The organism is Streptomyces ortus (assembly GCF_026341275.1).
GTDB classification, from domain to species: Bacteria; Actinomycetota; Actinomycetes; order Streptomycetales; family Streptomycetaceae; genus Streptomyces; species Streptomyces ortus.
Genome location: NZ_JAIFZO010000002.1, coordinates 528,951 through 643,756, shown reverse-complemented (window position 1 = coordinate 643,756; position 114,806 = coordinate 528,951). Strand labels below are relative to the sequence as shown.

The following is a 114,806-nucleotide window of genomic DNA, read 5'->3' as shown; positions in this document are numbered from 1 at the left end:
CGGTTCCGCGGGTTCAGCCACCGGCCTGGTCCAGGGCCGACTGCAGGGACTCCTTGTAGCCACCGCTCGTGTAGGTGGCCCCGGACACGGCGTCGATGTCGGCGTTGCCCGCGGCGACCGCCGCCGCGTTCAGCTTCGGCACGGCGTCACCGTTGACCTGGTCGCTGCGACCGCCCTTGGGCTGCTGCACCGCCTCGGCCTTGGTGATCTTCCCGCCGCTCACGGTGATCCGCACCTGCACGGGCCCGTACTCGGTCGTGACGGCCTTGCCGGTGACGGTCTTCGCCTGCGCGGCCCCGGCCCCGGACCCGCTCGCGTCGCCCGAACCACCGCCGCCGGTCCCGCCCGTGCCGCCGCCGGTCCCGCCACCCGTACCACTCGCCTCGGCCGAACCGCCGCCCGGCGCCCCCGCCTTGTCCAGCGCCGACTGGAGCGACTTCTTGTAACCCCCGCTGGTGTAGGTGGCCCCGGAGACCGCGTCGATGTCGGCCGTGCCGGCCGTGACGGCCGCCTTGTTCAGCTTGGGCACCGCGTCGGTGCTGACCGTCGTACTGCGCCCGCCGGTCGGTGACTGGAGGGCCGCGGCCGACGTGATCTTCCCGCCGGCCACGGTGATCCGCACCTGCACGTTGCCGTACTCGGTCTTGACGACGTCACCGGTGAGCGTCTGGGCCGCGGTGCCGCCCGCCGCCTGCACTCCGCCGGAACCTTGCGGCGCGGCCGAGGCCTGCTGCTGCGCCGCGCCGTCGGCGGACGCCGCCGCCGGGTCCGACGCGGGCTTCAGCGACAGCAGCAGGACGATCCCGGACACCGTGGCGGCACCGGCCAGCACGATGCGGCGCAGGGGATGACTCTTCTTCATGGGTCCGGACTCCCGTTCCTCAGGATTCTCGAAGTGCTCAGCGTTCTCGAAGTGCTCAGCGTTCTCAGAGTTCGAAGGACTCGTGGTGGATGCGGCGGGCGGGCACGCCGGCGCCGCGAAGCGCGGTGTACGCGCCCTCGGCGAAGCCGGGCGGCCCGCACAGGAACACGTCGTGGTCGTCGATGTCGGGCAGCTTCTGGCGCAGCGTCTCGGGGTTGATGTCGGGGCGCTCCCCGTCGGGGCTGTTCACCGCGTACATCAGCCGTGCGCCGCGCTCGTCGGCGATGGCCGACAACTCGTCCCACAGCGCCAGGTCCTGGGTGCTGTTGGCCCGGTACAGGAGGGTGAGGTCGCCCCGTGCCGCCGGGAGTGTCTCGAAGAGCGCGCGCATCGGGGTGATGCCCACACCGCCGGCCATCAGCAGCACCTTCCCCTGGCTGCGCCGGGACGCGGTCAGCGCGCCGTACGGGCCCTCGGCCCACACCCGCGTGCCCCGCTTCAGCCCTTTCAGCGCGGTGCTGTGGTCGCCCAGCGCCTTGACGGTGATCCGCAGCAGGCCGGGGCGCGGCGCGGCCGACAGCGAGTACGGGTGCGAGCTGAGCCGCATGCCCGGCGCCATGAACCGCCAGCGGAAGAACTGCCCCGGCTCGGCACCGATCCGGTGCAGCCGCTTCCCGCTGATCAGCACGGAGACGATGCCGGGCGCCTCCTCGACGACCTCCTCGACCTGCATCCGGTGCCGCAGGTTCAGCCTGACCGGCGTGACCACCCGGTACCAGATGACCAGCGCGGTGACCGTCCCGTACAGCGCGTACCAGGCCGTGGTCGCGGCCGGTTCGACGGCGAAGTCGTTGCCGGTGGACAGCTGGTGCCAGAAGGACAGGTACACGGAGACGTACGTGAGCAGGTGGATGTGGTACCAGGTGTCGTACGGGATCCTCTTGCGCAGTCCGCCCACCGAGATCAGGCCGATGAACAGCAGCAGACCCGTGCCGATCGCCGCCTTGCCCATGTCGGGCAGGGTCTTGACCGAGTCGATGGTCTGGTCCACGACCCCGGTGTTCGCCTGGAGCGCGTAGCCGTACATCGTCAGTCCGATGTGGGCGAGGACGAGGCAGAGCATGTAACGGCCGCTCATGGCGTGCCAGCGGGCGACCCGGTCCGAGCCGACGCGGCGTTCCAGGGCGGGCACCCGGGCCATCTGCAGGACCACGAGAGCCATCAGATATCCGGCGAGCAGACCGGTGATCCGGCCCGCGTTCAGGATGCGGCCCTTGTCGTCGGCGATGGCCGGCGTGTTGCTCCACCAGAGCCAGACGACTCCCGCCGCGCCCGCCCACACGGCGATCAGCAGGGCGATGGCGGGGGAGCGGCGAGGGCGGATACGGCGCATCGTCTGGCGCCGCGCGGCGCGACCGCCGGCGATCGTGCTCACGGTTCCTCCGTGGGGGACGCTGGGAAGGGGAGTGACCCCTTGGCCCACTGGTACGTCCCGGGGCGGCGGTGTGTTCAACGGCCCGCGGGACAAGCCGTGAACTGCTGACACGGGCTCTCACCACAGGCAGCCGCCCCCTGAGGGTGAGGGTTCAGTAGCGGATGACGGCGGTCGGTCCGTCGTCCGTGCCGATGGCGATGTGCGGCTCGCGGGCGGGCTCGGCCCAGTTCAGGATGTGCCGCATGGCGTCCTTGGGCACGGACACGCAACCGGCCGTCGCCCCGCGCCCGTTGACGTGCAGGAAGATCCCCGCTCCCCGCCCGCGCACGGGCCGCGCGTAGTTGAAGCCGACGACGAGGGCGTACGCGTACTGCGTCCCGTACGAGATCAGGTGCTCGGACTCGGCGGCGCGGCAGTCGGCCGGGCGGGGGTCGGTCCACCGGTTGTAGGCGCGGGAGGAGTTGTCCTGGCACCACCAGGAGGTCTGCCGCACCGGCCGGTACGGCGTGCGCGTCCCCGCGGGCGCCGGTTCGACACCGAAGGCGTACGGCAGGTCGTACAGACCCGTGGGTGTGGTGTTCGTGCCCTGTTTGCGGGAGCCGCCCTCGACGAGCCCCCCGGCCCCGAAGCGGGCGGGTGCGGAACCGGCCTCCACCCAGCGCCCGCCGCGCCGGTCCCACCAGGTGACCGTGCCGGTCGTGGCGGAGGTCCGGGCGGCCCGCGCGGTGATGAGCTGGCTCCCGCCACCGGTGTCCGCCATCCGCTCGGGCAGCGGAGTCCGCCCCTCGGGAGCCGGTCCCGCGGCCAGGGCGAGGAGGGACAGCATCGCGAGTGCGGCGGCTCCGGGGCGCATGCGTCAGACGGTACTGGGCGGCAGCGGAAGCGGCAGCCCGGGTAGTCCGTCCAGGCTGCTCTCCACATGCTCCTTCTTCTGGAAGTACGCGTTCAGCGAGGCGTCGTCCTCACGCGCGAAGCGCTTGGCGTGCAGGTCGCGGTCCTCGTCGTACGACATGAAGGGGACGGCGTAACCGCAGGTGTCGCGGACGAGTTCGGCCGTGACCACGATGATCGCCCGCAGGCCGTGCGCGAACGGGTCGATGTCCGGGAAGCGCGCCAGGAGTTCCCCGAAACGCGGGTCGTCGCGGAAGACGGGCTCGCCCCTGCCGTGTACGCGAACGATGTTCGGCGGGCCCTGGAAGGCGCACCACATCAGGGTGATCCGGCCGTTCTCCCGCAGATGCGCGATCGTCTCGGCGTTGCTGCCCGCGAAGTCCAGGTAGGCGACGGTGAGGTCGTCGAGGACGGCGAACGAACCGGTCAGCCCTTTGGGTGAGAGGTTGATCGTGCCGTCGCCGGACAGGGGCGCGGTGGCGGTGAAGAAGAGGGGCTGCGCCTCTATGAACGTACGCAGGCGGCCGTCTATGCGTTCGTAGGTCTTTCCCATGGTTGCCGATTATCGGCGAAAGTCCTTCGCCTGTCTAACTATTTGACACGGTAAGGGCACGGGAAGCGGGCTACGGGCTCCGGGACCCGTGGGCCGAGTGGCCCCGGGTCCCGGGCTCGCCCCGGCCGGCGCGTGGGGCGCCCGTGGGGGTGGGGGAGGGCCTGCCCTACTGGTTCAGTTCGCAGGGGGCGAGTGCTTCGAGGCCTTCGGGTTTGTCGGCGGTGCGGCCGATGGCGGTCTCGATGCGGTTGAGGGTGGCGACGCGCTTGTCCTCCAGGGGGCCGAGGATGGCGTTCTGGACGAAGTTGGCGCCGCCCTGGCCGACGGTGTCGATCAGTCGCTGGTTGGCCTCGGCGATCTGGGTGTCCAGAAGCGCGAGGTTCCTGGTGACCTCGTCCTGCGCGGAGGCGGGGATCGCGGGCAGGCTGCCCTCGACCGCGGGGCAGTCGACCGTACCGACGGCGCCCGTGTCTCCCGCGTCGCCGGTGTCATCGGCTCCGCCCGCGTTCCCGCTGGCCTCTTCCGTGGCCGCCCCGGTCGGCTCGGCCCCGGCGTCCTCGCCCGCCTCCTCGCCTGCCTCGCCACCCGCGTCGGCCGCGCCGCCTGCGTTCAGTTCGCAGGGGGCGAGTGCTTCGAGGCCTTCGGGCTTGTCGGCGGTGCGGCCGATGGCGGTCTCGATGCGGTTGAGGGTGGCGACGCGCTTGTCCTCCAGGGGGCCGAGGATGGCGTTCTGGACGAAGTTGGCGCCGCCCTGGCCGACGGTGTCGACGAGTCGCTTGTTCGCCTCGGCGATCTGGGTGTCCAGGAGGGCGAGGTTCCTGGTGACCTCGTCCTGCGCGGAGGCCGGGATCGCGGGCAGGCTGCCGTCGACGGCGGGGCAGCTGATCGTGCCGGGGGACGCGAGGGTCTCGGCCTGGCCGTTGTTGTTCTTGGACGTCTCCCCGGCGAGGGCGGAACCTGCGATCACCGCTCCGGACAACGCCACCGCGGCAGCACCGCCGATGATCGCCACGCGACGCTTGTTGTACTTCGGAAGAGCCCTGGACATGGGGATGCCTCACTTGGGTCAGGGGTGGGGTGACTTCGACGTGGGGTTCGAAGGTGCTTCACGGACGCGGCGCCGGCGTTCGCGGTGAAGTACGGGTAAGCGGTTTCCCGTGTTCAATGAGCGCGGAAATTCACTTGCCGCGCTCGGTGCGGCCCGTTCGCGCGGTCCAGATTGACGAATCATGCAGAGGTCTGCATACTCATGCATGGTGGCACGGTGACATGCTGCGGGGCGAGGCCGGCGCGTGGTCGTGTGCGGGCCGTACAGGGCCGGCCGCGCAGTTCTCCGCGCCCCACGTGCGCCCCCGCGGGCGTTCTCTCCCTACCGTTCTGAACCGTTCTGAGGAGCGCAGCCAGTGAGCAGCAACAGTGGTGACGTACGGCTCTGGGGCGGCCGGTTCGCCGACGGTCCCGCCGAGGCCCTGGCGAAGCTGTCCGCGTCCGTCCACTTCGACTGGCGGCTGGCGCCCTACGACATCGCCGGTTCACGTGCCCACGCCCGCGTGCTGCACAAGGCGCACCTCCTCGACGACGACGAGCTGACCCGCATGCTCGCGGGCCTCGACCGGCTGGAGGCCGCCGTGGCGGACGGCTCCTTCGTCGGTACCGTCGCGGACGAGGACGTCCACACCGCCCTGGAGCGCGGGCTCCTGGAGCAGCTCGGCCCCGACCTCGGCGGCAAGCTGCGCGCGGGCCGCTCCCGCAACGACCAGGTCGCCACGCTCTTCCGGATGTACCTGCGCGACCACGCCCGGATCATCGGCGGTCTGATCGCCGAACTCCAGGACGCGCTCGTCGGGCTGGCCGAGGCGCATCCGGACGTCGCGATGCCCGGCCGTACGCACCTGCAGCACGCCCAGCCGGTGCTGTTCGCCCACCATGTGCTGGCCCACGCGCAGGCCCTCTCCCGGGACGCCGAGCGGCTGCGTCAGTGGGACGAGCGGACCGCGGTGTCGCCGTACGGCTCCGGCGCGCTCGCGGGCAGCAGCCTCGGTCTGGACCCGGAGGCGGTCGCGAAGGACCTCGGCTTCGAGAACGGCAGCGTCGGCAACTCCATCGACGGCACGGCCTCCCGCGACTTCGCGGCCGAGTTCGCCTTCATCACGGCGATGATCGGCGTGAACCTCTCGCGGATCGCGGAGGAGGTCATCATCTGGAACACGAAGGAGTTCTCCTTCGTCACCCTCCACGACGCGTTCTCCACCGGCTCGTCGATCATGCCGCAGAAGAAGAACCCGGACATCGCGGAGCTGGCGCGCGGCAAGAGCGGACGCCTGATCGGCAACCTGACGGGTCTGATGGCCACGCTCAAGGCCCTCCCGCTCGCGTACAACCGCGACCTCCAGGAGGACAAGGAGCCGGTCTTCGACTCCTGCGACCAACTGGAGGTCCTGCTGCCGGCCTTCACCGGGATGATGGCCACGCTGACGGTCAACCGCGAGCGGATGGAGGAGCTGGCGCCGGCCGGGTTCTCGCTCGCCACCGACATCGCCGAGTGGCTGGTGAAGCAGGGCGTGCCGTTCCGGGTCGCGCACGAGGTCGCGGGGGAGTGTGTGAAGGTCGCCGAGGCAGACGGGATCGAGCTGGACGGGCTCACCGACGAGCAGTTCGCGAAGATCTCCGAGCACCTCACGCCGGAGGTGCGGTCCGTCCTGAACGTACCGGGCGCGCTGGCGTCCCGCGACGCGCGCGGCGGTACGGCGCCGAGCGCGGTCGCCGTCCAGCTCGCCGAGGTGAAGTCGGACGTGGCGTCGCAGCGCGAGTGGGCCACGGCCAGGACGAGGCGGTAGGGCCGCGCCGCTTCTCGGGGCATGACACTCAGTCGACCCTGACCACGTACTTGCCCCGTACCCCGCCCGCCTCCAGCGCCCGGTGTGCCGCCGCCGTCTCCTCCAGCGGGAAGACCGTGTCCACCGCCGGCCGCAGCCTGCCCTGTGTCACCTCGCGGGCCAGGTCGTCGAAGAGCGCGCGTCGGGGGTCGCCGCTGAAGAAGCGCACCCGGCCGCGTCCGTGGACGGCGCTGACCGCGAGGTAGCCGAGCGAGGCGGCGGGCCGCGTCAGGTCGAAGGCGATGGTGACCATGCGTCCGCCGGGCTTCAGCATCCGCCGTACGGCGGGCAGGTCGGTGCCCGCCGTGTCCAGGACCACGTCGAACAGCCCCAGGTCGGCGGGGGACGCGGTCCGGTGGTCGACGGCGTGCCGGGCCCCGAGCGTACGGACGAAGTCGAGGTTGGCGGCGCGGGCCAGGGCCGTGACCTCGGCGCCGTACGCCTGTCCGAGCTGGACGGCGGCGTTGCCGACGCCGCCCGCCGCGCCCCGTACGAGCAGCCGTTCGCCGGGGCGCAGCGCGGCCTTGTCGCGGAGGGCCGTGACGGCCGTGGTGGCCACCGGGAGCGCGGCGGCGGCCACGAGGTCCAGCCCGTGCGGGACCGGGCCCAGCCGCTCGGGCCGCACCGTCACGTACTCGGCGGCGCTGCCGAATCCGGAGCCGCGACCCAGAACGCCCCACACCCGGTCACCGACCGCTGGGCCGGTCGCGCCGGTGCCGAGTGCGGCGATCTCGCCGGCGAAGTCGAGGCCGACGCGCTGCGGGAACCTCCGGCCGGTGAGGAGGCGGATCCGACCGGAACGGGCGGCCAGTTCGCCGCCGTTCACACTGAACGCGCGCACCCGGACGAGGACCTCGCCCGGTGCCGGTTCGGGACGCGGTACCCGGCCCACGTACAGCACCTCGGGGCCGCCGAAGCGGTCGTACAGTACGGCCTTCATCGTGTGGTCGTCTTTCATCGCGCGGTCGTCCATCGTCGTGTTCTCACCTTCGCCACCAGTGGCCGTGCGGGGGATCTCGGGGCCGAGCGTAGGCTGGCAAGTGGACGAGATCGTCCACTTGGCCGGAGGTGAGAGACAGTGGTGGGGGATTCCTCTCGGATCGCGGGGCAGGACGGTCTGCGGGCGGACGCCCGGCGGAACCAGCGACGCATCCTCACCGCCGCCCGCCTGGTCTTCGCCGACCACGGCATCGACGCGCCCATGGCGACCGTGGCCCGGCGGGCAGGGGTCGGCGTGGCGACGCTGTACCGGCGTTTCCCGACGCGGGACGCCCTGGTGCGGGCCGCGTTCGCCCACCAGATGGACATCTGCGCCGGGGCGCTCACCGACGCGCTGGCCGACCCCGATCCATGGCGGGGCTTCCAGCGGCTGTTCGAGACGGTCTGCGAACTGCAACGGGAGGAAAGGGGCTTCCCGGCGGCGTTCGTCGCGGCCTTTCCGGACAGCGTGCGAGAGGGCGCGCGGGTACGGGAACAGGACGAGCGGGACATCCTGACCCTGGTTCGAAGGGCTCAGGCGGCGGGCGCGCTGCGGGCCGACTTCCATCCGTCCGACCTCGCCGTGGCCCTGTTGTCCCACTGCGGTCTGGTCACCGCTCTGCCGGGTGACCGTGCGGCGTCCCGGCGGCTGGTGGCCTATCTGCTCCAGTCGTTCCGCGCCGAGGCGGCCCACGGAGCGCTGCCGGCGCCGAGCGCGCTGTCGCTGCGCAGCCTCCCGCTCGCGGCCCACGGCTCCCCGGGACACGTCCCGTCCTGAACCGCGGCCCCCGCCCGAAGGTCATCGGGATACGTTGGTCGGACAGCCGACCCGGAGCCGACCAACGGAGCTCGCGATGCCCTTCGCCCGACTGGCCACCGCCACCACCCCCACCTGCCACATCGGCCTCGGCCTCGCGGCGATCGGTCGCCCCGGCTACCTCACCCTCGGCCGCGACGAGGACCTCGGGGCGGACCGCAGTGTCGAAGCGCTGCGCACCCGCACCCACGAACTCCTGGACGCCGCCTACGCCCAGGGCGTCCGCTACTTCGACGCCGCCCGCTCGTACGGCCGCTCGGAGGAGTTCCTGGCGAGCTGGCTGACCGCGCACCCCGGTATCGACGACATCGTCGTCGGGAGCAAATGGGGCTACACCTACACCGCCGACTGGCGCACCGACGCCGAGGCCCACGAGGTCAAGGACCACAGCCTCGCCACGTACGAGCGCCAGCGCGCCGAGACCGCCGAGCTGCTGGGCGAGCGCCTCGACCTGTACCAGATCCACTCCGTGACGCCCGAGAGCCCGGCGCTCACCGACAAGGAACTCCACGCCGAACTGGCCGAAGCCGCCGCGCGGGGCCTGACCGTCGGCTTCTCCACCAGCGGTCCCGCCCAGGCCGCCGCGATCCGCGCCGCGCTCGCCGTGACCGTCGGCTCGACCCCTCTCTTCCGGACCGTCCAGGCCACCTACAACGTGCTGGACACCTCCGCGGGCCCCGCGCTCGCCGAGGCCCACGAGGCCGGACTCACCGTGATCATCAAGGAGGGCATGGCCAACGGCCGCCTCGCCGACCCGCACGCGCCGGTCGCCGTGCGCGGTATCGCGGAGGAGGCGGGTGTCGGCTCCGACGCGGTCGCCCTCGCCTTCGTACTGCGCCGGCCCTGGGCGGGCGTCGTCCTGTCCGGCGCGGCCACCACCAATCAGCTCGGGTCCAACCTGCACGCGGCGGTGGTCGACCTCGACGACGGCCAGGTGGCCCGTCTCGACATGCTGGCGGAGGAGCCTGGCGCGTACTGGCAGCACCGCGGCTCGCTGCCCTGGCACTGACCTTCCCGATCCCGACGCGGCGACCTCCGCGATCCCGACGCAGCGACCTCCCCGATCCCTCACCTCCCTCCAGTGAGAGCCATACGTCTCCCATGAGACACGTGTGTCTCATATGGTCTATGGTTGTCTCATGGCCGTCGACCGTGAACACGTGCTGCGCAGCGCAGCCGCCCTACTGACCCGCAGAGCCACCGCCACCATGGACGAGGTCGCGAAGGCGGCCGGGATCAGCCGGGCGACCCTGCACCGCCAGTTCGCGGGCCGCGACGCCCTCGTCCGGGCACTCGAAGAACTGGGCATCCAGGAGTGCGAGGCCGCGCTGGACGCGGCCCGGCTCGACGACGGCGCCGCCTCGGAGGCCGTACGCCGGCTGGTGCGCGGGTTCGAGAGCGCCGCGGGGCTGCTCGGCTTCCTCTACGCCGAGAACCAGCTGTTCGAGGGCGGGGAGCTGAACGCGGGCTGGGCCCGTATCGACGCCCGCATCGCCGCACTGTTCCGGCGGGGCCAGGAGAGCGGCGAGTTCCGTATCGACCTGACCCCGGCGTGGCTCACCGAGGCCCTCTACGGGCTCTTCGTCTCCGGGGCGTGGGCCGTGAGCGAGGGCCGGGTGGCGGCCAAGGACTTCCAGTACATGATCGTCGAGCTGTTGCTCGGCGGCGCACTACGGAGAGAGGAATCATGACCAGCACGACGCGGCCGGCGTCCGCGGCGGAGGCGGAGAAGCGACCGGGCCGTTGGCTCGCGCTCTCCGTCCTCGTCCTCGCCGTGCTGCTGGTGGCCGTCGACGCGACCGTCCTCGGTCTCGCGACCCCCTACATCAGCGAGGACCTGAAGCCCACCGGCAACCAGCTCCTGTGGATCGGTGACGTCTACTCGTTCGTCATCGCCGGTCTGCTCGTCTCCATGGGCAGCCTCGGCGACCGCGTCGGCCGCAAGAAGCTGCTGCTCGTCGGCTCGGTCGCGTTCGGCCTGGTCTCGGTGCTCAACGCGTACGCGAGTACGCCCGAACTGCTGATCGTGGCGCGGGCGTTGCTCGGTGTGGCGGGTGCCACGCTGATGCCCGCCACGCTCGCCCTCATCCGCAACCTCTTCCACGACCCGCGCGAACGCAGCCTGGCCATCGGGATCTGGGGCGCCACCGCCTCGGCCGGTACCGCGGTCGGACCCGTCCTCGGCGGTTTCCTGCTCGAACACTTCTGGTGGGGCTCGGTCTTCCTGATCAACCTGCCGGTGATGGCGGTCCTCGTCCTGGTCGGAATCAAGCTGCTGCCGGAGTCCCGCAACCCCGAACCCGGCCCCTGGGACCTGACCAGCGTCGTGCTGTCCCTCGTCGGCATGGTGGGCGTCGTGTACGGCATCAAGGAGGCCGCCTCGCACGGCCCGAACGTGACGGCGGGCGCGGCGGCGCTGCTGGGGGTGGCGGCGCTGTACGGATTCGTACGCCGCCAACTCACCCTCCCCGTCCCGCTCCTGAACATGCGGCTGTTCCGCAACCGCGGCTTCTCCGGGGCGGTACTGGCCGACCTGCTGACCATCCTCGGCCTGTCCGGAGTGGTCTTCTTCCTCTCGCAGTACCTGCAACTCGTCCAGGGACGCGGGCCGCTGGAGGCCGGCCTCGCCGAACTGCCCGCCGCGGTGGGCGCGGTGGCGGCGGGGCTGGTCGCAGGAACGTTCGCTCGCAGGTACTCGGTACGGGCCGTCGTGGCGGGCGGTCTCGCCGCGATCGGGCTCGCCCTGGCCGCGCTGACCGTGCTGGACGCGTCCACCGGCTATCCGCTCCTCGGCACGGTCCTGCTGGTGGTCGGCGTCGGCGCGGGCTTCTCCTTCACCGTGACCGCCGACGTGATCCTCTCCAGCGTGCCCAAGGAGCAGGCGGGCGCCGCGTCCGCGGTCTCCGAGACGGCGTACGAGCTGGGGGCGGCCCTCGGGATCGCGCTGCTCGGCTCGATCGTCACGGGCGTCTACGCGGGCTTCACGGCACCCGCGGGCACCCCGCGGGACGTGGCCGCCGCGGCCCACGAGTCCCTCGGCGGAGCGGTGGAAGCCTCCTCGGCTCTCGCCACCCCCGAGCCCCTGCTGGACGCGGCCCGCACGGCCTTCGTCGACGGCGTCGCCCTGGCCTCGGGCCTGGGCGCCACAGTCCTCCTCGCCGCATCAGCAGCAGCCTGGACCCTCCTGAAAAACGAAAAGCTATAGCCGCAAAGGGGCGCGGGAAACGGCACGCTCAACCCCGGGCGACGCTCACGTGGAAACGCCCCGCGCCCCGACTCCCCAAGGGGCGCGGGGAACGGCGCGCTCAGCCCCGAGGAACGCTCACCTATAAACGGGGCCCCGCCCCAAGCTAAGCCGCGTCCTTGGCCTTCGTGGCATACATGTCCACGTACTCCTGCCCCGACAACCGCATGACCTCAGCCATCACCGAGTCCGTCACGGCCCGCAGCACATACCGGTCCCGGTCCATACCCTCGTACCGCGAGAACTCCATCGCCTCACCGAAGCGAACGGTGACCCGCCCCGGCCGCGGGAACCCCGCCCCACCGGGCTGGATCTTGTCCGTGCCGATGATGGCGAACGGCACCACGGGCGCCCCGGTCATCAGCGCCAGCCGCGCGATACCCGTACGGCCCCGGTAGAGCCGCCCGTCGGGCGACCGCGTGCCCTCCGGGTAGATGCTGAAGACCTTGCCCTCCTCCAGCACCCGACGCCCCGTCATCAGCGCCGCGACACCCCCGCGTCCGCCGTCCCGGTCGACAGGGATCATGCCGCAGCCGGTGAAGAACCACGCCATCAGCCGCCCCTTGAGGCCCTTGCCGGTGACGTACTCGTCCTTGCCGATGAAGAAGACCTGCCGGTCGCAGAACAGCGGCATGATCATCGAGTCGATGAACGTGAGATGGTTGCCGGCGAGGATCACCGGGCCCGTGCCCGGGATGCGCTCCGCGCCCTCCACCCGTGGGCGGAACATCAGGCGCATGATCGGTCCGAGCACTGCCTTGATGAGCGCGAAGCGGGACAACGGGCCCTCCGGTGTCAAGGGGTGGGTGACTGTATGGGTTTCAAGTCTGTGCAGGTGAGGACGATACTCGCGCGTGCCGGGGTCGCGCACATCGGGTTCACCCACTGGATACGCACTGTTGACCCTTGTTTACCTGGGGTGGCGCCGTGTCACACGGCCGTCATCCGGACGAGACGGTGTGACGAAATCCGCACGAGTCGGTCCTCGCGGAGCAGGTTCCCACCCACGGCCGCTCAAACTTCTCTTCTCCTCGAACCGCCCGTGAGCGAGACGGTGGCAGGAAGACATCCACCGTCACCCACGTGTTCCGTCCGAGGTCTCCCACCCGTCACCCCGCCGCACCTACGATCAGTCCCGCTTTGACAGGTGCAGGGCAGTATGCGGAGGAGCGCTCATGGGTACGCAGGGGACGCGGGACACGCAGGACTCGAACGAGGGCCGCACCGGGATCGCCCGGGGCCGGCGCGCGGTGCTCGGAGCCGCGGTCCTCGGCGCCGGCGGAGCGGTCCTCGGACTGCCGGCTGCGGCGAGAGCCGCCGACAAGCACGGGAACGGCACCTACAACGGCGGCTACAAGAGCCTGCCCAAGCCCACGATCATCGGCCACCGCGGCGCCAGCGGCTACCGCCCGGAACACACCCTCGGCTCGTACCAGCTGGCCCTCGACATGGGCGCGCACATCATCGAGGCCGGCGACCTGGTGCCGACCAAGGACGGCCACCTGGTGTGCCGTCACGAGCCCGAGATCGGCGGTACGACGGACGTCTCCGCGCACCCCGAGTTCGCGGACCGCAAGGTCACCAAGGTGCTCGACGGGGTCTCCACGACCGGCTGGTTCACCGAGGACTTCACGCTCGCCGAGCTGAAGACCCTGCGTGCCAAGGAGCGCGTCCCGGCCAACCGCCCGCACAACACGCTCTACGACGGCCGCTGGGAGATCCCCACCTTCGAGGAGGTGCTGCGCTGGCGGGAGGAGCAGAGCGGGAAGCTCGGCCGCCAGGTCTGGATCTACCCCGAGCTCAAGCACCCCACCTACTTCCGCAAGCTGGGCCTCGGCCTTGAGGAGCGGGTCACCAAGGTGCTGCGCAGGCACGGCCTCGACAAGAAGAACTCGCCGGTCATCCTCCAGTCCTTCGAGCCGACCAGTATCCAGCGTATGAACAAACTGGTGGGCAACCCGCTCGCGGTACTCCTGTCCGCCGCCAACACCCGCCCCTGGGACTTCGTGGAGACGGGCGACCCGCGTACGGTCGCCGACCTGGTCAAACCCGCGGGCCTGAAGTGGATCGCCTCCTACGCGCAGGGCATCGGACCGACCCTCGACCTGATCATCCCGAAGGACGCGAGCGGCAACCTCACCACGCCGACCACCCTGGTCCGGGACGCGCACGACGCGGGCCTGATCCTGCACCCGTACACGATGCGCAACGAGAACCCCTTCCTGCCCGCTGACTTCCGCAGGGGCACCGGCGCGGACGCTTACGGCGACGCCTTCGGCGCCTTCGCCACGTACTTCGCCACCGGCATCGACGGCGTCTTCACCGACAACCCGGACACCGGTCTTCTGGCCCGCGAGGACTTCCTCAAGAAGAACTAGGCCTTCGGGGGACTGTGGGGGTCCCGCTCCCGCTCGTCAACGGTCGGGCCCGCTGACCCGGTCGGGTGACGCGCGGCCGTCCCGGCAACCTCACGCCGGGGCGGTCGCGTCGTGCCGCATATGACCCACGACATGGTTGCCACCCTGCGCCCCCTGCTCGTCGCCGAGGTCTCAGCCGAGGCATATGCCTCCGGGGCCGACTCCAGTGACCTGGAACAGGACGTCTGGGTGCGTCTCCTGGAGCGCCTCGGCACGGACGGCCCGCCCGCCGATCCGGCCGCCTGGCTGCGCGTCGCCGTCCGCACCGAGGCGCGGCGCGCCGGACGGACCGCGCACATCGAACGGCCGTACGCGTCCGAGCCCGCCGACGACAGCCGGCCGGGGCCCGAGCAGGTGGCGCTCAGCGCGGCCCGGCGCCGCGCCCTGTACTCCGCCGTACGACGGCTGCCGGGCCGCTGCCCGCGCCTCATGGCCGCTCTGCTGTCCCCTAAGGACCTCACCTACCGGGAAATCGCGGGGGAGTTGGGTATCTCACAGGGCAGTCTCGGTCCGGATCGTTCCAGATGCCTGAGTTGTCTGCGCCGAATGCTCACATCGGAGGTTGCGGCGCATGAACGGCGGGGATAGGAGTGAGGGACAACCGGCGGAACAGGTGAGCGGGAGGCATGCACACATGGGCATGAGCGTGACCATCTCGGCGGCGACCGAACAGGACGCCGAACAGATCCTCAAACTGCAGTTCCTCTGCTACCAGAGCGAGGCCGAGCTGTACGGCGACTACAGCATCGAGCCCCTCACCCAGCCGCTGGACTCCCTCAAGGCGGAGCTCGCGGAGGGCATGGTCCTGGTGGCGCGGCTGCGCGACGAGGTGGTGGCCTCCGTGCGCGGGTCCGTCGGCGCGGACGGCACGGCCCGGATCGACAAGCTGATCGTGCATCCGCGGATGCAGCGGCACGGCCTGGGCGGGCGGTTGCTCGACGCGATCGAGTCGCGGCTCGCGGCGGACGCGGGGGCCAAGAGCTTCCAGCTCTTCACGGGCCACCGCAGTGACCGCAATCTGCGGCTCTACCGGAAGCACGGGTACGAGGCCGTGGCGACCGAGCGGGTCGATGAGCGGCTCAGTCTGGTGACCCTGGCGAAGGACGCGCAGGCCAGCGCGTTCGTGGCCAGCGCGTAGCACTCCGCGCGGTTCCCCGCGCCCGTGTGGGCGCGGCCCTTCTTACGAAGTGACCGTCCTGCTCCTGCGCAGCCAGAACATCGCTGTGACCGGGAGCAGGACCGGGATGAACAGGTAGCCCATGCCGTAGTCCGACCAGACCGTGGCGTCGGGGAAGGCCGAGGGGTCGGCCAGCGTCCAGGTGCCGACGGTCAGGACGCCCGCGAGTTCGGCGGCGCAGCACACCAGCGCCGCCCTGCGGGCCCGCTCGCCGCCGCGTACGAGCGAGTAGGTGATGAAGCCGTACACCAGGCCGGCCACCGCCGACAGGGAGTAGGCCAGCGGTGCCTTGTCGAACTCCGTGGCGATCTGTACGGCCGAGCGGGACACGGCGCCGACGACCATCACCCCGTACAGCCAGACCAGCAGCAGGCCTGGACCGCCGATGAGCCGCGTGCGGCGGGGCTTCCCGGGCGTCCCTGCGCCCTCGGACGTCCCGGAGTCCTCATGGGTCCCCTGCGCCCCGGGCATTCCGGAATTCTCCGGTGTGCCGGGGTTCTCGGCGGGCGTCGGCATCTCAGCCTCCCCAGATGTCGTAGAGCCGTACCTGCAGCACGGCGAGGACCACGCCGCCCGCCGCGACCGTGATCGAACCCCAGCGGGTGCGCTCCGCCAGTGACATGAAGCCCGCCGCCGGGACGCACGCGAAAGCGCCGATGAGATACGACACGAAGATCGTTGTGCCCTGTTCCGGCTTCTCGCCTCGGGCCAGCTGGACGATGCCGACCACCAGCTGGACGAGGGTGAGGAGCGTCACCACGGCCATGCCGATGAAGTGCCAGTCCTTGGTCGGCTGGTCCCGGTATGCGGCCCAGCCGCACCAGGCGGCGAGCGCGAGCGCGGCGACGGCCGTCGCGACCGTCAGGGCATCAAGCATGCCGTGACCCTATTACGGGCCAAATGGCCCGACGCCCTCGCCCCCGGCGTGCCCCGTAGGGTCGAGGACATGAAGATCCAAGCCGATGCCCTGCTGTTCGACAACGACGGAACACTCGTCTCGTCCCTCGATTCGGTGTACCGCTGCTGGAGCAGGTGGGCCGCGGAGTACGGGATCACCGCCGAGGAGTTCGCCGGGGTCGAGCTGCACGGCCGCCCGGCCGCCGAGATAGCCGCCGACCTGCTGCCGGCCGCCAGGGTCCCCGAGGCCGTCGTACGGATCGAGCAGCTGGAGGTGGAGGACGTCGCGGGCGGTGTGCACCTGCTGCCCGGGACGAAGGCCCTCCTCGACTCGCTGCCCGCCGACCGCTGGGCCGTCGTCACCTCCGCCACCCGGCGCCTGGGCGAGGCGCGTCTCGCCGAGGTCGGCATCCGCCCGAAGAACCTGGTCGCCGCCGACGACATCACCCGCGGCAAGCCCGACCCCGAGCCCTTCCTGCTGGCCGCCCGGCGGCTCGGCGTGGACCCGGCCCGCTGTGTCGTCTTCGAGGACGCGCCCGCCGGTCTCCAGGCGGGCCGCTCGGCCGGCATGACCACCGTGGCCTTGACCACAACGCACCGCGCCGCCGAGCTGACCGCGGATGTCGTCGTCGAGGACCTCTCGGCCGTGGCAGTACTGGTCACCGACGGGGGAGTGGAGCTCACCGTCGGGGAGTGAACGCCGTCCAAAGGGTGTCCACCACTGTCCGTCATGCGGACAGCGGTTCCCGGTACAGCGCAAAGATCTGCTTTACTTTTCTCATGACCACGACGAGCAGCCGCATCCTTGCGACCGAGGCGACCATGACGCCCGGTGCTCGCTGTATGTGTCGAATGTGCGCCTTCTAGAGGGCCCCCGCACCACCCCCAGCCTCGCGCCCCGAAGCGAGCCCGCTCACGGCTGCCCGTACGCCTGTTCCGTACGCGCCTGAGCCTGCCCCGCGCACGCAGTTCTGCCGAAAGCCCGGTTCACCGACGCCACCGCGTGGACGACCGTGCCGCGTTCGACCGAAATGCACCCGTGCCCGGCGCACACCCACGCCCTGCACTCGACAGTGACGGAAACCCCAGTGATCACGACAACAGGCCTCACGAAGGTCTACCGCTCGCGCGGCCGGGAGATCACCGCCCTGGACGGCGTCGATCTCCATGTCCGCGAAGGCGAGGTGTACGGCGTCATCGGACAGTCCGGCGCCGGCAAGTCCTCCCTCATCCGCTGCGTCAACCTGCTGGAGCGCCCCACCGCCGGCACCGTGACCGTCGCGGGTCAGGACCTCACGGCCCTCGCCGGGCGCGGCCCGCGCGCCGGCCGGGAGCTGCGCCAGGCGCGCAGCCGTATCGGCATGGTCTTCCAGCACTTCAACCTGCTGTCCACCCGGACCGTCCAGGACAACGTCGAGCTGCCGCTGGAGATCCTCGGCACGTCGGGCAGGGAGCGGTCCCGCAAGGCGCTGGAACTGCTCGACCTGGTCGGTCTCTCCGACAAGGCCAACGCCTACCCGGCCCAGCTCTCCGGCGGCCAGAAGCAGCGCGTCGGCATCGCCCGCGCCCTGGCGGGGGACCCGAAGGTGCTCCTGTCGGACGAGGCGACCAGCGCCCTGGACCCGGAGACGACCCGCTCCATCCTCCACCTGCTGCGCGACCTGAACCGGCAACTGGGTCTGACCGTCCTGCTCATCACCCACGAGATGGACGTCGTCAAGACCGTCTGCGACTCGGCGGCGCTCATGGAGAACGGGCGGATCGTCGAGTCGGGCACCGTCACCGAACTGCTCGCCACGCCGGGCTCCGAGCTGGCCGCCGCGCTCTTCCCGGTCAGCGGCGACACCTCGGGGCACGACCGCACGGTCATCGACGTCACCTTCCACGGCGACGCCGCGACCCGGCCGGTCATCTCGCAGCTCTCGCGCACGTACAACATCGACATCTCGATCCTCGGCGCCGCGATGGACACCGTCGCGGGCCGCCAGGTCGGCCGTATGCGCATCGAACTCCCCGGACGCTACGAGGACAACGTCGTGCCGGTCGGCTTCCTGCGCGAGCAGGGACTGCAGATCGAGCTCGTCGGCGCGGCGGCCCTGGCGTCCGCGCCGGTGAAGGAAGGTGCCAAGTGACCTGGTCCGAGATGCAGCCGCTGCTGGAGCAGGCGTGTTGGGACACCCTCTACATGGTCGGGTGGTCGACGGTCATCGCCGTCGTCGGCGGTCTGCCGCTGGGCATCCTGCTGGTCCTCACCGACCGGGGCGGCCTGCTGCAGAACACCGTGCTGAACAAGGTCATCGGGCAGGTCGTGAACATCGCCCGCTCGATGCCGTTCATCATCCTGATGGTCGCACTGATGGGCTTCACCCGGTCGATCACCGGCACCACCATCGGCCGTGAGGCCGCCATCGTGCCGCTCGCGATCGGTGCGATCCCGTTCTTCGCGCGGCTGGTCGAGACGGCTGTCCGCGAAGTGGACGGCGGTCTCGTGGAAGCCGTGCAGTCGATGGGCGGCAACACCTGGACCGTCGTCCGCAAGGTGCTCGTCCCCGAGTCACTCCCGTCGCTGATCTCCAGCACCACGACGACGATCGTCGCCCTCATCGGCTACTCCGCGATGGCCGGCACCGTGGGCGCGGGCGGCCTCGGCGACATCGCCATCCGCTACGGCTACCAGCGCTTCGAGACCGAACTGATGTGGATCACCGTGGCCGTGCTCGCCGTGGTCATCTCCCTCATCCAGTTCGTCGGCGACTACGCCGCGCGGGGGCTGCACCGGCGCGGCGGCCGGTCGGGTACGGCGCCGCGGCTCAGGCTGCTGAGGAGCAGGGCCGCGGTGAACTCCGGCTCCCGGGCGACCGCCGGCACAGAGGCCGATGCCGATGCCGATGCTGGCTCCGGTCCGGCGGTCACGGGCACCTCCGCCGAGAGGCCCGCAGCCGACGTCAGCAAGGCCGGCTGACACCTCCGGCACCGCAGCGACCCCCCTCCCATACGCGTCCCCACTCCACACCCGCAGACGTCCCCGTACACCCTTCGCGGGGACACCCAGCCCCAATGGAAAGGCACTTTTCGTGCGTAACGCCGTAAAGCTCACCACCGCCGTCCTCGCCGCCGGAGCCCTCACCCTGGGTCTCACGGCCTGCGGCTCGGGCAAGGACGACGCCTCCGACACGAGCGGTCCGCTGATCGTCGCCGCCAGCCCCGTCCCGCACGCCGAGATCCTGACCTACGTGAAGGACAACCTCGCCAAGGACGCGGGACTCGACCTCCAGGTCAAGGAGTTCACGGACTACGTCCTGCCGAACACCGCGACCGAGGACGGTTCGGTCGGCGCCAACTACTTCCAGAACCAGCCGTACCTCGACGACTTCAACAAGAAGAACGGCACCCACATCGTGCCCGTCGTCACGGTCCACCTGGAACCGCTCGGCCTCTACTCCAACAAGATCAAGAAGGCCGGCGAGCTGAAGAGCGGCGCGACCGTCGCCGTCCCGAACGACACGGTCAACGAGGCGCGGGCGCTCAAGCTCCTCGACGCCAACGGGATCATCACGCTCAAGGACGGCGCGGGCAACGACGCGACCCCCAAGGACATCGCGAAGAACCCGAAGAACCTCGAGTTCAAGGAGCTGGAGGCGGCCCAGACTCCACGCTCCCTCGACGACGTCGACGCGGCGGTCATCAACGGCAACTACGCCATCGAGTCCGACCTCAAGCCCTCCGAGGACGCCCTCGTGCTGGAGTCCGCCGACGACAACCCGTACGGCAACTTCCTCGCCGTCAAGGAGGGCAACGAGGACGACCCGCGCGTCAAGAAGCTCGCGAAGCTCCTGACCTCCGCCGAGGTCAAGAAGTTCATCGCGGACAAGTACGCCGGTTCCGTCATCGCGTCCTTCTGACCGGCCACTCCGCACCATCCGAGCCACGCGAACCATCTGAGGAAGGCGCCGACGATGCGCAAGCCCGTCATCTCCGCGGCGACCGCCGCACTGGCCCTCGGCCTGACCCTGACCGCCTGCGGTTCCGGCGACGGGGGCTCCGGCGGAGGTGACGGCGGCGCGCTGGTCGTCGGCGCCACCGCCGTCCCGGCCGGCGAGGTCCTGTCCTACATCGAGAAGGACCTCGCCGCGAAGAACGGACTCGACCTGGAGATCAAGGAGTTCACGGACTACGTCCTGCCGAACACCGCGCTCCAGGAGGGCTCACTCGACGCGAACCTGTACCAGAACGAGCCCTTCCTGGACGACTTCAACAAATCCAAGGGCACCGACCTGGTCCCGGTCGTGGACGCGTACCTGCCGCCCATGGGCGTGTACTCGAAGAAGGTCCGGGACGTCGCCGACCTCCCCGACGGAGTCACCGTCGCGGTGCCCGGCGACATCACCAACGAGGGCCGCGCCCTGAAGCTCCTCGCCTCCGAGGGCGTCATCACGCTGAAGGCGGGGGCCGGCACGACCGCGTCCCCGGGCGACATCGTGAAGAACCCGAAGAACCTGAAGTTCAAGGAACTCGAACCGGCGCAGCTGCCGCGCTCCCTGGACGACGTGGCCGCCGCGGTCATCAACAACAACTACGCCCAGGACGCGGGCCTCAGCCCGGCCGACGACGCCATCCTGCTGGAGTCCGCGAAGAACAACCCGTACGCGAACCTGCTCGCCGTGAAGAGGGGCGACGAGGACGACCCGCGGGTCGAGAAGCTGGCGAAGCTCCTGACCTCCGACGAGGTGCGGAAGTTCATCGAGGACAAGTACAAGGGATCAGTCCTGCCCGTCACTTCCGGGTGACACCGGCCCCCCGGCCGTCGCCGGGCCGTTCCCGACGCGCCACGGTGTCGACTCGTCGACAAGGAGCCGGCTCCGTGGTGCGGTTCTGCGCCCGCATGCTGCATGCTGGGCAGTTCAGCAGGCCCGACGGTCCCTGATGGTTACGGAGCGGCGCATGACGAACACCTTCCCCGACATCTCGCTGAACACGGAGCGGTTGGTGCTGCGCCCTCTTGAGGACGAGGACATTCCTGCCTTCACGGAGATGATGAACGACGAACAGGTCGCCGCCTGGACGTCCGTGCCGCAGCCGTTCACCGAGGCCGCCGCCCGCCACTGGATCGACAAGTACGCGCCCACCGAGCGCACCTCCGGCCGCGGACTCGACCTCGTCGTCATCGAGTTCCTCACCCAGCGCCTGGTCGGCATCATCCAGCTCGGCAACACGGATTGGCATGTCCGCTCCACGGAGCTCTCGTACATCACCGCCCCCTGGGCCCGCGGCGAGGGCTACGCCTCCGAAGCGGCGCTCGCCACCGCCCAATGGCTCTTCAACGACCAGAAGTTCGAGCGTCTCGAACTGCGCACGGCGGCGGACAACACCGCCTCCCAGCAGGTCGCGCAGAAGATCGGCTGCATCAGCGAGGGCGTCCTGAGGGGTGCCTGCATAGCGCGCACCCGCACCGAGGACGGGCGCTGGGAGGACCTGCGCACCGACTTCATCGTGTGGGGCCTGCTTCCCGAGGACATCGAGGGCATCGCCGAGCAGCTCGCCGACACCGGTGGCTTCACCGCGTACTCCGACTGGAACTGAACCGGCCGGACCGGAACGGCCCCCGGGCAGCATCCCCACCGAGAACCGCGCCGAACCCCGCACCGAGACCCCCGCGGACACCCCCGCCGAAGCGCCCGGACATCACGAGGTACGCTCTCGGGACTCCGCACGCCTGCCCGGCGGCCCGCCGCCGCCCACCCGACGACCTGCGATGACTCCAGGAGACTGACAACGATGGCCGATCGGGTCACGGTGATCGGCTGTGACGGCTCGCCGCTGACGGACGCGGCGCGCTCGGCGCTCGGCGCCGCCACACTGGTGGCGGGCGCGGCGCCCCACCTGGCCCTCCCCGAGGTGCCTCCGACCGCCGAACGCATTCGGCTCGGCAGCGTCGTCCTCGCCGCCCGCCGCATCGCCGCCCACCGCGGCACGGCCGTCGTCCTCGCCGACGGGGACCCCGGCTTCTTCGGAGTCGTACGCACCCTGCGCGCGCCCGAGTTCGGCCTGGAGGTCGAGGTCGTCCCCGCCGTCTCCTCCGTGGCCGCCGCCTTCGCCCGCGCCGGGATGCCCTGGGACGACGCCCAGGTGGTCGTCGCACACCGGCGCACCCTGCGACGCGCGGTGAACGTGTGCCGCGCCCACCACAAGGTCGCCGTCCTCACCTCACCCGGCGCCGGACCCGCCGAACTCGGACTGCTCCTCGAAGGCGTCCACCGCACCTTCGTCATCTGCGAGGGCCTGGGCACCGAGCGCGAGCGCGTCACGATGCTCACCTCCGACAAGGTCGCCGACCACACCTGGCGCGACCCGAACGTCGTCATCGTCATGGGCGGCCCGGTCACCTCCTCCCAGGACGGCGGCTGGATCGCCGGCCGCGACCCGGGCACCGGCCCGCGCGGCTGGGCACTGCCCGACGAGATGTACGGCGGCGAGCTCGGCGAGGGCGAGACGGAGGTGCTGCGCGCGGCGCAACTCGCCCGCCTGGGGCCGCGGTCCGGCGACCTCGTCTGGGACATCGGCTCCGGCAGCGGCGCCTTCGCCACGGAGGCCGCGCGCTGCGGCGCCGCCGTCATCGCCGTCGACCGCGACGCCGACGCCTGCGCCCGGACCATGGCCACCGCCCGCCGTTTCGGCGTCCAGTTCCAGATCGCGCACGGCACCGCCCCGCACATCCTGGAGAACCTGCCCGAGCCGGACGTCGTGCGCGTCGGGGGCGGGGGTGCCGCGGTGGTCTCCGCCGTCGCCGATCGGCGCCCCGAGCGGATCGTCACGCACGCGTCCACCCGCGACGCCGCCGAACTCATCGGCCGCGACCTGACCGAGCACGGCTACCGGGTCGAGTGCGCCCTCCTGCAGTCCGTCGAACTGGACACCCGGGCCTGGACGGAGAAGGAGCGGAGCGTGGCGTTCCTGCTGTCGGGGGAGCTGGACCGCCGCCCGTAGGCGGTGGGCGGGTCCCTGTCCGATCGCGTCCTGTGATCCTGTTGTCGTACTGCGCGCGGTAGGCTGGCCGATCGTTGTACCGCAATCGGGTTGTCCGGTATTTCGCCGGTCAATGCCCGCGAAACGCACCCATTTTGAGGGGCGTGTGGTACGGCAGAACCGGAGGACGCGCAAAGTGGCGCAGTCCACAGCGGGCCGTGACGGATCACCCTGTCGCGGTGGCGAGCCGACCGCGACAATGCCAGTTAATGGCTTTGTCGACCGGTCGTTCGTGCCGCCCGGCCCGTGTGCTCGTTCTCATGACGGGTGGTCGGTGCGCCGCCCCGGACGAGCAGGTCGTAGGAGCACTAAACCGATGGGCGAGGGGTACGCATGACCGACACCGGCCAGGTCCCGGGCGAGGGGCTGCCGGAGAACGCAGGCATGGTGGAGCAGCCGGGCGTCCCCGCCCCCGGTGCGTACACCTACCTCTCCGAGCCCACCGCCGAAGACGAAGACCTGTTGCTGCTGCCGGGCGCCCAGGGTGCGTGGGGCAACGAGGTGGCTCCACCGCCCCCGGTGCCGGTCGTCGAGGCCGTCCACGAGCCCGGCCCGCACGAGACGTCGGGCCGCGACAGCGGTTCGGTCGACCTCAGCGCCGTCCGGATGTCGTCCTCCGCGCCGCAGCCGCCCGTCGCCCGCCGCCCCTTGCACCTCGGCCCGCCGACCCCGGACGGCGCCGGCAGCCCGGTGCGTTCGCTCGCCGACCGCGGTCCCGCGGGCACCCCGTCCCCCGTACGGCAGACGGGCCCGGCCCCGTCCGGTCCCGAGTACCTCGACGCGCCGCGTGACGAGATCGCGTTGCAGGGCGCGTCTCCCTGGGGCGCCCGGACTCAGGTCCAGGTCGCGCCACCCATGGCACAGGCACAGGTCGTCTCCGAGGGGGCGCCTGCAGAAACGGTCTTCCCGGAGGGCGCGGGGGCGTACGCGGGCGCTCCGGTGACCGCCGGGCCCGCGCCGGTCGCGCAGGCGTCCGACGGGCAGGCTCCCGGCGAGCAGGCCCCTGACGCAGGGACCGGGCCCACGCTCGCCGAGAGCCAGGAGGCTGCTGCTCCGGTGGAGCAGGTGCCGGGGCTCACGCCGGCGCAGGTGCAGGCGCAGGGGGCGGACGCTTCGGGTGCTGACGCGCCGGACGCTCCCTCCGAGGCGGCGCCCGCTCCGGCGGTCGCGGAATCCGCCGAGAGCGTGGTGGACCCGGTCCAGGCCGCGGTGGACCCGGCGGTGGCCGCCGCGGGGATGCCGGAGGACGCGGAGATTCCCGGACAGGCTCCCGAGGAGGCGTACGCCCCTCCGCAGCCGGAACCGGAGGCCGTGCAGATCGCGGAAGCCGTCCAGATTGCGGAAGCCGTCCAGGTTCCGGAACCAGTGCTGGTGCAGGACTACTCGCAGGCCCCGCTGCTCGCCGACGGTTCGCTGTTCCCGCAGGCTCCGGAAGGGGGCCACGGCCCCGAGTACGCCCAGGCGCTCCCGGACTTCGTGCCCGCTCCCCAGCCCGCGCCCGCCGCCGTCCACATCGCCCACCCCTCGGACGACGGGGCCGGGCAGTACGCCGCCGAGGCCCCCGCCGCCCCGGTGGCCGAGGACGGGACGCGGCACCCCGAGTACGCGGCACCGGTCCCGCACCCCGTCCACCTGGTGGACCCGCAGGTGGAGGAGATGGCCGCCTCCTCCGCCGAGGCCGGACCGCACGCCGGATTCCAGGAGCCGCAGCCGCAACCGCCGTCGCAGGCGCAGGCGCAGGCGCAGCCGATGGAGGCCGAGCCCGTTGCCGCGGAGCCCGTCCAGATCCAGGAGGCCGCCGAGGCCCCGCACTTCGCCGCGCCCGCCGAGCCAGGTGCACCGGCGGAGGCCGGTGCGGGCGCAGCCCCGAGCCTCGGTGCGCCGGACACGGCACAGCAGGCGCAGCCCGATCTCATCGCGCACCCCGAGACACCCGTGGCACCCGCCGACCAGGCCCTCGCCGACGACTCGCAGGGCGAGGCGGACCAGCTTCAGGACGAGTTCCAGGCGCCGCAGCAGCCCGCCGGGCCGTCCGGTCAGGCCGGTCAGCCCGGTGGGTCCGCCACGGCAGATCCGGCGGCCCACGTCGGACAGTTCGTACCGGTCGAGGGCACGGTCCCGACCACCCCGCACCTGGCCCCCACCCCGCCGCACGGCGTGACGACGGAGCCCGTCGCCGGGGAGCAGGCCGAGCAGCCCGCCTACGACGTGCCGGCCCCGCTCGCGGCACCCGTCGAGCAGCCCGCCCCGGAACCTGCACAGGAGCCCGCGCCGGAGCACGTGTCGGAGCCCGCGCCGGAGCTCTTGGCGGCATCCGCCCCGGAACCGGCACTCGCGTCCGTACCCGCCCCGGAGCCCGCCGACGGTTCTGGCGAAGGGTCCGCCGCAGGGCCCGACATGGCGTCCGAGGAGGAGCTGGACGAGGAGCCGCTCCTCGTACTGCCGGCCCCCCGGGAGCCCGTTCCGGCCGCCGGAACCGGCACGCTCCCCGTGTCCGAGGCGCCCGCCGAGGCCCAGGCCGAGGACGGCGACATCCCGGAGCAGGAGCAGGACCAGGAGCCCGTAGCCGCACAGCAGGCGGAAGACCTGGACACCCGGGCCGCCGACCAGGAAGAGAGCACGGTCGCCGTGGCGCAGACACGTGAGTCCACCGGTCCGGCCGCGCCCGGCTACGACGACGCCGAACGCGAGGCCGTCCTGCGCGTGATGCGCGAGCGCCGCGACATCCGCAACGGCTTCCGTAGCGACCCCATCCCGCACGACGTCCTGCTCCGCGTCCTGGAAGCGGCCCACACGGCGCCGTCCGTCGGCCACTCGCAGCCCTGGGACTTCGTCGTCATCCGCTCGGCGGAGACCCGGCGTTCGATGCACGAACTGGCCGCGCGCCAGCGCGAGGCGTACGCCAAGTCGCTGCCCAAGGGCCGCGCGAAGCAGTTCAAGGAACTGAAGATCGAGGCCATCCTCGACACCCCGGTGAACATCGTCGTCACCGCCGACCCGACCCGGGGCGGCAGGCACACCCTGGGCCGCCACACCCAGCCGCAGATGGCCCCGTACTCCTCGGCGCTCGCCGTCGAGAACCTGTGGCTCGCGGCCCGTGCCGAGGGCCTGGGGGTCGGCTGGGTCAGCTTCTTCGACGAGCGCGAGATGGTCCGCGGCCTCGGCCTGCCCGAGCACCTTGAGGTCGTCGCCTACCTCTGCGTCGGATACGTCGACGAGTTCCCGGACGAGCCCGAGCTGATGCAGTCGGGCTGGTCCAAGCGCCGCCCGCTGTCCTGGGTGGTCCACGAGGAGACGTACGGCCGCCGGGCGCTGCCCGGTGAGGAGCCGCACGACCTGCTCGCCGAGACCATCACCAACATCCGGCCGCTGGACGCCAAGGCGCTCGGCGAGGCCTGGGAGCGCCAGAAGCGCATGACCAAGCCCGCCGGGGCCCTCGGCATGCTGGAGATCATCTCCGCCCAGCTGTCCGGGCTCTCCCGGATGTGCCCGCCGCCCATCCCGGAACCGGCCGCCGTCGCGATCTTCGCCGGCGACCACGGCGTACACGCCCAGGGCGTCACCCCGTGGCCGCAGGAGGTCACGGGCCAGATGGTGGCCAACATCCTCGGCGGCGGCGCGGTCTGCAACGCCTTCGCCGCGCAGGTCGGCGCCGAGGTCTGCGTCATCGACGTGGGCGTGGCCTCCGACCTGCCCGCGACCCCCGGTCTGCTGCCGCGCAAGGTCCGGGCGGGCACCGCCGACATGACGACGGGGCCCGCGCTGACCCGCGAGGAGGTCAGGTCGGCCATCGAGGTGGGCATCGAGACCGCCCGCGACCTGGTGGCGGCCGGGAACAAGGCGCTGGTCACGGGGGAGATGGGCATCGCCAACACCACCGCGTCCGCCGCGCTGATCTCCGTCTACACCGGCAGCGATCCGACCGAGGTCACCGGTCGCGGCACCGGTATCAACGACGAGACCCTGGCCCGCAAGACCGAGGTGGTACGCCGCGCCCTGGAACTGCACCAGCCGGACCCGGCCGATCCGGTCGGCGTCCTCGCGGCTGTCGGCGGGCTGGAGCACGCCGCGATGGTGGGCCTCCTTCTCGGTGGCGCCTCCCTGCGGACGCCGGTGATCCTGGACGGTGTCAGCGCCGGTGCCGCCGCCCTGGTGGCGCGCGCGATCGCCCCCGAGGTCCTCGCGGCCTGCATCGCGGGCCACCGCAGCGCCGAGCCCGGCCACGTGGCCGCACTCAACAAGCTGGGCCTGCGCCCCCTGGTCGACCTCGACCTCCGTCTCGGCGAGGGCACCGGCGCCCTCCTGGCCCTCCCGGTGGTCCAGAGCGCGGCCCGGGCGATGCACGAGGTGGCGACGTTCGACTCGGCGGGCGTGACGGAGAAGTAGCACGTTTTCGGCTGTGGGCAGGTATTCCGCAGGGCGGAACGCCTGCCCACAGCCAAGAGCCCACCTGCACGGTGCGGGGGCCCGGGGCGCAGCCCCGGTTTCGGGAAGGGGCGGGTCAGGGGAAAGAACCCCCACCCACCCCGCCACTCCACCACCCCGCCCCATAAAATCCGCACGTCAGGCCGCTCCACCGCCGCAGCGCGCCGCCCCCGCATCACGCGCATCACCCGCATGAGGAGCCGTACCTCCATGGCCGAAAACCCCGCCTACCCCGTAGGCCTCCGCCTCGCCGGCCGCCGCGTCGTGGTCCTCGGCGGCGGCCAGGTCGCCCAGCGCCGCCTCCCGGCCCTCATCGCGGCGGGCGCGGACATCCACCTCGTCTCCCCGTCCGCGACCCCCTCGGTCGAGGCCATGGCGGACGCCGGCGAACTGACCTGGACCAGGCGCCGCTACGAGCCGGGCGACCTCGCGGAGTCCTGGTACGTCCTGATCGCCACCCCCGACTCCGCGGCGAACGCCGAGGCCTCCGCCGAGGCGGAGGCCCGCCGCGTGTGGTGCGTCCGCGCGGACGACGCGGACGAGGCCACCGCCTGGACCCCGGCGACGGGCCACAGCGAGGGCGTCACGGTGGCCGTCCTGACCACGGACGCCAAGGGCCGCGACCCCCGCCACACCGCGGCCATCCGCGACGCGGTGGTCGAGGGGCTGCGCGACGGCACCCTCGTGGCGCCCCACCACCGCACCCGTACACCCGGTGTCTCCCTGGTCGGCGGCGGTCCCGGCGACCCGGACCTGATCACGGTCCGCGGGCGCCGTCTCCTCGCCGAGGCGGACGTGGTCATCGCCGACCGCCTGGGCCCGCGCGACCTGCTCGCCGAACTCCCGCCGCACGTCGAGGTGATCGACGCGGCGAAGATCCCGTACGGGCGCTTCATGGCCCAGGAGGCCATCAACAACGCCCTCATCGAACACGCCCTGCAGGGCAAGTCGGTGGTCCGCCTCAAGGGCGGCGACCCCTTCGTGTTCGGCCGCGGCATGGAGGAGGCCCAGGCGCTGGCCGAGGCGGGCATCTCCTGCACGGTCGTCCCGGGCATCTCCAGCTCCATCTCCGTCCCGGGCGCGGCGGGCATCCCGGTCACGCACCGCGGAGTGGCCCACGAGTTCACGGTCGTCAGCGGCCACGTCGCCCCCGACGACGAACGCTCCCTGGTCGACTGGGCGGCGCTCGCCAAGCTCCGCGGCACGCTGGTCGTCCTGATGGGCGTGGACAAGATCGGCGCCATCGCCCGTACGCTCATGGAGAACGGCAAGGCGGCCGGCACCCCCGTGGCGCTCGTCCAGGAGGGTACGACCGCGGCGCAGCGGCGTGTCGACGCGACCCTGGCGACGGTCGCCGAGACCGTCCGGGCCGAGGAGGTGCGGCCCCCGGCGGTGATCGTCATCGGGGAGGTCGTGACCGTGGGGGCGGACGGCTCGTTCGAGACGTCCGACGGGACGCCCGCCGTGACCTCTGACGGAGACTCTGAGTAACCCCGGGTAACACAACTCGTTCCAAGCCGTTGGCACCGCACCCAGGACAAGGCAGTATCACCCTGTGGCCGATCTCATCACCGTTGAGGACCCAGCCGACCCGCGCCTGCGTGACTACACAGGCCTGACCGACGTGGAGCTGCGCCGCAAGCGAGAACCGGCCGAGGGCCTGTTCATCGCCGAGGGCGAGAAGGTCATCAGACGGGCCAAGGACGCCGGCTACGAGATGCGCTCGATGCTGCTGTCCGCCAAGTGGGTCGACGTCATGCGCGACGTCATCGACGAACTCCCGGCGCCGGTGTACGCGGTCAGCCCCGACCTCGCAGAACGGGTCACCGGGTACCACGTGCACCGCGGGGCGCTCGCGTCCATGCAGCGCAAACCGCTGCCGACCCCGGACGATCTGCTCCGCACGGCCCGCCGGGTCGTCGTCATGGAGTCGGTCAACGACCACACGAACATCGGGGCGATCTTCCGCTCGGCCGCCGCCCTCGGTATGGACGCGGTCCTGCTCTCCCCGGACTGCGCGGACCCGCTGTACCGGCGTTCGGTGAAGGTCTCCATGGGCGCGGTCTTCGCCGTGCCGTACGCACGCCTGGACTCCTGGCCCAAGGGGCTCGACTCGGTCCGCGAGGCGGGCTTCGGCCTCCTCGCCCTCACCCCGGACGAGAAGGCCAAGACCCTCGACGAGGTGGCCCCGCACCGCATGGAACGGGTCGCCCTGATGCTCGGCGCGGAGGGCGACGGCCTGTCCACCCAGGCCCTGGTGGCGGCGGACGACTGGGTCCGCATCCCCATGGCCCACGGAGTCGACTCCCTGAACGTGGGAGCGGCAGCGGCGGTCGCGTTCTACGCGGTGGCAACAGGCAGACCGACCCCATAACCCCGACAACTCCCGTACAGCGCCCCAAAGGGGCCGCGCCTCCGCAGGCACCGCCCAGGGCAGCGCCGCGATAGGGGCGCGGGGAACGGCGCACTCAGCCCCAACGGGGCCCGGCTGCGCAGGCACCGCTCAGGGCAGCGCCGCGATAGGGGCGCGGGGAACGGCGCACTCACCCCCGACGGGGCCCGGCTGCGCAGGCACCGCTCAGTGCAGCGCCGCGAAGGGGGCGCGGGGAACGGCGCAATCACCCACGACGCAGCCGCAGCCGACAAGCGCAGCTACCTACCCGCTGAGCCCTACCCCGCCCCGCTGGTCCGCCTGGGTAGGCGAATGCCCCGCAACCCCGCCCCCGCGCCCCCCGCCATCAAGCCCCCGGGCAGGCCCCTCGCATCCCTGCGCCGCCGCGATGGCCAACGCCACGAGCAGCGTCACCACCACGAACACGAACAGCCGCTGCCGCAACAGCCGCGGATTCGCGGGCCGCCGCCCCGTCCCGGTGGTCCGAGGCCCGGTCCGCGGCCCGTTCCGCCCCGCCCCGCTCCGCGGCGGCCCGGTCCGGCTGCCGGACTGCCCGGCGCGGCTACCGGACGGACCGGTCCTGGAGCCGGAACCGGAACCGGAACCCGCTCCGGAACCGGCCCGCGCCGAGCCACCGCGCGAGGAAGCGGCCGGCCGCGCCCCCGACCGCGACGACGGACCGCTCCCGCGCGGCCCGGACGACCCCTGCGTACGCCGCTGAGTCCGCTGTTCCGGATAGCCGTCGTACTCGTCGGCGAGCCGCCCCGTCGGCCGGTCGGCCTCCGCCGCCCGGGGAGCCGGCGGCCGGGCCTCGCCCATACCCTGCGCCTCCCGCGCCGCGATCTCCTTGAGCCGCAACGACAACTGCAGCGTGCTGGGCCGCTCCTCGGGATCCTTCGCCAGACAGGCGCGCACCAGAGGGGCCAGCGCGTCGGGCACACCGTGCAGGTGCGGCTCCTCGTGCACCACCCGGTAGAGCATCACCTCGGAACTGCCGTGCCCGAAGGGCGAGTCCTGCGTCGCGGCGTACGCCAGCGTCGCGCCCAGCGCGAAGACATCCGTGGCCGGAGTGACGGCGGCACCCCGCACCTGCTCCGGCGCGAGGAAACCGGGAGACCCCACAGCCGTACCCACATGCGTGAGCGTGCTCGCACCGGTCGCCCAGGCGATACCGAAGTCGATGATGCGCGGCCCCTTCGGGGACAGCAGGATGTTCGACGGTTTCAGGTCCCGGTGGACGACCCCCGCTTCATGCACCGCGACAAGCCCCTCGGAGAGGGCGGCGCCGACGGCCGCGACCTCGGACGCGAAGAGCGGCCCGTCCTCGGTGACCTTGTCGTGCAGCGACGGCCCGGGAACATACTGCGTCGCGAACCAGGGCCGCTCCGCCTCCAGATCCGCGGCGACGAGCCGCGCGGTGCACCCGCCCCTGATCCGCCGCGCCGCCGACACCTCCCGGGCGAAGCGCGCCCGGAACTCCTGGTCCTCCGCGAGATCCGGCCGGATCACCTTCAGCGCGACCCGCTGGCCACGCCGGTCGGAGCCCAGATAGACAACGCCCATCCCGCCCGCGCCGAGCCGTCGGTGAAGCCTGAACGAGCCGACGACACGCGGGTCCTCGCGCCTCAGGCGCATCATCGCCATGTCCATCCCCGCTGCCCGGTCCGTTTGACGAGCCACAGCTTACGTTTCTGCGGCCGGGTGCGCGCAGAGGCCGCGCCCTCGCGGCCCGACCGATTGTCAGTGCCAGGTGGGAAACTTGAGAGGTGGTCAGGGGACGGGGGACCGCGACGGCGTTGAGCTGCGCGGATTCCCAACCATCGCTCACTGAAGGGGGATTGGGCCCGTGAAGGGTGATCGCGTGGAGATAGTGGTCGACGCCGGAGACACGACCCGTACGTACGAGGTGGTGGCCAGCCGGGCGGGCCGTCGGGTGGAGACGGCGGTCCGCAGAGGGGTGGTCGAAGTGAGCGAAGTCACCAGGAGCGGGTCAGTCGTCCGTACGGCCCGCTTCATGGCCACTCGGGTGCTCGCACTCGTCGAACAACCGGTCCCGAGGGAGGACAGCTCGGAACAGACCGGACGTCCCCTCCGGGAAACCCCCGAGACCTAGGAGCTCTTCTCCACCCAGGGGAGTACTCCGCAGGTCACCGCTCATCCTCCGGGAGGCCCGGTAATAGGTACGAGGGCATGACGACCCACACGCCCCTCCCGCCTAGATTTGTTGTCAAGCGGCGGGTGGCAGCACTCGTCCCCCGAGGTCAGACACCCGCCGCTGCCAGACATCCGACGTAGGACACCGTCACATGTAGGACACCGTCACACGTCGGACAGCACCAGAAGTTCGGACAGCACCAGAAGCTGGACACCAGAAGCTTTTCAACAGAACGGTCAGGAGAGGGACCATGGCTGACACGGCATCGCGGACCATGATCCGCGCACAGGGACGCAGGGCGTACAGCGCCGCGTTCGGGCCCAGCCGGTCCGGCCGTCGCCACCCCCTGGTGGCAACGGCCATGGTCCTCCCTCTGGCCACCCTGCTCGTAGTCGTCTTCGGCGGCTGGGAGGCAGTGGTCACACAGGCGTCGTCCGTGGGCGTGATGCTGGGGCGCTGAGCGGCGCCCCAGGCCCGGAAGAGCGGTCCGGGCGGGGACATCCGGCCATGAAACCCCGTGGGGACGGGGCTGCGGCGGACGGCAAAAGATGCGGGCGCAGCTGGGGAGCTGCGCCCGCATTGCTTTGCCCGCGCGTACGTTCCCGGTACCCGGTACCCGGTACCCGGTACCCGGTACCCGGTACCCGGTACCCGGTACCCGGTACCCGGTACCCGGTACCCGGTACCCGGCGCACCGCACTCGGCCCACGCGGGACCGAGCCCCTGTGCACCGCCGCATCAGCCCCGCAAGTCTGAGACCCTGCACACCCGCGCACCCGCGCACCGGCACCGGTACAAGCCCGCCCGGCACGGCTCCGTCCCGGTACGGGGCCGTGCCGGGACGTACGACCTGAGGGGGACCCGAGTGACCGCAGAGGTGCTGCCCGCGCTGAGCGCGAAGGTGCGGGCCGCGGCCCATCCGTCGGCGGAGGCCTGCGCCTGCGGTACGGACACCTCCGTGCTGGCCGACCGGCCCGACGGCACCGTCGTCCGGCACGGCCACACGGTGGCGAAGGCGCACGCCCCCGGCACCGACCTCGCGGGGCTCACGGCGCGGCTGGCCGTGGCCGCGCACCCCGCGCTCGACGGCATCCTCCTGCCGCCGCACGGCCCGCGCACGGCCGAACTGGACGGCCGACCGGTCACCTTCTGGTCCTACGGCACTCCCGTGGACCGCGACGACCCCGACGCCGCTCCCTGGGAGGAGGCCGCGACCCTCCTCGCCCGGCTCCACCGCACCCCGGACACCGTCCTCCCGCCCGGCCTGCCTCCCATGCGCGGCCCGGCGAAGGCGGCCCGCGCGGTCGCCCGCCTCCTGGCGGCCGGCCCGCACCCGGCAGCCGCCCCCGTCCTGCGTGCCTGGGCCGTCCTGCCCGCCTGGGCGCGGGACGAGACCCCGATGCCGGAGAACCTGCGCGCGCTCTGCCACGGCGACCTCCACCTGGGCCAGCTCGTGCGGTCGGGGAGCGGCGAGTGGCTGCTCATCGACATCGACGATCTCGGCCGCGGCGATCCCGCCTGGGACCTGGCCCGCCCCGCGGCGTGGTTCGCCTGCGGGCTCCTCCCGCCCGACGAGTGGAACCGCTTCCTCACCGCGTACCGGCGGGCGGGGGGTACGGCCGTCCCGGCGGACAGCGACCCCTGGCCGGCCCTCGACGTTCCCGCCCGCGCCCTGAGCGTGCAGACCGCGGCCCAGGCGATCGCCAAGTCGGTCGCGGCGGGGCGCCCGTTGGACGAGGTCGAGACGTCCGTGATCGACGCATGTGACCGAATGGCGGCGCACCCGCCGGAGTTGGCGCCGGACTTCGCGACGTAGGGTGCAACCGAACCGCAGCCGGGCAGAGTCTGTCCTGGCGGAAGCAGTACCGACAGGCGAGGAGTTGAGCCGAGCATGCAGTGTCCGAAGTGCCATGCGCCGATGCACACGTACAACCGCAATGGTGTTCAGATCGAGCAGTGCAGCGGCTGCCGCGGGATCTTTCTCGACTACGGCGAGCTGGAGTCCCTGACCCGCCTCGAGGGCCAGTGGTCGCAGCCCGGCCCGCCGCCCCCGGGCGCCCCGCAGGCCTACCCGTCCGCCCCCGCACCCGCCTGGGGCGCTCCACACGGCGGGCACGGTGGCCATGGCGGTCACTACGGGCACAAGCGCCAGAAGGGCTTCGGCCACATGCTCTTCTCCTCCTGACCGGTCACGACCGGCTCCGAGGAACGACGAAGCCCCCGACCGTACGAGACGGTCGGGGGCTTCGGGCGGTGCGCGATACTGGGATTGAACCAGTGACCTCTTCCGTGTCAGGGAAGCGCTCTCCCGCTGAGCTAATCGCGCGGGTGGAACCTACGGCAATGCGTGATGCGTGCGCGATACTGGGATTGAACCAGTGACCTCTTCCGTGTCAGGGAAGCGCTCTCCCGCTGAGCTAATCGCGCGGGGACCCGGCGAACCGGATCAGTGGACGATACTGGGATTGAACCAGTGACCTCTTCCGTGTCAGGGAAGCGCTCTCCCGCTGAGCTAATCGTCCTTGGAGGTGGAGACGGGATTTGAACCCGTGTAGACGGCTTTGCAGGCCGTTGCCTCGCCTCTCGGCCACTCCACCAGGAGCGCGGGGTTCGGGAAGATCCCCACTTCCTGCGAGCGGACGACCAGGTTCGAACTGGCGACCTCAACCTTGGCAAGGTTGCGCTCTACCAACTGAGCTACGTCCGCTTGTCGTTTCCGGTCGGCTCTCGCGTCCCGGCGACGTGTTGAACTCTAGCGGATACCGGGGCCAGCACAAAAACGCGTTTGCGCAGCGTGCTGCGGTACGCCCGGTCCAGGACACGGCCGAGGCACCCGCAGGTCACCCACCATAGACTCACCGTTGTGCACGACCTCCCAGCTCTCGCCCGCTTCGGCGGCCTCGTCGCGACCGGCCTCGTCGATGTCACCGCCGACCCCGCGGCACTCGACTCCAGTGGCTTCTGGGCCGTCAGCGCCGACTTCGAGGGCCGCGTGGTCTGCGCGCGTTTCGCGGACGTACGACGTGAGGTCGTACCGGCGCCGGTGCCGGGGCGGTGGACGGGCCCCGCGGCCGGCGACTGGACGTCATCGCTCGACCGCGCCGCGTATACGGCGGGTGTACGCCGCATACGCGAGCTCATCGCGGCGGGCGAGGTGTACCAGGCGAACCTCTGCCGGGTCCTGTCCGCGCCCCTCGCCCCCGGCGCCGACGTGGACGCGCTGACCGCCCTGCTGGCACGCGGCAACCCGGCGCCGTACGCCGGAACGATTCGCCTGCCGGGGCACGGGGTCGACATAGCCACCGCGTCCCCGGAACTGTTCCTGCGCCGTACCGGCCGTGTCGTCGAGTCGGGCCCGATCAAGGGCACCGGACGCACCGAGGCGGACCTCCTCGAAAAGGATCACGCGGAGAACGTGATGATCGTCGACCTGGTCCGCAACGACCTGGGCCGGGTGTGCGCCACGGGCAGCGTGACCGTGCCCGACCTGTGCGTCGTCGAGAAGCACCCGGGCCTTGTCCACCTCGTGTCCACCGTCCGCGGCGCACTGCGTGAGGACGTGGGCTGGCCGGAGCTGCTGGGCGCGGCCTTCCCGCCCGGATCCGTCACCGGCGCCCCCAAGTCCAGCGCCCTGCGGATCATCGGCGAACTGGAGACGGCTCCCCGCGGGCCCTACTGCGGCGGCATCGGCTGGGTCGACGCCGACCGCGGCACCGGCGAACTGGCCGTCGGGATCCGCACCTTCTGGATCGACCGGGACGAGGGTGTGCTGCGCTTCGGCTCCGGCGCGGGCATCACCTGGGGCTCGGACCCCCAGCGCGAGTGGGAGGAGACCGAACTGAAGGCCGCCCGGCTGCTCGCTGTAGCGTCGGGGGAGTACCCGGGGGCGTACGACGCGGGTGAGGCGGGTGGGCTCACGTCCGCGCGGGGCGCCGGGGTCGCCGACTGGAAGAGCACGCCAGGCCGGTGACTCGCCACGTTCCGGGTGTCCGGTGGTTCTGATCGTTCTCGTTGTTGTCGTGAGGTGAGGTTCAGTGAAGATCTGGCTCGATGGCGGGCTGCAGGACAGCGGGTCGGCCCGTGTCTCCGTGTTCGACCACGGGCTGACGGTGGGCGACGGCATCTTCGAGACGGTGAAGGCGACCGACGGGCGCACCTTCGCTCTCACCAGGCACCTCGACCGCCTGGCGCGCTCGGCGCGCGGCCTCGGACTGCCCGAACCCGACCGCGACGAGGTGCTGAGGGCCTGCGCGGCCGTCCTGGACGCCAATCCCATGCCGCTGGGCCGTCTGCGGATCACGTACACCGGCGGTCACGGGCCGCTCGGCTCGGACCGTGGGGAGCAGGGGCCGACCCTGGTCGTGGCGCTCGCGGAGTCCGGCCGCCGCCCCGACTCCACCGCCGTGATCACCGTCCCCTGGACCCGCAACGAGCGCGGCGCGCTGACCGGCCTCAAGACGACGTCGTACGCCGAGAACGTCGTCGCCCTCGCCCGCGCGCGTGAGCAGGGCGCGTCCGAGGCGCTGTTCGCGAACACGGTCGGGCAGCTCTGCGAGGGCACGGGGTCCAACGTCTTCGTGGTCCTCGACGGCGAGATCCACACTCCGCCCGTCGCCTCGGGCTGCCTCGCGGGCATCACCCGCGCCCTGACCGTGGAGTGGACCGGCGCCAAGGAGACCGACCTCCAGCTGGACGTCCTGGAGCGGGCCGAGGAGGTCTTCCTGACCTCGACGCTGCGCGATGTGCAGGCCGTGCACCGGGTCGACGGCCGCGAACTGCCGGGCGCGCCGGGCCCGGTGACCGCGAAGACCATGCGCGTCTTCGCCGAGCGGGCGGCCGACGACCTCGACCCCTGAGTCGATCCCGGAGTCGATCCCCGAGTCGATCCCCGAGTCGTTCCCTGAGCCGAACTCGATGGCGTGAGGGCGTCCGGGCGGGTACAACACCCCTGATGACCACCACTCTGCGGCCGACCGAGCCGCTTCAGCGCGACGCCGACGGGGCGCTCTCCCGGCACTACACGGTCTGTGTGAACAGCCGTCCCGTAGGAGCGGTACATCTGGCCACCGAGCCCGGTTCCGGACCGTCCGTCGCCCGGATCCGGGAACTGGGCATCGAGGAGCCGGACCGCGGTCGCGGCCGGGGCACGGTGGCCGCGCTCGCCGCGGAGGAGGTGCTACGGGGCTGGGGCTGCGGGCGGATCGAGGTGTCGGTACCCGCCGACGCGGCGCCGGCCCTGAGGCTCGCGACGGCCCTCGGTTACGTGGTCCGCAACCGCGCGATGGAGAAGCCGCTCGACGGCGCCCCTCCCGAACTGCCCGCCGGCCGCCGCGGACGCCCCATGACGGAGGCCGAGTTCGTACCCTGGCTGGCGCATGCCAAGGAGACGTACGCCCAGTCCTGGATCACCCGGGGGGTGCCCGAGGCCGAGGCCCTCGCCAAGTCCGACCGCGACCATGCAGCTCTGCTGCCGGAGGGGCTCGACAGTGAGGGCGTCGACCTCAGCGTCCTGGAGCACGAGGGGACTCGGGTGGGCATGCTGTGGCTGGCGCTGCGCGACGGCTGGGCGTTCGTCTACCGCGTCGAGTCGGACGAGGGGCATCGGGGCCGGGGGTACGGCCGCTCACTGATGCTCCTGGCGGAGGCGCAGGCGTTCGCCGCCGGACGCCCCGGTGTCCGCCTGAACGTCTTCGCCGGCAACACCCCGGCCGAGCGGCTCTACGAATCACTCGGCTACGCCACGACCACGTACCACCTCTACAAGGACCTGCTGTAGCCGCGGGGCTGCCGGGCCGGGGGCGCCGGTGACGGTGAATGTCAGGCGTCCCGCTCGGCCAGCAGCCGGTCCACGATCTCCTCGACGCGCTCGCGCAGCCCGTCCTGGCTCTTGCCGCCGTCCAGACGCTCACCGTCGATGACGTACGTCGGCGTGCCGGTCACGCCGATGGCCTTGCCCTCGGCCTGGTCGGCGTCGACGATCAGGATGTGCCGGCCGTCGATGAGGGCCGTGTCGAACTCCTCCGCGTCCAGGCCGAGCCCGCGGGCCACGTCGAGGAGAAGCGCCTCCCCGTCGCGGTCCAGCTCCGACACGCGCTCCAGCACAGCCTCGACGTACGGCCAGGCCTTGCCCTGTTCCGCGGCCTCCTCGGCGGCCTGGGCCGCCGCGAAGGCGTGCTTGTGCTTCTCCAGCGGAAAGTGCCGCAGCCGCAGCTCCAGCCGGTCGCCGTAGCGGGCACGCAGCCCGCGCAGGTCGTCGAGGGCGCTGCGGCAGTCCGGGCACTGGAGTTCGCACCAGATGTCCAGTACGGGGACGGCGGGGCGGGCGGGGGAGGAGTCGCTCATGGGCCCAGTCTCCCAGCCGGGACCGCCGTGTCCCAACCGGGACCTCCGGGCGCCCCCGGGTCCGGTCGGCACCGCGTGGGCACCGCGTGGGCACCGGCCGCGACGGGCCTCCGAGCTGCCCGTCGTCGACCGGCACCTGAGGAGGACCCGACCCGGAGATGTCCCTGAGGTCTCCCAGGACCATGGCATACCGGGCACGCGTCGGTGCAGGATGGAAGGGACGAAGCACCCCTGCCCGACACCGCCCGCCCTGCCTGGAGGACCGGATGATTGCCGAGACCGTCTGTTCCGCCGTCGCCGCGGCAGGCCTGGGCATCGCCGCGGTCACCGCCTACCGCAAACGTTTCCTCACCGCGGCCCGCCTCGCCGCGTACTCACTGGTCCCGCTAGGTCTGGTGATGACCGGGGTCGTCGAATGGGCGGCCGACACGGCCTTCAGCCCGACGGCCTGGGCCGGTTTCGGTGTGCTCGGGGCGGCCTGGCTGCTGTTCATGGCCACGCGCGCCGTGGAGCGGCGTACGGGCGGGACCCGCAAGGAGCGCAGGGCGGCCCGGGCCGCGCAGCGCGAGGCGGTGGCTCCGGCGGCCTCGGCTCCCTCACTGGGCCCGGCGGCGGCGCGCCCCGCGGCCCGTCCCGAGAGCAAGCCGCGCAAGGCCCCGGCGGGGGAGGACTTCAGCGACATCGAGGCCATCCTGAAAAAACACGGAATATGAAGAATCAACGGCACGACGACCGATCGCGGCAACCGCCCCACACCTGCGTTGGACCCGCCCAGGACCCGTCTATCCCAGATCGTGGAACACCGTGTCACGGATTTCGGCTAACTCCCCCATAATCCGGGCGTGTTGATCGCGTAGGGCGTCTCGGCTGAGTCATCATCGCGGCGAGATGCTGGACACAACCCAGAGCGACACCGTTGTTCCTCCCGAGGAGCGGCGGGGTTGTCTCTTCGCGCTTTCTCAGCCACCGCTGATGATCTTCCTTGCGGTGATCGGCTGTTTGCTGCTCATGGCTTCGCTGCACGATCTGCTGCTGCTCTGAGCCGTAAGCGGAGTCCCCGGCGTCACCCGCTGAGGACTCCGTCAGCCTGCCGCTTCCTTGCGCCGTGCCCGGTAGGCGGCGACATGCAGGCGGTTTCCGCAGGTGCGGCTGTCGCAGTAGCGACGGGAGCGGTTGCGGGAGAGGTCGACGAAGGCGTGTCGGCAGTCCGGTGCCTCACAGCGGCGCAGCCGTTCCTCTTCTCCGGCCACCACGAAGAACGCCAGCGCCATGCCGCAGTCCGCGGCGAGGTGGTCGGCGACGGATGCTCCGGGCGCGAAGTAGTGCACGTGCCAGTCGTAGCCGTCATGGTTCGTGAGGCGTGGGGTGGTGCCGGCGGCGGCGACCAGCTCGTTGATGAGCGAGGCGGCGGTACGGGCGTCCGGGGCGGCGAAGACCGCGGCGAAGCGTCCCCGGATCCGGCGCACCGCCGAGAGGTCGAGCTCGGACAAGGTCCCGACATCGCTCATGTTGTGTTTTCGCACGAAGTCGAGCAGCGCCGCGAGGTTCGCGAGTCCGTCCGGGGTGTCGTCCTCCGGTGCGGTGTTCACCAGATCGACCACGGTGTCGAGGGCGCACCGGGTGTCGTGGGTGATCAGCACGTTTCGCTCCCTGGCCTGAAGGTCGGGCGGACGCCCGCCGATGCTGGCCGATGCTAGCGGCTCCACCCCCCAAACGACCGCGCCCACCCACGCCCCCGAAAACCGACCCGCTCACCCCAGCCCAACGCCCACACCCCACCCAAGCCACACCCCGACCCACCCAGGGCTGCGGGGAACGGCGCAGTCGGTCGGGTCCGACGGCCACGGAGCGTCCGAGGTGCACCCCGGCCGACCTGGGGGCGCGGGGAACGGCGCAATCGCCCGGACCGGCGGCGGTCACGGAGCGTCCGAGGTGCAGCCCGACCCACCCGGGGGCGCGGGGAACGGCGCAGTCGGTCGGGTCCGACGGCCACGAACCGACCAAGGCCCACCCCGGCCGACCTGGGGGGGCGGGGAACGGCGCAATCGCCCCGGGCCGGCGGCGGTCACGGAGTGTCCAAGGTGCAGCCCGACCCACCCAGGGCCGCGGGGAACGGCGCAGTCGGTCGGGTCCGACGGCCACGAACCGACCAAGGCGCACCCCGACCGACCTGGGGGCGCGGGGAACGGCGCAATCGCCCCGGACCGGCGGCGGTCACGGAGCGTCCGAGGTGCAGCCCGACCCACCCAGGGGCGCGGGGAACGGCGCAGTCGGTTGGTCACAAGGCCGGCACCGCTCGACGCACAGACGCCGCCCCCGCGAACCCGCGGAGACGGCGTCTGTGTCATCCATATGCGGTTGTCTGAGCCCGAGCCGTCTCCCCGAGTGGACGGCGCCGGGCGGCTTGGTACGAAGCCTCGTCCTAGCTTTCGGCCAGGATGTGCGAGAGCTCCGTATCGAGATCGAAGTGCCGGTGTTCCGTGCCAGGAGGCACAGCGGCGTCGGTTCGTTTCAGGAATGACTCCAGGGCCCGCGCCGGGGCCTCCAGCAGAGCTTCGCCCTCCGGAGAGCTCAGGGCGATGCACACGACGCCCTGACCATGACTGCGGGACGGCCAGACTCGGACGTCGCCGGTACCGGTGGGCCGGTGCAGGCCCTCGGCGAGAAGGTCGCGGGCGAACACCCACTCGACAGTCTCCTCCGCTCCGGTGTGGAAGGTGGCGTGCACGGCGTAGGGATCGGCCGTGTCGTACCGCAGGCCTGCGGGGACAGGCAGGGAGGACTCGCTCGACACAACGAGGCGCAGGTGCAGCTCGCAGCTGACCGTGGTGTTCATAAGCGCCAGGGCCTTTCGCTCAGTGTGCGCTCGGGGATTCGCACGTCGGCGAAATCGACATGCCACCTACGGTGCCGTTGTAAACCCCTCTGAGTGTTTTGCGTGTCTTTAGGTACCTCATCCGGCCGAGTCCTCGTTCGCGTACTGCGACCATTCCGGTGACCGGTTTCCGTCCGGTAGGGTTTGGCCGTATGAATACGGGGAGTGACCGAACGGGGGAGGCCGCCGTGGCGGCCGACGAAACCAAGAGCGAGCCGGCGCTCGGATCCCGTGCGCCGCAATTCATCAAGGCGCGCCGCATGCTGCATCTGAGCTGGCAGGTGGGCGTGTTCGTCGTAGGTCTCGCGGTCGTCGTGGCCGGCGTGATCATGCTGCCTCTGCCCGGTCCGGGCTGGCTGGTGATCTTCGGCGGTATGGCGATCTGGGCGACCGAGTTCGTCTGGGCGCAGCTGGTGCTCCGCTGGACGAAACGCAAAGTCACCGAGGCCACACAGAAGGCTCTCGACCCGAAGGTCCGACGCCGCAACATCATCCTGACGACCGTCGGGCTGGTGATCATCGCGGTACTGGTCGGGGTGTACGTGTGGAAGTTCGGCGTCGAGATGCCGTGGAACATCAAGGAGTAGCGGCGGTTCACGCACGCACGGGGCGGTCGGGCGCATGCCCTGACATGGGGTAATCTTCTTCCTGCGCCCGGGCGATTAGCTCAGCGGGAGAGCGCTTCGTTCACACCGAAGAGGTCACTGGTTCGATCCCAGTATCGCCCACACTGCCGACAGGCGGCCTGGCCCACGAGTTCCGTGGACCAGGCCGCCTGTCGCCGTTCTGGACGACAGTCCGTCCAGCCGCAGGGCAGCCGCACCTCGCGGCCCGGTGTCGGCGAACGTCCAACGGTCGCGCGCGCCGACCACGCCTGATGCCCCGGAACGACTCCCACTTCCGGTGATCGCGAGACCCGTCCGACGACGCCAAGCCCCAGGGCCCGACCGAACGACCGCCCCGCCGCTCGGCGGCGCTGAGAGCGGTTCCGAGGCGGCCCCCGGCAGCCTGCCCCACATCGTCGAAGATGCGGCACCGAGCACGCGTCGCCCGCGCGACCCCCTCCCCACCTGCGGCCCCCGACGCCAAGCCGCCGCAAAGGCATTGCAGGGGCACCGCAGGCGCACCGCAGAGACACCGCAGCCGCACCGCAGACCCCCCGCGAAGGCATCGCAGACGACCGCGGCCCCCCACAAGCCCCCCACGAAGCCCCCGGCGAAGCCACCCCTCCGCGGCCATTTCGCCCCAATGACGCCCACCCGCCCCCAAGCCGCTTCACACCAATTCCTGTCCGAATCATTGACGCCCGCCGAGGGCCTCCGTACCTTGTGCCAGCAAGCGCTTACTTGAAACGATTCATGGCAGCGGACGACGGCGTCGCGAGGAGGCCCGACTGTGGGGATAAACGGGAGTGTCGAGAGGCGGACGGTCCTCAAGGCGGCCGGGGCGTCGCTCGCCACGGCGGGGCTCGCCGCGACCACCGGCTGCGGGGGAGACGGCGGCGGATCGGGCGACGGTACCGTCGAGATCCGCTTCGCCTGGTGGGGCGCCGAGGAGCGGGCCAAGCGCATCAACCAGTCCATCAAGCTCTTCGAGAAGAAGTACCCGAAGATCAAGGTGAAGACGGACTTCCAGGATTACGTGGCCTTTTGGGAGAAGTTCCAGACCCAGGCCGCAGGCGGAAATCCACCGGACGTATTCCAGAACGCGGTCGCATTCCTGCGGAAGTACGACAACAGAAGCGTTCTGCTCGACCTCAAGTCGCAAGTGGACGCCGGAAATCTGGACCTCAAGAACTTCCGTGCCGGGGTCGAGAAGGTCGGCGAAGTCGACGGAAAGCTGCTCGGCGTGCCCGTCGGCTCCAACACCATGTCACTCGTCATCGACGAGAAGGTCTTCAAAGCCGCCGGCGTGAAGGCCGAGCAGGGCTGGACCTGGGACGAGTACTTCGCCGCGCTCAAGAAGATCCATGACACCCAGAAGGTGGCGGGCGACAGCGGCTACTTCGGGATCATGTACCTCTACGACCTCTATCTGCGCCAGAACGGCAAGGCGTTCTTCACCGAGGACGGACTCGGCTTCGCGGAGACCGATCTGACGGAGTGGTGGCAGGACGGCTACAACCGGGTCAAGGCCGGCATCGTCACCGACCCGAAGAAGGTCGAGCAGCTGAAGCCCAAGTCGGCGCTGGCCTCAGGTGACGCGGCGTCCGAATTCACCTGGGACAACTTCACGGTGCGCTACGCCACGGAGGGCGACAGCGAGTACGGCCTGGCGCCGATCCCCACCACCGACGGCAAGGAGACCGGCCAGTATCTCGGCTCGCTCATGCTGAGCGGTTTCGCGCGGACCAAGCACCCCAAGGAAGTCGCCCAGTTCATCTCCTTCATGGTGCACGACCCCGAGGTCGGCAAGATCATGGGCTACGACCGGGGCATCCTCGCCACCACCGAGCAGTTCGAGGCGTACAAGCCGACCGACGCCCCCAACCTGGCGATCGCGAAGTACGAGGAGGACGTCGCCGAGGCCGGACTGCTGGGGACCATCACTCCGCACCCGGCGGGAGCCGACACCGTGGAAGCCGCGTTCCTGCGCGTCGCGGCCGACATGTCGACGGGCAAGACCAAGGTCTCCGACGCCGTCAAGCAGTTCTTCTCCGAGGCGAAGACCGCCCTCGCCACCTGATGGGAACAGCAGTGACGACGCTCATCAAGGACTCTCCGCCGGATGCCCCGGAGAAGCGTCCCGGCGGCCCCGTCGCCGTGCGGCGGCGGGGCCGCCGGGAGAACCTGGCCGGCTATCTCTTCATGTCCCCCTGGATCGCGGGCTTTCTGCTGCTGACCGCGGGGCCCATGGCCGCATCGCTCTACTTCGCGTTCACCGACTACAACCTCTTCGACTCCCCGAAGTGGATCGGCTTCGACAACTTCAGCAGGATGCTCGACGACCCCCGGTGGCAGAAGTCGGTCGAGGTGACGGCGAAGTACGTCGTCATCGGTACCCCGCTGAAACTGCTGCTCGCGCTCGGGGTGGCCCTGCTGCTCGCCCAGAGCCGCCGCGGACAGGCCTTCTACCGGGCCGCGTTCTACGCCCCCTCGCTGATCGGCGCGAGCGTGTCCATCGGCTTCGTGTGGCGCGCGCTGTTCTCCGACGACGCCGCCGTGGACCGTACGCAGTCGTTCTTCGGGGTCGACGTCGGGGGCTGGGTCGGCAACCCGGACTGGGTGCTCTACAGCCTGGTGGCACTCACCGTCTGGCAGTTCGGCGCCCCCATGGTCATCTTCCTCGCCGGTCTGAAGCAGGTGCCCAAAGAGCTGTACGAGGCGGCCGAGGTCGACGGCGCCGGACCGTTCAAGCGGTTCTGGAGCATCACCCTGCCGATGATTTCCCCGGTGCTGTTCTTCAACGTGCTGCTGGAGACCATCCACTCGTTCCAGATCTTCGGCTCCGCGTACGTCGTCTCCAACGCCACCTGCGGGCCGGCCGACTCCACGCTCGTCTACACCTGTTACCTGTACCAGAAGGGCTTCAAGGAGGCCCAGATGGGCTTCGCCTCGGCGATGGCCTGGATGCTGCTGCTCGCCGTCGCCCTGGTGACGGTCGTCCTCTTCTGGTCCCAGAAGCGATGGGTGCACTACGAGGAGGCCTCCCGATGAGCACCACCACCCCCACGACCACTGGCGCAAGCGCGAGTACGGGTACCCGTACGAACGCCGCCCCGCCGCGCAAGTCCCTGCCACTCGGGCGGAAGAGCACCGGGTCGCTCGCCTGGCACATCGGCGCCCTGCTCGTCCTCGCGGTCGTCCTTTACCCCGTCGTCTGGGTCATCGGCGCCTCGTTCAAGCCCAGCCGGGAGATCATCGGCAGTCTGCAGCTCTTCCCGACCAGCCCGATCCTGCAGAACTTCAAGGGGCTGGCCGACGGCATCGCGGACATCTCGATCGCCACGTTCTTCCAGAACTCCCTCTTCTACGCGCTCGGCTCCGTCGTCGGCATCCTGGTCTCCTGCTCGCTGACGGCGTACGCGTTCGCCCGCATCCGGTTCGCCGGGCGCAACCTGATGTTCTCGCTGATGATCGGCACGCTGCTGCTGCCGTACCACGTACTGCTGATCCCGCAGTACGTGATGTTCCAGAAGATGGAGCTCATCAACACGTACGTGCCGCTGCTGCTCGGCAAGTTCCTGGCCACCGAGGCGTTCTTCGTCTTCCTCATGGTGCAGTTCATGCGCAACCTGCCCAGGGAACTGGACGAGGCGGCACGGCTCGACGGCTGCGGGCATCTGCGGATCTACTGGTCGATCGTGCTGCCGCTGTGCAGGCCGGCGCTCATCACCAGCGCGATCTTCACCTTCATCAACGCCTGGAACGACTTCATGGGCCCGCTGATCTATCTCAACGAGCCCGCCAAGTACACCGTCTCCCTCGGCATGATGATGTTCCGCGACCAGGAGGGCGTCGCCAACTACGGCGGCATGATCGCCATGTCGCTGGTGGCCCTGCTGCCCGTACTGGCCTTCTTCCTCGCCTTCCAGCGCTACCTCATCGACGGCATGGCGACCTCCGGTCTGAAGGGCTGAACAGGTCATGACCCAGACGCGCACGACCGCCCGTAAGGCCACCGTCACGCGGCGGGAGTCCGCCTTCGCCGAGCGGTTCGCGCTCTTCGCCGAGTGTCTGCTCACGGGGGTGTGGATCGCGGTGGCCTCGCTGCCCCTGGTCACTTGTCCGGCGGCGTTCGCCGCCGGGTCACGGCATCTGCGACGGCGTACGGGCCACGAGGCGGGCGGCTGGCGGGAGTTCGTCGCGGACTTCCGCCTGGCCGTGCGCGGCGGGTGGGCCGCCGGGCTCGCGGGATGGGCCGCCGCCCTCGCGGTGTGGGTAGACGTCCAGGCCGTGCGCGCGGGGATTCCCGGCGGCCCGTTCGTCGGGGCCGTGGGGCTGTTCGCGCTGATCGGGCTGGCCGTCGCCGGGCTGCGCGCGGCGGCCGTCTGGGAGCCCGGCGCCCGGTGGCGCGAGCTGCTCGGCGCCGCCGGACGCCGTACGGTCCTGGACCCCGCCGGGTCCTTCCTGCTCGTCGGAGGACTGGCCGTCGTGGCCGTCTCCGGCTGGTTCGTGCCGCCGCTGGCGATCCCCGTCCTGGGGGCCGTCGCCGCGGCGGCCCTCGCCGTGGAGGAACGCGGCCGGCGCCGCTGACCGAACAGTTCGCCGGCACCCGCCACGCGCGCGTGCACGGACACAGGGCCGGCGCGGGGCGCCGAGCCCTTGTCTGTCATGCACCTGACTACCTCCCTGATCGCCATCCTGACCACCTCGCAAGGAAAGGAAAGGCCATGTCCCCCATCCCCCGCAGGTCCCTCCTCAGAGCGGCTGCCGTCGCCGGAGCCGCCACCCAGTTCAGCTGGGCCCTGGGCGCACAGGACGCCCGGGCCGCGCAGACCACCCCGGGAGCAAAGGCCGCCGACGCGGACCCGGTGCCCCTGGACTGGCTGGAGGACGGCGGCCTCGGCGCGGCGCCCGGCTCGACCGTGGGCGTGCCCTGGCCCAAAGGCACGTACGACAAGGACCAGACGTTCGCGCTCACCGACGCCGACGGCAAGGCCGTGCCCGTCCAGTCCTGGCCGATCGGCTACTGGCCCGACGGCTCCCTGAAGTGGACCGCGCACGCGGTCGGTCCGGGGGCGGGCAGCGGAAAGCTCACCCTCGACGCGGGTCCGCCCGCCGCCCCGCAGAAGGAGGTCACGGTCGGCAGGAGCGGCGGCACCCTCACCGTCTCGACCGGGGTCATCACCGCGAAGCTCGGCAGGAGCGGTTCCGCCCTCGTCAAGTCCGTCGTCCGCGGCTCGACGGAGATCGCCAGGGACGGCCGTCTCGTGCTGCTGCGCCAGCCCGAGATCGAGGACGGCGACCAGGGCGCCGAGAAGTACGAGCGCTTCGAGAGCGTCATCGCGGAGGCCGAGGTCGAGCAGGACGGACCGGTCCGGGCCGTGGTCCGTATCGACGGCAAGCACCGCAAGGGCGGCCGGAGCTGGCTGCCCTTCTCGGTGCGCCTCTACTTCTACGCGGGCGGCGAGTCGTTCCGCATGGTCCACACGATCACCTTCGATGGCACCCAGGAGCCCGGAAAGGCGAGCGGCGACTTCATCCGCGGCATCGGCGTGCGCTTCAAGGTGCCGATGCGCGACGCCGCGTACGACCGGCACATCCGGATCGGCGGGGAGGGGACCGGGCTGCTGCGCGAGGCGGTCAAGGGCATCACCGGGCTCCGCCGGGACCCGGGCGCGGCCATCCGCACGGCCCAGTTCGAGGGGCAGAAGCTGCCCGATCCGGCGACCTGGGACCAGCGGGTGACCACCCGGCTCCAGTACATCCCCGAGTGGGGCGACTACACCCTCTCGCAGTTGTCGGCGGACGGCTTCGGCGTGCGCAAGCGCACCAAGAAGGGCCACGGCTGGATCTCCGCGGGCGGGGGCCGGCGGGCCAGCGGCTTCGGCTACGTGGGCGGGGCCAGTGGCGGACTCGCCTTCGGGCTGCGGGACTTCTGGGAGAAGTTCCCCGCCCAGCTCGACATCCGCGACGCGCAGACCGACGAGGCCGAGGTCACCCTGTGGCTCTGGTCGCCCGAGTCACCACCCATGGACCTGCGCTTCTACCACGACGGCATGGGCCAGGACACGTACCCCGAGCAGCTCGAAGGCCTCAACATCACCTACGAGGACTACGAGCCCGGCTTCGGCACCCCCTACGGGATCGCCCGTACCAGCGAACTCCTCTTCTGGGCCCACGAGTCGACGCCGAGCGCCGCGGCGATGGCGCAGCAGGTGGCCGCCGTACGCAAGCCGGCGCAGCTCGCCGCTCCGCCCCGGCAGCTCGTCGAGGCAGGTGTCTTCGGCCGGCTGTTCGCCGAGCCGGACCGCTCCACCGCCGCCAAGGCGAAGATCGAGGACCATCTCGACTTCCTCTTCACCTACTACCAGGACCAGGTGGAGATGCGCAGGTGGTACGGCTTCTGGGACTACGGCGACATCATGCACACGTACGACCCGAGCCGGCACCAGTGGTGCTACGACGTCGGCGGCTACGCCTGGGACAACTCCGAACTGTCGCCCGACCTGTGGCTCTGGTTCGCCTACATGCGCTCCGGGCGCGCCGACATCTTCCGGTTCGCGGAGGCCATGACGCGGCACACCGGCGAGGTCGACGTCTACCACCTGGGCACATGGGCGGGCCTCGGCACACGGCACGGCGTGCAGCACTACGCCGACAGCGCCAAGCAGCAGCGCATCGCCAACACGACGTACCGGCGCTACTACTACTTCCTCACCGGGGACGAACGCGTCGGCGACCTGATGCACGCCAACGTCGACTCCGACGAGACGTTCCTCGTGCTCGACCCGATCCGCAAGATCCGCACCGAGCCGTACGAGCCGGACCGCAACGCCCTCTCCATCGGCTTCGGCACCGACTGGAGCGGGCTCGTGTCGGCGTGGCTCACCGAATGGGAGCGGCGCGGGCCGAAGTGGGAGAAGGCGCGGGCGCGGGTGCTGTCCACGATGGAGACCATCGCCGCGCAGCCGAACGGGTTCGTCCAGGGCAGTGCGCTGTACGACCTGGACACCGGGAAGTTCGCCGTCGCGGACTCCGCCGTGGTGGGGGTGTCGCACCTGTCCGCGATGTTCGGGCTCGTCGAGCTGAACGCCGAACTGCTCGACCAGATCGACATGCCGCGGTTCAAGGAGGCGTGGCTCGACTACTGCCGGTACTTCAACGCGACCAAGGCCGAGCAGAAGGCCCGTTACGGCTCCGACTTCGGGTCGCTGCTGCTGTTCCAGGGGCACTCGCGGCAGGACGCGTACGCGGCGGTGGAGCTGGGGGACGACGCGCTGGCCGCGCGGGCGTGGCGGCAGTTCTACAACAGTGCCGACACGTGGGACTACAAGGAGTCGACCGACTGGTCCACGAAGGAGGTGGCGGGGCCGGTGGGGCTCGTCGCCGGCAGCGAGGCGTCCTGGGTGTCGACGAACACGACCGCGTTGTACGGGTTGGCGGCGATCCAGAATCTTGCACTGATCGGCAACAAGATGCCGTGACGCTGCCGCTGGGTGGGGGAAGGCGGCGCCGGTCCGCCACGGCGCCTTCCGGAGGGCGCGGGGAACAGCGCGGCCGGCCACGGCGTGGGTGCAGTGGCTGATATGCGCCCGCCCTGGCGCTTTTAGGGGCGCGGGGAACTGCGCGATCAGCCACGGCGTGGGTGCAGTGGCCGACATGCGCCCGCCCTGACGCCCTTCAGGGGCGCGGGGAACTGCGCGGCCAGCTACGGCGTGGGTGCAGTGGTGTACGGCCTGTAGTACACCGCCGTTCGTTGCGCCCCGTGGCCCTCCAGGGCAGGCGGGTTATTTGCGTGCGGGTCCGCTGGGGCTGGCCGCGCAGTTCCCCGCGCCCCTCGGGAGCGCCCCTGGCGGGGCGACTCCCCGCGGGGTGGTTCCGCGCGGGTTGGTTCTCCACGGGCGGATTCCGCGCGGGGCGGTTCCCCGGGGGGCGACTCTCCACGGAACGGTTCTCCACGGGGTGGTTCCGCGCGGGTTGGTTCTCCACGGGCGGATTCCGCGCGGGGCGGTTCCCCGGGGGCGACTCCCCACGGAACGGGACTCCACGGGGTGGTCCCCCGCGGGGCGGATTCCCGGCGGAGCGACTCTCCACGGGGCGGTTCCCCAGGGGGGCGCCCCAGGAGGGCCCCACCGGTGGGGCGCCCCCCGCCGTGGTCGCGTCAGCGCATCCTGCCCAGCGCGTCCCTGACCCGCCGCGCGTCCCGTAGGCGTTGTTCGTAGGTGGCGCCCAGGGTCAGGAGCAGGAGGCCGGCCAGGGCGGGGGGTGCCCAGCGGGGGACCGCGCCCATGGCCTGGGCGAGGTACGGGGCCAGTTCGTGGAGCGCGACCAGGACCAGCGTGCCGCCGCCCAGGACGAGCGGGGCCCGGAGGCGGTGCCGGACGCCGATCAGGGTGACGGCCAGTGCCGCGGAACCCAGGAGTAGCGGGCGCAGCCAGTTCACGTCGTCCCACACGGCCAGGAGGCTCGGCACCAGCGTCACCGCGAGGCCGGGGCCGTACGCCGTCCAGGACGAGGCCTCCGGGTCACGGCTCCTGCGGGCGTACCCGACCAGCAGCGCGGGCACGGTCACCGGCAGCGTGTACGCCTCCGGGGCGCCGACCTCCCAGGCGGCGAGCCGGACCCAGGACGCCAGCACGAACAGCGCCGCCGCCGCGATGCCGCCGACCCGCCTGCGGTCCTCACGCAGGGCGGTGCCCGCGGCGATCACCCCGCACAGGGCCAGGACCAGGGCGAGGACGGCCGGTTCGGGGGTCGCGAGGTCGATCGCCAGCAGTCCCGCGACGATTCCCGTGATCTCGACGGACAGCGTCGGCGCGCGATCGCAGAGCCGGGGCGCCAGCACCGCGGCGGCGGTCGGCACCACCAGGACGAGCAGCGCGATGTGCTGCGGCTGCCAGTCGAGGGACGCGCCCGTGGCACAGACGAGCACCGTGGCGTACGCGAGGGAGGCGGCGCCCGTGACGGCCCTGACGTGCGGGTGCTTCCACAGGACGGCGGCCGACGCGAACATCGCGGTCAGGCCGCCGAGCACGGCGAGCGTTGCGACCTCGGAGGCCAGGGAGAGGGCCAGCAGGTGCAGTGAGCCGAGGAGCGCGAGGCAGAGCGCGGCGGTCGGGAGGAGGGGCGCGCGTCGGCCCTCCGCCGGGGAGCGGTCGGCGGTCGCGGTCGCGTACGCCGCTGCCGCCAGCATCCCCACCGTGGCCGCGCCGTGCACGGGCAGGGCCGCCGGGTAGGGGAGTCGCGTGATCGCGGGGAGGACCAGGGCCGTGGAGAAGGCCAGGACCAGCGCCCCGCTCAGGGCGAGGGGGCGCAGCGCACCGCCCCGGAACGTCAGGACCAGCACCGCCGCCACCGCCGCCAGCACCAGCGGGGCGCTCTCCGTGCCGTACGGCCAGGGCACGGCGACCGTCACCGCGTCGCGGGCGTCCGACGGAGCACCGGACCACACGTGGGCGACCCAGCCGGCCGGGCCGAGAAGGGCGAGGGCGACGAGGGGCAGGGTCCAGGCCACGGCGAGCGCCTGCACCGTCGTGGAGGACCAGAACAGACCCCGGCGCACGGTCCCCGGCAGCCGGGTGCCGCGTACCGACAGCAGCGCGATCGCGCAGGCCAGACAGGCCGGGACGGTCCACACCCCGGGCAGTACCGTGCGCAGCACACCGCCCGCCGCGGCGACGGCGATCAGACCGCCGGCCGACGCCAGACCGAGAGCGGCCCGCGCGTCGGGGGCACGCCAGGCGGCCCCGAGCGCGATCGCCGCGGCGAGGGCGAGGAGCGCCGCCGCACGGGCGGCGGCGCTCGGACCGGGGGCGTCCCATGTGAGGAGGGCAGCGGCCAGGACACCGAGGCCGCCCGTCCCGTACGCGCCGACGGCGGCGACCACGCGTACGGGAAGGACGGACTGCGCCGGGGTGGAAAGGGCCAGCGCCGTGTCCGCCGCGGCCGTCACCAGGAGTGCCGCCGTGATGGCGTGGTCACCCGCGTCGGCCGCCCCCGCCCACAGCAGCAGGGGGAGTTGGGCCGCCGCCACGGCCGCCGGGAGCGGCAGCCGCAGGTCGCCCAGCACCCGGCCGTACGCCCTCCACAGCGCGGCCAGGAGCGCCGCCGCCACTGCCGTGTAGCCGGTGCCGTCCACCGCGGGGAGGGCGACCTCGTGCAGGGCGTAGGCGTCGAGCACCGTCAGCGCGAGGCCGAGGCCCGCCACCGATTCCGCCGTCGAGCGCAGGCCGCGCTTCAGTAGCGGCACGGGCGCGGCGAGCGCGGCCGAGGTGACCGCGCCGAGGACCGCCGCCCGTCCGGCGATGCCCATGTCGCCCCAGCTCACCAGCGTGAACGCGATGGCCGCGATGGTCAGCAGGACGCCGCCGAGCACCAGCAGCACGTTCTGCACACCGGGAGCCGTGGCCTCCGGACGCCGGGACCGGGGACCGCGGGGCGGCCAGGCGGCCGGGGCATGGGCCGGGGCCGGTTGGGGCCCGGCAGCCCGGGGCACGTTGAGCAGCCAGATCCGACGGGCCAGCAACTGGGCCCTGCGGGCGTCCAGTTGCCACAGCTCGTGGTCGAGGATCCGCAACTCCTCGGCCGGCGGAATGTTCGTCATACCTCGGAGTGTGGTCCGGGTCACGTCCCCCGGGCATGAGCGTACGTACTCAGGGCGTACTCAGATCCGAGTCGTGCGTCGTGGGTTTGCCGTCGGCGGGCGGAGCGGGATCATGCGTCCCATGGACTGGACGCACTACCGCTTCCGCAGCCTCTGGATCCTCGCCGCCTTGCCCGACGACGTCTACGGCGCGCTGGCCGACGCCGAGCGCTATCCGAGATGGTGGCCGCAGGTGCGCGAGGTGACGCCCGTCGACGAGGTCAGCGGTGTCATCCGCATCCGCTCGGTACTGCCGTACGACCTGGTGTTCACCGCCCGGGAGGTCCGCCGCGACCGGGCGGCCGGAATCCTGGAGATCGCGATGAAGGGTGACGTGGACGGCTGGGCGCGGTGGACCGTCACCGCCGACGGGCCGGGCACCCGCGCCCGTTACGACCAGGAGGTGCACGTGACCAAGCCGCTGCTGCGACGGTTCGCGGTGCCGGGGCGGCCCGTCTTCCGCGCCAATCACGCGCTGATGATGCGGGCGGGGAGGCGGGGGCTCGCCGCCCACCTTCGCGGCGACGGCGAAGCGGTTTGAAGGAAGCGCACGGAGACCTGTATTGTTCGGTGCGTTCCCGGGCGATTAGCTCAGTGGGAGAGCGCTTCGTTCACACCGAAGAGGTCACTGGTTCGAACCCAGTATCGCCCACGATCGACGTCCTGACAGGACCGAGGCACGTCCTCGCAGTCCGGTAGGGCCTCGACCGAAGCCCGTAACACAGGCCCCTCCCCTCGCCGGGGGAGGGGCCTTGTCGTTGTCCCGGCCTGCTCCGTACCGGCGGACTCGTGAGCCGCGTCGTACGTTCGCCTCCGTGCCGGGCGGCGAGCGCGCCGAGCCCTCTCCGCCTCGGCCTCCCGGGCCGGCGCCGCTCAGGCGGCCTCCGCCGGGAGTTCGGGACGCAGGGGCCAGGACGGGTCGACCAGTTCCTCCGAGCCGCTGCGGGCGAACCATGCCTGCAGGCCGCGGGCCTGCGCCGCGTGCCAGCCGCCCTGCAGCGTGTGCAGTTCGGTCGGCGAGAGCCGCTCCATACGGGTCGCGAACCGCCGGCCGATCGCCCGGACGACCTCCAGGGAGGCCAGCGCGTCGGCCGCCGCCTCGTGGGCGCCCTGCAACTCCACCTCGTAGTGCGCGCACAGGTCCGTGAGCGTGCGACGGCCCTTGCGGTAGCGGTCCAGATACTTGTCGAGGACCCGCGGATCGAGGACGCGCAGCGGCACGGACTCGAACCAGTGGTCCAGCGAGGACGCCCGGTGCCTGCGCAACTCCCGGTCCAGGAGCGTCAGATCGAAGGGCGCGTTCATCACCACGAGCGGGCGCCCCGCCGCGCTCTGCTCGGTCAGTTCCCTGACTATCTCGTTCATCACCGGCGACGGCCAGCGACCGCTGCGCCGCAGGTGTTCGTCCGTCAGGCCGTGCACCGCCGTGGCGCCCTCGGGCACCGGCACCCCCGGATTCACCAGCCAGCGCCGTATCCGCGGGCGGCTGCCGGGGGCGTCCTGGACGACGACGGCCGCCGACACGATCCGGTCTCTCTCCACGTCGACACCGGTCGTCTCCGTGTCGAAAGCGGCCAGGGGTCCTTCGTACCAGCACGTCATACGCACACAACTCCTCGATCACCTTCGGCAGTTGACGCGCCGTCCCCTGCCCTTTTTGTGATACCCGGGCTGTTTGCGCCGTACGCCGGAAGGAGACAACAGAGGTACGGGTCTTTGCAGTTCAGCGACTCGTCGCGGGGATTCACCGGATTCGGAAGGCTGTTGGACATGGCGCTCGCGCAGCCCGAGCAGGGCGGGCTGCTGCCCCGGCGGACGGCACCGCATCGCGGCTCACTGGCCACCACCGCCTGCATGGAGACACTGCAGGTCGGCTATCTGCACGCGGTGGCGGCTGCCTCGGGCTGCTCCCTGTCCCAGCCCTTTCCGGACAACGGCATCGACTGGCACGTCAGCCACAGCGCCCCCGGGCACACGGTCGATGACGAAGTCACCATCAAGGTGCAGCTCAAGTGCACGTACCAGATCCCGCCGAACCCGCCGGGCGCCGCCTTCTCCTTCACGCTCGACAACGCCCACCTGGAGAAGCTGGCCCGGACCCCGGTCTCGGTGCACAAAATACTGGTCGTGATGCTCGTGCCCAGATCGCAGGACGACTGGCTGCGCGCCGGCCACGAAGGCCTCGACCTGCGGCACTGCTGCTACTGGATCAACCTCGCCGGACACCGGATCACCGGCCGGCGCAGGACCACCGTGCGGATACCGACCACGCGCGTCTTCGACGACAGGGCGCTCTGCGAGATCATGACGCGGGTCGGTACGGGAGGCATACCGTGACGCACCGCCCCTTCGACGAGCCCCTACGCCCCGTCAGGCCCCACCCCGTCGAGCCGCCGGGACCGTGGGACCAGCCGCCGCGGCCCGACGAGGTCGACCCCGCCGTCCTCGGCGCGCTGCTGCACCGGCACGGCTGGCAGCGCCGCGGCGGAGCACCCGGCCGCTACGGCCGCTGGACCCCGCCCGGGCCCGGCGGATCCGGCACCAGCCTGCTCGTGCCGGAGAGCCGGGCATTCCCCGACAGCGAGGACCTTCTCGGCGAAGCCCTCGTCGCGCTGTCCCGCAGTGGTTCGCCCGCCGCCCGTGACGTCCTGGTCGGCCTCGCCGTGCCCAGCGACGAGATCCACTGGTGGCGCGACGTGCCGGTGGGCCCGGTCGGCACCTCGCCGTGGACGGTCGAGGAACAACTGCGTACGGCGGCACGGCAGATCCTCCTCGCGGGCGCCCTCGCCACCCGCGGCCGGGCCGGCTACCACGGCGCCCGCCACCGCAGGCCCGCCGCCGCCTCCCTGGAGAACGTGCTGGTCGGCGCCGCCCCCGGTGGCCGTCGCCTCACCGCCTTCGTGCCGGTCGCCACCGGCCGCCCGCTCGCCGTGCAACTGCACCAAGCGCTGTACGCGGCCCGTGAGGCGATCGACTACCGGCGTGCCACCGGTGGCATGGACGCCTTCGACGGGGCCGTCGAGGCGGGTGTGAGCCATGAGCTGACGGAGGCGCTCGTGGCGCTGGTGCGGGGCACCGAGGGTGCCAGGGTCGCCGTCGAGTGGGCGCCCGCCGCCGGGGTCCCCGAAGGGTGCGCGGCGCCCGCGGAACCCGTCGAGTTCTCGCCCGGCGACCTGCCCGCACTGCGTGCGGCGGGAGCCCGCTATCTGCGCGAGGAGCCGTCCGTGCCCGTGCGCATCACCGGGGCCGTGGTGCGGATGCGCAGGTCGGGGCCACGCGGCGACGGAACCGTACGGCTGAAGGTCATGGCGGGCGCCGAGGTCCCGCACGTCCGGATGACCCTCGACGAGGAGTCGTACCGGATCGCCGGGCAGGCCCATCTCGTCGGGCTCCCGGTGCGGGTGCACGGCCGGCTGGAGAGCCGCGGCGGATTCCGGCGGCTGACCGGGGCGTGCGGGGTGACACCGGTCCAGGTGGACGAGGCGGAACGCGACCGCCTGATGAAGTCGCTCCAGGAGAACCTCGACTTCTTCGAGGAGGCGTGCACCGAGGACTGACGCGCCACCGCGACCGCCCCCGCGACCGGGGCAGGGGCGGGGCCCGGGGCGCGGCGACCGGGACCCTCGGCCCCGAGGGGATAACCGTTTCGCGGTGGGCGCCCCCGGCTCGGTACGATCGCTACCGAGACGCGCGCAGGAGTCGCCGCGCGCGTTCCCTTCAGGCAGGAGAGTCCGGTGTCAGACGTCCGTGTGATCATCCAACGCGATTCCGAGCGGGAAGAGCGCGTGGTGACGACGGGGACTACGGCGGCCGAGCTCTTCGCCGGTGAGCGCACCGTCGTCGCCGCGCGCGTGGCGGGCGAGCTGAAGGACCTCGCGTACGAGGTCAAGGACGGCGAGACCGTCGAGAGCGTCGAGATCTCCTCCAAGGACGGCCTCGACATCCTGCGCCACTCCACCGCGCACGTGATGGCCCAGGCCGTGCAGGAGCTGTTCCCCGAGGCCAAGCTGGGCATCGGCCCCCCGGTCAAGGACGGCTTCTACTACGACTTCGACGTGGCGCGGCCCTTCACCCCGGAGGACCTCAAGGCCGTCGAGAAGAAGATGCAGGAGATCCAGAAGCGCGGCCAGCGCTTCTCCCGCCGGGTGGTCACCGACGAGGCCGCCCGCGAGGAGCTGGCCGACGAGCCGTACAAGCTGGAGCTCATCGGCATCAAGGGCGCCGCTTCGAGCGACGACGGCGCGGACGTCGAGGTGGGCGGCGGCGAGCTGACCATCTACGACAACCTCGACGCCAAGACCGGCGACCTGTGCTGGAAGGACCTCTGCCGCGGTCCCCACCTGCCGACCACCCGGAACATCCCGGCGTTCAAGCTGATGCGCAACGCCGCCGCCTACTGGCGCGGCAGCGAGAAGAACCCGATGCTCCAGCGCATCTACGGCACCGCCTGGCCCACCAAGGACGAGCTCAAGGCGCACCTGGAGTTCCTCGCCGAGGCCGAGAAGCGCGACCACCGCAAGCTCGGCAACGAACTGGACCTGTTCTCCATCCCGGAGCAGATCGGTTCGGGCCTCGCGGTCTTCCACCCCAAGGGCGGCATCATCCGCCGCGTCATGGAGGACTACTCGCGGCGCCGCCACGAGGAGGAGGGGTACGAGTTCGTCTACACCCCGCACGCCACCAAGGGGAAGCTCTTCGAGACCTCGGGCCACCTGGACTGGTACGCCGACGGCATGTACCCGCCCATGCAGCTCGACGAGGGCGTGGACTACTACCTCAAGCCCATGAACTGCCCGATGCACAACCTGATCTTCGACGCGCGCGGCCGCTCATACCGTGAACTGCCGCTGCGCCTCTTCGAGTTCGGGACCGTGTACCGGTACGAGAAGTCGGGCGTCGTGCACGGGCTGACCCGCGCCCGCGGCTTCACCCAGGACGACGCGCACATCTACTGCACCCGCGAGCAGATGGCCGAGGAGCTCGACCGGACGCTGACCTTCGTGCTCGGGCTGCTGCGCGACTACGGCCTGACCGACTTCTACCTGGAGCTGTCCACCAAGGACCCCGAGAAGTTCGTCGGCTCGGACGAGGTCTGGGACGAGGCCACCGAGACGCTGCGGCAGGTGGCCGAGAAGCAGGGCCTCCCGCTCGTCCCCGACCCGGGCGGCGCCGCGTTCTACGGGCCGAAGATCTCCGTCCAGTGCAAGGACGCGATCGGCCGGACCTGGCAGATGTCGACCGTGCAGCTCGACTTCAACCTGCCGGAGCGGTTCGACCTGGAGTACACCGGCCCCGACGGCACCAAGCAGCGCCCGGTCATGATCCACCGTGCGCTGTTCGGGTCGATCGAGCGCTTCTTCGCGGTGCTCCTCGAGCACTACGCGGGCGCGTTCCCGGCGTGGCTTGCGCCCGTCCAGGCGGTCGGCATCCCGATCGGCGACGCGCATATCGACTATCTGCACAAGTTCGCCGCGGAGGCGAAGAAGAAGGGGTTGCGGGTCGAGGTCGACTCGTCCTCCGACCGCATGCAGAAGAAGATCCGCAACGCCCAGAAGCAGAAGGTGCCTTTCATGGTCATCGCGGGTGACGAGGACATGGCCGCCAGTGCCGTCTCCTTCCGTTACCGCGACGGCTCGCAGGAGAACGGCATTCCGCTCGACGAGGCCATCGCGAAGATCGCGAAGGTCGTCGAGGAGCGGGTGCAGATCTGAGGCTCCCGCGCGCCGAGGCGCGCGACGGCAAGCCCCCGGCCGGCTCAGCCGCCCGGGGGCTTCTCGTTGCCCTCGCCGGCGAAGACCTGCAGCAGCCACGACGAGAACGACCCCGTCACCGCGCCGAGCAGGGCGAGTCCGCAGGCCATCAGGCCCACCGCGATCAACCGCCCCACCGGTGTCACGGGCGCCACGTCGCCGTACCCCACGGTCGCCAGCGTCGCGCAGGTCCACCACACCGCGTCGCCGAAGGTGTGGATCGTCGCGTCCGGGGCCGTGCGCTCCTGCTGGTACACGGCGAGCGCGCCCGCGAAGCCGAGGAGGGACACGGCAAGCCCCGCGTACGTGATCACGCGGGCGTGCAGGGCGAGCCGGGGCCGGCCGCGGCGGCGCTGCACGGTCTCGTAGGCCTTGACCACGCGCAGCGGGCGCAGCAGCGGCAGCACCAGGACGACCGTGTCCAGCCAGTGCCTGCGTACGAAGCCGGGCCCCTGGCCGCTCAGCCGCCAGCGCACGGCGTAGTCGGCGGCGAACACCGCCCAGGCCGCCAGCATCGCCGCGGCACAGGCTTCCGGCCACGGCTCGGGCAGTGCGTGGCCGAGGACCCGGATCGCGTACGCGGTGAAGAAGAGGACCGAGGCGACGACGAGCGGCAGCTCGGTGCGGCGCTCCCAGCGGGTCGTGCGGGTGTCGTCGTCCATCACCTCAGCTTGGCGGCGGGCCGCTGTCCGCGGTACCCGGCGACACGCCGTGAACGGGCGAAGCCATATGCTTCCTCACATGACGAGTGAGCCGGAGCAGCAGATCGGAGTCGGCACACAGGACGCGTTCCAGCGCCTGTGGACGCCCCACCGGATGGCATACATCCAGGGTGAGAACAAGCCGACCGGTCCCGGGGCCGGCGACGGCTGTCCCTTCTGTTCGATTCCGGCGAAATCCGACGAGGACGGGCTCGTCATCAAGCGCGGCGAGCAGGTCTACGCGGTGCTCAACCTGTACCCGTACAACGGTGGGCATCTGATGGTCGTGCCCTACCGGCATGTCGCGGACTACACCGATCTGACCGCCCCGGAGACCGTCGAGCTCGGTGAGCTGACCAAGCAGGCGATGACCGCGCTGCGGACCGCGTCCGGTGCGCACGGGTTCAACATCGGGATGAACCAGGGTGCGGTCGCGGGGGCCGGCATCGCCGCGCACCTCCACCAGCACCTCGTGCCCCGCTGGGGCGGGGACACGAATTTCATGCCGGTGGTCGGGCACACCCGGGTGCTCCCGCAGCTCCTCGCGGACACCCGGAAGATGCTCGCGGAGGCCTGGCCGTCGGTCTGAGGCCGGGCCTCCCGGAAGTCCACCCGGTGTAGACGCCTACGCGTCGTACAGGTCCGCCTTCCTCGGGGAGGCCTCCTGGACGGCCCCGCTGAGGGCGGACGAACGGCTGCCGAACTTGGTCGTGTCCACGCCGTTGTCGTTGAGCACCCGGATGGCCGCCGCGTGCACCACCCGCAGCACGGGGGTCGCGGCGCGCAGGGCGTCGTCCGCCATGAAGCGGTGCCGCCAGGGCTTGGCCGCCCAGGCGTGCCGCAGACCGAAGGGCTCCGGCAGGGTCAGCTTGCCGCCGAGGTGGTCGAGGATCGGCGGATACCAGGTGAAGGGCGCGCGCACCGCGAGCCGTACGACCTCGTCGGCGTCGATCAGCGGCAGCTTCTGCGTCTTGGTCTCCCAGAACCTGACCGTCTTCGGGACCGTCTTCGTCTTGGCGGCGGGCCCGCTGGTGAACAGCGAGTGCACGGGCCCCAGCGCGTGTCCGGTGACCTCGATGCGCAGGGTCTCGTGCAGCACGGTGACGGTGATCAGCATCGTGATGACCAACTGGCCGTCCCAGAGGGTCCACTGGACCCCGAGGTAGTGCCGGTCACCGCTGCCGAACTGCTGCTTGTTGCAGATCTCCTGTATTTTGTGCTGTTTGATCTGGTACGCGTCCACGTCGGTGCCGCCGGGACGGGAGACCGAGCCGGCGTTCTCGTTGACCGGTGTGACCACCCAGTGCTTTATCGAGGGCGCCGGGAAACCACCAGTGTTCAGCGGGCCGCGCTCCAGCATGCGCAACTGGTCGTGGATCGACCGGATGACGTCCCAGCTGCGGAACGGATGGATCTCCTTGGTGGGGTCGGCGGACACCAGGTCCTCGGCGAGCTGCCAGGTGCCCCAGCGCGTGCCCATGCCCAGTATTCCCTTGGGGCCCGCGTAGAAGACCGAGTTCGACTGCTGCTCCGCGCTCAGCCGGGCCAGGCCCTGGCGCAGCCGCTCGGCCGCCGTCTCGCCGGGGCTGCCGGGCACCGCCTCGGGGATCTTGGCGCCGATGCCGCCGCCCGCCAGCAGGCCGCTCCAGCGATCCCGCAGGTCGCGGGCGGTGCGCTCGCAGATCTGCTTGGCCCAGACCCAGCCGAGGACGGGCGCGACGATCGCGGCGCGCGCATACCAGGCCCAGAAGCCGCTGAACGGCATCTTCAGCAGGAAGAGGACCGCGAGGCCGCCCACGCCGATCAGGATCGCGGTGCCGAGGGCTCCGGCGCGCTTGTCCTCGGACTTGGCGACCGAGCGGCGGATCTGGAAGACCAGCAGCCAGATGAGCAGCCCGGGCAGGAAGATCAGCCCGGTCAGCGCCATCACGGCGGTGAGCCAGCTGTCCCGCTCCTTGCGGATGCGGTTCGCCGCCAGGCAGTGCTCGACGACCACCTGCGGCTCTGTGCCGAAGGACTGGATGAGCGGGGCGCGACCGCCGCCCAGCATCCGGACCTGCACGGCCCGGGAGAACGCCTCGCCCAGGTTCGGCTTGAAGATCGACGCCCACTTCTGTCCCGGTGAGACCTTCGACTGGTGCCACTCGCTGTTGGCGTCGAGGATCGCTTCGACGGGACTGTCCCGGTAGGCCGCGGAGGCGAGCGCGAACGTCGCCGCCGTCTGTCCCGCGGAACCCGAGAGCGGTACCTGTGCTCCCGGGCTGAAATCGAATGCGTCGTCCGCCATTGCCGCCCCCATCGCCGCCTTGCCCCGCTGCTGCGGCATTCCCGACTTCGGTGCTCCGCACACCTGTTGATCAGGTCATCGTCTTGATCAGGTTCTCAGAGTATCGCCAGGGGCCGACATTCGTCGGCGGACGGCCGCAGCCGCCCGCCGAATCGAGGGGGAGATCAACTAGTGAGCGCCCTGCGCCTGTTCGCGGATCCGGTCGGTCAACTGCGGGGGCATGGGCTCGTGCCGGGCGTAGGTGCGGTCGAAGCGCGCGGTGCCGTGCGAGAGGGAGCGCAGATCGACCGCGTACCGCCCGATCTCGATCTCCGGGACATCGGCCCGTACGAGGGTCCGGCCGCCCGGCGCCTGCTCGGTGCCGACCACCCGCCCGCGCCGGCCCGACAGATCGCTCATCACGGCCCCGACGTATTCGTCGCCCACCAGCACCGTCACCTCGGCGACCGGTTCCAGGAGATGGATCCGCGCGTCGGTCGCGGCCTCCCGCAGGGCGAGCGCGCCGGCGGTCTGGAACGCCGCGTCGGAGGAGTCCACGGAGTGCGCCTTGCCGTCGGTCAGCGTGATCCGCACGTCGATGAGGGGATAGCCCGCGGTTACGCCCCTGGCGGCCTGGGCGCGCACCCCCTTCTCCACGGACGGGATGAACTGCCGGGGCACGGCACCGCCCACCACCTTGTCGACGAACTCGATGCCGGAGCCGCCGGGCAGCGGCTCCACCTCGATCTCGCAGATCGCGTACTGCCCGTGCCCGCCGGACTGCTTCACATGACGGCCCCGTCCCGCCGACCTGGCGGCGAACGTCTCCCGCAGGGACACCTTGTGCGGTACGACGTCGACCTGGACGCCGTAGCGGTTGCGCAGCCGTTCCAGGGCGACGTCCGCGTGGGCCTCGCCCAGGCACCACAGGACGACCTGGTGGGTGTTCTGGTTCTGCTCCAGGCGCATGGTGGGGTCCTCGGCTACCAGCCGGCCCAGGCCCTGCGAGAGTTTGTCCTCGTCAGCCTTGCTGTGCGCCTGGATGGCGAGCGGCAGCAGGGGGTCGGGCATCCGCCACGGCTCCATCAGGAGCGGGTCGTCCTTGGCCGAGAGCGTGTCACCGGTCTCGGCGCGGTTCAGCTTGGCCACACAGGCCAGGTCGCCCGCGATGGCGTGCGTGAGGGCGCGCTGCTGCTTGCCGAAGGGGGCCGACAGGGCGCCGATGCGCTCGTCGACATCGTGGTCCTCGTGACCCCGGTCCGCGAGCCCGTGCCCCGAGACGTGCACCGTCTCGTCCGGACGCAGGGTCCCGGAGAACACCCGCACCATCGAGACCCGGCCGACGTACGGGTCGGAGGCGGTCTTCACGACCTCGGCGACCAGCGGCCCGTCCGGGTCGCAGGCCTTGACCTGCCGGGCCCGGCCGTCCGGGGTGGTGACCGTCGGGGCCTCGCGCTCCAGCGGCGTCGGGAAGCCGCCCGTGACCAGTTCGAGCAGCTCCACCGTGCCCAGCCCCTGCCGGGCACCCTCGGCGGCGGGCGCGGCGGCCAGCACCGGATGGAAGACCCCGCGCGCGACGGCCCGCTCCAGATCCTGCACGAGTGTCCGGAAATCGATCTCCTCACCGCCGAGGTAGCGGTCCATGAGGGACTCGTCCTCGCTCTCGGCGATGATTCCCTCGATCAGCCGGTTGCGGGCCGACTCGATGAGCGGCAGCTGCTCGGGGCCCGGCTCGGACTCCTTGCGCTCCCCGGACGAGTAGTCGAACAGCCGCTGCGAGAGCAGCCCGATCAGCCCCGTCACCGGCACATGCCCGTCGGGTCCCTGGGAGCCGTGCAGCGGAAGATACAGCGGCAGTACGGCGTCGGGGTCGTCCCCGCCGAAGGCGTCCGCGCAGATCCGGATCATCTCGTCGAAGTCGGCCCGCGCCGACTCCAGGTGCGTCACCACGATGGCTCTCGGCATGCCGACCGCCGCGCACTCCTCCCACACCATGCGCGTCGCGCCGTCCACCCCGTCCGAGGCCGAGACGACGAAAAGGGCCGCGTCCGCGGCTCGCAGACCGGCCCTCAGCTCGCCGACGAAATCGGCGTAACCGGGAGTGTCCAGCACATTTATCTTGTATCCGTCCCAGTCGAGCGGGACCAGTGAGAGCTGCACCGAGCGCTGCTGCCGGTGCTCGATCTCGTCGTAGTCGGAGACGGTGCCGCCGTCCTCCACCCGGCCCGCCCTGTTCACCGCTCCCGCGGTCAGCGCGAGAGCCTCCACCAGAGTCGTCTTGCCCGAACCGCTGTGGCCGACCAGCACCACATTCCGTACGGACGCGGGGTGGTCGGCCGCCGTAGCCCTGCCGGCGGCTCCGGGGTGTCCGTTCGCCTTGTCGCCCATGGAATTGCCTCCCGTGCACGGTGAGGTCACTGGGGGCGCGGGCCGGCGGATCCGCGAATGGCGGCTCCGATGACGCCCGCGGTGCCATCGAGCTTCGCACTCGTGTCACGGTGCGTCCATACAACGGACGCGATCGCGCCGCCCCCGCCGTGCCGCCCGCCGCACCCGCCGGATGTCACCAGGACGTGACCCGGGCGGCGGGTGCCCGACCGTCGCACACGCGCACGCGTGGCTACGATGGGCCAGCCGGTGGCCAGCAGGGGCCGCCCGGCCACACCGACCGTCGGGAAGGCCATGCTGAACAAGTACGCGCGTGCATTCTTTACGCGTGTCCTCACACCGTTCGCCGCGTTTCTCATCCGCCGGGGGGTGAGCCCCGACACGGTCACCATCCTGGGCACGGCCGGAGTGATCGCGGGAGCGCTGGTCTTCTTCCCTCGCGGCGAGCTCTTCTGGGGCACGATCGTCATCACCCTGTTCGTGTTCTCGGACATGGTCGACGGCAACATGGCGCGCCAGCTGGGCCGCTCCAGCCGCTGGGGCGCCTTCCTCGACTCGACACTCGACCGGGTGGCCGACAGCGCGATCTTCGGCGGCTTCGCCCTCTGGTACGCGGGCGGCGGCGACAACCTCGTCCTGTGCGCCGTGTCGATCTTCTGCCTGGCCAGTGGCCAGGTGGTGTCGTACACCAAGGCCCGGGGCGAGTCGATCGGCCTGCCCGTCGCCGTCAACGGCCTCGTCGAGCGCGCCGAACGCCTGGTCATCTCGCTGGTCGCGGCCGGTCTGGCGGGCTTCCACAAGACCTTCGGCGTGCCCGGTATCGAGGTGCTGCTGCCGATCGCGCTGTGGATCGTCGCCGTGGGCAGCGTCGTCACCCTGATCCAGCGCGTCGTCACGGTGCGCCGGGAGGCGGCCGAGGCCGACGCGGCGGTCGCCGCCCCGCCCGGGAACACCCCGGGAGACACCCCCGGGAACACGCCGGGGAACGCCTCGCACAACAGCGGGGCCACTTCGTGAGCGGTCTGCGGGACCAGCTGACCTACGGCGCGTACGCCGCGGGCTGGGGAGCCGTCAAGAAGCTCCCCGAGCCGGTGGCCGTGCGCCTGGGCCGGACCATCGCCGACATCACCTGGAAGCGGCGCGGCAAGGGCGTACTGCGTCTGGAGTCGAACTACGCGCGCGTGCTGCCCGACGCGAGTCCGGAGCGGCTCGCGGAGCTGTCCCGCGCGGGCATGCGGTCGTATCTGCGCTACTGGATGGAGTCGTTCCGGCTGCCCGCCTGGAGCAAGGACCGCATCAGGAGCGGTTTCGAGCCGAAGGACCTCCACCATCTGACCGAGGGGCTCGCGGCGGGCAAGGGCGTGATCCTCGCGCTGCCGCACCTGGGCAACTGGGACCTCGCGGGCGCCTGGGTCACCACGAAGCTGGAGACGCCGTTCACGACGGTCGCCGAGCGCCTCAGGCCCGAGAAGCTCTACGACCGGTTCGTGGCGTACCGCGAGGGCCTCGGCATGGAGGTGCTGCCGCACAGCGGGGGCACCGCGTTCGGCACGCTGGCCAGGCGGCTGCGCGACGGCGGCCTGGTCTGCCTGGTCGCCGAGCGCGACCTGTCAGCCTCCGGGGTGGAGGTCTCCTTCTTCGGGGACACCACCCGGATGCCCGCGGGCCCGGCGCTGCTCGCCCAGCAGACCGGTGCGCTGCTGCTGCCGGTGACCCTGTGGTACGACGAATCGCCCGTGATGCGTGGCCGAGTCCATCCCCCCGTCGACGTACCCGAGTCAGGTACGCGGGCCGAGAAGACGTCTGTGATGACGCAGGCGCTGGCCGATGCCTTCGCCACGGGGATCGCCGACCATCCGGAGGACTGGCACATGCTGCAACGCTTGTGGCTCGCCGACCTGGAGCCCCGCCCGGGGACGACCGAGGGGGAGACCCCCGCCGGAGCACAGCACGACCGGGCCGGACACGAAGGTCGGGCGGCGCACGAAGGTGGGGCCGGGCACGATTCTTCGGCCGGGGACCGGGAGCAGGTCCGGGGCGACGAGGTCCGGCCGGGGGAGCGGCCATGAGGATCGGCATCGTCTGCCCGTACTCCTGGGACGTCCCCGGCGGAGTCCAGTTCCACATCCGCGACCTGGCCGACCACCTCATCGCGCTCGGGCACCACGTGTCCGTCCTCGCGCCCGCCGACGACGAGACACCGCTCCCGCCGTACGTCGTCTCCGCGGGCCGCGCCGTACCGGTGCCGTACAACGGCTCGGTCGCGCGCCTCAACTTCGGGTTCCTGTCGGCCGCGCGGGTCCGCCGCTGGCTGCACGACGGCACCTTCGACGTGATCCACATCCATGAGCCGGCCTCGCCCTCCCTCGGCCTGCTGGCCTGCTGGGCGGCCCAGGGCCCGATCGTCGCCACCTTCCACACGTCGAACCCGCGGTCCCGGGCGATGATCGCGGCGTACCCGATCCTGCAGCCCGCGCTGGAGAAGATCAGCGCGCGGATCGCGGTGAGCGAGTACGCGCGGCGCACGCTCGTCGAGCACCTGGGCGGCGACGCCGTGGTCATCCCGAACGGCGTCGACGTGGACTACTTCGCGAAGGCCGAGCCCAACCCCGCGTGGCAGGGCGGCACGATCGGGTTCGTGGGCCGTATCGACGAGCCCCGCAAGGGCTTGCCGGTCCTCATGAAGGCGCTGCCGAAGATCCTCGCCGAGCGGCCGGAGACCCGGCTGCTGGTCGCCGGGCGCGGCGACGAGAAGGAAGCGGTCGAGAAGCTTCCGGCGGAGCTGCGCCCGCGCGTCGAGTTCCTCGGCATGATCAGCGACGAGGACAAGGCGCGGTTCCTGCGCAGCGTCGACCTGTACGTCGCGCCCAACACCGGCGGCGAGAGCTTCGGCATCATCCTGGTCGAGGCGATGTCGGCGGGTGCGCCCGTGCTCGCCTCCGACCTGGACGCGTTCGCCCAGGTCCTCGACCAGGGCGCGGCGGGCGAACTGTTCACCAACGAGGACGCGGACGCGCTGGCCGCGTCGGCGGTACGGCTCCTCGGCGATCCGGCGCGACGCGCGGAACTGCACGAGCGGGGGAGCGCGCACGTGCGGCGCTTCGACTGGTCGACGGTCGGCGCGGACATCCTGTCCGTGTACGAGACGGTCACGGACGGGGCGGCGGCGGTGGCCGCGGACGAACCGGCGGAGCCGGGGGGTCTTTTGGCCCGCTTCGGCCTGGCACGGGACTGACGGGTCTGAGAAGCGCCGTCCCCCAGGGGCTGCGCCCCCAGACCCCGCCGTCGGCCTGAACGGCCTCGTCCTCAAACGCCGGACGGGCTGAAAAGCGCGGCCGGCCCCCAACGGGCCGGCACCCGGAGGCGGGGCGGGCCCCACCGGTAGCGTGTGCGCCCGTGACCTCCACACTGATCTGGATCGTGATCGCCCTCGCGGCGATCGGCCTCTACCTGAGCTGGACGGCGGGCCGCCTCGACCGGCTGCACGCACGCATCGACGCGGCCCGCGCGGCGCTGGACGCACAGTTGCTGCGGCGTGCCTCCGTGGCCCAGGAACTGGCCACCGCCGGGGTGCTCGATCCGGCCGCCTCCATGGTGCTCTACGAGGCCGCGCACGCCGCCCGGCAGGCCGAGGAGGACCACCGGGAGGTCGCCGAGAGCGACCTCAGCCAGGCGCTGCGGGCCGTCTTCGGGGAGACCGAGCAGGTGGAAGCGGTCCAGGCGGCGCCGGGCGGCGAGGACGCGGCCCGCGAACTCGCCCAGGCGGTCCGCCGCGTACCGATGGCCAGGCGCTTCCACAACGACGCCGTACGCGCGGCCCGCGCCCTGCGCCGCCACCGCACGGTGCGCTGGTTCCGGCTGGCCGGCCACGCCCCGTTCCCCCTGGCCTTCGAAATGGACGACGAGCCCCCGACGGCACTGGCGGACCGCCCCGGGACGTAGTCCACGCGGCCCACGCGCGCGTGGCCACCCACGCACCAGCCCTCAGCGCGGAGCGCTGACCAGGGGAAAGGCCTACCGGCGCGCGGAAAATGAGCCACCGCCTGCCCATTGGCCCTTGCTGTGGCCTGGTCTCCGGGCGTTTCCTCGGTATCTGCAGAAGCCCTCTTTCACCGAGTGAGGTCACCCCGTGTCCAGCACGCCTTCACACCCCGCCCCGTCCACCGACACCCCGGCCACCGGCACCGCGCGCGTGAAGCGCGGCATGGCCGAGCAGCTCAAGGGCGGCGTGATCATGGACGTCGTCACGCCCGAGCAGGCGAAGATCGCCGAGGACGCGGGCGCCGTGGCCGTCATGGCCCTGGAGCGGGTCCCGGCCGACATCCGCAAGGACGGCGGCGTGGCACGCATGTCGGACCCGGACATGATCGAGGGCATCATCGAGGCCGTCTCGATCCCGGTGATGGCCAAGTCGCGCATCGGCCACTTCGTGGAGGCCCAGGTCCTGCAGTCCCTCGGCGTCGACTACATCGACGAGTCCGAGGTGCTCACCCCGGCCGACGAGGTCAACCACTCCGACAAGTGGGCGTTCACGACCCCCTTCGTCTGTGGCGCGACCAACCTGGGCGAGGCCCTGCGCCGCATAGCCGAGGGCGCCGCCATGATCCGCTCCAAGGGTGAGGCCGGCACCGGCAACGTCGTCGAGGCCGTGCGCCACCTGCGCCAGATCAAGAACGAGATCGCCCGGCTGCGCGGCTACGACAACAACGAGCTGTACGCCGCCGCCAAGGAGCTGCGCGCCCCGTACGAGATCGTCAAGGAGGTCGCCGAACTGGGCAAGCTCCCGGTCGTGCTGTTCTCCGCGGGCGGCGTGGCCACCCCCGCCGACGCCGCGCTGATGCGCCAGCTCGGGGCCGAGGGCGTCTTCGTCGGCTCCGGCATCTTCAAGTCCGGCGACCCGGCCAAGCGCGCCGCGGCCATCGTGAAGGCCACCACCTTCTACGACGACCCGAAGATCATCGCGGACGCCTCCCGCAACCTGGGCGAGGCCATGGTCGGCATCAACTGCGACACCCTCCCCGAGTCCGAGCGCTACGCGAACCGCGGCTGGTGAACCTCCTTCCGGACGGTGAGCGCCGTCCGGACGGAAACCACCCCCTCCAGGGCACCCCTTCACACAAGGCAGGCACTCCGTAGATGAGCACCACCCCCGTCATAGGCGTCCTGGCCCTCCAGGGCGACGTACGGGAGCACCTCATCGCCCTGGCCGCGGCGGACGCCGTGGCCAGGCCGGTGCGGCGCCCCGAGGAACTCGCCGAGGTGGACGGACTGATCGTCCCCGGCGGTGAGTCCACCACCATCTCCAAACTGGCCGTCCTCTTCGGCCTGATGGAGCCCCTTCGCGCGCGCGTGCGGGACGGCCTGCCCGTCTACGGCAGCTGCGCGGGCATGATCATGCTCGCCGACAAGATCCTCGACCCGCGCTCGGGCCAGGAGACCATCGGCGGCATCGACATGATCGTGCGCCGCAACGCCTTCGGCCGGCAGAACGAATCCTTCGAGGCGAAGGTCGACGTGACGGGCATCGAGGGCGATGCTGTGGAGGGGCTCTTCATCCGGGCGCCCTGGGTGGAATCGGTGGGCGCGCGGGCCGAGGTGCTCGCCGAGTACGGCGGTCACATCGTCGCCGTACGCCAGGGCAACGCGCTCGCCACGTCGTTCCATCCGGAACTGACCGGTGACCACCGCGTGCACGGACTGTTCGTCGACATGGTGCGCGCGACCCGGACAGCGGCGTCCTAGTAGGATCTGGGGGTCCCCCAGGCTCTCGAAGCCTCGGGAGCTCGTACTGGTTGGGTTACGCGAAGGAGACAGGCAGATGTCCGGCCACTCTAAATGGGCCACGACGAAGCACAAGAAGGCCGTGATCGACGCCAAGCGCGGCAAGCTCTTCGCGAAGCTGATCAAGAACATCGAGGTCGCGGCGCGTATGGGCGGCGTGGACCTCGACGGCAATCCGACGCTTTACGACGCCGTCCAGAAGGCCAAGAAGTCCTCGGTCCCGAACAAGAACATCGACTCCGCGGTCAAGCGCGGCGGTGGTCTCGAAGCCGGCGGTGCCGACTACGAGACGATCATGTACGAGGGCTACGGGCCGAACGGTGTCGCGGTGCTCATCGAGTGCCTCACCGACAACCGCAACCGCGCCGCCTCGGACGTCCGTGTCGCGATGACCCGCAACGGCGGCAACATGGCGGACCCGGGTTCCGTCTCGTACCTCTTCCACCGCAAGGGCGTCGTCATCGTCCCCAAGGGCGAGCTGTCCGAGGACGACGTCCTGGGCGCCGTGCTCGACGCGGGTGCCGAGGAAGTCAACGACCTCGGTGACACCTTCGAGGTCCTCTCCGAGGCCACCGACCTGGTCGCGGTGCGCACCGCGCTCCAGGAGGCGGGCATCGACTACGACTCGGCCGACGCCAACTTCGTCCCGACCATGCAGGTCGAGCTGGACGAGGAGGGCGCCCGGAAGATCTTCAAGCTCATCGACGCCCTGGAGGACAGCGACGACGTGCAGAACGTCTTCGCCAACTTCGACGTGAGCGACGAGGTCATGGAGAAGGTCGACGCGTAACACCGAGGACGGTACGGGCTCAACGGGCCGACGGGGCACATCCCGTCGGCCCGTCCCGTTGTCGGCCCTCGCCTTGTCGGGCGTCGCTGGCGGGCGTTGTCGGTGGCACCCGATAACCTGCACGAATCGGGGACAGCTCCCCGGTGGCGGCCGGGTGGGGCCGATGACTCGAAGGAGGGGGCCGGGTGCGGGTACTGGGCGTTGACCCCGGATTGACCCGGTGCGGTGTCGGTGTCGTCGAGGGCGTGGCGGGCCGGCCGCTCACCATGGTCGCCGTCGGAGTCGTCCGCACCCCGTCCGACGCGGAGTTGGGGCAGCGTCTCGTCGCCATCGAGCAGGGCATCGAGCAGTGGCTCGACGAGCACCGCCCCGAATACGTCGCCGTGGAGCGGGTGTTCAGCCAGCACAACGTCCGTACGGTGATGGGCACGGCCCAGGCCAGCGCGGTCGCGATGCTCTGTGCGGCCCGGCGCGGCATTCCCGTCGCCCTGCACACCCCCAGCGAGGTCAAGGCCGCCGTCACGGGCAACGGCCGCGCCGACAAGGCCCAGGTCGGCGCCATGGTCACCCGGCTGTTGCGGCTCGACGCGCCCCCCAAGCCCGCCGACGCCGCCGACGCCCTCGCCCTCGCCATCTGTCACATCTGGCGTGCCCCGGCCGTGAACCGCCTCCAGCAGGCACAGGCCGCGCACCGCCGGGCCCAGCTCTCCAGCCGGAAGGTCACCCGATGATCGCCTTCGTCAGCGGCAAGGTCGCCGCACTCGCCCCCGACTCCGCGGTGGTCGAGGTGGGCGGAATCGGCATCGCCGTCCAGTGCACCCCCGACACCCTCTCCGGGCTGCGCATGGGCCAGGAGGCCCGGCTCGCCACCTCCCTGGTCGTCCGCGAGGACTCGCTCACGCTGTACGGCTTCGTGGACGACGACGAGCGCCAGACCTTCGTGCTGCTGCAGACCGCGAGCGGTGTCGGGCCGCGGCTGGCCCAGGCGATGCTCGCCGTGCACAGCCCGGACGCCCTGCGCCGCGCGGTGTCCACCGGGGACGAGAAGGCGCTCACCGCCGTCCCCGGCATCGGCAAGAAGGGCGCCCAGAAGCTGCTGCTTGAGCTGAAGGACCGCCTCGGGGGGCCCCTCGGCACCGATGGCGCCGCCGTCGGACGGCCCGTCGCCGCCGGATGGCGCGAGCAGTTGCACGCCGCGCTGATCGGGCTCGGGTATGCGACGCGGGAGGCCGACGAAGCGGTTTCCGCGGTCGCGCCGCAGGCCGAGGCCGCGGGCGGGACGCCGCAGGTCGGTCAGCTCCTCAAGGCCGCGCTGCAGAGCCTCAACCGGGCGCGTTGAGTTCCGCTCGGGGGCGCGGTCATGAACGTGCGGGCCGATGAGGGCTGGTCGCGCGGTTCCCCGCGCCCCTGACGGAGCGCGCACTGACGCGTCCGCGCTCCGGCGAAAGACGACCCCACGCCCGTACGACTCCGACCCCTACCCCTACCTCGCGAGGCACACCGAATGAACTGGGACGAGACGACCGACGACGGCAGCGCCGAGCGGCTCGTCGGCGCGGCCGGTGACCGTGAGGAGCAGGCCGTCGAGGCCGCCCTGCGGCCCAAGGACCTCGGTGAGTTCATCGGCCAGGAGAAGGTCCGCGAGCAGCTCGACCTCGTCCTGCGCGCCGCCCGCGCGCGCGGCGCCACCGCCGACCACGTGTTGCTCTCCGGCGCCCCCGGCCTCGGCAAGACCACCCTCTCGATGATCATCGCCGCCGAGATGGAAGCCCCCATCCGCATCACCAGCGGACCCGCCATCCAGCACGCGGGCGACCTCGCTGCGATCCTCTCCTCCCTCCAGGAGGGAGAGGTCCTCTTCCTCGACGAGATCCACCGCATGTCGCGCCCGGCCGAGGAGATGCTCTACATGGCGATGGAGGACTTCCGCGTCGACGTCATCGTCGGCAAGGGCCCCGGCGCCACCGCCATCCCGCTCGAACTGCCGCCCTTCACACTCGTCGGCGCCACCACGCGCGCGGGTCTGCTGCCGCCCCCGCTGCGCGACCGCTTCGGCTTCACCGCCCACATGGAGTTCTACGAGCCCGCCGAGCTGGAGCGGGTCATCCACCGATCCGCACATCTGCTCGACGTGGAGATCGACCCGGACGGAGCCGCCGAGATCGCCGGCCGCTCCCGGGGCACGCCCCGTATCGCCAACCGTCTGCTGCGCCGGGTCCGCGACTACGCCCAGGTCAAGGCCGACGGCGTCATCGACCGGCACATCGCCGGGGCCGCCCTCGCCGTGTACGAAGTGGACAGCCGCGGCCTCGACCGCCTCGACCGGGGCGTCCTGGAAGCTCTGCTCAAGCTCTTCGGCGGCGGGCCCGTCGGTCTCTCCACGCTCGCCGTGGCCGTGGGGGAGGAGCGGGAGACCGTCGAGGAGGTGGCCGAACCCTTCCTCGTACGCGAGGGGCTGCTGGCGCGCACCCCCCGCGGGCGGGTGGCCACCCCGGCGGCCTGGGCGCATCTCGGCCTCACCCCGCCCCGGTCGTCAACGGGTGGAAACGGACAAGGGGACCTGTTCGGGGCGTGACGGCGAGGGGGCTCGCGAGGTCAGGAACCCCGGTGCCATGCTGAGCGTTGTTCCTTGACGGCGGACTCGCTTAGACTCCGCCGATGCCGCCCTTGTCGACGGCGTACATACCCCCATCCATCAGGCCGCTCACCATCGCGGTCGAATGAAGGAAGTTCCGTCCCGTGAGTCTCGTGACCCTCCTCCCGTTCATCGTGCTCATCGGGGCCATGTTCCTGATGACCCGGTCGGCCAAGAAGAAGCAGAATGCGGCTGCGCAGATGCGCAACGAGATGCAGCCCGGCACCGGTGTCCGCACGATCGGTGGCATGTACGCGACCGTCAAGGAGGTCAACGAGGAGACGGTCCTTCTTGACGCGGGCCCGGGCGTCGACCTGCTCTTCGCGAAGAACGCCATCGGCGCGGTCCTCGGCGACGACGAGTACAACCGCATCGTCCACGGCATCGAGCACGACCTGAAGTCCGACGAATCGGTCGTGCCGGACGACGCCTCCTCCCTCACCGGGACGGACGAGCCCGTCGACGCCTCCGACGACAAGGCCATCGACCTCGGCAAGAAGGACGCGGCCGTCGAGCCGGTCGCCGAGCCGGTCGGCGAACCGACCGTCCAGCCCGTCGTCGAGCCGGCCGACGAGCCCGCCGCCGCGGAGCCGAAGAAGACCGACGCCGCAGACCTGAAGAAGTCCGACGGCGAGTCCGACACGAAGTAGCCACGTCCGGGGACCGCTCAGTGCGCCGCTCGCGCGCCTCGGTCCCCGGACGTCCGGCTTCGCGCGGAACCTCCACACCATTTGATGCCCGTCCGCGAAGGTACCGAGAGACCGGGCGGACGAAGAGGGAGAACGAGAAGGTGGCAGCACCCAAGAAGGGCCGACAGGGCACCCAGGGCAAGCCAGGGCGCACGTTGGCCCTGATCCTGATCGCCATCGTGGCGCTCACCGGCGGCATGTTCGCCTCCGGGCACACGACACCGCGACTGGGCATCGACCTCGCCGGCGGTACGAGCATCACGCTCCAGGCGAAGAACGAGCCCGGTCAGAAGAACGCGATCAACAAGACCAACATGGACACCGCGGTCGACATCATGAACCGCCGTGTCAACGGTCTGGGCGTCAGCGAAGCGGAGGTGCAGACCCAGGGCAACAGCAACATCATCGTCAACATCCCCAAGGGTACGAACTCCGAGCAGGCCCGGGAGCAGGTCGGCACCACCGCCAAGCTCTACTTCCGCCCCGTGCTGGTCACCGAGGTCACCGGCGCCGACGCCGCGACCCCGTCCCCGAGCGCGTCCGGCGGCTCCTCCGCGAGCCCCTCGGCCTCGGCCAAGGAGAGCGAGAAGGCCACCTCCTCCTCGTCGCCCTCCGCTTCCGCCACCTCGCAGGGCAGGGCGGTCACCGACGCGCTGAAGGCCGACCCCACTCCCTCGGGGAGCAGCACGGGCAGCGAGTCCGCCGCCGCCAGCCCCTCGGCGTCCGCGAGCACCGACCCGGCGACCGCCAAGCTCCAGGCGCAGTACACCGCGCTGGACTGCAGCAAGAAGACGGTCCGCGCCAAGGCCGGCGACGGCGTCAAGGCCGGCGACCCGACCGTGGCCTGCGGCCAGAACTCGCAGGGCCAGTGGCAGAAGTACATCCTGGGCCCGGCCGAGGTCGAGGGCACGGACGTCGACAAGGCCTCGGCCGTGTTCGACACCCAGGGTGCCGCGGGCTGGAAAGTCACCATGGACTTCACGGACAAGGGTGGCAAGAAGTTCGCGAGCATCACGGGCAAGCTGGCGCAGAACCAGTCCCCGCAGAACCAGTTCGCCATCGTCCTCGACGGTGAGGTCGTCTCCGACCCGTACGTCAGCCAGGCGCTGACCGGCGGCACCGCGGAGATCTCCGGCAGCTTCGACCAGCAGGAGGCCCAGGACCTCGCCAACATGCTGTCGTACGGCGCGCTGCCGCTCACCTTCACCGAGGCGAGCGTCACCACCGTCACCGCCGCGCTCGGCGGCGAGCAGTTGGAGGCCGGTCTGATCGCCGGCGCCATCGGACTGGCGCTGGTCATCATCTACCTGGTGGTCTACTACCGCGGCCTGTCGCTCATCGCCATCGCCTCGCTGCTGGTCTCCGCGGTCATGACGTACGTGATCATGTCGCTGCTCGGCCCGACGATCGGGTTCGCGCTGAACCTGCCGGCGGTCTGCGGCGCCATCGTGGCCATCGGCATCACGGCGGACTCGTTCATCGTGTTCTTCGAACGCATCCGTGACGAGATCCGCGAAGGCCGGAGGATGCGTCCCGCGGTCGAGCGGGCCTGGCCGCGTGCCCGGCGCACCATCCTGGTCTCCGACTTCGTGTCGTTCCTCGCCGCCGCCGTGCTCTTCATCGTCACCGTCGGCAAGGTCCAGGGCTTCGCCTTCACCCTGGGGCTGACCACCGTGCTCGACGTGGTGGTCGTCTTCTTCTTCACCAAGCCGCTGATGACGCTCCTGGCCCGCAGGAAGTTCTTCGCGGAGGGCCACAGCTGGTCCGGCCTCGACCCGAAGCGACTGGGCGTGCAGCCGCCGCTGCGCCGCACCCGTCGTGCGTCCGCCCCCGTCGACACGAAGGAGGCGTGAGATGTCGAAACTCGGCACCCTCGGCGCCCGGCTCCACCGCGGCGAGATCGGCTACGACTTCGTCGGCAAGCGCAAGATCTGGTACGGCGTCTCGATCCTGATCACCATCACGGCGATCCTGGGCCTCGCGGTGCGCGGTCTGAACATGGGCATCGAGTTCCAGGGCGGCGCCGTCTTCACCACCGAGCGCACCAGCGTCTCGGTGAGCCAGGCCGAGACGTACGCGGAAGAGGCCTCAGGCCACGACGCGATCGTCCAGAAGCTGGGCAACGGCGGACTGCGCATCCAGGTCGCCGGTGTCGACACCGGCAAGTCCGACCAGATCAAGAAGGACCTCGCCAAGGACCTCAAGGTCGACGCGGAGAAGATCAACGCCGATCTGGTCGGCCCCAGTTGGGGTGAACAGATCGCCAACAAGGCCTGGCAGGGCCTGGCGATCTTCATGGTCCTCGTCGTGATCTATCTGGCGATCGCCTTCGAGTGGCGCATGGCGGCGGCGGCCCTCGTGGCGCTCATCCACGACATCACCATCACGGTCGGTGTCTACGCGCTCGTCGGGTTCGAAGTCACCCCCGGCACCGTGATCGGTCTGCTCACGATCCTCGGTTACTCGCTGTACGACACGGTGGTGGTCTTCGACAGCCTCAAGGAACAGACGAAGGACATCACCAAACAGACCCGCTACACGTACAGCGAGATCGCCGACCGTTCGATCAACGGCACCCTGGTGCGTTCCATCAACACCACGGTCGTCGCGCTGCTCCCGGTGGCGGGCCTGCTGTTCATCGGCGGTGGTGTCCTCGGCGCGGGCATGCTCAACGACATCTCGTTGTCGCTGTTCGTCGGTCTCGCCGCCGGCGCGTACTCCTCGATCTTCATCGCCACGCCGCTCGTCGCCGACCTCAAGGAGCGCGAGCCGCAGATCAAGGCACTGAGGAAGCGCATCCTGGCCAAGCGGGCCGCCGCCGCGGCGAAGGGCGAGTCACTGGAGGCCCCGGTCGTCGAGCGCTCGTACGACGACGAGGAGCCCGAGGACGACGAGGCGACCCCCGCGGTCGTCGGGCCCCGTGCCCAGCGCGCCCAGCCGTCCTCCCGGAGCAGGGGCCGCGGCCGTCCCTCGGGCAAGCGCCGATGACCGGTCCCGCGGACACCACGGCACTGCTGCTCAGCCGGATCCGTGATGTGCCGGACTACCCGGAGCCGGGCGTGATGTTCAAGGACATCACCCCGCTCCTGGCGGACCCGGTGGCGTTCACGGCACTCACCGAGGCACTGGCTGAGATCAGTGTCCGCAACGGCGCCACGAAGATCGTCGGCCTGGAGGCCCGCGGCTTCATCCTGGGCGCACCCGTCGCGGTCCGCGCCGGACTGGGCTTCATCCCCGTACGCAAGGCCGGCAAGCTCCCCGGAGCGACCCTCAGCCAGTCGTACGACCTGGAGTACGGCTCCGCCGAGATCGAGGTGCACGCCGAGGACCTCACGCCGGGCGACCGCGTCATGGTCGTCGACGACGTCCTCGCCACCGGTGGCACCGCCGAGGCCTCGCTCCGGCTGATCCGCCGGGCGGGCGCCGAGGTCGCCGGGGTCGCCGTCCTCATGGAGCTCGGTTTCCTGGGCGGCCGTGCCCGTCTGGAGCCCGCTCTGGACGGCGTTCCGCTGGAGGCACTGCTCACGGTCTGAGCGCGGCCACCGCCCGACACCGCTCAGCACCCCGCAGGACACCGCGCAGGCGGGGCCCGGAGGAATCCGGGACCCGCCTCTCGTGTTTCTCCTGTGGAACCCCGTCCCACCGGCCGAAGGGGAGACCCGGGGTCGGCATCGCTACCATGGGGTTTCCGGAGCCTGACCGGGGATCCGGATCGCGCACGAGGAGCCCTCTTGCCAGACGAGGCCCAGCCACTCGCCCCCGGGGCCGAACGCCCGGGCGTACCCACCGCCGCCGAGCCCGACCGGGCCGCGGCGCCCGCGGGCACGCCCGGCGCGTCCGCACCCGCCCCTGCGCCCACGCCCGCGCCCGCGAAGAACGGGTCGGCCGTCCCGGCCCCCGAGGCCAAGGCGGCCACCGACACCAAGTCGGTCACCGAGACCAAGGCGGCCCCCGAGGCCACGGCGGCCGACAAGCCACGCTCCGAGCCCACGCCGGCTCCCGAGCGCCAGGCCGCCACGCCCGCGGCCCGCCCCGCGTCCGGCGCCCGGCCCGCCCCCGGTCAGCCAGCGCGCTCCGGCGGCGGTTCCTCCAACCGCGTACGGGCCCGGCTCGCCCGTCTCGGCGTCCAGCGCTCGAACCCGTACAACCCGGTTCTGGAGCCGCTGCTGCGGATCGTGCGCAGCAACGACCCGAAGATCGAGACGGCCACGCTGCGCCAGGTCGAGCGCGCCTACCAGGTCGCCGAGCGCTGGCATCGCGGCCAGAAGCGCAAGAGCGGCGATCCGTACATCACGCACCCGCTCGCGGTGACGACGATCCTCGCCGAGCTGGGCATGGACCCGGCCACGCTGATGGCGGGTCTCCTGCACGACACCGTCGAGGACACCGAGTACGGCCTCGACACGCTCCGCAAGGACTTCGGCGACCAGGTCGCCCTCCTCGTCGACGGCGTCACCAAGCTCGACAAGGTCAAGTTCGGCGAGGCGGCGCAGGCCGAGACCGTCCGCAAGATGGTCGTCGCCATGGCCAAGGACCCGCGCGTCCTGGTCATCAAGCTCGCCGACCGCCTGCACAACATGCGCACCATGCGCTACCTCAAGCGCGAGAAGCAGGAGAAGAAGGCGCGCGAGACCCTGGAGATCTACGCGCCGCTCGCCCACCGCCTGGGCATGAACACCATCAAGTGGGAGCTGGAGGACCTCGCCTTCGCGATCCTCTACCCCAAGATGTACGACGAGATCGTGCGCCTGGTCGCCGAGCGCGCCCCCAAGCGCGACGAATACCTCGCCATAGTGACCGACGAGGTCCAGTCCGACCTGCGCGCGGCCCGTATCAAGGCGACCGTCACAGGCCGCCCGAAGCACTACTACAGCGTCTACCAGAAGATGATCGTCCGCGGCCGTGACTTCGCGGAGATCTACGACCTGGTCGGCATCCGCGTCCTCGTCGACACGGTCCGCGACTGCTACGCGGCACTGGGCACCGTCCACGCCCGCTGGAACCCGGTTCCGGGGCGGTTCAAGGACTACATCGCGATGCCCAAGTTCAACATGTACCAGTCGCTGCACACGACGGTGATCGGCCCCAACGGCAAGCCCGTCGAGCTGCAGATCCGTACGTTCGACATGCACCGCCGCGCCGAGTACGGCATCGCCGCGCACTGGAAGTACAAGCAGGAGGCCGTCGCCGGCGCCTCCAAGGTGCGCTCCGACCAGCCGCGGACCACCGGCAAGGACGACCACCTCAACGACATGGCGTGGCTGCGCCAGCTCCTCGACTGGCAGAAGGAGACCGAGGACCCGGGCGAGTTCCTGGAGTCCCTGCGCTTCGACCTCTCGCGCAACGAGGTCTTCGTCTTCACACCGAAGGGCGACGTGATAGCGCTGCCGGCCGGCGCGACCCCCGTGGACTTCTCCTACGCGGTGCACACGGAGGTGGGCCACCGCACCATAGGAGCACGCGTCAACGGACGCCTCGTACCGCTGGAGTCGACCCTCGACAACGGCGACCTGGTGGAGGTCTTCACCTCCAAGGCGGCCGGCGCCGGCCCTTCCCGGGACTGGCTGGGCTTCGTCAAGTCGCCCCGCGCCCGAAACAAGATCCGCGCCTGGTTCTCCAAGGAGCGCCGCGACGAGGCGATCGAGCAGGGCAAGGACGCCATCGCGAAAGCGATGCGCAAGCAGAACCTGCCGATCCAGCGCATCCTCACCGGCGACTCGCTGGTCACGCTCGCGCACGAGATGCGTTACCCCGACATCTCGTCCCTGTACGCGGCCATCGGCGAGGGCCATGTGGCCGCGCAGGGTGTCGTGCAGAAGCTCGTGCAGGCGCTCGGCGGCGAGGAGGCCGCCACCGAGGAGATCGACGAAAGCGTCCCGCCGGCGCGCGGCCGTGGCCGCAAGCGCCGCTCGAACGCCGACCCGGGCGTCGTCGTCAAGGGCGTCGACGACGTATGGGTCAAGCTGGCCCGCTGCTGCACGCCCGTTCCCGGCGACCCGATCATGGGCTTCGTGACGCGCGGCAGCGGGGTCTCGGTCCACCGCACGGACTGCGTCAACGTCGACTCCCTGTCCCGCGAGCCCGAGCGCATCCTCGACGTCGAGTGGGCGCCCACCCAGTCCTCGGTGTTCCTGGTCGCCATCCAGGTCGAGGCGCTGGACCGCTCACGGCTCCTGTCGGACGTCACACGGGTCCTGTCCGACCAGCACGTCAACATCCTGTCCGCGGCCGTCCAGACGTCCCGCGACCGGGTGGCCACCTCCCGCTTCACCTTCGAGATGGGCGACCCGAAACACCTGGGCCACGTCCTGAAGGCGGTCAGGGGAGTGGAGGGCGTGTACGACGTCTACCGGGTGACCTCGGCCCGCAGGCCCTCGGAGGCCTAGCAGCAGGACACGAAGGAGGGCCCCGTACGGTTCGTACGGGGCCCTCCTTCGTGTCCTGCACCGCCCCGAAGAGGGCGCAGCCCTCCCTGAGGGGCGCGGGGAACTGCGCACCCAGCCACGACGCACCCGCAGACGGCAAGCCGGCCGTCCCGCGGAGCGTCCCGGTGGAGCTACCCGCCGAACTCGTGCAGCCCCTTGAGTGCCTGCTCCAGAAGGGCCTGACGCCCGTCCAGTTCGCGCTGGAGCTTGTCGGCCTTCGCGTTGTTGCCCTGGGCGCGCGCCGTCTCGATCTGCCCCTGGAGCTTGTCCACGGCCGCCTGCAGCTGACCGGTCAGACCCTCCGCACGCGCGCGTGCCTCAGGGTTCGTCCGGCGCCACTCGGTCTCCTCGGACTCCTGGAGCGCCCGCTCCACCGCGTGCATCCGCCCCTCGACCTTCGGCCGGGCGTCCCGCGGCACATGGCCGATGGCCTCCCAGCGCTCGTTGATCGAGCGGAAGGCGGCCCTGGCCGCCTTCAGGTCCTGCACCGGGACGAGCTTCTCGGCCTCCTCGGCCAGCTCCTCCTTGAGCTTCAGGTTCTCCGTCTGCTCCGCGTCCCGCTCGGCGAAGACCGAGCTGCGCGCCGCGAAGAACACGTCCTGGGCGCCGCGGAAGCGGTTCCACAGGTCGTCCTCGTGCTCGCGCTGGGCACGGCCCGCGGCCTTCCAGTCCGCCATCAGCTCGCGGTACCGGGCCGCCGTCGGACCCCAGTCGGCCGAGGCCGAGAGCGACTCGGCCTCCGCGACCAGCTTCTCCTTGGTCTTGCGGGCCTCCTCGCGCTGCGCGTCCAGCGACGCGAAGTGCGCCTTGCGCCGCTTGGAGAACGCCGAGCGCGCGTGCGAGAAGCGGTGCCACAGCTCGTCGTCGGACTTCCGGTCGAGCCTCGGCAGGCCCTTCCAGGTGTCCACGAGCGCGCGCAGCCGCTCACCGGCGGCCCGCCACTGGTCGGACTGGGCCAGCTCCTCCGCCTCGACGACCAGCGCCTCCTTGGAGTGCCGGGCCTCGTCGGACTGCTTCGCCCGCTGCGCCTTGCGCTCCTCACGACGGGCGTCGACCGTCTCGACGAGCTTGTCCAGCCGGACCTTCAGCGCGTCCAGATCCCCGACCGCGTGGTGGGCGTCCACCTGTTCGCGGATATGGGCGATGGCGACCTGGGCGTCCTTCGAGGACAGGTCGGTGGTCTTCACCCGTCGTTCGAGGAGGCCGATCTCCACGACCAGTCCCTCGTACTTGCGCTCGAAGTAGGCCAGTGCCTCATCGGGAGTGCCGGCCTGCCAGGAACCGACGACCTGCTCACCGTCGGTGGTACGCACGTACACGGTGCCCGTCTCGTCGACACGGCCCCACGGGTCGCTGCTCACAGCGCCTCCTCCACATGATGCCTGCGTGGGGCGTCTTTGGCCCCCGGGCATCGTCCACATTTCGTCACGGCCAACATAGGCGACCGGCGGGGCGGCTGTCCGCATCCCGCGCGACCGAAGTTTTCGCTGCCTGCGGTCAGGATTTCGTCACGGTCGCCTTGTCGATCACGACGGTCGCGTTGGGTGTGCCGTCGCCCTGGCCGGTGCTCTCGCCGGCGGCCGCGATTTTCTTCAGCACCTTCATGCCCGATGCGGAAATCGTGCCGAACGGTGTGTAGTTGGCCGGCAACTGGCTGTCCTGGTAGACGAGGAAGAACTGGCTGCCGCCGCTGTCGCGGCCTTCCTTGGTCTGCGCGTTGTACTGGTTGGCCATCGCGACCGTGCCCGCCGGATACACATTGCCCTTGAGGCGTTTGTCCTTGAGGTTCTCGTCGGGAATGGTGTAGCCGGGACCACCCATGCCGGTGCCCTTCGGGTCGCCGCACTGGAGCACATAGATGCCGTTCGTCGTCAGACGGTGGCACTTGGTGTGGTCCAGGTAGCCCTTGCCCACCAGGTAATTGAACGAGTTCACGGTGTGCGGGGCCTTCGAGGCCGGCATGTCGATGTCTATCGCGCCGCACGTCGTCTGCAGCTTCATCGTGTAGTCCGCCGACTTGTCGATGGTGATCGCCGGCTCCTTCTTGTACGTCAGCGACTTCACCTTGCCCGCGGCGGCCTTGTCACAGGGATCCGGAGCCTTGCTGGGGGAGGCGCTCGGGGTGACCTCCGCGGCGGCGTTCGACTTGTCGTCGTCCTTCTTGAAGACCCCGGTCGCGTACGACACCACGCTGCCGACGACGATCACGCCGAGGACCGACGCGATCACCGCGTTACGAGCGTGGGCCTTGCGCCGAGCGGACGTACGCCGCTGCTGTTGCCGCAAGAACTTCTCCCGGGCGAGCTGACGCCGCCGCTGTTCCTGGGTGACCACCGGGTTATCTCCTCATGCGTCTCGTACGTCAGGTGGGACGCGTGGGTCTGGTGAGCCGACCGCCCGCGTGTGCCCCGTACCGTATATGGGTTCGCTGTGGTTCCGGCAGCGCCGGTAGGCTCTGAACCGCGGTGAAGCCATTCCCCGTGCGCCTACCGACGCGACATCCCCACGACATACGAAGGACGAACGTGCTCATTGCCGGGTTCCCCGCCGGGGCCTGGGGCACCAACTGTTATCTGGTCGCCCCCGCCGCCGGTGAGGAGTGCGTGATCATCGACCCGGGCCACCAGGCGGTCCAGGGAGTCGAGGAAACGCTCGCCAAGCATCGGCTCAAGCCCGTCGCCGTCGTTCTCACGCACGGCCACATCGACCATGTGGCCTCGGTGGTCCCGGTGTGCGGAGCGCACGACGTACCCGCGTGGATCCACCCCGCGGACCGGTACATGATGAGCGACCCGGAGCGGGCACTCGGCCGCTCGATCGGCATGCCGCTGATGGGCGAGCTCACCATCGGCGAGCCGGACGACGTACGGGAACTGACGGACGGTGCCGCGCTGGAACTCGCCGGCCTGGACTTCTCCGTCGCGCACGCGCCGGGCCATACGAAGGGGTCGGTGACGTTCCGGATGCCCGAGAACACGGAGATCCCGTCCGTGTTCTTCGCCGGGGATCTGCTCTTCGCCGGCTCCATCGGACGTACCGACCTCCCCGGCGGCGACATGGACGAGATGCTCGGCTCGCTGGCACGTGTGTGCCTGCCGCTCGACGACTCGACCGTGGTGCTGTCCGGCCACGGCGCCCAGACGACCATCGGCCAGGAGCGCGCCACCAACCCGTATCTGCGGCAGGTGGCGGCGGCCGGCCAGGGAGCGGACCCGACATCCGCCCCGCGACGAGGAATGTGACGAGAGAATTCCCGTGAGCACCTTCAAGGCCCCCAAGGGCACGTACGACCTGATTCCGCCGGACAGCGCGAAGTACCTCGCGGTGCGCGAGGCGATCGCCGCTCCGCTGCGCAACAGTGGGTACGGCTACATCGAGACGCCCGGCTTCGAGAGCGTCGAGCTGTTCGCGCGCGGGGTCGGTGAGTCCACCGACATCGTGACCAAGGAGATGTACGCCTTCGAGACCAAGGGCGGCGACCGGCTGGCGCTGCGCCCCGAGGGCACGGCCTCCGTGCTGCGGGCCGCCCTGGAGGCCAACCTCCACAAGCTCGGCAACCTCCCCGTCAAGCTCTGGTACTCGGGCTCCTACTACCGGTACGAGCGTCCGCAGAAGGGCCGGTACAGGCACTTCTCCCAGGTCGGCGCGGAAGCCATCGGGGCCGAGGACCCGGCGCTGGACGCCGAGCTGATCATCCTGGCCGACCAGGCGTACCGCTCGCTCGGGCTGCGCGAGTTCCGGATCCTGCTCAACTCGCTGGGCGACAAGGAGTGCCGTCCCGTCTACCGGGCCGCGCTCCAGGACTTCCTGCGGGGGCTCGACCTGGACGAGGAGACCCTGCGCCGGGCCGAGATCAACCCGCTGCGGGTCCTCGACGACAAGCGGGACGACGTCCAGAAGCAGCTGGCCGGGGCGCCGCTCCTGCGGGACTACCTCTGCGACGCGTGCAAGGCGTACCACGAGGAGGTGCGCGGGCTGATCACGGCCGCGGGCGTCTCCTACGAGGACGACCCGAAGCTGGTCCGGGGGCTCGACTACTACACCCGGACGACCTTCGAGTTCGTGCACGACGGTCTGGGTTCGCAGTCCGCGGTGGGCGGGGGCGGGCGCTACGACGGCCTCTCCGAGATGATCGGCGGGCCCGCCCTGCCGTCCGTGGGGTGGGCGCTCGGCGTCGACCGCACCGTCCTCGCGCTTGAGGCCGAGGGTGTCTCGCTCCAGCTCCCCTCCGCCACCAGCGTGTTCGCGGTGCCGCTCGGGGAGGAGGCCCGCCGGGTGCTCTTCGGGGTGGTCACCGAGCTGCGCCGCAACGGCGTCGCCGCGGACTTCTCGTACGGGGCGAAGGGCCTGAAGGGCGCCATGAAGAACGCCAACCGCAGTGGCGCGCGGTACACCGTGGTCGCCGGCGAGCGGGACCTCTCCGAGGGCGTCGTGCAGCTGAAGGACATGGAGTCGGGCGAGCAGGTGGCGGTAGGGGTGAACGAGATCGTGGCGGAACTGGAGTCCCGCCTGAGCTGAGCCGACCGCCCCTGCCGAGGGGCCGTCAACTCACCGGATCCGTGTGTTCGTTCGCGTGTGCTGTCACGCGAACGAGCACGACCGCACGCACTTCCTTATGTCCAACGAACGGTGGACGCACGTGCGTGTGCGGCAGAATGACGAGTGCCCGGAAGGTCCTCTCAAGCTACGGAAACGGCGTGATGAGCAAGACGACAGTCAGGGAAGGCGTCTCCACCGATCAGGGAGCCGCGGCAGTCCCACGGGCCGTGGGCGGCGGCCCGTTCCTCGCCCTTCTGCTGGTGATCACGGGCGCGGCCGGGCTGCTGGCCTCCTGGGTCATCACCATCGACAAGTTCAAGCTGCTCGAGGACCCGGGCTTCACGCCGGGCTGCAGCCTGAACCCGGTCGTCTCCTGCGGCAACATCATGAAGAGCGACCAGGCCTCCGTCTTCGGGTTCCCCAACCCGATGCTGGGCCTCGTGGCGTACGGCGTCGTGATCTGCGTCGGCGTGAGCCTGCTCGCCCGGGCCACCTTCCCGCGCTGGTACTGGCTGACCCTGAACGTCGGCATGTTGTTCGGCGTCGGCTTCGTGACCTGGCTGCAGTACCAGTCCCTGTACAACATCAACTCGCTGTGCCTGTGGTGCTGCCTCGCCTGGGTCGCGACCATCGTCATGTTCTGGTCGGTGGCCGCGCACAACATCCGCCACGGCTTCCTGCCCGCGCCCGGCTGGCTCAGGGCTTTCTTCGGCGAGTTCGCCTGGGTGCTGCCGGTCCTGCACATCGGGATCATCGGCATGCTGATCCTGACGCGCTGGTGGGACTTCTGGACCAGCTGACGCGACCGGCGGAACCCTTGCGGGACAAGGGCCGGGCCGCGTTGTCAGTGGCGTGACATAGGGTTTCGAACGTGGAGCCCGACCTCTTTACCGCCGCAGCCGAAGAACGCCAGGAGAAGGACCCCTCCGGCAGTCCCCTCGCCGTCCGGATGCGTCCGCGCACCCTCGACGAGGTCGAGGGCCAGCAGCATCTGCTGAAGCCCGGCTCACCCCTGCGCAGACTCGTCGGCGAGGGCGGCGGCGGCCCCGCCGGACCCTCCTCGGTGATCCTCTGGGGCCCGCCGGGCACCGGCAAGACGACCCTCGCGTACGTGGTCTCCAAGGCGACGAACAAGCGCTTCGTGGAGCTCTCCGCGATCACCGCGGGCGTCAAGGAGGTCCGTGCGGTCATCGAGGGCGCCCGCCGGGCCACCGGGGGGTACGGCAAGGAGACCGTCCTCTTCCTCGACGAGATCCACCGCTTCAGCAAGGCCCAGCAGGACTCCCTGCTCCCGGCCGTGGAGAACCGCTGGGTGACGCTGATCGCCGCGACCACGGAGAACCCGTACTTCTCGATCATCTCCCCGCTGCTGTCCCGCTCGCTCCTCCTCACCCTCGAACCGCTCACGGACGACGACCTGCGCGGACTGCTGCGCCGGGCGCTCGCCGACGAGCGCGGCCTCAAGGGGGCCCTCACCCTCCCCGAGGAGAGCGAGGAACACCTGCTGCGGATCGCCGGCGGCGACGCCCGGCGTGCCCTCACGGCCCTGGAGGCCGCCGCCGGAGCGGCGCTCGACAAGAAGGACACCGAGATCTCCCTCCAGACCCTGGAGGAGACCGTCGACCGGGCCGCGGTGAAGTACGACCGCGACGGCGACCAGCACTACGACGTGGCCAGCGCCCTGATCAAGTCGATCAGGGGCTCGGACGTGGACGCGGCGCTGCACTACCTGGCCCGGATGATCGAGGCCGGCGAGGACCCCCGGTTCATCGCCCGCCGCCTGATGATCTCCGCCAGCGAGGACATCGGCCTGGCCGATCCGAACGCCCTGCCGGTGGCGGTCGCCGCCGCCCAGGCCGTAGCCATGATCGGCTTCCCCGAGGCCGCCCTGACCCTCAGCCACGCCACGATCGCCCTCGCCCTGGCCCCGAAGTCGAACGCGGCGACGACGGCGATCGGCGCCGCCATGGAGGACGTCCGCAAGGGGCACGCGGGTCCCGTGCCGACGCACCTGCGGGACGGGCACTACAAGGGCGCGGCCAAGCTCGGCCACGCGCAGGGGTACGTGTATCCGCACGACCTGCCCGAGGGCATCGCCGCCCAGCAGTACGCGCCCGATGAGCTCAAGGACCGGGAGTACTACACCCCGACCCGGCACGGCGCCGAGGCGCGCTACGCGGACGCGGTGGAGTGGACCAGGAAACACCTCGGTCGAGGGCGGTCCTGATCGCCCTGTAGACTCTCCGCAGCGCTGCGTCCCGTGTCCGGCCTCCTTCAACGAGGAAGTCGGCACCACCAGAACGGGACATGCAGCCGGAGCCCTCACCCCCGGGTGAGGAATCCAGGAGCGTCGCGCACCGTCGAAGGTGTCGCGGGCAGCCCATCACCCTCCCGGAAGTATCCGGGAACCGGTCGGTGGGCCACTCGCGTGCTGCACATGTTGCCCAGCTCAGGGAGCGGCTGCCCAGCGGGTCCGTATCAGGATCCGAAGGGTTTCCCTGGCTGCGGATGCGACCTCCCCTAACCCTGGTGAAGCCGTATTCACATCAGAAATCACGAGGTGTTTGGTTCATGACGAACCAGTCCCGCCCCAAGGTCAAGAAGTCGCGTGCCCTCGGCATCGCGCTGACCCCGAAGGCCGTCAAGTACTTCGAGGCCCGCCCCTACCCGCCGGGTGAGCACGGCCGCGGCCGCAAGCAGAACTCGGACTACAAGGTCCGTCTGCTGGAGAAGCAGCGTCTGCGCGCGCAGTACGACGTGTCCGAGCGCCAGCTCGTCCGCGCCTACGAGCGTGCCGCCAAGACGCAGGGCAAGACCGGTGAGGCCCTGGTCATCGAGCTGGAGCGTCGTCTCGACGCCCTGGTGCTGCGTTCGGGCATCGCCCGCACGATCTACCAGGCCCGCCAGATGGTCGTGCACGGCCACATCGAGGTCAACGGCGGCAAGGTCGACAAGCCGTCGTTCCGCGTCAAGCCGGACGACGTCGTGATGGTCCGCGAGCGCAGCCGCAGCAAGACGCTGTTCGAGGTCGCCCGTGCCGGTGGGTTCGCCCCCGACGGTGAGACTCCGCGCTACCTCCAGGTGAACCTCGGCGCCCTGGCGTTCCGCCTGGACCGCGAGCCGAACCGCAAGGAGATCCCGGTGATCTGCGACGAGCAGCTCGTCGTCGAGTACTACGCCCGCTGATCAGGCGTACGTAGCACCGGCCTCGCGCCCGCTCTCAGAGCGTCAGCCCGTCGTCTCCCCACCCTTGCGGGTGGGCGAGGCGGCGGGTTCTCGCATGTCAGGGGGTGCCGGGATGCCCCGCGGCGCGGCCGACGGACCCAGCGCCTCCGGGCGGGAGCGCCCCAGCGCCCGGCCCACCGCCGCCTGCCGGCCCAGCCGCGCCCCGGCCCGTACGCACTCCTCGTACCGTTCGTCGCCCAGCCGTTCCCGGGCCATCGCCTCGCACCGCTCGTGCGGGGCGTTGTAGTGGGCCGAGCCGAACAGCGGCAGACCCACCGACGGCCACATCCGGGAGGCGCAGCCCTGGAGCACCGCCGCCTCGGCCGCGTCGCCCTCCGCCACGGTGACCAGCGCGAGCAGTTCCACCGCCAGGACCGTGCCGAGCAGGTCGCGAAAGGTGTGGGTGATGTCCAGGCACTCCGTCAGCAGCCGCCGGGCCGCCACCGGATCGCCCTCCGTCCAGGCCGCGTACGCCAGCACGAACAGCGCGTACGCCAGCGACCAGCGCTCCCCGTGGTCGACGCAGACCCGGCGCACCTCCTCGCACAGGCGCACCGCACCCGGCAGATCGCCCTGGAAGGCCAGCGCCATCGCCAGCTCCACCTGCGCCATCAGGACGTTGCTGTTGAGCTCGCCGATCTCGTGATAGCGGTCGAGCGCCGAGCGCAACAGGGTCTGCGCGCGGGGCATGTCGTCGGTGACCAGGGCCAGACAGCCGGTGCGGTGCTCGGCGTAGGCCAGCGCGGTCCGGTTCCCGGCGAGTTCCGCCGTCCGGCGGCATTCGCCGAGCGCGGCGAACGCGGGCACGGTGTCGCCCTGGAGGACCGCCACATAGCCGAGCACCCACAGCGCCTTCAGCCGAGAACTCTCGTGCTCGGTGTCCAGGTCCAGGCTGCGCTCCAGCCAGTGCCGCCCCTCCGACAGCCGCCCGCAGCCCACCCAGTAGAACCAGAGGGTCCCCGCCAGGTACTGGCCCAGATGACCGTCGTCCGGCTCGCTCAGACAGTGCTCCAGGGCGCGGCGCAGATTCGGCAGTTCCGCCTCCACCCGCGCGGCCACCTCGTGCTGCCGGGGCGAGAACCAGTCCAGCTCGCCCCAGGTCGCCAGCCCCATGAACCAGTCGCGGTGGCGCCGCCGCAGCCGCGTCCCGTCGCCGGTGGCCTCCAGCCAGTCCGCGCCGTACGCCCGGACCGTGTCCAGCATCCGGTAGCGCACCCCCGCCGGAGTCTCCTCGCGGGTGATCACCGACTGGGCCAGCAGCTCGTGGAGGACGTCGAGGATGTTGTCGGGGTGCAGCCCGCCGCCCCCGCACACGTACTCCACGGACTCCAGGTCGAACTGACCGGCGAACACCGACAGCCGCGCCCACATCAGCCGCTCCGGCGGGGTGCACAGCTCATGGCTCCAGCCGATCGCCGTACGCAGGGTCCGATGGCGCGGCAGCACGTCGCGCCCCCCACCGGTGAGCAGCCGGAAACGGTCGTCGAGCCGGGCCAGCAGCTGGGCGGGGGACAGGGCCCGCAGCCGTCCCGCGGCCAGCTCCACGGCGAGCGGGACCCCGTCGAGCCGCCGGCAGATCTCCAGGACGTCCGCGCGGTTGCCGTCGTGCAGCGTGAAACCCGGTGCGCCGGCGGCGGCCCGGTCCGCGAACAGCTCGGCCGCCTCCGGTTCGGTCAGCGGCGCCAGCGGGAACACCCGCTCGCCCTCCACCGAGAGCGGCCTGCGCCCCACGGCGAGCACCCGCAGGCCCGCCGAGCGCCGCAGCAGCTCGCCCACCAGCGACGCGCACGCGTCGACCAGCTGCTCGAACCCGTCGAGCACCAGCAGGAGGTGCCGGTCCGCGAGATGGTCGAGCAGGACCTGCCGCGGCGGACGCGAGGTGTGATCCGTCAGTCCCAGCGCCTCCACGACCGCGTACGCGACGAGTTCCGGCTCGCGCAGCTCGACCAGCTCCACCCGCCACACCCCGTCGTCCGGCCGGAGCCGGGCCGCCGCGTGCGCCGCCAGCCGCGACTTGCCGACGCCGCCGGGCCCCGTCACCGTCACCAGCCGGGCGGCTCCCAGGGCCGCGTCCAGTCGCGTCAGTTCGGCCGCGCGGCCCACGAACGCGTTGAGCTCCAGGGGCAGATTGCCGGCCCGCCGACCGCCCGCCCCCGCGCCGGAGGGCCCAGAACCCTGTGAAGACCGCATGGGCAACGGAGCGTACCGATCCATGAGCACTCCGTACAATCACTTCGCGCGGCCGTTGCGCGGGCGGGTGGTAATCCGGTACGGAGCCGCGGCCCCGGCGCGATAGGGTCACAGGACGACTTTTCGATGGTGAGGCACGAATTCAGGGAGCGGGTGCGCAGTGTCCGGTGGTGAGGTGGCCGGGATCCTGGTGGCCGTCTTCTGGGCGATCCTGGTCTCCTTCCTCGCGGTGGCACTCGCGAGGCTGGCCCAGACGCTCAGGGCGACCACCAAACTCGTCGCGGACGTGACCGAACAGACGGTCCCGCTCCTCGCGGACGCCTCGGCGGCCGTGCGCTCCGCACAGACCCAGATCGAGCGGGTGGACGCCATCGCCGCGGACGTCCAGGAGGTCACGTCGAACGCGTCGGCGCTCTCCTCGACGGTCGCCTCGACCTTCGGCGGCCCGCTGGTGAAGGTGGCGGCGTTCGGCTACGGCGTACGCCGGGCCATGGGCGGGCGCCGCGAGGACGAGCCCGCCAAGCCCACACGGCGCACCGTGATCGTGGGCCGTACCGTCCCGTCGGCGCGACGGGGAAAGCGGAAGAAGGACTGACGCAGCGATGTTCCGCCGTACGTTCTGGTTCACCGCGGGCGCAGCCGCCGGTGTGTGGGCCACCACCAAGGTCAACCGCAAGATCAAGCAGCTGACGCCCGAGAGCCTCGCGGCGCAGGCCGCGAACAAGGCGATCGAGGCGGGCCACCGTATGAAGGACTTCGCACTCGACGTCCGGGACGGAATGGTCCAGCGCGAGGCGGAACTCGGCGAGGCGCTCGGCCTGAACGCCGACCCCGACCCGGCCTCCTCGCGCCGCCTCACCGCCCTGGAGAGCGGCGACGGCCCGCGGTACGGCAAGAACCCGAAGGACAGCAAGAACCCGACGTACGTCGAGAGGCCGACGTACTCGTACAACCGGAATGAGGACCACTGATGGAGTCGGCCGAGATTCGTCGCCGCTGGTTGAGCTTCTTCGAGGAGCGCGGGCACACCGTCGTGCCTTCGGCGTCGCTCATCGCGGACGACCCGACTCTCCTCCTGGTCCCGGCCGGCATGGTCCCCTTCAAGCCGTACTTCCTCGGTGAGGTCAAGCCGCCCTTCTCCCGCGCCACCAGCGTCCAGAAGTGCGTCCGTACGCCGGACATCGAAGAGGTCGGCAAGACCACCAGGCACGGCACGTTCTTCCAGATGTGCGGCAACTTCTCCTTCGGCGACTACTTCAAGGAAGGCGCCATCAAGTACGCCTGGGAGCTGCTGACCAGCCCTCAGGACAAGGGTGGTTACGGCCTGGAGCCGGAGAAGCTCTGGATCACCGTGTACCTGGAGGACGACGAGGCCGAGCGCATCTGGCACGAGGTCGTCGGCGTCCCCAAGGAGCGCATCCAGCGCCTCGGCAAGAAGGACAACTACTGGTCCATGGGCGTCCCGGGCCCCTGCGGCCCGTGTTCCGAGATCAACTACGACCGCGGCCCCGAGTTCGGCGTCGAAGGCGGCCCCGCCGTCAACGACGAGCGGTACGTGGAGATCTGGAACCTCGTCTTCATGCAGTACGAGCGCGGCGAGGGCACCTCGAAGGAGGACTTCGAGATCCTCGGCGAGCTGCCGAGCAAGAACATCGACACCGGCCTCGGCCTCGAACGCCTCGCCATGATCCTGCAGGGCGTGCAGAACCTGTACGAGATCGACACCTCGATGGCCGTCATCAGGAAGGCCACCGAGCTGACCGGCGTCGAGTACGGCGCCGCCCAGCACTCCGACGTCTCGCTGCGCGTCGTCACCGACCACATGCGGACGTCCGTGATGCTCATCGGCGACGGCGTCTCCCCGGGCAACGAGGGCCGCGGCTATGTGCTGCGCCGCATCATGCGCCGCGCGATCCGCAACATGCGGCTGCTCGGCGCCACCGGCCCGGTCGTCCAGGACCTCGTCGACGTCGTCATCGAGATGATGGGCCGGCAGTACCCGGAGCTGGTCTCCGACCGCAAGCGCATCGAGACCGTCGCCCTCGCCGAGGAGGCCGCCTTCCTCAAGGCGCTGAAGGGCGGCACCAACATCCTCGACACGGCCGTCACGGAGACCAAGGCCTCCGGCGGCACGGTTCTCTCCGGCGACAAGGCCTTCCTGCTCCACGACACCTGGGGCTTCCCGATCGACCTCACCCTGGAGATGGCCTCCGAACAGGGCCTGTCCGTGGACGAGGACGGCTTCCGGCGCCTGATGAAGGAGCAGCGGGAGCGCGCCAAGGCCGACGCCAAGGCCAAGAAGACCGGGCACGCCGACATGGGCGCCTACCGCGAGATCGCCGACGCCGCCGGCGAGACCGACTTCATCGGCTACACCAGCACCGAGGGCGAGTCCACGGTCGTCGGCATCCTCGTCGACGGCGTCTCCTCGCCTGCCGCCACCGAGGGCGACGAGGTCGAGATCGTCCTCGACCGCACCCCGTTCTACGCCGAGGGCGGCGGCCAGATCGGCGACACCGGCCGCATCCGGATCGACACCGGCGCCGTGATCGAGGTCCGCGACTGCCAGAAGCCCGTCCCCGGGGTGTACGTCCACAAGGGCGTCGTCCAGGTGGGCGAGGTGACCGTCGGCGCCAAGGCCCAGGCCGTCATCGACGTGCGCCGCCGCACGGCCATCGCCCGTGCCCACTCGGCCACCCACCTCACCCATCAGGCCCTGCGCGACGCCCTCGGCCCGACGGCCGCCCAGGCCGGTTCCGAGAACCAGCCCGGCCGCTTCCGCTTCGACTTCGGCTCCCCGTCCGCCGTGCCCACGGCCGTGATGACGGACGTCGAGCAGAAGATCAACGAGGTGCTCACCCGCGACCTCGACGTGCACGCCGAGATCCTCAGCATCGACGAGGCCAAGAAGCAGGGCGCCATCGCCGAGTTCGGCGAGAAGTACGGCGAGCGCGTGCGCGTCGTGACCATCGGCGACTTCTCCAAGGAGCTGTGCGGCGGCACCCACGTGCACAACACCTCACAGCTCGGCCTGGTCAAGCTGCTCGGCGAGTCGTCGATCGGCTCGGGCGTACGCCGGATCGAGGCCCTGGTGGGCGTCGACGCCTACAACTTCCTGGCCCGCGAGCACACGGTGGTCGCCCAGCTCCAGGAGCTGATCAAGGGCCGTCCGGAGGAGCTGCCGGAGAAGGTCTCGGCCATGCTCGGCAAGCTGAAGGACGCCGAGAAGGAGATCGAGAAGTTCCGCGCGGAGAAGGTCCTCCAGGCCGCCGCCGGTCTCGCCGGGTCGGCCAAGGACGTTCAGGGCGTCGCACTTGTCACCGGTCAGGTCCCGGACGGTACGGGCGCCGACGACCTGCGCAAGCTGGTCCTCGACGTGCGCGGCCGTATCCAGGGCGGACGCCCCGTCGTGGTCGCCCTGTTCACCACCGTCAACGGCAAACCGCTGACGGTCATCGCCACCAACGAGGCCGCCCGCGAGCGCGGTCTCAAGGCCGGTGACCTGGTGCGCACGGCCGCCAAGACCCTCGGTGGCGGCGGTGGCGGCAAGCCCGACGTGGCCCAGGGCGGCGGCCAGCACCCGGCCGCCATCGGCGAGGCCGTCGACGCCGTCGAGCGGCTCGTGGCCGAGACCGCCAAGTGAGCGACGGCGAGCGGGTCATGCGCCGCGGCCGGCGGCTCGCCATCGATGTCGGGGACGCCCGGATCGGGGTCGCCTCCTGCGACCCCGACGGGATCCTCGCCACGCCGGTGGAGACCGTGCCGGGACGTGACGTCCCGGCCGCCCACCGGCGGCTGCGGCAACTCGTCGAGGAGTACGAGCCCATCGAGGTCGTCGTCGGTCTGCCCCGCTCCCTCAAGGGGGGCGAGGGCCCGGCCGCCGTCAAGGTCCGCGCGTTCGCACAAGCGCTCGCCCAGGGGATCGCACCCGTGCCGGTACGTCTTGTGGACGAGAGGATGACCACAGTGACGGCCAGTCAGGGACTGCGCGCCTCGGGCGTGAAGTCCAAGAAGGGCAGATCGGTCATCGACCAGGTGGCAGCCGTGATCATCCTCCAGCAGGCACTGGAGTCCGAACGGGCGTCAGGTACATCCCCCGGCGAGGGCGTCGAAGTGGTCATCTGATCGCGGTACGGTAACGTTCCGCGCGATGCGGTGGTGTTCGAATAGCCACCGCACAGAGAGAGGCGGACGGGAGCCCAGCCACCGCGCGACCACCGCCTCGCGGCTCTAGGGGATCGATGACCGAGTATGGCCGGGGCCCAGGCTCCGAACCGTGGCATCCCGAGGACCCGTTGTACGGGGACGGCGGATGGGGAGGACAGGAGGCCCAGGCGGCCCAGTCCCCCTACGGCGGCCAGCCGCAGCACTATCCGGAGCAGCCGCAGCAGCCGCAGTACGGCGACTGGGGCACGGGCCAGCAGGCCGACTACGACCAGGGGCAGCAGCCGTACGCCCAGGGACAGCAGCAGCACTACGTCCAGGGGCAGCAGCAGTACGGCGGTCATGCTCCGCAGCAGTACAGCGGACAGGGTGGGCAGGGCTACCCCGACCAGGGCGGTCAGCAGTACGACCAGAACGCGCAGCAGTACGACCAGAACGGCCGGCCGTACAACGGCGGCTGGGACAACACGGGCCAGCAGTACCAGCAGCCGCAGCAGCAGGTCCCGTACGGCGGTGACCCGAACGATCCCTACGGCAACCAGGCCGTGGCGTACAACGGACAGCAGCCCGACTACTACGGGACGCCCGACGCCTATCCGCCGCCGGAGCCGCCCAGCCGCCGACGCGCCGAACCGGAACCCGAAGCGGAACCGGAATCGCAGCGCACCGACTGGGACCCGGGCCCCGACCAGGGCGAGCACGCGTTCTTCGCGGGCGATGACGACGACGAGGACGACACCGACGACGACCCGCAGAGCCGCCGGCGTGGAAAGAGCGGCAAAGGCGGTAAGGGAAGCAAGGGCAAAGGCGAGAAGAAGAGCAAGAACGGCTGCGCCTGCCTCGTGGTCTCCCTCGTCCTCCTCTCGGTGGGCGGGGGCGTCACCTATTTCGGCTATCAGTTCTATCAAAGCCGTTTCGGCTCGGCCCCCGACTACGCGGGCGAAGGAACCGGCGGTCAGGTGACCGTCGTGATTCCCAAGGGCGCCTTCGGATCGGTGATCGGCCAGAAACTGAAGGCGGCCGGCGTCGTCAAGAGCGTGGACGCCTTCGTCGCGGCCCAGGCGCAGAACGAGAACGGCGACAAGATCCAGGCGGGTTCCTATCTGCTGAAGAAGCAGATGTCCGCGGAAAGCGCTGTCGCGCTGATGCTCGATCCCAAGAGCCAGAACAATCTGGTCGTCAGGGAGGGGCAGCGCAATGTCACGGTGTACGAGGCGATCGACAAGCAGCTCGATCTCTCCAAGGGAACCACCGCGAAGATCGCCAAGGAGAAGTACAGGAGCCTCGGGCTCCCGGACTGGGCGAACGACGACAGCGACATCAAGGACCCGCTGGAAGGATTCCTCTATCCGGCGACCTATCCCGCAGACAAGAACATGAAGCCCGAGACCGTCCTGAAGGACATGGTCTCGCAGGCCAACAAGGAGTACGCGAAGTACGACCTGGAGGCGAAGGCCAAGGACCTCGGTCTGGAGAACCCGCTGCAGGTCGTCACGGTCGCGAGCCTCGTCCAGGCCGAGGGCATCACGCACGACGACTTCAAGAAGATGGCGTCCGTCGTCTACAACCGGCTGAAGCCGTCGAACGACGTCACCAACCAGAAGCTCGAATTCGACTCGACGTACAACTACCTCAAGGGTCAGAGCAAGATCGATATCTCGGTCGCCGAGATCCGCAACTACGACGACCCGTACAACACGTACTTCTACAAGGGTCTTCCGCCCGGGCCGATCGGGAATCCCGGTGACGAGGCGCTGCGGGCGGCGCTGAAGCCCGACGGCGGCGCGTGGATGTTCTTCATCTCCATCGACGGCAAGAAGACGGACTTCACCAAGACCCTGGCCGAGCACGAGAAGTTGGTTCAGAAATTCAATGAGCGGCGCAACAAGGACTGACGGAGGCCGGCGGCGCCGGGCCGCCGTTCTCGGTTCCCCGATCGGCCATTCCCTCTCCCCGGTGCTGCACCGCGCCGCTTACGAGGAACTGGGTCTGCACGACTGGTCGTACGACCGTTTCGAGATCGACGAAGCGGGACTGCCCGAATTCATCGGGAAACTCGGCCCCGACTGGGCCGGCCTCTCGCTGACGATGCCGCTCAAACGGGCGGTCATTCCGCTGCTCGACGACATCAGTGAGACGGCCGCCGCCGTCGAGGCCGTGAACACGGTGGTGTGCGCCGAGGACGGCCGCCGCGTCGGCGACAACACCGACATCCCCGGCATCGTCGCCGCACTGCGCGAGCGCGGCATCGAACAAGTGGAATCCGCGGCGATCCTCGGCGCGGGCGCCACCGCCTCCTCCGCGCTGGCCGCTCTCGCCCGCGTCTGCACGGGCGAGGTCGTCGCGTACGTCCGCAGCGAGGCGCGCGCCGCCGAGATGCGGCAGTGGGGCGAGCGGCTCGGCATCGAGGTGCGTACGGCCGACTGGGCGGACGCCGGACAGGCGCTGCGCGCGCCCCTGGTGATCGCGACCACCCCGGCGGGCGCCACCGACGCCCTCGCCCCGTCCGTCCCCGAGCGGCCCGCCACCCTCTTCGACGTCCTGTACGACCCCTGGCCGACCGAACTTGCGGCCCGCTGGTCCGCCTACGGAGGCGCCGTGGTCAGCGGGCTCGACCTGCTTGTACACCAGGCGGTCCTCCAGGTCGAGCAGATGACGGGCCTCGCTCCGGGGCCGGTCGACGCCATGCGGACGGCCGGGGAGAAGTCCCTCGCGGCCCGCCAGGACGGCCGCTAGGATCCGGCTTTCGATTCCGCGGGGGCGGAGTCGGGGGTACCGGAAAAATCGGGGGACACATCCATGTACGTCACACAGGCATCCTGGAAGTCGGAGATATTCCAGTCGGTGGTGGGCTTCCTGCCGGACTGGGCGCAGGGCACCGCGCTGGGGGCCTTCGTGTTCGCCGTCGTGACGCTCTGGGCCCTCAAGATGAAGCGCAGGCTCGCCTACCACCGGGCGGTGCGCACCGGGCGGCCCATCCCCGAGTCGGCGCGGTACGCGCAGGGCCGCGGCGCCGACCACCTGGGCTCGTACGCCCCACCGCCCCGGCGGGACGACACCACGGCCTGACGCGGACCGGGTACCACGGCGTGGGCGGGGCGCGTCCGCCAGATGGACCTGGGGCCGGGCGCAGAGCGCGGACGTGGGAGGATCGGAGGCGGCGGGCCAGGGCCGCGCACCCGGTCGCGCCGTCGCCGTACGCGAGGACGCGCGTACGCAGCAGCGTGTTCGCAGGAACAGGACACCGCACCAGGGCGCGAGCATGAGGAGCACCGTTGAGCAGGTTGCGCTGGCTGACCGCCGGGGAGTCCCACGGTCCGGCACTTGTGGCGACGCTGGAGGGTCTTCCCGCCGGCGTGCCGATCACCACGGAGATGGTGGCGGACCACCTGGCCCGGCGGCGCCTGGGCTACGGGCGCGGCGCGCGCATGAAGTTCGAGCGTGACGAGGTCACCTTCCTGGGCGGCGTCCGGCACGGACTCACCCTCGGCTCGCCGGTCGCGGTGATGGTCGGCAACACCGAGTGGCCCAAGTGGGAACAGGTCATGGCGGCCGACCCGGTCGACCCGCAGATCCTCGCCGAGCTGGCCCGCAACGCCCCGCTGACCCGGCCGCGGCCCGGCCACGCCGACCTCGCCGGTATGCAGAAGTACGGCTTCGACGAGGCACGGCCGATCCTGGAGCGGGCCTCCGCACGGGAGACCGCGGCCCGGGTGGCGCTGGGCGCGGTGGCGCGTTCGTACCTGAAGGAGACCGCCGGCATCGAGGTCGTCTCGCACGTGGTGGAGCTGGCGGCGGCGAAGGCCCCCTACGGAGTCCTGCCCACCCCGAACGACGTCGAGAGGCTGGACGCGGACCCGGTGCGCTGCCTGGACGCGGACGCCTCGAAGGCGATGGTCGCGGAGATCGACCAGGCCCACAAGGACGGCGACACCCTCGGTGGCGTGGTCGAGGTGCTGGCGTACGGGGTGCCGGTGGGTCTCGGTTCGCACGTGCACTGGGACAGGCGCCTCGACGCCCGGCTGGCGGCGGCGCTGATGGGCATCCAGGCGATCAAGGGCGTGGAGGTCGGGGACGGCTTCGACCTCGCGCGCGTGCCTGGTTCCAAGGCGCACGACGAGATCGTCCAGACCGACGAGGGCATCCGGCGCTCCTCTGGCCGCTCCGGCGGCACCGAGGGCGGGCTGACCACGGGCGAACTGCTGCGCGTACGGGCGGCGATGAAGCCCATCGCCACAGTGCCGCGGGCCCTGGCGACCATCGACGTGGTGACCGGCGAGGCGACCAAGGCGCACCACCAGCGTTCCGACGTGTGCGCGGTGCCGGCGGCGGGAATCGTCGCCGAGGCGATGGTCGCGCTGGTCCTGGCGGACGCGGTGGCGGAGAAGTTCGGCGGCGACAGCGTGCCGGAGACCCGGCGCAACGTCCAGTCGTACCTGAAGAACCTGGTCGTGCGGTGACCGCTCCCAGGGTCGTGCTCGTCGGCCCCATGGGCGTCGGCAAGTCCACGGTCGGCGCGCTGCTCGCGCAGCGGCTCGGCTGCCGCTTCCGGGACACCGACGAGGACATCGTGGCCGAGCAGGGCCGCACCATCGCGGACATCTTCGTGGAGGAGGGCGAATCGGCCTTCCGCGCCCTGGAGAAGCAGGCCGTGAGGCGGGCGCTCGCCGGACACGAGGGCGTACTGGCCCTCGGCGGCGGCTCCATCCTCGACGAGGACACCCGGGCGCTGCTCGCCGGACAGCCCGTCGTGTACCTCTCCATGGACGTCGAGGAGGCCGTGCAGCGCACCGGTCTGAACGCGGCCAGGCCGCTGCTCGCGGTCAACCCGCGCCGGCAGTGGCGCGAACTCATGGACGCCCGCCGCCCGTTGTACGCGGGGGTCGCGAGCGCCGTGGTGGCCACCGACGGCCGCACCCCCGAAGAGGTCACCCGAGCGGTCCTCGACGCACTGGAGTTGAAGGAAGCATGAACGAGGCAGTGACGCGGATCCATGTCGGCGGCACGGCGGGCAGCGAGCCGTACGAGGTCCTGGTCGGCCGCCAACTCCTCGGTGAACTGGGTCAGTTGGTGGGGGAGAGGGCCAAGCGGGTCGCGGTCATCCACCCCGAGGCGCTCGCCGAGACCGGTGACGCGCTGCGCGCCGACCTCGCCGAGCAGGGCTTCGAGGCCGTCGCCATCCAGGTGCCCAACGCGGAGGAGGCCAAGACCGCGGAGGTCGCCGCCTACTGCTGGAAGGCTCTCGGACAGTCCGGCTTCACCCGCACCGACGTGATCATCGGCGTCGGCGGCGGGGCCACCACCGACCTGGCGGGCTTCGTCGCGGCGACCTGGCTGCGCGGCGTGCGCTGGATCGCCATCCCCACCACCGTGCTGGCCATGGTGGACGCGGCGGTCGGCGGCAAGACCGGCATCAACACCGCCGAGGGCAAGAACCTCGTCGGCGCCTTCTACCCGCCCGTCGGCGTACTGTGCGACCTCGCCGCGCTCGACTCGCTGCCGGTCCACGACTTCGTGTCCGGGCTCGCCGAGATCATCAAGGCCGGCTTCATCGCCGACCCGGAGATCCTCGCCCTCATCGAGGCCGATCCGCAGGGCGCCCGTACGCCCGCCGGGCCGCACACCGCCGAGCTCATCGAGCGCTCCATCCGGGTCAAGGCCGAGGTCGTCTCGTCCGACCTCAGGGAGTCCGGGCTGCGCGAGATCCTCAACTACGGGCACACCCTCGCGCACGCCATCGAGAAGAACGAGCGCTACGAGTGGCGGCACGGCGCGGCCGTCTCGGTCGGTATGCACTTCGCCGCCGAACTGGGCCGTCTCGCGGGCCGGCTCGACGACGCGACCGCGGACCGGCACCGCACGATCCTGGAGTCCGTCGGGCTGCCGCTGACCTACCGCTACGACCAGTGGCCCAAGCTCCTGGAGAACATGAAGGTCGACAAGAAGTCCCGCGGCGACCTCCTGCGCTTCATCGTCCTGGACGGACTGGCCAAGCCGACCGTCCTGGAGGGCCCCGACCCGGCGGTGCTGCTCGCCGCCTACGGCGAAGTGGGCGTATAGCTCCCCCGGGGCGGCACTTGCGCCGATCCGCCTGCGCGGACGGGCACTTCGGACCGTCCCCGGCCGTTCACCAAACAGCGGCCGGGGACGGTACCGTTCGGTAGGCGAGCGGGGCAGATGCCCCGCTGCCAGCGCCCATTGCCTGTACGAGACGGAGTGGCACCGGATGCAGCACGCAGTGGGGTCTCCGCTGCCGCCGCCCCATCAGCCGGGGCACGGACCGGCCGCCGGCTGGTCGGGGGCCGCACCACACCCGGGACAGCACCACCCCGGTGCGCAAGCCGGTGCCCCCGCGGGCCCGCCGCCGGGCTTCGCCGGAGCGCAGCCGGGACCCGCGGCCCCGCACCCGCCGGGACCCGCGCATCCGCCGGCTCCGCCGCATCAGCCGGGGCACCCGCCCGCGCCGCACCACGCCGTCCCGCACCACGCTCCCGTACCGCCGACGCCGGACACCACGGGGCACGTCCAGCTGCCGCCGGGCGGCCCCGTCCCGATGCCGAGCGCGCCGCCCGCGACCGGCGTCCCCGATCCGACGTCCACGACGCTCGCGGTGCTGCTCATCGGACCCGCGGGCGCGGGCAAGACCAGCGTCGCCAAGTACTGGGCCGACCACCGCAGGGTGCCCACGGCGCACATCAGCCTGGACGACGTCCGCGAATGGGTGCGCTCGGGCTTCGCCGACCCGCAGTCGGGGTGGAACGACATGTCGGAGGCCCAGTACCGGCTCGCCCGCCGCACGTGCGGCTTCGCGGCCCGCAACTTCCTGGCCAACAACATCTCCTGCATCCTCGACGACGCGGTCTTCCCCGACCGGCCCGTGGTGGGCCTCGGCGGCTGGAAGCGGCATGTCGGGCCCGGGCTGCTCCCGGTCGTCCTGCTGCCGGGCCTGGAGATAGTCCTGGAGCGCAACGCGGAGCGCTCCGGAAACCGCCGCCTCACCGACGAGGAAGTGGCCCGCATCCACGGCCGGATGGCCGGCTGGTACGGCTCGGGCCTCCCCATCATCGACAACTCCCAACTGGACGTCCCCCAGACGGCCCAGGTCCTGGACGAGGTCCTGTCCCGCTCCATCGCAAGCCCACCCCAGTGGTAGCCCACCCCTTTTAGGGGCGCGGGGAACGGCGCAGTCTTTGGTCTTTGGGGGCGCGGGGAACGGCGCAGTCTTTCGCTTTTAGGGGCGCGGGGAACGGCGCAATCTTTGCTCTTCAGGGGCGCGGGGAACTGCGCAACCAGCCCCCAGCCCGCGCCCACTCGGCCCCCTCAAACCGGCACAATCCGAGCGAAGCTCCTACGCTCGAACCATGCCAGAGGTGCACGAAACCCGCCGAGCCCGGCTAAGAGACCGCGTCAACGCCAGCGGCAGCGCCTCCGCGCTGGTCACCCGCCCGGCCAACGTCCGCTACCTCACAGGCGTGGCCCCACCCGGCGCGGTCCTCCTCCTGGGCAGAACCGAGGACCTGCTCGTACACGGCACCGTGCCCGGCACGACACCGGCCACCGCCACCACCGCCGCGGACGGCCGCCCGGACGAGGCCCTGCGGATCCACCCGCTGCCGACCCCCGGCGGCGACCCCGCCGTCGCCGCCGCGGACCTCGCCGCGGCCCAGGGCGCCGACTCCCTCGCCGTGGAGGAGCACCACCTCACCGTGGCCCGCCACCGGGCGATCGGTTCCGTGGCCCCCGCCCTGCGGCTCTCGGACGTCGGCGGAGCCGTCGAACAGCTGCGGGTCATCAAGGACGAGGAGGAGATCTCCTGTCTGCGCATCGGTGCGGAGATCGCCGACCAGGCCCTGGGCGAACTACTGGAATCGATCCTGGTCGGCCGCACCGAACGGCATCTCGCGCTGGAACTGGAACGCCGCCTCGTCGACCACGGCGCCGACGGACCGGCCTTCAGGACGTCGGTCGGCACGGGCCCGCACTCCGGCCGGCGGGACCACCGGCCGACCGACCGCCGGGTCGAGGAGGGAGATTTCCTCTCCGTCTGCCTCGGGGCGACGTACCACGGATACCGCTGCGAGATCGGCCGCACGTTCGTCATCGGCACCTCTCCCGCGGACTGGCAGATCGAGCTCTACGACCTCGTCTTCGCATCCCAGCGGGCCGGCCGCCAGGCCCTCGTGCCCGGCGCCGCCTACCGTGACGTGGACCGCGCGGCCCGTCAGGTCCTGGACTCCGCCGGGTACACGGAGGGCCTTCCCGAGTCGACCGGACACGGTGTGGGGCTCGAAATCGACGAGGAGCCGCAGTTGGCCCCCGCGGCCATGGGTAAACTGGACGCTTGCGTGCCGGTCACCGTCGAACCGGGGGTCCACCTCCCGGGCCGGGGCGGTGTCAGGATCGATGACACGCTCGTCGTGCGCCCTGAGGCGGACGGCGGACCCGAGCTACTCACCATCACGACCAAGGAACTGCTCGCGCTCTAGTCTCGCAAGCCGCACAAGCCTCGACCGTATCGAGTGCTTCGAAAGCTTCGAGCAGTGCGCGTGTTACCGGGGTCGTCCACGTCAGTCCAGGAGATTCCGCAACCGTGGCTTCCACGAACGACCTCAAGAACGGCCTGGTGCTCAAGCTCGACGGGGGCCAGCTCTGGTCCGTCGTCGAGTTCCAGCACGTCAAGCCCGGCAAGGGCCCCGCCTTCGTGCGCACCAAGCTGAAGAACGTGCTTTCCGGCAAGGTCGTCGACAAGACGTTCAACGCCGGCGTCAAGGTCGAGACGGCCACTGTCGACAAGCGCGACATGCAGTTCTCGTACATGGACGGCGAGTACTTCGTCTTCATGGACATGCAGACCTACGACCAGCTCATGGTCGACCGCAAGGCCGTCGGCGACGCCGCGAACTTCCTGATCGAGGGCTTCACCGCCACCGTGGCGCAGCACGAGGGCGAGGTGCTCTTCGTCGAGCTGCCCGCCGCCGTCGAGCTCGTCGTCCAGGAGACCGAGCCGGGCGTCCAGGGCGACCGTTCCACGGGTGGCACCAAGCCCGCCACCCTGGAGACCGGTCACCAGATCAACGTCCCGCTCTTCATCACCACCGGTGAGAAGATCAAGGTCGACACCCGCACGAGCGACTACCTCGGCCGGGTGAACAGCTAACCGTGGCTGCCCGCAATACGGCCCGCAAGCGCGCCTTCCAGATCCTCTTCGAGGGGGACCAGCGGGACGTCGACGTCCAGACGGTCCTCGCCGACTGGATCCGGCACTCCAGGACCGACACCCGGCAGCCGCCCGTGAGCGAGTTCACGATGGAGCTGGTCGAGGGCTACGCGAAGCACGCGCGGCGCATCGACGAGCTGATCTCGCAGTACGCCGTCGACTGGACCCTCGACAGGATGCCGGTCGTCGACCGCAACATCCTGCGGCTGGGGGCGTACGAACTGATCTGGGTGGACGGGACCCCGGACGCGGTCGTGCTCGACGAGGCGGTGCAGTTGGCCAAGGAGTTCTCCACGGACGACTCGCCCGCCTTCGTGAACGGGCTGCTCGGCCGGTTCAAGGAGCTCAAGTCCTCCTTGCGCCGGGACGAGTCCTGAACGATCCGCTCCGCACGGGGCGACGTCGTGTGCGGGCCGGTGGGGCCGGCCGCTTCCACGCGGCGGAGCCGCCGCACTGCGTCACGGCCCCGCGCCCATGAGGTACGCCGGAGGGCCCCCAGCGCCTTGCTGGGGGCCCTCCGGCGTACCTGTACCGGCGAGCGGCCCGGTGTACCGCCGGGGTAGCCGGAACCCATTGGTTCCGGCCACCCCGTGGCTGTTCTTCTCAGCGCTGGTGGCGGTCAGCCCTCGTCGTGGGAGACCGCGCGGCGCGCGTCCGCGTCCAGGACGCCCCAGCCGATCAGCTGCTCGGTGAGGACCGAGGGCGACTGGTCGTAGATGACGGCGAGCGTGCGCAGGTCGTCCTGGCGGATCGACAGCACCTTGCCGTTGTAGTCGCCGCGCTGGGACTGGATCGTCGCCGCGTAACGCTGCAGGGGGCCCGCCTTCTCGGCCGGTACGTGGGCCAGCCGCTCCAGGTCGAGGACCAGCTTCGGCGGCGGCTCGGCGGCCCCGCCCGGCGTGGTGCCCGGCAGCAGCTCCTGCACGGGAACGCCGTAGAAGTCCGCCAGCTCGGCAAGACGCTGCACGGTCACGGCGCGGTCGCCGCGCTCGTACGAACCGACCACGACCGCCTTCCAGCGGCCCTGGGACTTCTCCTCGACGCCGTGGAGGGAAAGGCCCTGCTGGGTACGGATGGCGCGGAGCTTGGCCCCGAGCTGTTTGGCGTATTCGCTGGACATATAGCTCCCCGGACACTGTGTCGACGTGCGGCTCGGCCGCGCGGCTGGTGACTCACTGTGAGGTTACGCAGCGTGACTCTGGCTCGTCAAGCCGAATGGTCCGGACCGGTCTCCCGGAGGAAGCGGAGCACGGCCGGGACGAGGGGGGTGATCAGGGGCATTGCCGGGCTGGTACCGTTGATGGCGCAATTCCGACGTCCTTTAATGATCCGTCCAGAGAGGCGGAGAAGGAGGTCCGTTTCGTATGGACACCGAACAGCAGAAGCAGCAGTACGCGACCGATGCGCGGCCCGTTCTCGAGGCGCCCGACATCGCGCGGGTCCTGACCCGCATCGCCCACGAGATCGTCGAGCGCGCCAAGGGTGCCGAGGACGTGGTGCTCCTGGGCATTCCGACCCGGGGCGTCCACCTGGCCCGGCGGCTCGCCGTCAAGCTCCAGGAGATCACCGACCGCCGGATCCCGGTCGGCTCCCTCGACATCACCATGTACCGCGACGACCTGCGCATGCACCCGCCGCGAGCGCTGGCCCGCACCGACATCCCCAGTGACGGCATCGACGGCAGACTGGTCGTCCTCGTCGACGACGTGCTCTTCTCCGGCCGCACCATCCGCGCCGCCCTCGACGCGCTGAACGACATCGGCCGTCCGCGCGCCGTGCAGCTCGCGGTCCTCGTCGACCGCGGCCACCGCGAACTCCCGATCCGCGCCGACTACGTCGGCAAGAACCTCCCCACGTCGCTGCGGGAGGCGGTCAAGGTCCAGCTCGCCGAAGAGGACGGCCGGGACACCGTGCTGCTCGGTGTGAAGCAGACCCCTCAGGGCGGACAGCCGTAGCTTCCCGGCGTACGGCCGTCGCCGTGCACCGGGCACGCGCGCGCCCCTGCCCGCCCCGGCCGTGCCCACCGGCACTCCCGGACGCCCGCCTCCCGACCTGAACCGCCTCCTGCCTTCATGTCTTCTGCCTTCTGCCTTACGGAGCCTGAAAGATGCAGCGTCATCTCATCTCGGCCGCCGACCTCACCCGCGACGACGCCGTCCTGATCCTCGACACCGCCGAGGAGATGGCCCGGGTCGCCGACCGGCCGATCAAGAAGCTGCCGACCCTGCGCGGCCGCACCGTCGTCAACCTCTTCTTCGAGGACTCCACCCGGACCCGGATCTCCTTCGAGGCCGCCGAGAAGCGCCTCTCCGCGGACGTCATCAACTTCACCGCCAAGGGATCGAGCGTCTCCAAGGGCGAGTCCCTGAAGGACACCGCCCAGACCCTGGAGGCGATGGGCGTCGACGCCGTCGTCATCCGGCACGGCGCCTCCGGAGCCCCGTACCGCCTCGCGACCTCCGGCTGGATCGACGCCGCCGTCATCAACGCGGGCGACGGCACCCACCAGCACCCCACCCAGGCCCTCCTCGACGCCTTCACCATGCGGCGCCGGCTCGTCGGCCGGGACGAGGGCCTCGGCCAGGACCTCTCCGGGAAGCGCATCACGCTCGTCGGCGACATCCTGCACAGCCGGGTCGCCCGCTCGAACGTCGACCTGCTGCACACCCTCGGCGCCGAGGTCACCCTCGTCTCCCCGCCCACCCTGGTGCCGGTCGGCGTCGAGACCTGGCCCTGCGAGGTCTCGTACGACCTCGACCGGACGCTGGCCAAGTCCGACGCCGTGATGCTGCTGCGGGTGCAGCGCGAGCGGATGAACGCGGCGTTCTTCCCGACCGAGCGCGAGTACTCGCGGCGCTACGGCCTCGACGGCGACCGCATGGCGAAGATGCCCGAGCACGCCATCGTGATGCACCCCGGGCCGATGGTCCGCGGCATGGAGATCACCGCCGAGGTCGCCGACTCGGACCGCTGCACCGCCGTCGAGCAGGTCGCCAACGGGGTCTCGATCCGGATGGCCGTCCTGTACCTGCTGCTCGGTGGCAACGAACCCGCCGCCACCCACACCCGTACCGAGGAGAAGTAAGTCACATGACCAAGATCCTGATCCGTGGTGCGAAGGTGCTCGGCGGCGAGCCGCAGGACGTCCTCATCGACGGCGAGACCATCGCCGAGGTCGGTACGGGGCTCTCGGCAGAGGGCGCCGAGGTCGTCGAGGCCGACGGCCGGGTGCTCCTGCCGGGCCTCGTCGATCTGCACACCCATCTGCGCGAGCCCGGCCGTGAGGACTCCGAGACGGTCCTGACCGGTACGCGCGCCGCGGCGAGCGGCGGCTACACCGCCGTGTTCGCCATGGCCAACACCTTTCCCGTGGCCGACACCGCGGGCGTCGTCGAGCAGGTCTATCGGCTCGGCCGGGAGCACGGCTACTGCGACGTCCAGCCCATCGGGGCCGTCACCGTCGGCCTGGAGGGCAAGAAGCTCGCCGAGCTGGGCGCCATGCACGAGTCCGCCGCCGGCGTCACGGTCTTCTCGGACGACGGCAAGTGCGTCGACGACGCCGTGATCATGCGCCGGGCCCTGGAGTACGTGAAGGCCTTCGGCGGCGTGGTCGCCCAGCACGCCCAGGAGCCCCGCCTCACCGAGGGCGCCCAGATGAACGAGGGCGTCGTCTCCGCGGAGCTGGGACTCGGCGGCTGGCCCGCGGTCGCCGAGGAGTCGATCATCGCCCGGGACGTGCTGCTCGCCGAGCACGTCGGCTCCCGCGTCCACATCTGCCACCTGTCGACCGCAGGCTCCGTCGAGATCGTCCGCTGGGCCAAGTCCCGCGGCATCGACGTGACCGCCGAGGTCACCCCGCACCACCTGCTCCTCACCGACGAGCTGGTCCGCTCGTACAACCCGGTCTACAAGGTCAACCCGCCGCTGCGCACCGAGCGCGACGTACTGGCCCTGCGCGAGGCGCTCGCCGACGGCACGATCGACATCGTCGCCACCGACCACGCCCCGCACCCGCACGAGGACAAGGACTGCGAGTGGGCCGCCGCCGCCATGGGCATGGTGGGCCTCGAAACCGCCCTGTCCGTCGTCCAGCGGACGATGGTGGAGACGGGGCTGCTCGACTGGGCCGGCGTCGCCGACCGCATGTCCCTCAAGCCCGCCGCGATCGGTGGGGCACAGGGCCACGGCCGTCCCGTCTCGGCAGGTGAGCCCGCCAACCTCACGCTCGTCGACACCGCATACCGTGGTGAGGTGGACCCCGCGGGCTTCGCATCGCGCAGCCGCAACACTCCCTACGAGGGTCGTGAGCTGCCGGGCCGTGTCACGCACACCTGGCTGCGGGGCAGGGCCACGCTCGTCGACGGGAAGCTCGCGTGACATCACTCACCCCCCTTGCAGCACAGATCGCCACGGACCTGGGGACAGGCCTCGGCACGCGCCTCGGTACGGGCCTCGCGGCGGAACAGAAGTCCGCCGAGGTCACCGACTGGGCCGCCCGCATCGGCTGGCTCGTGGGCCTCGCCCTGTTCATCGCGCTCGTCTACTGGCTGATGCGCGAGGGCTGGAAATGGCGCGGCACCCTCCAGGGCGACCTGCCCGAGCTGCCCGACGCGCCGGGTGAGCCCGGTGCGGCCAGACTGACCATGACCGGCCGCTACCACGGCTCGACGACGGCCGGGCAGTGGCTCGACCGCATCGTGGCGCACGGCCTGGGAACCCGCAGCAGGGCCGAGCTGACCCTGACGGACGCGGGCCTGGACGTCGTACGCCCCGGGGCGGCCGACTTCTTCGTCCCCCGCGGGCGACTGCGCGAGGCCCGGCTCGACAAGGGCATCGCGGGCAAGGTCCTCTCCGAGGGCGGCCTGCTCGTCGTCACCTGGGAACACGGCGACAAGCTGATCGACTCCGGGTTCCGCTCCGACCACGCGGCGGAGCACAACGAATGGGTCGACACCCTGAACCACATGATCGACCAGAGCAACGACACGGAAGGCGCACGATGACCACCTCCGACCAGGGAACCGCCTCGCAGCGGCAGCAGGCGGCTCCCGCCGTACTCGTTCTGGAGGACGGCCGGATCTTCCGCGGCCGTGCCTACGGGGCCGTGGGGGTGACCTTCGGCGAAGCGGTGTTCTCCACCGGCATGACCGGCTACCAGGAGACCCTCACCGACCCGTCGTACCACCGCCAGGTCGTCGTGATGACCTCCCCGCACATCGGCAACACCGGCATCAACGACGAGGACATGGAGTCCCGGAAGATCTGGGTCTCCGGCTACGTCGTACGCGACCCCGCGCGCGTGCCCTCCAACTGGCGCTCCACGCGCTCGCTGGACGTGGAGCTCGCCGCACAGGGCGTCGTGGGCATCAGCGGTGTCGACACCCGCGCACTCACCCGCCATCTGCGCGAGCGCGGCGCCATGCGCGTCGGCATCTTCTCCGGCAGCGCCCTGCCGGACGAGGACACCATGCTGACCGAGGTGCGCCAGGCCCCCGAGATGAAGGGCGCCAGCCTCTACGAGGAGGTGGCCACCCAGGAGGCGTACGTCGTCCCGGCCGTCGGGGAGAAGAAGTTCACCGTCGCCGCCGTGGACCTCGGCATCAAGGGCATGACCCCGCACCGGATGGCCGAGCGCGGCATCGAGGTGCACGTGCTGCCCGCCACCGCGACCGTCGAGGAGATCTACGCGGTCGCCCCCGACGGCGTGTTCTTCTCGAACGGCCCCGGCGACCCGGAGCAGGCCGAGCACCCGGTCGCCCTGATGCGGGCGGTACTGGAGCGCAGAACGCCGTTGTTCGGCATCTGCTTCGGCAACCAGATCCTCGGCCGCGCCCTCGGCTTCGGCACGTACAAGCTGAAGTACGGGCACCGGGGCATCAACCAGCCCGTGCAGGACCGGACGACCGGCAAGGTCGAGGTCACCGCGCACAACCACGGCTTCGCCGTCGACGCGCCGCTCGACCAGGTCTCCGAGACCCCCTACGGGCGGGCCGAGGTCAGCCACGTCTGCCTGAACGACCAGGTCGTCGAGGGGCTCCAGCTGCTCGACCAGCCCGCGTTCAGCGTGCAGTACCACCCCGAGGCCGCCGCGGGTCCGCACGACGCCGCCTACCTGTTCGACCGCTTCACGTCTTTGATGAACACAGCTTCGACGAACACAGCCCAGATGGAGGGCCAGCGTGCCTAAGCGCTCCGATATCCAGTCCGTCCTGGTCATCGGCTCCGGCCCGATCGTCATCGGCCAGGCCGCCGAGTTCGACTACTCCGGCACCCAGGCCTGCCGCGTCCTCAAGGCCGAGGGCCTGCGGGTGATCCTGGTCAACTCCAACCCCGCGACGATCATGACCGACCCGGAGATCGCCGACGCCACGTACGTCGAGCCGATCACCCCGGAGTTCGTCGAGAAGATCATCGCCAAGGAGCGGCCCGACACGCTCCTGCCGACACTCGGCGGCCAGACCGCCCTCAACACCGCGATCTCCATGCACGAGCAGGGTGTGCTGGAGAAGTACGGCGTCGAACTGATCGGCGCCAACGTCGAGGCCATCAACAAGGGCGAGGACCGCGACCTCTTCAAGGGCGTCGTCGAGGCCGTCCGCGCGAAGATCGGCCACGGCGAGTCCGCCCGCTCGGTCATCTGCCACTCCATGGACGACGTCCTGGGCGGTGTCGACACCCTCGGCGGCTACCCCGTCGTCGTGCGCCCCTCCTTCACCATGGGCGGCGCCGGCTCCGGCTTCGCCCACGACGAGGAGGAGCTGCGCCGCATCGCCGGACAGGGCCTCATGCTCTCCCCGACCACCGAGGTGCTCCTGGAGGAGTCCATCCTCGGCTGGAAGGAGTACGAGCTGGAGCTGATGCGCGACAAGAACGACAACGTCGTGGTCGTCTGCTCCATCGAGAACTTCGACCCGATGGGCGTCCACACCGGTGACTCGATCACCGTCGCGCCCTCGATGACGCTGACCGACCGCGAGTACCAGCGCCTGCGCGACATCGGCATCGCGATCATCCGCGAGGTCGGCGTCGACACCGGCGGCTGCAACATCCAGTTCGCGGTCAACCCCGAAGACGGCCGCATCATCGTCATCGAGATGAACCCGCGCGTCTCGCGCTCCTCGGCCCTGGCGTCGAAGGCCACCGGCTTCCCGATCGCCAAGATCGCCGCCAAGCTGGCCGTCGGCTACACGCTCGACGAGATCCCGAACGACATCACCGAGAAGACCCCGGCGTCCTTCGAGCCGACCCTCGACTACGTGGTCGTCAAGGCCCCGCGGTTCGCCTTCGAGAAGTTCCCGTCCGCCGACTCCACGCTGACCACGACCATGAAGTCGGTCGGCGAGGCCATGGCGATCGGCCGCAACTTCACCGAGGCGCTGCAGAAGGCCCTGCGGTCGCTGGAGAAGAAGGGCAGCCAGTTCACCTTCGTCGGCGAACCCGGCGACAAGGCCGAACTGCTGGCCGAGGCCGTGCGGCCCACCGACGGGCGCATCAACTCCGTCATGCAGGCCATCCGGGCGGGCGCCACGCCCGAGGAGGTCTTCGAGGCGACCAGGATCGACCCCTGGTTCGTGGACCAGCTGTTCCTCATCAAGGAGATCGCGGACGAGCTGGCCGCGGCCGACAAGTTGGAGCCCTCGCTGCTCGCCGAGGCCAAGCGGCACGGCTTCTCCGACGTCCAGATCGGCGAGATCCGCGGGCTGCGCGAGGACGTGGTGCGCGAGGTGCGGCACGCGCTCGGCGTGCGCCCTGTCTACAAGACGGTCGACACCTGCGCCGCCGAGTTCGCCGCGAAGACGCCGTACTTCTACTCCTCGTACGACGAGGAGAGCGAGGTCGCCCCGCGCGAGAAGCCCGCGGTGATCATCCTCGGCTCCGGTCCGAACCGCATCGGGCAGGGCATCGAGTTCGACTACTCCTGCGTCCACGCCTCCTTCGCGCTGAGCGACGCCGGCTACGAGACCGTGATGGTCAACTGCAACCCCGAGACCGTCTCCACGGACTACGACACCTCCGACCGGCTGTACTTCGAGCCGCTCACCCTGGAGGACGTACTGGAGATCGTCCACGCCGAGACGCTGGCCGGACCGGTCGCGGGTGTGATCGTCCAGCTCGGCGGCCAGACCCCGCTCGGTCTGTCGCAGGCGCTCAAGGACAACGGCGTCCCGGTCGTCGGCACCCCGCCCGAGGCCATCCACGCCGCCGAGGACCGCGGCGCCTTCGGCCGGGTGCTCGCGGAGGCCGGACTGCCCGCACCCAAGCATGGCACCGCCACCACCTTCGCCGGCGCCAAGGCCATCGCGGACGAGATCGGCTACCCCGTCCTCGTCCGGCCGTCGTACGTCCTCGGCGGACGCGGCATGGAGATCGTGTACGACGAGACGCGGCTGGCCTCGTACATCGAGGAGTCCACCGAGATCAGCCCCTCCCGGCCGGTCCTGGTCGACCGCTTCCTGGACGACGCGATCGAGATCGACGTGGACGCGCTGTACGACGGCCACGAGCTGTACCTCGGCGGCGTCATGGAGCACATCGAGGAGGCCGGCATCCACTCCGGCGACTCGGCGTGCGCCCTGCCTCCGATCACGCTCGGCGGCTTCGATATCAAGCGGCTGCGCGCCTCGACCGAGGCCATCGCCAGGGGCGTCGGCGTCCGCGGACTGATCAACATCCAGTTCGCGCTGGCCGGGGACATCCTGTACGTCCTCGAAGCCAACCCGCGTGCCTCGCGCACGGTCCCCTTCACCTCGAAGGCGACCGCGGTGCCGCTGGCCAAGGCCGCCGCCCGGATCTCACTGGGCGCGACCGTCGCCGAACTGCGCGCCGAGGGGCTGCTGCCGGCCGTCGGCGACGGCGGCGAGCTGCCGCTGGACGCGCCGATCTCCGTCAAGGAGGCCGTCATGCCGTGGTCGCGCTTCCGCGACATCCACGGCCGCGGCGTTGACACCATCCTCGGCCCGGAGATGCGCTCCACCGGCGAGGTCATGGGCATCGACTCGGTGTTCGGCACGGCGTACGCGAAGTCCCAGGCGGGCGCCTACGGTCCGCTGCCGACCAAGGGACGCGCCTTCATCTCCGTCGCCAACCGCGACAAGCGCTCGATGATCTTCCCGGCGCGTGAACTCGTCGCCCACGGCTTCGAGCTGTTCGCCACCTCCGGTACGGCCGAGGTCCTGCGGCGCAACGGCATCAACGCCACCGTCGTGCGCAAGCAGTCCGAGGGCGAGGGCCCGAACGGCGAGAAGACGATCGTCCAGCTGATCCACGAGGGCGGCGTCGACCTCATCGTCAACACGCCGTACGGCACCGGGGGCCGCCTCGACGGGTACGACATCCGGACGGCCGCCGTGGCCCGTTCCGTGCCCTGTCTGACGACCGTCCAGGCGCTCGCCGCGGCCGTCCAGGGCATCGACGCGCTCACCCACGGGGACGTGGGCGTGCGGTCCCTGCAGGAACACGCGGAGCATCTGACCGCGGCCCGCGACTAGCAGCCCACAGGGGGACACCGGAAACGGTGTCCCCCTCTTCATGAGGTTCTTGTCCTCATGAGGTTCTCGACGAGGAAACCCACCATGTACAAGCTCTTCTTCCGGCTCGTGTTCACGCGCATGGACCCCGAGCGGGTCCATCACCTCGCCTTCCGCTGGATCCGGCTGGCCGCCCGGATCCCCGTCCTGCGGACCTTCGCCGCCGCCGTGCTCGCTCCCCGCCACGAGGAGCTGCGGACCGAGGCCTTCGGGCTGCGGATGCACGGCCCGTTCGGGCTCGCCGCGGGCTTCGACAAGAACGCGGTCGCGATCGACGGCCTGTCGATGCTCGGCTTCGACCACGTCGAGATCGGCACGGTGACCGGGGAGGCGCAGCCCGGCAACCCCGGGAAGCGGCTGTTCCGCCTCGTGCGGGACCGGGGGCTGATCAACCGCATGGGATTTAACAACGAGGGCTCCGCGGCCGTGGCGGAGCGCCTGAGGGGCCGTACGCCCGTCTTCAGGACCGTCGTGGGCGTCAACATCGGCAAGACCAAGGTCGTCCCCGAGGAGGAGGCCGCCGCCGACTACGTGAAGTCCGCCGAGCGGCTGGCCCCGTACGCCGACTACCTCGTCGTCAACGTCAGCTCCCCGAACACGCCCGGACTGCGCAACCTCCAGGCGACCGAGTCGCTGCGGCCCCTGCTCACCGCCGTGCGCGAGGCCGCCGACCGGAGCGTCACCGCGCGCCGCGTGCCGCTGCTCGTGAAGATCGCGCCGGACCTCGCGGACGAGGACGTGGACGCCGTCGCCGACCTCGCGGTCGAGCTGGGCCTGGACGGGATCATCGCCACGAACACCACCATCGCGCGCGATGAGCTGGGCCTGCGGTCCGACGCCGCTGTCGTCGCGGAGACCGGCGGCCTGTCCGGGGCGCCGCTCAAGGCACGCTCCCTGGAGGTGCTGCGCCGCCTCTACGCGCGCGTGGGGGACCGGATCACCCTCGTGGGCGTCGGCGGCGTCGAGAACGCCGAGGACGCCTGGCAGCGCATCCTGGCCGGCGCCACGCTGGTCCAGGGCTACAGCGCCTTCGTCTACGAAGGACCCCTGTGGGGACGCGGCATCCACAAGGGCCTCGCCGCCCGCCTCCGTACGAGCCCGTACGCCACCCTCGCCGACGCGGTCGGCGCCGACGTGAGGAACACGAGGAGCACGGTATGAGCCTGCTGAACGGTGAGGGCCCGGAGTCCTTCGGTGCCCGTCTGCGCCGCGCCATGGACGAGCGGGGCCCCCTGTGCGTGGGGATCGACCCGCACGCCTCCCTGCTCGCCGACTGGGGTCTGAACGACGACATCGGGGGCATGGAGCGCTTCAGCCGCACCGTCGTCGAGGCACTGGCCGACCGGGTCGCCGTACTGAAGCCGCAGAGCGCGTTCTTCGAGCGCTTCGGGTCGCGCGGGGTCGCCGTCCTGGAGAAGTCGGTGGCTGAGGCGCGTGCGGCCGGGGCGCTGGTCGTCATGGACGCCAAGCGCGGCGACATCGGCTCCACCATGGCGGCGTACGCCTCCGCCTTCCTGGACAAGGGCTCACCGCTGTTCTCCGACGCGCTGACGGTCTCGCCGTACCTCGGCTACGGGTCGCTGAAGCCGGCGGTCGAGCTCGCCCGGGAGAGCGGCTCGGGGCTCTTCGTGCTCGCCCTGACCTCCAACCCGGAGGGCGCCGAGGTGCAGCACGCGGTGCGCCCGGAGGACACGGCCCTGCGGAACGTGGGCGCGACCATGCTGGCGCACCTCGCCGAGGAGAACGCGGGACAGACCCCGATGGGCTCCTTCGGGGCGGTCGTCGGGGCCACGCTCGGCGATCTCTCCTCGTACGACCTCGCCATCAACGGTCCGCTCCTCGCCCCCGGCATCGGTGCCCAGGGTGCGACCCCGGCCGATCTTCCCCGGGTCTTCGGGGCCGCGGTGCGCCAG

At 71.0% G+C, this 114,806-nt stretch carries 102 protein-coding genes and 7 tRNA genes (1 of these 109 only partly in view); 82 read left to right on the top strand and 27 right to left on the bottom strand.

From position 1 onward, the window contains the following. Window positions 1-13 precede the first annotated feature (13 nt). The 5 genes from K3769_RS06090 to K3769_RS06070 form a co-directional block, all read right to left on the bottom strand. Complete coding sequence (locus K3769_RS06090; protein ID WP_267025422.1) at window positions 14-862, bottom strand: FMN-binding protein; 849 nt, start codon at window positions 860-862, stop codon at window positions 14-16. Between the two features lie 64 nt (window positions 863-926). Further along, window positions 927-2,255: a ferredoxin reductase family protein gene (locus K3769_RS06085; protein ID WP_267031260.1), complete on the bottom strand. Its 1,329-nt coding sequence runs from the start codon at window positions 2,253-2,255 to the stop codon at window positions 927-929. Between the two features lie 193 nt (window positions 2,256-2,448). After that, window positions 2,449-3,150, bottom strand: coding sequence for a L,D-transpeptidase family protein (locus K3769_RS06080; RefSeq protein WP_267025421.1), 702 nt, complete (start codon window positions 3,148-3,150; stop codon window positions 2,449-2,451). 3 nt (window positions 3,151-3,153) lie between these two features. Then, window positions 3,154-3,741: a pyridoxamine 5'-phosphate oxidase family protein gene (locus K3769_RS06075; RefSeq protein ID WP_267025420.1), complete on the bottom strand. Its 588-nt coding sequence runs from the start codon at window positions 3,739-3,741 to the stop codon at window positions 3,154-3,156. A 166-nt stretch (window positions 3,742-3,907) separates the two neighbouring features. Next, entirely contained in the window at window positions 3,908-4,789 is an 882-nt protein-coding gene (locus tag K3769_RS06070; protein WP_267025419.1) for a hypothetical protein, read from the bottom strand. A gap of 355 nt (window positions 4,790-5,144) precedes the next feature. Between K3769_RS06070 and argH the strand changes: the two genes are divergently transcribed. Beyond that, on the top strand, window positions 5,145-6,578 hold the full coding sequence (gene argH / locus K3769_RS06065; protein ID WP_267025418.1) for an argininosuccinate lyase: 1,434 nt from the start codon (window positions 5,145-5,147) through the stop codon (window positions 6,576-6,578). 28 nt (window positions 6,579-6,606) lie between these two features. Here the strand turns inward: argH and K3769_RS06060 are convergent, their stop codons facing one another. Continuing rightward, window positions 6,607-7,590 carry a quinone oxidoreductase family protein gene (locus tag K3769_RS06060; RefSeq protein ID WP_267025417.1) on the bottom strand — a complete coding sequence of 328 codons (984 nt, stop codon included), beginning with the start codon at window positions 7,588-7,590 and terminating at the stop codon, window positions 6,607-6,609. Window positions 7,591-7,698: 108 nt separating this feature from the next. On the opposite strand from K3769_RS06060, the gene K3769_RS06055 reads away from it, so the two are divergent. From K3769_RS06055 to K3769_RS06040, 4 genes are all read left to right on the top strand, one after another. Further along, window positions 7,699-8,373, top strand: coding sequence for a TetR/AcrR family transcriptional regulator (locus tag K3769_RS06055; protein WP_267025416.1), 675 nt, complete (start codon window positions 7,699-7,701; stop codon window positions 8,371-8,373). A 76-nt stretch (window positions 8,374-8,449) separates the two neighbouring features. Further along, complete coding sequence (locus K3769_RS06050) at window positions 8,450-9,421, top strand: aldo/keto reductase (protein WP_267025415.1); 972 nt, start codon at window positions 8,450-8,452, stop codon at window positions 9,419-9,421. 130 nt (window positions 9,422-9,551) lie between these two features. Next, window positions 9,552-10,103, top strand: coding sequence for a TetR/AcrR family transcriptional regulator (locus K3769_RS06045; RefSeq protein WP_267025414.1), 552 nt, complete (start codon window positions 9,552-9,554; stop codon window positions 10,101-10,103). After that, the gene (locus tag K3769_RS06040; protein WP_267025413.1) at window positions 10,100-11,617 is read left to right on the top strand and encodes an MFS transporter; all 1,518 of its coding nucleotides are present in this window, start codon (window positions 10,100-10,102) and stop codon (window positions 11,615-11,617) included. The genes K3769_RS06045 and K3769_RS06040 overlap by 4 nt, the downstream gene beginning before the upstream one ends. Window positions 11,618-11,762: 145 nt before the next feature. Here the strand turns inward: K3769_RS06040 and K3769_RS06035 are convergent, their stop codons facing one another. Further along, window positions 11,763-12,455, bottom strand: a complete 693-nt coding sequence (locus tag K3769_RS06035) for a lysophospholipid acyltransferase family protein (protein ID WP_267025412.1) — start codon at window positions 12,453-12,455, stop codon at window positions 11,763-11,765. A 376-nt stretch (window positions 12,456-12,831) separates the two neighbouring features. On the opposite strand from K3769_RS06035, the gene K3769_RS06030 reads away from it, so the two are divergent. The 3 genes from K3769_RS06030 (at window position 12,832) to K3769_RS06020 (ending at window position 15,211) form a co-directional block, all read left to right on the top strand. Further along, the gene (locus tag K3769_RS06030; RefSeq protein WP_267025411.1) at window positions 12,832-14,034 is read left to right on the top strand and encodes a glycerophosphodiester phosphodiesterase; all 1,203 of its coding nucleotides are present in this window, start codon (window positions 12,832-12,834) and stop codon (window positions 14,032-14,034) included. A 120-nt stretch (window positions 14,035-14,154) separates the two neighbouring features. Further along, window positions 14,155-14,661 (top strand): sigma-70 family RNA polymerase sigma factor, encoded by a 507-nt coding sequence (locus K3769_RS06025; RefSeq protein WP_267025410.1) that lies wholly within the window; start codon window positions 14,155-14,157, stop codon window positions 14,659-14,661. 46 nt (window positions 14,662-14,707) lie between these two features. Beyond that, window positions 14,708-15,211, top strand: coding sequence for a GNAT family N-acetyltransferase (locus K3769_RS06020; RefSeq protein ID WP_267025409.1), 504 nt, complete (start codon window positions 14,708-14,710; stop codon window positions 15,209-15,211). A gap of 42 nt (window positions 15,212-15,253) precedes the next feature. Here K3769_RS06020 and K3769_RS06015 read toward each other — a convergent pair whose 3' ends face one another. After that, complete coding sequence (locus K3769_RS06015) at window positions 15,254-15,721, bottom strand: hypothetical protein (RefSeq protein ID WP_372515139.1); 468 nt, start codon at window positions 15,719-15,721, stop codon at window positions 15,254-15,256. A 46-nt stretch (window positions 15,722-15,767) separates the two neighbouring features. Continuing rightward, the gene (locus tag K3769_RS06010) at window positions 15,768-16,127 is read right to left on the bottom strand and encodes a hypothetical protein (protein WP_189772666.1); all 360 of its coding nucleotides are present in this window, start codon (window positions 16,125-16,127) and stop codon (window positions 15,768-15,770) included. Between the two features lie 69 nt (window positions 16,128-16,196). Here K3769_RS06010 and K3769_RS06005 point away from each other — a divergent pair, with 69 nt between their 5' ends. From K3769_RS06005 to K3769_RS05960, 10 genes are all read left to right on the top strand, one after another. Beyond that, window positions 16,197-16,844 carry an HAD family hydrolase gene (locus K3769_RS06005; RefSeq protein ID WP_267025407.1) on the top strand — a complete coding sequence of 216 codons (648 nt, stop codon included), beginning with the start codon at window positions 16,197-16,199 and terminating at the stop codon, window positions 16,842-16,844. Window positions 16,845-17,178: 334 nt separating this feature from the next. Then, a complete protein-coding gene (locus tag K3769_RS06000) occupies window positions 17,179-18,279 on the top strand; it encodes a methionine ABC transporter ATP-binding protein (protein ID WP_282566430.1) in 1,101 nt (366 codons plus the stop codon). Next, complete coding sequence (locus tag K3769_RS05995) at window positions 18,276-19,109, top strand: methionine ABC transporter permease (protein WP_267025405.1); 834 nt, start codon at window positions 18,276-18,278, stop codon at window positions 19,107-19,109. Before K3769_RS06000 ends, K3769_RS05995 begins: the two co-directional genes overlap by 4 nt. Window positions 19,110-19,221: 112 nt before the next feature. Next, complete coding sequence (locus K3769_RS05990; RefSeq protein WP_267025404.1) at window positions 19,222-20,049, top strand: MetQ/NlpA family ABC transporter substrate-binding protein; 828 nt, start codon at window positions 19,222-19,224, stop codon at window positions 20,047-20,049. Between the two features lie 54 nt (window positions 20,050-20,103). Next, window positions 20,104-20,934 carry a MetQ/NlpA family ABC transporter substrate-binding protein gene (locus tag K3769_RS05985; RefSeq protein WP_267025403.1) on the top strand — a complete coding sequence of 277 codons (831 nt, stop codon included), beginning with the start codon at window positions 20,104-20,106 and terminating at the stop codon, window positions 20,932-20,934. A 154-nt stretch (window positions 20,935-21,088) separates the two neighbouring features. Continuing rightward, on the top strand, window positions 21,089-21,727 hold the full coding sequence (locus tag K3769_RS05980) for a GNAT family N-acetyltransferase (protein ID WP_267025402.1): 639 nt from the start codon (window positions 21,089-21,091) through the stop codon (window positions 21,725-21,727). A 195-nt stretch (window positions 21,728-21,922) separates the two neighbouring features. Then, window positions 21,923-23,131: a precorrin-6y C5,15-methyltransferase (decarboxylating) subunit CbiE gene (gene cbiE, locus K3769_RS05975; RefSeq protein ID WP_267025401.1), complete on the top strand. Its 1,209-nt coding sequence runs from the start codon at window positions 21,923-21,925 to the stop codon at window positions 23,129-23,131. A 372-nt stretch (window positions 23,132-23,503) separates the two neighbouring features. Beyond that, complete coding sequence (cobT, locus tag K3769_RS05970) at window positions 23,504-27,556, top strand: nicotinate-nucleotide--dimethylbenzimidazole phosphoribosyltransferase (protein ID WP_267025400.1); 4,053 nt, start codon at window positions 23,504-23,506, stop codon at window positions 27,554-27,556. Between the two features lie 249 nt (window positions 27,557-27,805). Continuing rightward, window positions 27,806-29,086, top strand: coding sequence for a uroporphyrinogen-III C-methyltransferase (gene cobA / locus K3769_RS05965; protein ID WP_267025399.1), 1,281 nt, complete (start codon window positions 27,806-27,808; stop codon window positions 29,084-29,086). A 64-nt stretch (window positions 29,087-29,150) separates the two neighbouring features. Further along, window positions 29,151-29,969 (top strand): TrmH family RNA methyltransferase, encoded by an 819-nt coding sequence (locus K3769_RS05960; RefSeq protein WP_267025398.1) that lies wholly within the window; start codon window positions 29,151-29,153, stop codon window positions 29,967-29,969. 282 nt (window positions 29,970-30,251) lie between these two features. Here the strand turns inward: K3769_RS05960 and K3769_RS05955 are convergent, their stop codons facing one another. Next, window positions 30,252-31,637, bottom strand: coding sequence for a serine/threonine-protein kinase (locus K3769_RS05955; protein WP_267031259.1), 1,386 nt, complete (start codon window positions 31,635-31,637; stop codon window positions 30,252-30,254). A gap of 196 nt (window positions 31,638-31,833) precedes the next feature. Here K3769_RS05955 and K3769_RS05950 point away from each other — a divergent pair, with 196 nt between their 5' ends. From K3769_RS05950 to K3769_RS05935, 4 genes are all read left to right on the top strand, one after another. Further along, the gene (locus K3769_RS05950) at window positions 31,834-32,100 is read left to right on the top strand and encodes a DUF8836 family protein (protein ID WP_055511046.1); all 267 of its coding nucleotides are present in this window, start codon (window positions 31,834-31,836) and stop codon (window positions 32,098-32,100) included. Between the two features lie 292 nt (window positions 32,101-32,392). Then, a complete protein-coding gene (locus tag K3769_RS05945; protein ID WP_267025397.1) occupies window positions 32,393-32,602 on the top strand; it encodes a hypothetical protein in 210 nt (69 codons plus the stop codon). Window positions 32,603-33,007: 405 nt separating this feature from the next. Further along, window positions 33,008-33,958: a phosphotransferase gene (locus tag K3769_RS05940; RefSeq protein WP_267025396.1), complete on the top strand. Its 951-nt coding sequence runs from the start codon at window positions 33,008-33,010 to the stop codon at window positions 33,956-33,958. 75 nt (window positions 33,959-34,033) lie between these two features. Then, window positions 34,034-34,327, top strand: coding sequence for a TFIIB-type zinc ribbon-containing protein (locus K3769_RS05935; protein ID WP_267025395.1), 294 nt, complete (start codon window positions 34,034-34,036; stop codon window positions 34,325-34,327). Window positions 34,328-34,396: 69 nt separating this feature from the next. On the opposite strand, the gene K3769_RS05930 is transcribed toward K3769_RS05935, so the two are convergent. From K3769_RS05930 to K3769_RS05910, 5 genes are all read right to left on the bottom strand, one after another. Then, window positions 34,397-34,468 (bottom strand) — tRNA-Val (locus tag K3769_RS05930). Window positions 34,469-34,497: 29 nt separating this feature from the next. Continuing rightward, a tRNA-Val gene (locus K3769_RS05925) sits at window positions 34,498-34,569 on the bottom strand. A 23-nt stretch (window positions 34,570-34,592) separates the two neighbouring features. After that, a tRNA-Val gene (locus tag K3769_RS05920) sits at window positions 34,593-34,664 on the bottom strand. 1 nt (window position 34,665) lies between these two features. Beyond that, window positions 34,666-34,739 (bottom strand) — tRNA-Cys (locus K3769_RS05915). 37 nt (window positions 34,740-34,776) lie between these two features. After that, a tRNA-Gly gene (locus K3769_RS05910) sits at window positions 34,777-34,849 on the bottom strand. A gap of 156 nt (window positions 34,850-35,005) precedes the next feature. Here K3769_RS05910 and K3769_RS05905 point away from each other — a divergent pair. The 3 genes from K3769_RS05905 (at window position 35,006) to K3769_RS05895 (ending at window position 37,918) form a co-directional block, all read left to right on the top strand. After that, entirely contained in the window at window positions 35,006-36,112 is a 1,107-nt protein-coding gene (locus K3769_RS05905) for a chorismate-binding protein (protein ID WP_267025394.1), read from the top strand. A 64-nt stretch (window positions 36,113-36,176) separates the two neighbouring features. Further along, a complete protein-coding gene (locus K3769_RS05900) occupies window positions 36,177-36,998 on the top strand; it encodes an aminotransferase class IV (RefSeq protein ID WP_267025393.1) in 822 nt (273 codons plus the stop codon). Between the two features lie 95 nt (window positions 36,999-37,093). Continuing rightward, on the top strand, window positions 37,094-37,918 hold the full coding sequence (locus K3769_RS05895; protein ID WP_267025392.1) for a GNAT family N-acetyltransferase: 825 nt from the start codon (window positions 37,094-37,096) through the stop codon (window positions 37,916-37,918). 41 nt (window positions 37,919-37,959) lie between these two features. Here K3769_RS05895 and K3769_RS05890 read toward each other — a convergent pair whose 3' ends face one another. Continuing rightward, window positions 37,960-38,484 carry a DsbA family protein gene (locus tag K3769_RS05890; RefSeq protein WP_267025391.1) on the bottom strand — a complete coding sequence of 175 codons (525 nt, stop codon included), beginning with the start codon at window positions 38,482-38,484 and terminating at the stop codon, window positions 37,960-37,962. A 266-nt stretch (window positions 38,485-38,750) separates the two neighbouring features. Between K3769_RS05890 and K3769_RS05885 the strand changes: the two genes are divergently transcribed. Together K3769_RS05885 and K3769_RS05880 are read left to right on the top strand one after the other, a co-directional pair. After that, window positions 38,751-39,197 (top strand): hypothetical protein, encoded by a 447-nt coding sequence (locus K3769_RS05885; RefSeq protein WP_267025390.1) that lies wholly within the window; start codon window positions 38,751-38,753, stop codon window positions 39,195-39,197. 175 nt (window positions 39,198-39,372) lie between these two features. Next, window positions 39,373-39,525, top strand: coding sequence for a hypothetical protein (locus K3769_RS05880; RefSeq protein ID WP_189772695.1), 153 nt, complete (start codon window positions 39,373-39,375; stop codon window positions 39,523-39,525). Window positions 39,526-39,566: 41 nt separating this feature from the next. Here the strand turns inward: K3769_RS05880 and K3769_RS05875 are convergent, their stop codons facing one another. Both K3769_RS05875 and K3769_RS05870 read right to left on the bottom strand, forming a co-directional pair. Then, complete coding sequence (locus K3769_RS05875; RefSeq protein WP_107019721.1) at window positions 39,567-40,124, bottom strand: CGNR zinc finger domain-containing protein; 558 nt, start codon at window positions 40,122-40,124, stop codon at window positions 39,567-39,569. 782 nt (window positions 40,125-40,906) lie between these two features. Next, window positions 40,907-41,320 carry an SsgA family sporulation/cell division regulator gene (locus K3769_RS05870; RefSeq protein WP_003959770.1) on the bottom strand — a complete coding sequence of 138 codons (414 nt, stop codon included), beginning with the start codon at window positions 41,318-41,320 and terminating at the stop codon, window positions 40,907-40,909. 191 nt (window positions 41,321-41,511) lie between these two features. Here K3769_RS05870 and K3769_RS05865 point away from each other — a divergent pair, with 191 nt between their 5' ends. The 7 genes from K3769_RS05865 to K3769_RS05835 all read left to right on the top strand — a co-directional run bounded on the left by K3769_RS05865 (window position 41,512) and on the right by K3769_RS05835 (window position 49,448). Beyond that, entirely contained in the window at window positions 41,512-41,946 is a 435-nt protein-coding gene (locus K3769_RS05865) for a TIGR02611 family protein (protein ID WP_267025389.1), read from the top strand. Between the two features lie 69 nt (window positions 41,947-42,015). After that, window positions 42,016-42,087, top strand: a tRNA-Val gene (locus K3769_RS05860). Between the two features lie 667 nt (window positions 42,088-42,754). Then, window positions 42,755-44,044 (top strand): ABC transporter substrate-binding protein, encoded by a 1,290-nt coding sequence (locus K3769_RS05855; protein ID WP_267025388.1) that lies wholly within the window; start codon window positions 42,755-42,757, stop codon window positions 44,042-44,044. Beyond that, window positions 44,044-45,015: a carbohydrate ABC transporter permease gene (locus tag K3769_RS05850; protein ID WP_267025387.1), complete on the top strand. Its 972-nt coding sequence runs from the start codon at window positions 44,044-44,046 to the stop codon at window positions 45,013-45,015. The genes K3769_RS05855 and K3769_RS05850 overlap by 1 nt, the downstream gene beginning before the upstream one ends. After that, window positions 45,012-45,938 (top strand): carbohydrate ABC transporter permease, encoded by a 927-nt coding sequence (locus tag K3769_RS05845; protein ID WP_372514867.1) that lies wholly within the window; start codon window positions 45,012-45,014, stop codon window positions 45,936-45,938. The genes K3769_RS05850 and K3769_RS05845 overlap by 4 nt, the downstream gene beginning before the upstream one ends. 7 nt (window positions 45,939-45,945) lie before the next feature. Then, window positions 45,946-46,554, top strand: coding sequence for a hypothetical protein (locus K3769_RS05840; protein WP_267025385.1), 609 nt, complete (start codon window positions 45,946-45,948; stop codon window positions 46,552-46,554). A 137-nt stretch (window positions 46,555-46,691) separates the two neighbouring features. Beyond that, complete coding sequence (locus tag K3769_RS05835; protein WP_267025384.1) at window positions 46,692-49,448, top strand: exo-rhamnogalacturonan lyase family protein; 2,757 nt, start codon at window positions 46,692-46,694, stop codon at window positions 49,446-49,448. A 677-nt stretch (window positions 49,449-50,125) separates the two neighbouring features. Here K3769_RS05835 and K3769_RS05830 read toward each other — a convergent pair. Next, complete coding sequence (locus tag K3769_RS05830) at window positions 50,126-52,567, bottom strand: SCO7613 C-terminal domain-containing membrane protein (protein WP_267025383.1); 2,442 nt, start codon at window positions 52,565-52,567, stop codon at window positions 50,126-50,128. Window positions 52,568-52,688: 121 nt separating this feature from the next. Between K3769_RS05830 and K3769_RS05825 the strand changes: the two genes are divergently transcribed. Then, window positions 52,689-53,147: an SRPBCC family protein gene (locus K3769_RS05825; protein ID WP_267025382.1), complete on the top strand. Its 459-nt coding sequence runs from the start codon at window positions 52,689-52,691 to the stop codon at window positions 53,145-53,147. 39 nt (window positions 53,148-53,186) lie between these two features. Continuing rightward, a tRNA-Val gene (locus tag K3769_RS05820) sits at window positions 53,187-53,258 on the top strand. 221 nt (window positions 53,259-53,479) lie between these two features. Here K3769_RS05820 and K3769_RS05815 read toward each other — a convergent pair. Further along, entirely contained in the window at window positions 53,480-54,208 is a 729-nt protein-coding gene (locus K3769_RS05815) for a 3'-5' exonuclease (RefSeq protein WP_267025381.1), read from the bottom strand. 168 nt (window positions 54,209-54,376) lie between these two features. Between K3769_RS05815 and K3769_RS05810 the strand changes: the two genes are divergently transcribed. The 3 genes from K3769_RS05810 to thrS all read left to right on the top strand — a co-directional run bounded on the left by K3769_RS05810 (window position 54,377) and on the right by thrS (window position 58,317). After that, a complete protein-coding gene (locus K3769_RS05810) occupies window positions 54,377-54,943 on the top strand; it encodes a DUF4365 domain-containing protein (protein ID WP_107019874.1) in 567 nt (188 codons plus the stop codon). After that, on the top strand, window positions 54,940-56,163 hold the full coding sequence (locus tag K3769_RS05805) for a hypothetical protein (RefSeq protein ID WP_267025380.1): 1,224 nt from the start codon (window positions 54,940-54,942) through the stop codon (window positions 56,161-56,163). The genes K3769_RS05810 and K3769_RS05805 overlap by 4 nt, the downstream gene beginning before the upstream one ends. 177 nt (window positions 56,164-56,340) lie before the next feature. Further along, complete coding sequence (gene thrS, locus K3769_RS05800; protein ID WP_267025379.1) at window positions 56,341-58,317, top strand: threonine--tRNA ligase; 1,977 nt, start codon at window positions 56,341-56,343, stop codon at window positions 58,315-58,317. A 44-nt stretch (window positions 58,318-58,361) separates the two neighbouring features. On the opposite strand, the gene K3769_RS05795 is transcribed toward thrS, so the two are convergent. Then, window positions 58,362-59,018, bottom strand: coding sequence for a potassium channel family protein (locus tag K3769_RS05795; protein ID WP_267025378.1), 657 nt, complete (start codon window positions 59,016-59,018; stop codon window positions 58,362-58,364). A gap of 67 nt (window positions 59,019-59,085) precedes the next feature. Between K3769_RS05795 and K3769_RS05790 the strand changes: the two genes are divergently transcribed. After that, on the top strand, window positions 59,086-59,646 hold the full coding sequence (locus K3769_RS05790) for an HIT family protein (protein ID WP_267025377.1): 561 nt from the start codon (window positions 59,086-59,088) through the stop codon (window positions 59,644-59,646). Between the two features lie 36 nt (window positions 59,647-59,682). Here the strand turns inward: K3769_RS05790 and K3769_RS05785 are convergent, their stop codons facing one another. Both K3769_RS05785 and K3769_RS05780 read right to left on the bottom strand, forming a co-directional pair. Next, on the bottom strand, window positions 59,683-61,356 hold the full coding sequence (locus K3769_RS05785; protein WP_267031258.1) for an AbeC-like domain-containing protein: 1,674 nt from the start codon (window positions 61,354-61,356) through the stop codon (window positions 59,683-59,685). 156 nt (window positions 61,357-61,512) lie between these two features. Further along, on the bottom strand, window positions 61,513-63,711 hold the full coding sequence (locus tag K3769_RS05780) for an elongation factor G-like protein EF-G2 (protein WP_267025376.1): 2,199 nt from the start codon (window positions 63,709-63,711) through the stop codon (window positions 61,513-61,515). A 237-nt stretch (window positions 63,712-63,948) separates the two neighbouring features. On the opposite strand from K3769_RS05780, the gene pgsA reads away from it, so the two are divergent. From pgsA to K3769_RS05705, 15 genes are all read left to right on the top strand, one after another. Further along, window positions 63,949-64,728, top strand: a complete 780-nt coding sequence (gene pgsA / locus K3769_RS05775; RefSeq protein WP_267031257.1) for a phosphatidylinositol phosphate synthase — start codon at window positions 63,949-63,951, stop codon at window positions 64,726-64,728. Beyond that, the gene (locus K3769_RS05770) at window positions 64,725-65,780 is read left to right on the top strand and encodes a phosphatidylinositol mannoside acyltransferase (RefSeq protein WP_267025375.1); all 1,056 of its coding nucleotides are present in this window, start codon (window positions 64,725-64,727) and stop codon (window positions 65,778-65,780) included. Before pgsA ends, K3769_RS05770 begins: the two co-directional genes overlap by 4 nt. Next, on the top strand, window positions 65,777-66,946 hold the full coding sequence (locus K3769_RS05765) for a glycosyltransferase family 4 protein (RefSeq protein WP_267025374.1): 1,170 nt from the start codon (window positions 65,777-65,779) through the stop codon (window positions 66,944-66,946). Before K3769_RS05770 ends, K3769_RS05765 begins: the two co-directional genes overlap by 4 nt. Window positions 66,947-67,107: 161 nt before the next feature. Beyond that, entirely contained in the window at window positions 67,108-67,653 is a 546-nt protein-coding gene (locus K3769_RS05760) for a hypothetical protein (protein WP_267025373.1), read from the top strand. A 187-nt stretch (window positions 67,654-67,840) separates the two neighbouring features. Continuing rightward, window positions 67,841-68,764 carry a pyridoxal 5'-phosphate synthase lyase subunit PdxS gene (gene pdxS / locus K3769_RS05755; protein ID WP_267025372.1) on the top strand — a complete coding sequence of 308 codons (924 nt, stop codon included), beginning with the start codon at window positions 67,841-67,843 and terminating at the stop codon, window positions 68,762-68,764. Between the two features lie 83 nt (window positions 68,765-68,847). Continuing rightward, the gene (gene pdxT, locus K3769_RS05750) at window positions 68,848-69,453 is read left to right on the top strand and encodes a pyridoxal 5'-phosphate synthase glutaminase subunit PdxT (RefSeq protein WP_267025371.1); all 606 of its coding nucleotides are present in this window, start codon (window positions 68,848-68,850) and stop codon (window positions 69,451-69,453) included. A gap of 76 nt (window positions 69,454-69,529) precedes the next feature. Beyond that, window positions 69,530-70,282, top strand: coding sequence for a YebC/PmpR family DNA-binding transcriptional regulator (locus tag K3769_RS05745; RefSeq protein ID WP_267025370.1), 753 nt, complete (start codon window positions 69,530-69,532; stop codon window positions 70,280-70,282). A 185-nt stretch (window positions 70,283-70,467) separates the two neighbouring features. Next, window positions 70,468-71,013, top strand: a complete 546-nt coding sequence (gene ruvC / locus K3769_RS05740; protein WP_267025369.1) for a crossover junction endodeoxyribonuclease RuvC — start codon at window positions 70,468-70,470, stop codon at window positions 71,011-71,013. Beyond that, window positions 71,010-71,621 (top strand): Holliday junction branch migration protein RuvA, encoded by a 612-nt coding sequence (gene ruvA / locus K3769_RS05735; RefSeq protein WP_267025368.1) that lies wholly within the window; start codon window positions 71,010-71,012, stop codon window positions 71,619-71,621. The genes ruvC and ruvA overlap by 4 nt, the downstream gene beginning before the upstream one ends. 165 nt (window positions 71,622-71,786) lie before the next feature. After that, complete coding sequence (gene ruvB, locus K3769_RS05730; protein WP_267025367.1) at window positions 71,787-72,857, top strand: Holliday junction branch migration DNA helicase RuvB; 1,071 nt, start codon at window positions 71,787-71,789, stop codon at window positions 72,855-72,857. Window positions 72,858-73,021: 164 nt separating this feature from the next. After that, window positions 73,022-73,567, top strand: a complete 546-nt coding sequence (gene yajC / locus K3769_RS05725; RefSeq protein ID WP_267025366.1) for a preprotein translocase subunit YajC — start codon at window positions 73,022-73,024, stop codon at window positions 73,565-73,567. A gap of 140 nt (window positions 73,568-73,707) precedes the next feature. Beyond that, window positions 73,708-75,459, top strand: coding sequence for a protein translocase subunit SecD (gene secD, locus K3769_RS05720; protein WP_267025365.1), 1,752 nt, complete (start codon window positions 73,708-73,710; stop codon window positions 75,457-75,459). A 1-nt stretch (window position 75,460) separates the two neighbouring features. Then, window positions 75,461-76,594 carry a protein translocase subunit SecF gene (secF, locus tag K3769_RS05715; RefSeq protein ID WP_267025364.1) on the top strand — a complete coding sequence of 378 codons (1,134 nt, stop codon included), beginning with the start codon at window positions 75,461-75,463 and terminating at the stop codon, window positions 76,592-76,594. Then, window positions 76,591-77,139, top strand: a complete 549-nt coding sequence (locus K3769_RS05710) for an adenine phosphoribosyltransferase (RefSeq protein WP_267025363.1) — start codon at window positions 76,591-76,593, stop codon at window positions 77,137-77,139. The genes secF and K3769_RS05710 overlap by 4 nt, the downstream gene beginning before the upstream one ends. A 198-nt stretch (window positions 77,140-77,337) precedes the next feature. After that, window positions 77,338-79,992, top strand: coding sequence for a RelA/SpoT family protein (locus K3769_RS05705; RefSeq protein ID WP_267025362.1), 2,655 nt, complete (start codon window positions 77,338-77,340; stop codon window positions 79,990-79,992). Window positions 79,993-80,162: 170 nt separating this feature from the next. Here the strand turns inward: K3769_RS05705 and K3769_RS05700 are convergent, their stop codons facing one another. Together K3769_RS05700 and K3769_RS05695 are read right to left on the bottom strand one after the other, a co-directional pair. Next, window positions 80,163-81,392, bottom strand: coding sequence for a DUF349 domain-containing protein (locus tag K3769_RS05700; protein ID WP_267025361.1), 1,230 nt, complete (start codon window positions 81,390-81,392; stop codon window positions 80,163-80,165). Between the two features lie 136 nt (window positions 81,393-81,528). Continuing rightward, window positions 81,529-82,365: a peptidylprolyl isomerase gene (locus K3769_RS05695; protein WP_267025360.1), complete on the bottom strand. Its 837-nt coding sequence runs from the start codon at window positions 82,363-82,365 to the stop codon at window positions 81,529-81,531. 191 nt (window positions 82,366-82,556) lie between these two features. Between K3769_RS05695 and K3769_RS05690 the strand changes: the two genes are divergently transcribed. From K3769_RS05690 to rpsD, 5 genes are all read left to right on the top strand, one after another. Continuing rightward, a complete protein-coding gene (locus tag K3769_RS05690; RefSeq protein WP_267025359.1) occupies window positions 82,557-83,273 on the top strand; it encodes an MBL fold metallo-hydrolase in 717 nt (238 codons plus the stop codon). A gap of 13 nt (window positions 83,274-83,286) precedes the next feature. Continuing rightward, entirely contained in the window at window positions 83,287-84,549 is a 1,263-nt protein-coding gene (gene hisS / locus K3769_RS05685; RefSeq protein ID WP_267025358.1) for a histidine--tRNA ligase, read from the top strand. Window positions 84,550-84,731: 182 nt separating this feature from the next. After that, window positions 84,732-85,370, top strand: a complete 639-nt coding sequence (locus tag K3769_RS05680) for a vitamin K epoxide reductase family protein (protein ID WP_267025357.1) — start codon at window positions 84,732-84,734, stop codon at window positions 85,368-85,370. 71 nt (window positions 85,371-85,441) lie between these two features. Continuing rightward, window positions 85,442-86,797 (top strand): replication-associated recombination protein A, encoded by a 1,356-nt coding sequence (locus K3769_RS05675; RefSeq protein WP_267025356.1) that lies wholly within the window; start codon window positions 85,442-85,444, stop codon window positions 86,795-86,797. A 344-nt stretch (window positions 86,798-87,141) separates the two neighbouring features. After that, on the top strand, window positions 87,142-87,756 hold the full coding sequence (rpsD, locus tag K3769_RS05670) for a 30S ribosomal protein S4 (protein WP_107019683.1): 615 nt from the start codon (window positions 87,142-87,144) through the stop codon (window positions 87,754-87,756). A 42-nt stretch (window positions 87,757-87,798) separates the two neighbouring features. On the opposite strand, the gene K3769_RS05665 is transcribed toward rpsD, so the two are convergent. Further along, window positions 87,799-89,985, bottom strand: a complete 2,187-nt coding sequence (locus K3769_RS05665; RefSeq protein WP_267025355.1) for an ATP-binding protein — start codon at window positions 89,983-89,985, stop codon at window positions 87,799-87,801. A gap of 160 nt (window positions 89,986-90,145) precedes the next feature. Here K3769_RS05665 and K3769_RS05660 point away from each other — a divergent pair, with 160 nt between their 5' ends. The 14 genes from K3769_RS05660 (at window position 90,146) to nusB (ending at window position 103,743) form a co-directional block, all read left to right on the top strand. Further along, the gene (locus K3769_RS05660; RefSeq protein WP_107019681.1) at window positions 90,146-90,580 is read left to right on the top strand and encodes a DUF948 domain-containing protein; all 435 of its coding nucleotides are present in this window, start codon (window positions 90,146-90,148) and stop codon (window positions 90,578-90,580) included. 7 nt (window positions 90,581-90,587) lie between these two features. After that, window positions 90,588-90,956 carry a DUF6167 family protein gene (locus K3769_RS05655; RefSeq protein ID WP_267025354.1) on the top strand — a complete coding sequence of 123 codons (369 nt, stop codon included), beginning with the start codon at window positions 90,588-90,590 and terminating at the stop codon, window positions 90,954-90,956. Further along, complete coding sequence (gene alaS / locus K3769_RS05650) at window positions 90,956-93,628, top strand: alanine--tRNA ligase (RefSeq protein ID WP_267025353.1); 2,673 nt, start codon at window positions 90,956-90,958, stop codon at window positions 93,626-93,628. The genes K3769_RS05655 and alaS overlap by 1 nt, the downstream gene beginning before the upstream one ends. Window positions 93,629-93,645: 17 nt before the next feature. Next, window positions 93,646-94,110 carry a Holliday junction resolvase RuvX gene (gene ruvX, locus K3769_RS05645; protein WP_267031256.1) on the top strand — a complete coding sequence of 155 codons (465 nt, stop codon included), beginning with the start codon at window positions 93,646-93,648 and terminating at the stop codon, window positions 94,108-94,110. Between the two features lie 116 nt (window positions 94,111-94,226). Further along, window positions 94,227-96,044 carry an endolytic transglycosylase MltG gene (gene mltG, locus K3769_RS05640; RefSeq protein ID WP_267025352.1) on the top strand — a complete coding sequence of 606 codons (1,818 nt, stop codon included), beginning with the start codon at window positions 94,227-94,229 and terminating at the stop codon, window positions 96,042-96,044. Next, complete coding sequence (locus K3769_RS05635) at window positions 96,022-96,885, top strand: shikimate dehydrogenase (RefSeq protein WP_267025351.1); 864 nt, start codon at window positions 96,022-96,024, stop codon at window positions 96,883-96,885. Before mltG ends, K3769_RS05635 begins: the two co-directional genes overlap by 23 nt. Before the next feature lie 63 nt (window positions 96,886-96,948). Then, window positions 96,949-97,218, top strand: coding sequence for a hypothetical protein (locus K3769_RS05630; protein ID WP_267025350.1), 270 nt, complete (start codon window positions 96,949-96,951; stop codon window positions 97,216-97,218). Window positions 97,219-97,424: 206 nt separating this feature from the next. After that, window positions 97,425-98,609, top strand: a complete 1,185-nt coding sequence (gene aroC, locus K3769_RS05625; RefSeq protein WP_267025349.1) for a chorismate synthase — start codon at window positions 97,425-97,427, stop codon at window positions 98,607-98,609. Then, the gene (locus K3769_RS05620) at window positions 98,606-99,121 is read left to right on the top strand and encodes a shikimate kinase (protein WP_267025348.1); all 516 of its coding nucleotides are present in this window, start codon (window positions 98,606-98,608) and stop codon (window positions 99,119-99,121) included. Before aroC ends, K3769_RS05620 begins: the two co-directional genes overlap by 4 nt. Continuing rightward, the gene (aroB, locus tag K3769_RS05615; RefSeq protein WP_267025347.1) at window positions 99,118-100,209 is read left to right on the top strand and encodes a 3-dehydroquinate synthase; all 1,092 of its coding nucleotides are present in this window, start codon (window positions 99,118-99,120) and stop codon (window positions 100,207-100,209) included. The genes K3769_RS05620 and aroB overlap by 4 nt, the downstream gene beginning before the upstream one ends. Window positions 100,210-100,375: 166 nt before the next feature. After that, complete coding sequence (locus K3769_RS05610; RefSeq protein ID WP_267025346.1) at window positions 100,376-101,302, top strand: Pro-rich N-terminal domain-containing protein; 927 nt, start codon at window positions 100,376-100,378, stop codon at window positions 101,300-101,302. 208 nt (window positions 101,303-101,510) lie between these two features. Then, window positions 101,511-102,635 (top strand): aminopeptidase P family protein, encoded by a 1,125-nt coding sequence (locus K3769_RS05605; RefSeq protein ID WP_267025345.1) that lies wholly within the window; start codon window positions 101,511-101,513, stop codon window positions 102,633-102,635. A 104-nt stretch (window positions 102,636-102,739) separates the two neighbouring features. Continuing rightward, entirely contained in the window at window positions 102,740-103,306 is a 567-nt protein-coding gene (gene efp / locus K3769_RS05600; RefSeq protein ID WP_055513022.1) for an elongation factor P, read from the top strand. 2 nt (window positions 103,307-103,308) lie between these two features. Continuing rightward, complete coding sequence (gene nusB, locus K3769_RS05595) at window positions 103,309-103,743, top strand: transcription antitermination factor NusB (protein ID WP_267025344.1); 435 nt, start codon at window positions 103,309-103,311, stop codon at window positions 103,741-103,743. A 242-nt stretch (window positions 103,744-103,985) separates the two neighbouring features. Here the strand turns inward: nusB and bldD are convergent, their stop codons facing one another. Then, a complete protein-coding gene (bldD, locus tag K3769_RS05590; RefSeq protein WP_267025343.1) occupies window positions 103,986-104,486 on the bottom strand; it encodes a transcriptional regulator BldD in 501 nt (166 codons plus the stop codon). A gap of 244 nt (window positions 104,487-104,730) precedes the next feature. Here bldD and pyrR point away from each other — a divergent pair, with 244 nt between their 5' ends. The 8 genes from pyrR to pyrF form a co-directional block, all read left to right on the top strand. Further along, entirely contained in the window at window positions 104,731-105,321 is a 591-nt protein-coding gene (pyrR, locus tag K3769_RS05585) for a bifunctional pyr operon transcriptional regulator/uracil phosphoribosyltransferase PyrR (protein WP_267025342.1), read from the top strand. A gap of 152 nt (window positions 105,322-105,473) precedes the next feature. Then, the gene (locus tag K3769_RS05580; RefSeq protein WP_267025341.1) at window positions 105,474-106,451 is read left to right on the top strand and encodes an aspartate carbamoyltransferase catalytic subunit; all 978 of its coding nucleotides are present in this window, start codon (window positions 105,474-105,476) and stop codon (window positions 106,449-106,451) included. Between the two features lie 5 nt (window positions 106,452-106,456). Further along, window positions 106,457-107,743 carry a dihydroorotase gene (locus tag K3769_RS05575; protein WP_267025340.1) on the top strand — a complete coding sequence of 429 codons (1,287 nt, stop codon included), beginning with the start codon at window positions 106,457-106,459 and terminating at the stop codon, window positions 107,741-107,743. A gap of 38 nt (window positions 107,744-107,781) precedes the next feature. After that, on the top strand, window positions 107,782-108,369 hold the full coding sequence (locus tag K3769_RS05570) for a PH-like domain-containing protein (protein WP_267031255.1): 588 nt from the start codon (window positions 107,782-107,784) through the stop codon (window positions 108,367-108,369). Next, a complete protein-coding gene (gene carA / locus K3769_RS05565; RefSeq protein WP_267025339.1) occupies window positions 108,366-109,553 on the top strand; it encodes a glutamine-hydrolyzing carbamoyl-phosphate synthase small subunit in 1,188 nt (395 codons plus the stop codon). Before K3769_RS05570 ends, carA begins: the two co-directional genes overlap by 4 nt. Next, a complete protein-coding gene (gene carB, locus K3769_RS05560; RefSeq protein WP_267025338.1) occupies window positions 109,546-112,854 on the top strand; it encodes a carbamoyl-phosphate synthase large subunit in 3,309 nt (1,102 codons plus the stop codon). Before carA ends, carB begins: the two co-directional genes overlap by 8 nt. 84 nt (window positions 112,855-112,938) lie before the next feature. Beyond that, window positions 112,939-114,054 (top strand): quinone-dependent dihydroorotate dehydrogenase, encoded by a 1,116-nt coding sequence (locus tag K3769_RS05555; RefSeq protein WP_267025337.1) that lies wholly within the window; start codon window positions 112,939-112,941, stop codon window positions 114,052-114,054. Beyond that, on the top strand, window positions 114,051-114,806 hold the 5' portion of the coding sequence (gene pyrF, locus K3769_RS05550; RefSeq protein WP_267025336.1) for an orotidine-5'-phosphate decarboxylase. 114 nt of this gene lie beyond the right edge of the window; 756 of the gene's 870 nt are visible here — the first part of the coding sequence; the start codon lies at window positions 114,051-114,053; the stop codon falls past the right edge of the window. Before K3769_RS05555 ends, pyrF begins: the two co-directional genes overlap by 4 nt.

Bases quoted from the DNA above. Each gene is read 5' to 3' on its own strand.
- K3769_RS06090 (WP_267025422.1), bottom strand. From the start codon at position 862: ATGAAGAAGAGTCATCCCCTGCGCCGCATCGTGCTGGCCGGTGCCGCC.
- K3769_RS06085 (WP_267031260.1), bottom strand. From the start codon at position 2,255: ATGCGCCGTATCCGCCCTCGCCGCTCCCCCGCCATCGCCCTGCTGATC.
- K3769_RS06080 (WP_267025421.1), bottom strand. From the start codon at position 3,150: ATGCGCCCCGGAGCCGCCGCACTCGCGATGCTGTCCCTCCTCGCCCTG.
- K3769_RS06075 (WP_267025420.1), bottom strand. From the start codon at position 3,741: ATGGGAAAGACCTACGAACGCATAGACGGCCGCCTGCGTACGTTCATA.
- K3769_RS06070 (WP_267025419.1), bottom strand. From the start codon at position 4,789: ATGTCCAGGGCTCTTCCGAAGTACAACAAGCGTCGCGTGGCGATCATC.
- K3769_RS06060 (WP_267025417.1), bottom strand. From the start codon at position 7,590: ATGGACGACCGCGCGATGAAAGACGACCACACGATGAAGGCCGTACTG.
- K3769_RS06050 (WP_267025415.1), top strand. From the start codon at position 8,450: ATGCCCTTCGCCCGACTGGCCACCGCCACCACCCCCACCTGCCACATC.
- K3769_RS06045 (WP_267025414.1), top strand. From the start codon at position 9,552: ATGGCCGTCGACCGTGAACACGTGCTGCGCAGCGCAGCCGCCCTACTG.
- K3769_RS06040 (WP_267025413.1), top strand. From the start codon at position 10,100: ATGACCAGCACGACGCGGCCGGCGTCCGCGGCGGAGGCGGAGAAGCGA.
- K3769_RS06030 (WP_267025411.1), top strand. From the start codon at position 12,832: ATGGGTACGCAGGGGACGCGGGACACGCAGGACTCGAACGAGGGCCGC.
- K3769_RS06025 (WP_267025410.1), top strand. From the start codon at position 14,155: ATGACCCACGACATGGTTGCCACCCTGCGCCCCCTGCTCGTCGCCGAG.
- K3769_RS06020 (WP_267025409.1), top strand. From the start codon at position 14,708: ATGGGCATGAGCGTGACCATCTCGGCGGCGACCGAACAGGACGCCGAA.
- K3769_RS06015 (WP_372515139.1), bottom strand. From the start codon at position 15,721: ATGCCCGGGGCGCAGGGGACCCATGAGGACTCCGGGACGTCCGAGGGC.
- K3769_RS06010 (WP_189772666.1), bottom strand. From the start codon at position 16,127: ATGCTTGATGCCCTGACGGTCGCGACGGCCGTCGCCGCGCTCGCGCTC.
- K3769_RS06005 (WP_267025407.1), top strand. From the start codon at position 16,197: ATGAAGATCCAAGCCGATGCCCTGCTGTTCGACAACGACGGAACACTC.
- K3769_RS06000 (WP_282566430.1), top strand. From the start codon at position 17,179: ATGCACCCGTGCCCGGCGCACACCCACGCCCTGCACTCGACAGTGACG.
- K3769_RS05985 (WP_267025403.1), top strand. From the start codon at position 20,104: ATGCGCAAGCCCGTCATCTCCGCGGCGACCGCCGCACTGGCCCTCGGC.
- K3769_RS05980 (WP_267025402.1), top strand. From the start codon at position 21,089: ATGACGAACACCTTCCCCGACATCTCGCTGAACACGGAGCGGTTGGTG.
- cbiE (WP_267025401.1), top strand. From the start codon at position 21,923: ATGGCCGATCGGGTCACGGTGATCGGCTGTGACGGCTCGCCGCTGACG.
- cobT (WP_267025400.1), top strand. From the start codon at position 23,504: ATGACCGACACCGGCCAGGTCCCGGGCGAGGGGCTGCCGGAGAACGCA.
- cobA (WP_267025399.1), top strand. From the start codon at position 27,806: ATGGCCGAAAACCCCGCCTACCCCGTAGGCCTCCGCCTCGCCGGCCGC.
- K3769_RS05955 (WP_267031259.1), bottom strand. From the start codon at position 31,637: ATGGACATGGCGATGATGCGCCTGAGGCGCGAGGACCCGCGTGTCGTC.
- K3769_RS05945 (WP_267025397.1), top strand. From the start codon at position 32,393: ATGGCTGACACGGCATCGCGGACCATGATCCGCGCACAGGGACGCAGG.
- K3769_RS05935 (WP_267025395.1), top strand. From the start codon at position 34,034: ATGCAGTGTCCGAAGTGCCATGCGCCGATGCACACGTACAACCGCAAT.
- K3769_RS05895 (WP_267025392.1), top strand. From the start codon at position 37,094: ATGACCACCACTCTGCGGCCGACCGAGCCGCTTCAGCGCGACGCCGAC.
- K3769_RS05890 (WP_267025391.1), bottom strand. From the start codon at position 38,484: ATGAGCGACTCCTCCCCCGCCCGCCCCGCCGTCCCCGTACTGGACATC.
- K3769_RS05885 (WP_267025390.1), top strand. From the start codon at position 38,751: ATGATTGCCGAGACCGTCTGTTCCGCCGTCGCCGCGGCAGGCCTGGGC.
- K3769_RS05880 (WP_189772695.1), top strand. From the start codon at position 39,373: ATGCTGGACACAACCCAGAGCGACACCGTTGTTCCTCCCGAGGAGCGG.
- K3769_RS05870 (WP_003959770.1), bottom strand. From the start codon at position 41,320: ATGAACACCACGGTCAGCTGCGAGCTGCACCTGCGCCTCGTTGTGTCG.
- K3769_RS05865 (WP_267025389.1), top strand. From the start codon at position 41,512: ATGAATACGGGGAGTGACCGAACGGGGGAGGCCGCCGTGGCGGCCGAC.
- K3769_RS05850 (WP_267025387.1), top strand. From the start codon at position 44,044: ATGGGAACAGCAGTGACGACGCTCATCAAGGACTCTCCGCCGGATGCC.
- K3769_RS05845 (WP_372514867.1), top strand. From the start codon at position 45,012: ATGAGCACCACCACCCCCACGACCACTGGCGCAAGCGCGAGTACGGGT.
- K3769_RS05840 (WP_267025385.1), top strand. From the start codon at position 45,946: ATGACCCAGACGCGCACGACCGCCCGTAAGGCCACCGTCACGCGGCGG.
- K3769_RS05835 (WP_267025384.1), top strand. From the start codon at position 46,692: ATGTCCCCCATCCCCCGCAGGTCCCTCCTCAGAGCGGCTGCCGTCGCC.
- K3769_RS05830 (WP_267025383.1), bottom strand. From the start codon at position 52,567: ATGACGAACATTCCGCCGGCCGAGGAGTTGCGGATCCTCGACCACGAG.
- K3769_RS05825 (WP_267025382.1), top strand. From the start codon at position 52,689: ATGGACTGGACGCACTACCGCTTCCGCAGCCTCTGGATCCTCGCCGCC.
- K3769_RS05815 (WP_267025381.1), bottom strand. From the start codon at position 54,208: ATGACGTGCTGGTACGAAGGACCCCTGGCCGCTTTCGACACGGAGACG.
- K3769_RS05810 (WP_107019874.1), top strand. From the start codon at position 54,377: ATGGCGCTCGCGCAGCCCGAGCAGGGCGGGCTGCTGCCCCGGCGGACG.
- K3769_RS05795 (WP_267025378.1), bottom strand. From the start codon at position 59,018: ATGGACGACGACACCCGCACGACCCGCTGGGAGCGCCGCACCGAGCTG.
- K3769_RS05790 (WP_267025377.1), top strand. From the start codon at position 59,086: ATGCTTCCTCACATGACGAGTGAGCCGGAGCAGCAGATCGGAGTCGGC.
- K3769_RS05785 (WP_267031258.1), bottom strand. From the start codon at position 61,356: ATGGGGGCGGCAATGGCGGACGACGCATTCGATTTCAGCCCGGGAGCA.
- K3769_RS05780 (WP_267025376.1), bottom strand. From the start codon at position 63,711: ATGGGCGACAAGGCGAACGGACACCCCGGAGCCGCCGGCAGGGCTACG.
- pgsA (WP_267031257.1), top strand. From the start codon at position 63,949: ATGGGCCAGCCGGTGGCCAGCAGGGGCCGCCCGGCCACACCGACCGTC.
- K3769_RS05765 (WP_267025374.1), top strand. From the start codon at position 65,777: ATGAGGATCGGCATCGTCTGCCCGTACTCCTGGGACGTCCCCGGCGGA.
- pdxT (WP_267025371.1), top strand. From the start codon at position 68,848: ATGAGCACCACCCCCGTCATAGGCGTCCTGGCCCTCCAGGGCGACGTA.
- K3769_RS05745 (WP_267025370.1), top strand. From the start codon at position 69,530: ATGTCCGGCCACTCTAAATGGGCCACGACGAAGCACAAGAAGGCCGTG.
- ruvA (WP_267025368.1), top strand. From the start codon at position 71,010: ATGATCGCCTTCGTCAGCGGCAAGGTCGCCGCACTCGCCCCCGACTCC.
- ruvB (WP_267025367.1), top strand. From the start codon at position 71,787: ATGAACTGGGACGAGACGACCGACGACGGCAGCGCCGAGCGGCTCGTC.
- secF (WP_267025364.1), top strand. From the start codon at position 75,461: ATGTCGAAACTCGGCACCCTCGGCGCCCGGCTCCACCGCGGCGAGATC.
- K3769_RS05710 (WP_267025363.1), top strand. From the start codon at position 76,591: ATGACCGGTCCCGCGGACACCACGGCACTGCTGCTCAGCCGGATCCGT.
- K3769_RS05680 (WP_267025357.1), top strand. From the start codon at position 84,732: ATGAGCAAGACGACAGTCAGGGAAGGCGTCTCCACCGATCAGGGAGCC.
- rpsD (WP_107019683.1), top strand. From the start codon at position 87,142: ATGACGAACCAGTCCCGCCCCAAGGTCAAGAAGTCGCGTGCCCTCGGC.
- K3769_RS05665 (WP_267025355.1), bottom strand. From the start codon at position 89,985: ATGCGGTCTTCACAGGGTTCTGGGCCCTCCGGCGCGGGGGCGGGCGGT.
- K3769_RS05655 (WP_267025354.1), top strand. From the start codon at position 90,588: ATGTTCCGCCGTACGTTCTGGTTCACCGCGGGCGCAGCCGCCGGTGTG.
- alaS (WP_267025353.1), top strand. From the start codon at position 90,956: ATGGAGTCGGCCGAGATTCGTCGCCGCTGGTTGAGCTTCTTCGAGGAG.
- ruvX (WP_267031256.1), top strand. From the start codon at position 93,646: ATGCGCCGCGGCCGGCGGCTCGCCATCGATGTCGGGGACGCCCGGATC.
- mltG (WP_267025352.1), top strand. From the start codon at position 94,227: ATGACCGAGTATGGCCGGGGCCCAGGCTCCGAACCGTGGCATCCCGAG.
- K3769_RS05635 (WP_267025351.1), top strand. From the start codon at position 96,022: ATGAGCGGCGCAACAAGGACTGACGGAGGCCGGCGGCGCCGGGCCGCC.
- K3769_RS05630 (WP_267025350.1), top strand. From the start codon at position 96,949: ATGTACGTCACACAGGCATCCTGGAAGTCGGAGATATTCCAGTCGGTG.
- aroB (WP_267025347.1), top strand. From the start codon at position 99,118: ATGAACGAGGCAGTGACGCGGATCCATGTCGGCGGCACGGCGGGCAGC.
- K3769_RS05610 (WP_267025346.1), top strand. From the start codon at position 100,376: ATGCAGCACGCAGTGGGGTCTCCGCTGCCGCCGCCCCATCAGCCGGGG.
- K3769_RS05605 (WP_267025345.1), top strand. From the start codon at position 101,511: ATGCCAGAGGTGCACGAAACCCGCCGAGCCCGGCTAAGAGACCGCGTC.
- bldD (WP_267025343.1), bottom strand. From the start codon at position 104,486: ATGTCCAGCGAATACGCCAAACAGCTCGGGGCCAAGCTCCGCGCCATC.
- pyrR (WP_267025342.1), top strand. From the start codon at position 104,731: ATGGACACCGAACAGCAGAAGCAGCAGTACGCGACCGATGCGCGGCCC.
- K3769_RS05580 (WP_267025341.1), top strand. From the start codon at position 105,474: ATGCAGCGTCATCTCATCTCGGCCGCCGACCTCACCCGCGACGACGCC.
- K3769_RS05575 (WP_267025340.1), top strand. From the start codon at position 106,457: ATGACCAAGATCCTGATCCGTGGTGCGAAGGTGCTCGGCGGCGAGCCG.
- carA (WP_267025339.1), top strand. From the start codon at position 108,366: ATGACCACCTCCGACCAGGGAACCGCCTCGCAGCGGCAGCAGGCGGCT.
- K3769_RS05555 (WP_267025337.1), top strand. From the start codon at position 112,939: ATGTACAAGCTCTTCTTCCGGCTCGTGTTCACGCGCATGGACCCCGAG.